Annotated in this window: 99 protein-coding genes and 3 tRNA genes (1 of these 102 only partly in view); 61 read left to right on the top strand and 41 right to left on the bottom strand. The window is 65.7% G+C overall.

What is annotated here, in order from left to right:
• Together FHW83_RS14840 and FHW83_RS14835 are read right to left on the bottom strand one after the other, a co-directional pair.
• Positions 1-1,796 carry the 5' portion of an AsmA family protein gene (locus FHW83_RS14840; RefSeq protein WP_176647137.1) on the bottom strand. 187 nt of this gene lie to the left of the window's left edge, so only the first 1,796 of its 1,983 coding nucleotides appear in the window; the start codon lies at positions 1,794-1,796; the stop codon falls past the left edge of the window.
• A gap of 57 nt (positions 1,797-1,853) precedes the next feature.
• Positions 1,854-6,269, bottom strand: coding sequence for a DEAD/DEAH box helicase (locus FHW83_RS14835; RefSeq protein ID WP_176647136.1), 4,416 nt, complete (start codon positions 6,267-6,269; stop codon positions 1,854-1,856).
• An 84-nt stretch (positions 6,270-6,353) separates the two neighbouring features.
• Here FHW83_RS14835 and FHW83_RS14830 point away from each other — a divergent pair, with 84 nt between their 5' ends.
• Positions 6,354-10,010 (top strand): ATP-binding protein, encoded by a 3,657-nt coding sequence (locus FHW83_RS14830; protein ID WP_218106282.1) that lies wholly within the window; start codon positions 6,354-6,356, stop codon positions 10,008-10,010.
• On the opposite strand, the gene FHW83_RS14825 is transcribed toward FHW83_RS14830, so the two are convergent.
• The gene (locus tag FHW83_RS14825) at positions 10,007-10,966 is read right to left on the bottom strand and encodes a GlxA family transcriptional regulator (protein WP_176647134.1); all 960 of its coding nucleotides are present in this window, start codon (positions 10,964-10,966) and stop codon (positions 10,007-10,009) included. The genes FHW83_RS14830 and FHW83_RS14825 overlap by 4 nt on opposite strands.
• Entirely contained in the window at positions 10,963-11,931 is a 969-nt protein-coding gene (locus FHW83_RS14820; protein ID WP_176647133.1) for a dicarboxylate transporter/tellurite-resistance protein TehA, read from the bottom strand. Before FHW83_RS14820 ends, FHW83_RS14825 begins: the two co-directional genes overlap by 4 nt.
• A gap of 204 nt (positions 11,932-12,135) precedes the next feature.
• Between FHW83_RS14820 and FHW83_RS14815 the strand changes: the two genes are divergently transcribed.
• The 7 genes from FHW83_RS14815 (at position 12,136) to FHW83_RS14785 (ending at position 21,758) form a co-directional block, all read left to right on the top strand.
• Complete coding sequence (locus FHW83_RS14815; protein ID WP_229224193.1) at positions 12,136-14,829, top strand: EAL domain-containing protein; 2,694 nt, start codon at positions 12,136-12,138, stop codon at positions 14,827-14,829.
• Positions 14,830-14,916: 87 nt separating this feature from the next.
• Positions 14,917-16,326 (top strand): sensor histidine kinase, encoded by a 1,410-nt coding sequence (locus FHW83_RS14810; protein ID WP_229224192.1) that lies wholly within the window; start codon positions 14,917-14,919, stop codon positions 16,324-16,326.
• Entirely contained in the window at positions 16,313-16,936 is a 624-nt protein-coding gene (locus FHW83_RS14805; protein WP_176647132.1) for a response regulator transcription factor, read from the top strand. Before FHW83_RS14810 ends, FHW83_RS14805 begins: the two co-directional genes overlap by 14 nt.
• Positions 16,937-17,034: 98 nt before the next feature.
• Positions 17,035-17,436 (top strand): response regulator, encoded by a 402-nt coding sequence (locus FHW83_RS14800; protein ID WP_176647131.1) that lies wholly within the window; start codon positions 17,035-17,037, stop codon positions 17,434-17,436.
• 4 nt (positions 17,437-17,440) lie between these two features.
• A complete protein-coding gene (locus tag FHW83_RS14795) occupies positions 17,441-19,369 on the top strand; it encodes a bifunctional diguanylate cyclase/phosphodiesterase (protein ID WP_176647130.1) in 1,929 nt (642 codons plus the stop codon).
• A gap of 17 nt (positions 19,370-19,386) precedes the next feature.
• Positions 19,387-21,048 (top strand): methyl-accepting chemotaxis protein, encoded by a 1,662-nt coding sequence (locus FHW83_RS14790; RefSeq protein WP_176647129.1) that lies wholly within the window; start codon positions 19,387-19,389, stop codon positions 21,046-21,048.
• A gap of 17 nt (positions 21,049-21,065) precedes the next feature.
• Positions 21,066-21,758, top strand: a complete 693-nt coding sequence (locus FHW83_RS14785; protein ID WP_229224191.1) for a FecR domain-containing protein — start codon at positions 21,066-21,068, stop codon at positions 21,756-21,758.
• Here the strand turns inward: FHW83_RS14785 and fur are convergent.
• Positions 21,755-22,204: a ferric iron uptake transcriptional regulator gene (gene fur / locus FHW83_RS14780; RefSeq protein WP_176647128.1), complete on the bottom strand. Its 450-nt coding sequence runs from the start codon at positions 22,202-22,204 to the stop codon at positions 21,755-21,757. The two genes, FHW83_RS14785 and fur, sit on opposite strands and share 4 nt — an antisense overlap.
• A gap of 313 nt (positions 22,205-22,517) precedes the next feature.
• Here fur and FHW83_RS14775 point away from each other — a divergent pair, with 313 nt between their 5' ends.
• Genes FHW83_RS14775 through FHW83_RS14765 form a run of 3 tightly spaced genes read left to right on the top strand, consistent with a single transcriptional unit; the run spans position 22,518 to position 26,811 of the window.
• Positions 22,518-23,777 carry a hypothetical protein gene (locus tag FHW83_RS14775; RefSeq protein WP_176647127.1) on the top strand — a complete coding sequence of 420 codons (1,260 nt, stop codon included), beginning with the start codon at positions 22,518-22,520 and terminating at the stop codon, positions 23,775-23,777.
• 2 nt (positions 23,778-23,779) lie between these two features.
• Positions 23,780-24,214, top strand: coding sequence for a phosphate ABC transporter substrate-binding protein (locus FHW83_RS14770; protein WP_176647126.1), 435 nt, complete (start codon positions 23,780-23,782; stop codon positions 24,212-24,214).
• On the top strand, positions 24,211-26,811 hold the full coding sequence (locus FHW83_RS14765) for an EAL domain-containing protein (RefSeq protein ID WP_176647125.1): 2,601 nt from the start codon (positions 24,211-24,213) through the stop codon (positions 26,809-26,811). The genes FHW83_RS14770 and FHW83_RS14765 overlap by 4 nt, the downstream gene beginning before the upstream one ends.
• A 13-nt stretch (positions 26,812-26,824) precedes the next feature.
• Here FHW83_RS14765 and FHW83_RS14760 read toward each other — a convergent pair whose 3' ends face one another.
• From FHW83_RS14760 to FHW83_RS14750, 3 genes are read right to left on the bottom strand one after another with little or no spacing between them, the layout of a single operon-like run.
• Positions 26,825-28,924 carry a TonB-dependent siderophore receptor gene (locus tag FHW83_RS14760; protein WP_229224190.1) on the bottom strand — a complete coding sequence of 700 codons (2,100 nt, stop codon included), beginning with the start codon at positions 28,922-28,924 and terminating at the stop codon, positions 26,825-26,827.
• A 36-nt stretch (positions 28,925-28,960) separates the two neighbouring features.
• Positions 28,961-29,581 (bottom strand): metalloregulator ArsR/SmtB family transcription factor, encoded by a 621-nt coding sequence (locus FHW83_RS14755; RefSeq protein ID WP_176647124.1) that lies wholly within the window; start codon positions 29,579-29,581, stop codon positions 28,961-28,963.
• Positions 29,578-30,795: an MFS transporter gene (locus tag FHW83_RS14750; protein ID WP_176647123.1), complete on the bottom strand. Its 1,218-nt coding sequence runs from the start codon at positions 30,793-30,795 to the stop codon at positions 29,578-29,580. The genes FHW83_RS14755 and FHW83_RS14750 overlap by 4 nt, the downstream gene beginning before the upstream one ends.
• A gap of 122 nt (positions 30,796-30,917) precedes the next feature.
• Between FHW83_RS14750 and FHW83_RS14745 the strand changes: the two genes are divergently transcribed.
• Positions 30,918-31,256 carry a hypothetical protein gene (locus tag FHW83_RS14745; protein WP_176647122.1) on the top strand — a complete coding sequence of 113 codons (339 nt, stop codon included), beginning with the start codon at positions 30,918-30,920 and terminating at the stop codon, positions 31,254-31,256.
• Between the two features lie 45 nt (positions 31,257-31,301).
• Positions 31,302-31,835: a hypothetical protein gene (locus FHW83_RS14740; protein ID WP_176647121.1), complete on the top strand. Its 534-nt coding sequence runs from the start codon at positions 31,302-31,304 to the stop codon at positions 31,833-31,835.
• On the opposite strand, the gene FHW83_RS14735 is transcribed toward FHW83_RS14740, so the two are convergent.
• The 3 genes from FHW83_RS14735 to FHW83_RS14725 all read right to left on the bottom strand — a co-directional run bounded on the left by FHW83_RS14735 (position 31,783) and on the right by FHW83_RS14725 (position 35,101).
• Positions 31,783-32,808, bottom strand: coding sequence for a transporter (locus tag FHW83_RS14735; RefSeq protein ID WP_176647120.1), 1,026 nt, complete (start codon positions 32,806-32,808; stop codon positions 31,783-31,785). The genes FHW83_RS14740 and FHW83_RS14735 overlap by 53 nt on opposite strands.
• A 5-nt stretch (positions 32,809-32,813) precedes the next feature.
• Positions 32,814-33,653: an HDOD domain-containing protein gene (locus tag FHW83_RS14730; RefSeq protein ID WP_176647119.1), complete on the bottom strand. Its 840-nt coding sequence runs from the start codon at positions 33,651-33,653 to the stop codon at positions 32,814-32,816.
• A 164-nt stretch (positions 33,654-33,817) separates the two neighbouring features.
• Complete coding sequence (locus FHW83_RS14725; protein ID WP_176647118.1) at positions 33,818-35,101, bottom strand: D-amino acid dehydrogenase; 1,284 nt, start codon at positions 35,099-35,101, stop codon at positions 33,818-33,820.
• Between the two features lie 98 nt (positions 35,102-35,199).
• On the opposite strand from FHW83_RS14725, the gene FHW83_RS14720 reads away from it, so the two are divergent.
• From FHW83_RS14720 to FHW83_RS14710, 3 genes are read left to right on the top strand one after another with little or no spacing between them, the layout of a single operon-like run.
• Positions 35,200-35,697 carry an Lrp/AsnC ligand binding domain-containing protein gene (locus FHW83_RS14720; RefSeq protein ID WP_072788401.1) on the top strand — a complete coding sequence of 166 codons (498 nt, stop codon included), beginning with the start codon at positions 35,200-35,202 and terminating at the stop codon, positions 35,695-35,697.
• Between the two features lie 54 nt (positions 35,698-35,751).
• Positions 35,752-36,012: a hypothetical protein gene (locus FHW83_RS14715; protein WP_176647117.1), complete on the top strand. Its 261-nt coding sequence runs from the start codon at positions 35,752-35,754 to the stop codon at positions 36,010-36,012.
• A gap of 52 nt (positions 36,013-36,064) precedes the next feature.
• Positions 36,065-37,588: a hypothetical protein gene (locus tag FHW83_RS14710; RefSeq protein WP_373997218.1), complete on the top strand. Its 1,524-nt coding sequence runs from the start codon at positions 36,065-36,067 to the stop codon at positions 37,586-37,588.
• Here the strand turns inward: FHW83_RS14710 and FHW83_RS14705 are convergent.
• From FHW83_RS14705 to FHW83_RS14690, 4 genes are read right to left on the bottom strand one after another with little or no spacing between them, the layout of a single operon-like run.
• On the bottom strand, positions 37,585-38,733 hold the full coding sequence (locus FHW83_RS14705) for an efflux RND transporter periplasmic adaptor subunit (protein WP_176647115.1): 1,149 nt from the start codon (positions 38,731-38,733) through the stop codon (positions 37,585-37,587). The two genes, FHW83_RS14710 and FHW83_RS14705, sit on opposite strands and share 4 nt — an antisense overlap.
• A gap of 10 nt (positions 38,734-38,743) precedes the next feature.
• Positions 38,744-40,177: an efflux transporter outer membrane subunit gene (locus FHW83_RS14700; protein ID WP_373997217.1), complete on the bottom strand. Its 1,434-nt coding sequence runs from the start codon at positions 40,175-40,177 to the stop codon at positions 38,744-38,746.
• 11 nt (positions 40,178-40,188) lie between these two features.
• The gene (locus tag FHW83_RS14695) at positions 40,189-41,727 is read right to left on the bottom strand and encodes a DHA2 family efflux MFS transporter permease subunit (protein ID WP_176647113.1); all 1,539 of its coding nucleotides are present in this window, start codon (positions 41,725-41,727) and stop codon (positions 40,189-40,191) included.
• Positions 41,724-42,158, bottom strand: a complete 435-nt coding sequence (locus FHW83_RS14690; RefSeq protein ID WP_176647112.1) for a MarR family winged helix-turn-helix transcriptional regulator — start codon at positions 42,156-42,158, stop codon at positions 41,724-41,726. Before FHW83_RS14690 ends, FHW83_RS14695 begins: the two co-directional genes overlap by 4 nt.
• A gap of 140 nt (positions 42,159-42,298) precedes the next feature.
• On the opposite strand from FHW83_RS14690, the gene FHW83_RS14685 reads away from it, so the two are divergent.
• Positions 42,299-42,778 carry a hypothetical protein gene (locus tag FHW83_RS14685; protein WP_176647111.1) on the top strand — a complete coding sequence of 160 codons (480 nt, stop codon included), beginning with the start codon at positions 42,299-42,301 and terminating at the stop codon, positions 42,776-42,778.
• A 40-nt stretch (positions 42,779-42,818) separates the two neighbouring features.
• Positions 42,819-44,099 (top strand): NAD(P)/FAD-dependent oxidoreductase, encoded by a 1,281-nt coding sequence (locus tag FHW83_RS14680; protein ID WP_176647110.1) that lies wholly within the window; start codon positions 42,819-42,821, stop codon positions 44,097-44,099.
• Here the strand turns inward: FHW83_RS14680 and FHW83_RS14675 are convergent.
• The gene (locus tag FHW83_RS14675; RefSeq protein ID WP_176647109.1) at positions 44,096-44,824 is read right to left on the bottom strand and encodes a sensor histidine kinase; all 729 of its coding nucleotides are present in this window, start codon (positions 44,822-44,824) and stop codon (positions 44,096-44,098) included. The two genes, FHW83_RS14680 and FHW83_RS14675, sit on opposite strands and share 4 nt — an antisense overlap.
• Positions 44,825-44,900: 76 nt before the next feature.
• Positions 44,901-46,520, bottom strand: coding sequence for a response regulator (locus FHW83_RS14670; protein WP_176647108.1), 1,620 nt, complete (start codon positions 46,518-46,520; stop codon positions 44,901-44,903).
• Positions 46,521-46,700: 180 nt separating this feature from the next.
• On the opposite strand from FHW83_RS14670, the gene FHW83_RS14665 reads away from it, so the two are divergent.
• Positions 46,701-47,120, top strand: coding sequence for a hypothetical protein (locus tag FHW83_RS14665; RefSeq protein ID WP_176647107.1), 420 nt, complete (start codon positions 46,701-46,703; stop codon positions 47,118-47,120).
• A gap of 47 nt (positions 47,121-47,167) precedes the next feature.
• Here the strand turns inward: FHW83_RS14665 and FHW83_RS14660 are convergent, their stop codons facing one another.
• The 3 genes from FHW83_RS14660 to FHW83_RS14650 form a co-directional block, all read right to left on the bottom strand.
• Positions 47,168-48,145 carry a diguanylate cyclase domain-containing protein gene (locus tag FHW83_RS14660; RefSeq protein ID WP_176647106.1) on the bottom strand — a complete coding sequence of 326 codons (978 nt, stop codon included), beginning with the start codon at positions 48,143-48,145 and terminating at the stop codon, positions 47,168-47,170.
• Between the two features lie 223 nt (positions 48,146-48,368).
• Positions 48,369-50,564 (bottom strand): ATP-binding protein, encoded by a 2,196-nt coding sequence (locus tag FHW83_RS14655; protein WP_176647105.1) that lies wholly within the window; start codon positions 50,562-50,564, stop codon positions 48,369-48,371.
• Between the two features lie 73 nt (positions 50,565-50,637).
• The gene (locus tag FHW83_RS14650) at positions 50,638-51,456 is read right to left on the bottom strand and encodes a response regulator (RefSeq protein ID WP_176647104.1); all 819 of its coding nucleotides are present in this window, start codon (positions 51,454-51,456) and stop codon (positions 50,638-50,640) included.
• Positions 51,457-51,685: 229 nt separating this feature from the next.
• Between FHW83_RS14650 and FHW83_RS14645 the strand changes: the two genes are divergently transcribed.
• The 7 genes from FHW83_RS14645 (at position 51,686) to FHW83_RS14615 (ending at position 54,688) form a co-directional block, all read left to right on the top strand.
• On the top strand, positions 51,686-51,901 hold the full coding sequence (locus FHW83_RS14645; RefSeq protein ID WP_229224189.1) for a hypothetical protein: 216 nt from the start codon (positions 51,686-51,688) through the stop codon (positions 51,899-51,901).
• A gap of 192 nt (positions 51,902-52,093) precedes the next feature.
• A tRNA-Arg gene (locus tag FHW83_RS14640) sits at positions 52,094-52,170 on the top strand.
• Positions 52,171-52,244: 74 nt separating this feature from the next.
• Positions 52,245-52,321, top strand: a tRNA-Arg gene (locus tag FHW83_RS14635).
• A gap of 57 nt (positions 52,322-52,378) precedes the next feature.
• A tRNA-Arg gene (locus tag FHW83_RS14630) sits at positions 52,379-52,455 on the top strand.
• Between the two features lie 110 nt (positions 52,456-52,565).
• Positions 52,566-52,976 carry a hypothetical protein gene (locus FHW83_RS14625; RefSeq protein ID WP_176647102.1) on the top strand — a complete coding sequence of 137 codons (411 nt, stop codon included), beginning with the start codon at positions 52,566-52,568 and terminating at the stop codon, positions 52,974-52,976.
• Between the two features lie 84 nt (positions 52,977-53,060).
• Positions 53,061-54,206: an alpha-hydroxy acid oxidase gene (locus tag FHW83_RS14620; RefSeq protein WP_176647101.1), complete on the top strand. Its 1,146-nt coding sequence runs from the start codon at positions 53,061-53,063 to the stop codon at positions 54,204-54,206.
• A complete protein-coding gene (locus FHW83_RS14615) occupies positions 54,206-54,688 on the top strand; it encodes a VOC family protein (RefSeq protein WP_218106281.1) in 483 nt (160 codons plus the stop codon). The genes FHW83_RS14620 and FHW83_RS14615 overlap by 1 nt, the downstream gene beginning before the upstream one ends.
• Before the next feature lie 12 nt (positions 54,689-54,700).
• On the opposite strand, the gene groL is transcribed toward FHW83_RS14615, so the two are convergent.
• From groL to FHW83_RS14585, 6 genes are all read right to left on the bottom strand, one after another.
• Positions 54,701-56,305, bottom strand: coding sequence for a chaperonin GroEL (groL, locus tag FHW83_RS14610; RefSeq protein WP_176647100.1), 1,605 nt, complete (start codon positions 56,303-56,305; stop codon positions 54,701-54,703).
• Positions 56,306-56,332: 27 nt separating this feature from the next.
• Positions 56,333-56,650 carry a co-chaperone GroES gene (locus tag FHW83_RS14605; RefSeq protein ID WP_176647377.1) on the bottom strand — a complete coding sequence of 106 codons (318 nt, stop codon included), beginning with the start codon at positions 56,648-56,650 and terminating at the stop codon, positions 56,333-56,335.
• Between the two features lie 142 nt (positions 56,651-56,792).
• Positions 56,793-57,422, bottom strand: coding sequence for a diguanylate cyclase (locus FHW83_RS14600; RefSeq protein WP_176647099.1), 630 nt, complete (start codon positions 57,420-57,422; stop codon positions 56,793-56,795).
• 56 nt (positions 57,423-57,478) lie between these two features.
• On the bottom strand, positions 57,479-58,282 hold the full coding sequence (locus tag FHW83_RS14595) for an alpha/beta fold hydrolase (RefSeq protein ID WP_176647098.1): 804 nt from the start codon (positions 58,280-58,282) through the stop codon (positions 57,479-57,481).
• Entirely contained in the window at positions 58,279-59,247 is a 969-nt protein-coding gene (locus FHW83_RS14590) for a D-2-hydroxyacid dehydrogenase (protein ID WP_176647097.1), read from the bottom strand. Before FHW83_RS14590 ends, FHW83_RS14595 begins: the two co-directional genes overlap by 4 nt.
• Before the next feature lie 11 nt (positions 59,248-59,258).
• Positions 59,259-60,185, bottom strand: coding sequence for a LysR family transcriptional regulator (locus tag FHW83_RS14585; RefSeq protein WP_176647096.1), 927 nt, complete (start codon positions 60,183-60,185; stop codon positions 59,259-59,261).
• Between the two features lie 124 nt (positions 60,186-60,309).
• On the opposite strand from FHW83_RS14585, the gene FHW83_RS14580 reads away from it, so the two are divergent.
• From FHW83_RS14580 to FHW83_RS14560, 5 genes are all read left to right on the top strand, one after another.
• Positions 60,310-60,522: a hypothetical protein gene (locus FHW83_RS14580; RefSeq protein ID WP_176647095.1), complete on the top strand. Its 213-nt coding sequence runs from the start codon at positions 60,310-60,312 to the stop codon at positions 60,520-60,522.
• Positions 60,519-61,373 carry an alpha/beta hydrolase gene (locus tag FHW83_RS14575; RefSeq protein WP_176647094.1) on the top strand — a complete coding sequence of 285 codons (855 nt, stop codon included), beginning with the start codon at positions 60,519-60,521 and terminating at the stop codon, positions 61,371-61,373. The genes FHW83_RS14580 and FHW83_RS14575 overlap by 4 nt, the downstream gene beginning before the upstream one ends.
• A 132-nt stretch (positions 61,374-61,505) precedes the next feature.
• Complete coding sequence (locus FHW83_RS14570) at positions 61,506-62,741, top strand: efflux RND transporter periplasmic adaptor subunit (protein WP_176647093.1); 1,236 nt, start codon at positions 61,506-61,508, stop codon at positions 62,739-62,741.
• A 6-nt stretch (positions 62,742-62,747) separates the two neighbouring features.
• Positions 62,748-65,936, top strand: coding sequence for an efflux RND transporter permease subunit (locus tag FHW83_RS14565; protein WP_176647092.1), 3,189 nt, complete (start codon positions 62,748-62,750; stop codon positions 65,934-65,936).
• 1 nt (position 65,937) lies between these two features.
• Positions 65,938-67,428, top strand: coding sequence for an efflux transporter outer membrane subunit (locus tag FHW83_RS14560; RefSeq protein ID WP_176647091.1), 1,491 nt, complete (start codon positions 65,938-65,940; stop codon positions 67,426-67,428).
• A gap of 127 nt (positions 67,429-67,555) precedes the next feature.
• Here the strand turns inward: FHW83_RS14560 and FHW83_RS14555 are convergent, their stop codons facing one another.
• Positions 67,556-67,903 (bottom strand): hypothetical protein, encoded by a 348-nt coding sequence (locus tag FHW83_RS14555; protein WP_176647090.1) that lies wholly within the window; start codon positions 67,901-67,903, stop codon positions 67,556-67,558.
• A 157-nt stretch (positions 67,904-68,060) separates the two neighbouring features.
• Here FHW83_RS14555 and ligD point away from each other — a divergent pair, with 157 nt between their 5' ends.
• Positions 68,061-70,541, top strand: coding sequence for a DNA ligase D (gene ligD / locus FHW83_RS14550; RefSeq protein WP_176647089.1), 2,481 nt, complete (start codon positions 68,061-68,063; stop codon positions 70,539-70,541).
• Between the two features lie 26 nt (positions 70,542-70,567).
• On the opposite strand, the gene FHW83_RS14545 is transcribed toward ligD, so the two are convergent.
• Positions 70,568-71,566: a Ku protein gene (locus tag FHW83_RS14545; protein ID WP_176647088.1), complete on the bottom strand. Its 999-nt coding sequence runs from the start codon at positions 71,564-71,566 to the stop codon at positions 70,568-70,570.
• A gap of 2 nt (positions 71,567-71,568) precedes the next feature.
• Positions 71,569-72,561 (bottom strand): SDR family oxidoreductase, encoded by a 993-nt coding sequence (locus FHW83_RS14540; protein WP_176647087.1) that lies wholly within the window; start codon positions 72,559-72,561, stop codon positions 71,569-71,571.
• Between FHW83_RS14540 and FHW83_RS14535 the strand changes: the two genes are divergently transcribed.
• The gene (locus FHW83_RS14535; protein ID WP_176647086.1) at positions 72,542-72,811 is read left to right on the top strand and encodes a hypothetical protein; all 270 of its coding nucleotides are present in this window, start codon (positions 72,542-72,544) and stop codon (positions 72,809-72,811) included. The two genes, FHW83_RS14540 and FHW83_RS14535, sit on opposite strands and share 20 nt — an antisense overlap.
• A complete protein-coding gene (locus tag FHW83_RS14530) occupies positions 72,765-74,252 on the top strand; it encodes a GGDEF domain-containing protein (RefSeq protein WP_176647085.1) in 1,488 nt (495 codons plus the stop codon). The genes FHW83_RS14535 and FHW83_RS14530 overlap by 47 nt, the downstream gene beginning before the upstream one ends.
• On the opposite strand, the gene FHW83_RS14525 is transcribed toward FHW83_RS14530, so the two are convergent.
• Complete coding sequence (locus tag FHW83_RS14525) at positions 74,249-75,385, bottom strand: thiolase family protein (protein ID WP_176647084.1); 1,137 nt, start codon at positions 75,383-75,385, stop codon at positions 74,249-74,251. The two genes, FHW83_RS14530 and FHW83_RS14525, sit on opposite strands and share 4 nt — an antisense overlap.
• A gap of 86 nt (positions 75,386-75,471) precedes the next feature.
• On the opposite strand from FHW83_RS14525, the gene FHW83_RS14520 reads away from it, so the two are divergent.
• From FHW83_RS14520 to FHW83_RS14490, 7 genes are all read left to right on the top strand, one after another.
• On the top strand, positions 75,472-76,044 hold the full coding sequence (locus FHW83_RS14520; protein ID WP_176647083.1) for a TetR/AcrR family transcriptional regulator: 573 nt from the start codon (positions 75,472-75,474) through the stop codon (positions 76,042-76,044).
• 85 nt (positions 76,045-76,129) lie between these two features.
• Complete coding sequence (locus FHW83_RS14515; RefSeq protein WP_218106280.1) at positions 76,130-78,562, top strand: glycoside hydrolase N-terminal domain-containing protein; 2,433 nt, start codon at positions 76,130-76,132, stop codon at positions 78,560-78,562.
• A 244-nt stretch (positions 78,563-78,806) separates the two neighbouring features.
• Positions 78,807-80,453, top strand: a complete 1,647-nt coding sequence (locus FHW83_RS14510; RefSeq protein ID WP_176647082.1) for a SulP family inorganic anion transporter — start codon at positions 78,807-78,809, stop codon at positions 80,451-80,453.
• Between the two features lie 87 nt (positions 80,454-80,540).
• Entirely contained in the window at positions 80,541-83,102 is a 2,562-nt protein-coding gene (locus FHW83_RS14505) for an ATP-binding protein (RefSeq protein ID WP_176647081.1), read from the top strand.
• A 50-nt stretch (positions 83,103-83,152) separates the two neighbouring features.
• Positions 83,153-85,336: a GGDEF domain-containing response regulator gene (locus FHW83_RS14500; RefSeq protein ID WP_176647080.1), complete on the top strand. Its 2,184-nt coding sequence runs from the start codon at positions 83,153-83,155 to the stop codon at positions 85,334-85,336.
• A 15-nt stretch (positions 85,337-85,351) separates the two neighbouring features.
• On the top strand, positions 85,352-87,121 hold the full coding sequence (locus tag FHW83_RS14495) for a DUF885 family protein (protein ID WP_176647079.1): 1,770 nt from the start codon (positions 85,352-85,354) through the stop codon (positions 87,119-87,121).
• 72 nt (positions 87,122-87,193) lie between these two features.
• The gene (locus FHW83_RS14490; protein ID WP_176647078.1) at positions 87,194-88,495 is read left to right on the top strand and encodes a DUF945 family protein; all 1,302 of its coding nucleotides are present in this window, start codon (positions 87,194-87,196) and stop codon (positions 88,493-88,495) included.
• Between the two features lie 4 nt (positions 88,496-88,499).
• On the opposite strand, the gene FHW83_RS14485 is transcribed toward FHW83_RS14490, so the two are convergent.
• Positions 88,500-89,141, bottom strand: coding sequence for a sigma-70 family RNA polymerase sigma factor (locus FHW83_RS14485; RefSeq protein ID WP_176647077.1), 642 nt, complete (start codon positions 89,139-89,141; stop codon positions 88,500-88,502).
• Between the two features lie 147 nt (positions 89,142-89,288).
• Here FHW83_RS14485 and clpP point away from each other — a divergent pair, with 147 nt between their 5' ends.
• Positions 89,289-89,882, top strand: coding sequence for an ATP-dependent Clp endopeptidase proteolytic subunit ClpP (gene clpP / locus FHW83_RS14480; RefSeq protein WP_176647076.1), 594 nt, complete (start codon positions 89,289-89,291; stop codon positions 89,880-89,882).
• Between the two features lies 1 nt (position 89,883).
• Here the strand turns inward: clpP and FHW83_RS14475 are convergent, their stop codons facing one another.
• Positions 89,884-90,855 (bottom strand): hypothetical protein, encoded by a 972-nt coding sequence (locus FHW83_RS14475; RefSeq protein ID WP_176647075.1) that lies wholly within the window; start codon positions 90,853-90,855, stop codon positions 89,884-89,886.
• A 172-nt stretch (positions 90,856-91,027) separates the two neighbouring features.
• Between FHW83_RS14475 and FHW83_RS14470 the strand changes: the two genes are divergently transcribed.
• The 8 genes from FHW83_RS14470 (at position 91,028) to FHW83_RS14435 (ending at position 96,722) form a co-directional block, all read left to right on the top strand.
• Positions 91,028-91,891 carry an urease accessory protein UreD gene (locus tag FHW83_RS14470; protein ID WP_176647074.1) on the top strand — a complete coding sequence of 288 codons (864 nt, stop codon included), beginning with the start codon at positions 91,028-91,030 and terminating at the stop codon, positions 91,889-91,891.
• 16 nt (positions 91,892-91,907) lie between these two features.
• The gene (locus FHW83_RS14465; protein ID WP_155462509.1) at positions 91,908-92,210 is read left to right on the top strand and encodes an urease subunit gamma; all 303 of its coding nucleotides are present in this window, start codon (positions 91,908-91,910) and stop codon (positions 92,208-92,210) included.
• A gap of 11 nt (positions 92,211-92,221) precedes the next feature.
• Entirely contained in the window at positions 92,222-92,548 is a 327-nt protein-coding gene (locus FHW83_RS14460; protein WP_176647073.1) for an urease subunit beta, read from the top strand.
• Positions 92,549-92,556: 8 nt separating this feature from the next.
• Positions 92,557-94,257, top strand: coding sequence for an urease subunit alpha (ureC, locus tag FHW83_RS14455; RefSeq protein ID WP_176647072.1), 1,701 nt, complete (start codon positions 92,557-92,559; stop codon positions 94,255-94,257).
• Between the two features lie 2 nt (positions 94,258-94,259).
• Positions 94,260-94,760 (top strand): urease accessory protein UreE, encoded by a 501-nt coding sequence (ureE, locus tag FHW83_RS14450; RefSeq protein ID WP_176647071.1) that lies wholly within the window; start codon positions 94,260-94,262, stop codon positions 94,758-94,760.
• Between the two features lie 97 nt (positions 94,761-94,857).
• A complete protein-coding gene (locus FHW83_RS14445) occupies positions 94,858-95,538 on the top strand; it encodes an urease accessory protein UreF (protein WP_176647375.1) in 681 nt (226 codons plus the stop codon).
• Positions 95,539-95,548: 10 nt separating this feature from the next.
• A complete protein-coding gene (gene ureG, locus FHW83_RS14440) occupies positions 95,549-96,163 on the top strand; it encodes an urease accessory protein UreG (RefSeq protein ID WP_176647070.1) in 615 nt (204 codons plus the stop codon).
• Positions 96,164-96,173: 10 nt separating this feature from the next.
• On the top strand, positions 96,174-96,722 hold the full coding sequence (locus FHW83_RS14435; RefSeq protein ID WP_176647069.1) for a HupE/UreJ family protein: 549 nt from the start codon (positions 96,174-96,176) through the stop codon (positions 96,720-96,722).
• Positions 96,723-96,725: 3 nt separating this feature from the next.
• On the opposite strand, the gene FHW83_RS14430 is transcribed toward FHW83_RS14435, so the two are convergent.
• Entirely contained in the window at positions 96,726-97,343 is a 618-nt protein-coding gene (locus tag FHW83_RS14430) for a 1-acyl-sn-glycerol-3-phosphate acyltransferase (protein ID WP_176647068.1), read from the bottom strand.
• Positions 97,344-97,482: 139 nt separating this feature from the next.
• On the opposite strand from FHW83_RS14430, the gene FHW83_RS14425 reads away from it, so the two are divergent.
• The 7 genes from FHW83_RS14425 (at position 97,483) to FHW83_RS14395 (ending at position 103,466) form a co-directional block, all read left to right on the top strand.
• Complete coding sequence (locus tag FHW83_RS14425; RefSeq protein ID WP_176647067.1) at positions 97,483-98,820, top strand: sigma-54 dependent transcriptional regulator; 1,338 nt, start codon at positions 97,483-97,485, stop codon at positions 98,818-98,820.
• 183 nt (positions 98,821-99,003) lie between these two features.
• Positions 99,004-99,963: a hypothetical protein gene (locus FHW83_RS14420; RefSeq protein ID WP_176647066.1), complete on the top strand. Its 960-nt coding sequence runs from the start codon at positions 99,004-99,006 to the stop codon at positions 99,961-99,963.
• Positions 99,964-100,014: 51 nt separating this feature from the next.
• The gene (locus tag FHW83_RS14415; RefSeq protein ID WP_176647065.1) at positions 100,015-100,311 is read left to right on the top strand and encodes a hypothetical protein; all 297 of its coding nucleotides are present in this window, start codon (positions 100,015-100,017) and stop codon (positions 100,309-100,311) included.
• Positions 100,308-100,970, top strand: a complete 663-nt coding sequence (locus FHW83_RS14410) for a C39 family peptidase (RefSeq protein ID WP_176647064.1) — start codon at positions 100,308-100,310, stop codon at positions 100,968-100,970. The genes FHW83_RS14415 and FHW83_RS14410 overlap by 4 nt, the downstream gene beginning before the upstream one ends.
• Before the next feature lie 14 nt (positions 100,971-100,984).
• On the top strand, positions 100,985-101,395 hold the full coding sequence (locus tag FHW83_RS14405; protein ID WP_176647063.1) for a hypothetical protein: 411 nt from the start codon (positions 100,985-100,987) through the stop codon (positions 101,393-101,395).
• Between the two features lie 8 nt (positions 101,396-101,403).
• Positions 101,404-102,462 carry an acetate kinase gene (locus tag FHW83_RS14400; protein ID WP_308936759.1) on the top strand — a complete coding sequence of 353 codons (1,059 nt, stop codon included), beginning with the start codon at positions 101,404-101,406 and terminating at the stop codon, positions 102,460-102,462.
• A gap of 59 nt (positions 102,463-102,521) precedes the next feature.
• Positions 102,522-103,466, top strand: a complete 945-nt coding sequence (locus FHW83_RS14395; protein ID WP_176647062.1) for an MBL fold metallo-hydrolase — start codon at positions 102,522-102,524, stop codon at positions 103,464-103,466.
• Between the two features lie 39 nt (positions 103,467-103,505).
• Here FHW83_RS14395 and FHW83_RS14390 read toward each other — a convergent pair whose 3' ends face one another.
• Positions 103,506-104,561 carry an alkene reductase gene (locus FHW83_RS14390; protein WP_176647061.1) on the bottom strand — a complete coding sequence of 352 codons (1,056 nt, stop codon included), beginning with the start codon at positions 104,559-104,561 and terminating at the stop codon, positions 103,506-103,508.
• 11 nt (positions 104,562-104,572) lie between these two features.
• Positions 104,573-104,863 (bottom strand): helix-turn-helix transcriptional regulator, encoded by a 291-nt coding sequence (locus FHW83_RS14385; protein WP_176647060.1) that lies wholly within the window; start codon positions 104,861-104,863, stop codon positions 104,573-104,575.
• 128 nt (positions 104,864-104,991) lie between these two features.
• Between FHW83_RS14385 and FHW83_RS14380 the strand changes: the two genes are divergently transcribed.
• Complete coding sequence (locus tag FHW83_RS14380) at positions 104,992-105,996, top strand: hypothetical protein (RefSeq protein ID WP_176647059.1); 1,005 nt, start codon at positions 104,992-104,994, stop codon at positions 105,994-105,996.
• A gap of 1 nt (position 105,997) precedes the next feature.
• On the opposite strand, the gene FHW83_RS14375 is transcribed toward FHW83_RS14380, so the two are convergent.
• The 5 genes from FHW83_RS14375 to FHW83_RS14355 form a co-directional block, all read right to left on the bottom strand.
• Positions 105,998-106,195 carry a hypothetical protein gene (locus FHW83_RS14375; protein ID WP_176647058.1) on the bottom strand — a complete coding sequence of 66 codons (198 nt, stop codon included), beginning with the start codon at positions 106,193-106,195 and terminating at the stop codon, positions 105,998-106,000.
• Between the two features lie 2 nt (positions 106,196-106,197).
• Entirely contained in the window at positions 106,198-106,557 is a 360-nt protein-coding gene (locus FHW83_RS14370) for a DUF1304 domain-containing protein (protein WP_176647057.1), read from the bottom strand.
• Positions 106,558-106,666: 109 nt separating this feature from the next.
• Positions 106,667-107,626, bottom strand: a complete 960-nt coding sequence (locus FHW83_RS14365; RefSeq protein ID WP_176647056.1) for a succinylglutamate desuccinylase/aspartoacylase family protein — start codon at positions 107,624-107,626, stop codon at positions 106,667-106,669.
• Between the two features lie 10 nt (positions 107,627-107,636).
• The gene (locus FHW83_RS14360) at positions 107,637-107,999 is read right to left on the bottom strand and encodes a hypothetical protein (protein WP_176647055.1); all 363 of its coding nucleotides are present in this window, start codon (positions 107,997-107,999) and stop codon (positions 107,637-107,639) included.
• The gene (locus tag FHW83_RS14355; RefSeq protein WP_176647054.1) at positions 107,996-111,268 is read right to left on the bottom strand and encodes a winged helix-turn-helix domain-containing protein; all 3,273 of its coding nucleotides are present in this window, start codon (positions 111,266-111,268) and stop codon (positions 107,996-107,998) included. The genes FHW83_RS14360 and FHW83_RS14355 overlap by 4 nt, the downstream gene beginning before the upstream one ends.
• A 150-nt stretch (positions 111,269-111,418) precedes the next feature.
• Here FHW83_RS14355 and FHW83_RS14350 point away from each other — a divergent pair, with 150 nt between their 5' ends.
• Genes FHW83_RS14350 through FHW83_RS14340 form a run of 3 tightly spaced genes read left to right on the top strand, consistent with a single transcriptional unit; the run spans position 111,419 to position 113,494 of the window.
• Positions 111,419-112,036 carry a glycoside hydrolase domain-containing protein gene (locus FHW83_RS14350; protein ID WP_176647053.1) on the top strand — a complete coding sequence of 206 codons (618 nt, stop codon included), beginning with the start codon at positions 111,419-111,421 and terminating at the stop codon, positions 112,034-112,036.
• A 2-nt stretch (positions 112,037-112,038) separates the two neighbouring features.
• Complete coding sequence (locus FHW83_RS14345; RefSeq protein ID WP_176647052.1) at positions 112,039-112,326, top strand: hypothetical protein; 288 nt, start codon at positions 112,039-112,041, stop codon at positions 112,324-112,326.
• A 13-nt stretch (positions 112,327-112,339) separates the two neighbouring features.
• Positions 112,340-113,494, top strand: coding sequence for an acyltransferase (locus FHW83_RS14340; RefSeq protein WP_176647051.1), 1,155 nt, complete (start codon positions 112,340-112,342; stop codon positions 113,492-113,494).
• Here the strand turns inward: FHW83_RS14340 and FHW83_RS14335 are convergent.
• Positions 113,457-113,918, bottom strand: a complete 462-nt coding sequence (locus FHW83_RS14335; RefSeq protein ID WP_373997216.1) for a hypothetical protein — start codon at positions 113,916-113,918, stop codon at positions 113,457-113,459. The two genes, FHW83_RS14340 and FHW83_RS14335, sit on opposite strands and share 38 nt — an antisense overlap.
• Positions 113,919-114,141 lie beyond the last annotated feature (223 nt).

Here is a 114,141-nt window from a genome sequence, read left to right as displayed (position 1 = left end):
GGCCCCACGTCCGGGTTGGTGAAGGTGCCGCGCGCGTACAGCGGGGTACGCAGCGAAATAATGCGCACGCCTTTGGTTTGCGGGCGCACGTCGAGGTCCAGCGTTTCCTTCGCCATGTCCACGTTGCCCGTGATGTCGATCACGGCCTCCTTGGTGTCGACCACGAAGCGGCGCGTCTGCGCCTTGCCGTGTTCCACCACGAAGTCGCCGGCCAGGCAGTTGAGCTGGATCTGCTTGTCGCCGAACAGTTTGACGAACACCAGGTTGGCGATGTTCAGGCCCGCCGCCTCCAGAATGAATTTGCTGACCGAGCCTTCGCTGACGGTGGCGCCCAACTCGCCGCTGGAGCTGGCCAGCATGGCGGACACGGAGTTGCCCTTGCCGGCCAGCGCCGCGTCGGCGCTGACCTCGCCGACGCTGGCCTGCATCGATTCCAGCTTGGGGAACAGCTGGCGTATCTTCAGGTGGCGTGCGGCCATGCGGATTTGCGCGTCGATCTGTTTTTGGCGCCCATCCAGCTTGACGTTGGAGGTGATGGTGCCGCCGGCCATGCCGAAGTTGAGTGGCGTGAGCGTCAGCACCTTGTCTTTCATGCGGATGTGGGTTTCGATATCCTGCAGCGGGATGTCGTGCGTGCGCACCAGCTTCTTGCCGGTGAATTTGACGTCGGCGTCGAGCGCGCCCCATTTGGCGGTGTTGAACTGGTCGACCGGCAGCGCCTTGTCGGACTTGTCGTTGCCCTTGGTGCCGATGGTCGGTCCCAGGTCCTCCAGCCGCAGCTGGCGCGAGGTGAGCGCGCCGGTCAGCAGTGGGCGCGGCTGGCGCGGGCTGTAGGCCAGGGTGCCTTCCAGGTCGCTGCCGCCCACCGTGCCCGTGAAGTCCTTGTAGGTCCAGTTCCAGGTGGCGCCGGCCTTCTTGCCGATCAGGCGTCCGGTGGTGGTGTAGGGCGGCGTTTCAGGCAGCAGCACGCCGGTCAGCGGATACAGGTCGGCCATGCTGGCGCCGCCCAATGTGAGTTTCAGATCGAGGCCGGCCGGCTTGCGCGGATCGGTCACCATGCCTTCGACGGCGATCTTGTTCTTGCCCAGGTTGGCGTTGGCCTGCACCGGGAAGTTGGCGTGTTCGTCGCGCAGGGCCAGCACCTTGCCGACCTTGCCGCCGCCGGTGACGGGGGCGTCGCGGTAGCTGCCGCTGAGGTCAAAGCGCAGGCCGTATTTTTGGGCGTCCGTGCCCTCGTTGATGCCGCTGGCCCTGGCGCGCAGGTCGAGCCGGATGCCGTCGTCGAGGTAGCGCAGGTCGCCGTCGCCCAGCGTCAGGCGCTGGATGTCGATGTCCCATTCGGACGGACCGTTGTCCTTGAAGGTCCAGGTGTTGCTGCCGTCGGCGCGGCGCTGCGCCGCCACGGTGACCTTGTCGACCGCGAGGTCGGTGATGGCGACTTCCTTGTGCAGCAGCGGCAGCGGGTGGACCGCCGCCACGATGCTGCCGACGCTGACCAGGCGCGGGCCGGTGCTGGTCCACGCCGGGTTGGCGATGCTGACGTCGGCGGCGCTGATGCGCGGACGCGGCACGTAGCGCCGCCAGCCGCTCTCGGTCGCGTCGCCTTGTTCCCAGCGCACGCGCAGGTCGCCGTTGATGGCGAATTCGCGGCCGATGTTGTCCGACACGCGCTGATTAATCCATGGGCGGGCGCGGTTCCAGTCGAAGGTCAGCAGGAAGATGACGATCGCCGTCAACACCAGCAACAGCGTGGCGCACAGGCCAAGCACGATTTTGAGTGGGCGCGATTTTTTCATGGGTATTCATGCTACGCCTCGCGCCCTGATCGTTATGTGCGCTATGCCACAGTGGCGTTAAACCGGGGGCTTGCCCACCAGCCAGGCGTGGAGTAGTTCGCGCTCTTCCTTGGCTGCCTGGTAATGGAATTTGCCGCCAATTTGGGTGGCGACCGGCAGGCCGTCGCGGAACAGTATGTGGTTGCCGGCGAGGGCGGGTACTTTGTCGCCCGGCAGCAGGGTGCCGCACAGGTTGAGCGGGTCGACGGCGGAGATGCGGACGTAGCCGCCGTCGTGCGGCCGGCGGCGCATGTCGCGCAGCAGGGGAATGGCCTCCGGCAGGGCGAATTGTTCGCCGGAGAGGCCGGCGACGAAGCGCCCGCCCCGGATGTCGCCGCGCGCCTCCAGGCGGTGGTAGACGGGCAGCAGTTCGCGCCAGCTCGGCATCCAGCCGGCCTCGCGCTCCAGCAGGCGCCAGAACATCACGCCGTAGCGGCGCAGCAGCGTCATGGCGATGTGTTCTAGCGTGTCAGGATCGGTGCGCGGCTTGCGTACAGCGTCGTTCCCGCGCAGGCGGGAATCCACACTCGGCATGGGTTCCCGCCTGCGCGGGAACGACGCGTCATCGGCGGTTTCGACGGGGCGGACGGTGACGGTCAGGTTGTCGCCGCGCCGCACCAGCGCCCAGCGGCCGGCTTCCTCCATGGTCGGGCCGGCGCCACGGCGGCGGCGCTTGTCGCTGCTGGCGCGCTTGTTGGCCGGGACCAGCATGGCGCGCAGGCCGGCGTAGCTGTCGGCGTTGACCAGCCCCGTGGCCACCAGTTCGCCCAGCGTGTTCTCCAGCTCCACCGGCAGCAGGCGGGCGTCGTGCGACAGCTCGTCGAAGAACATGGCGCCGTCGCGCCGCAGCGCTTCCAGCACGCGCGCGGCGCGCGGCGACACCTCGACTTCGGCGGCCACCGCCGGCAGCGCGTGCCACAGCGCCAGTTGCCGGCGCGGCAGCAGCACCAGCGGCGTGCCGCGTACCGGGCCGCCGGCCGCGCTGGCCGGGGCGCCAACGCGGGTCCAGACGATTTTGCCGGCACGGCACAGCTCATCCAGCCACAAGGCCGAGTAGTCGTGCACGCGCACGGCCAGCAGCTCGCTTTCCCATGCGCCGGCGGCGGCTTCGTAGCCCTCCAGCTGGGCCAGCGCTTCCGGCAGCGCGTCGCTGCCTTGCAGTTGCGTGTCCGGCGCGAGGTGCTGCCATTCGAACAGGAAGCGCATGAAGTCCTGACGTTCGACCGGTTCGATCTCGCGCCGCAGGCTGCGGATGGTGTAGCGATGGATGCGCGCCAGCAGGTGGCGCTCGCACCATTCCTCCGCCGTGGCACCGGGCGTGAAGCTGCCGCGCATCACGTAGCCTTCGCTCTCCAGCTGCGTCAGCGCGATGGTGACCGTGGATGCCGGCAGCGAAAGCGGCGCGGCGATCGCCGCCACCGTCCGCGGACCGAATCCGCTCAGACGCGCACGCAGAATCTCCACCAGGGCCGCATCCCGCGTCCATTCCTCATCGCCAGGCGCCGCAAGGTCGTCCGCCGCCTGGCCGGCGATCGCCGCGCCGGGCCAGGCGGCCAGCGCGCAGGCCAGACGCTCGCGCGCCACCCACAGATCGGCACCGCTGGAGGCATCGCGCAGGCGCATGGCGCGTCCGGTGTCCGCAAGGCCGTCCACCCACGCCTGCCAGCCTTCCTCGCGCGCGATTTCGGCCGGCGTGATGCAGGCCAGCGACATCAAGGCCTCATGCATCTCGTCACCGTTGCGCACCGACGGCCAGGCCTCGGCCTCCACCGCCGCGATCGCGCCGGCGTCCAGCGCGCCCAGATCGTCCGGCGATGCGGGATCGGTCCAGCGCCGGTTGGCGACCGCCCGCGCGCGCCGTTCCTCCAGCGGCGCGTCGTCCAGGAAGGCGTACGGCCGCGCATTCAGAATCTCCATGGCCAGCGGCGATGGCGCCGGCAGGTCGCGCGACAACAAGCGCACTTCGCCAGCCTCCATGCGCCGCAACAGCGCCAGCCAGCCCTCGCTGTCCATCGCCTCGTGCAGGCAATCGTCCAGGGTCTGGTCCACCAGAGGATGGCTGGGCAGCTCGCGCTCGCCGACGATATTTTCAAGGCATGCCGCCTGGTCGGGGAACACCGCCGCCAGCAAATCGTCGCTCTTCATGCGCTGCAGCTGCGGGGCCACCTTGCGGCCGCCGCTAAAGCGCGGCAGGGCCAGCGCGGTGGTGGCGTTCCAGCGCCATCGCACGTTGAACAGCGGAGCGTCCAGCAATGCCTGTACCAGCACATGCTCCGCCGTGCTGGAGCGCAGGTAGCGCCACACTTCATCCAGCGGAAAGCTGTGGCTGTCCGACAGCGACAGCACGATCGCGTCCTCGGTGGCCGCCGCTTGCAGCTCGAAATTGAATGTGCGGCAGAAGCGCTTGCGCAGGGCCAGTCCCCAGGCCCGGTTGATACGGCTGCCGAACGGCGCATGCAGCACCAGTTGCATGCCGCCGGATTCGTCGAAGAAGCGCTCCATCACCAGCGTATCGCGCGTCGGCAGCGCGCCCAGCGCGGCACGCGCGCGCGCCAGATATTCAACGATCTGGCGCGCCGCCGCGTCCCGCAGGCCCAGATGTTCGAGCAGCCAGTCCACGGCGCTTTCGATTCCGGCTTCGCCGTCGGGGGCGGCCGCCAGCAGGCGGTCCATCTCGGCGCGCAGGCGCGCCACGCCGACCGACAGTTCATCGCTGCGCCCCGGGGCCTCGCCCAGCCAGAATGGAATGTTCGGCGCGGCGCCATGCGCATCCTCGACGCGCACCTTGCCCGCTTCCACGCGCTGGATGCGATACGAGGTGTTCCCGAGCTGGAACACGTCGCCTGCCAGGCTCTCCACCGCAAAATCCTCGTGCACGGTGCCGATGTTCTGGCCCTGCGGCTCCAGCAGCACCGTGTAGTCGGCGTTGTCCGGTATGGTCCCGCCGGACATCACCGCCGTCATCTTGCCGCCGCGCCGGCCGCGCAGGGTGCCGCTCACCGTGTCGCGGTGCAGGTAGGAGCCGCGCACGCCCTGGCGGCTGGTGTAGCCGTCGGTCAGCATGTGCAGCACGTCGTCGTAGCGCTGGCGCTCGAGTTCAGCGTACGGCGCCGCGCGCCGCACCAGCTCATACAAACCGTCCTCGCTCCATTCGCGGCAAGCCACTTCCGCCACGATCTGCTGCGCCAGCACGTCCAGCGGCGCGGCAGGAACGCGCAGCTGGTCGAGTTCATTGCGCCGCACGCAGTCCAGCAGCGCCGCGCATTCGATCAGGTCATCGCGCGAAGTGGGGAACAGGCGGCCCTTGGGCAAGCCGCCGACGTGGTGGCCGGAGCGGCCCACCCGCTGCAGGAAGGCGGCGATGCTGCGCGGTGAACCGATCTGGCACACCAGCTCCACGTCGCCGATGTCGATGCCCAGTTCCAGCGAGGCGGTGGCGATCAGCACCCGCAGGGCGCCGCGCTTGAGCCGCTGTTCGGCGTCCAGCCGGTATTCCTTGGCCAGGCTGCCGTGGTGCGCGGCCACGTGTTCGGGCCCGATGCGGTCCGCCAGCTGGCGCGCCATGCGCTCGGCCATGCGGCGGGTGTTGACGAAGATGAGCGTGGTGCGATGCATGGCCGTCAGCTCGGCCAGCCGGTCGTAGACGCGTTCCCACACCTCGTTCGGCATCACCGCCTCCAGCGGCACCGGCGGCAGCTCCAGGTTGAGGTCACGCGCCCGCACGTGGCCCACGTCCACCACGGCGCAGGAACGGCCGGCGCCGGCCAGGTAGCGCGCCACCGCCGAGATGGGCTTTTGCGTGGCCGAGAGGCCGATCCGCACCGGCGGCCGCGCGCACAGGGCGTCGAGCCGCTCGAGGCTCAGCGCCAGATGGCTGCCACGCTTGCTGCCGGCCACCGCGTGAATCTCATCCACGATCACCGTGCGCACGCTGGCCAGCATGGCGCGGCCGCTGTCGGATCCCAGCAGCACGTACAGCGATTCCGGCGTCGAGACCAGGATGTGCGGCGCGCGCCGGCGCATGGCGTTGCGCTCGGCCTGGGTGGTGTCGCCGGTGCGCACGGCACTGCGGATGCCATGCGGCGGTTGCCCCATGGCCTCCAGCTCGCGGCCTATCCCTTCCAGGGGCGCCAGCAGGTTGACGCGGATATCGTTCGACAGCGCCTTCAATGGCGACACGTACAGCACCCGCGTTTCATCCGGCAGCGGCGCGTGGCGGCTCTCGCGCACCAGCGCGTCGATGGCGGCCAGGAAGGCGGTCAGGGTCTTGCCCGAGCCGGTGGGGGCGGCGATCAGCGTGGCCTGGCCCGACTGGATCAGCGGCCAGGCGCGCTGCTGGGCTTCGGTGGCGCCGGCGAAGGCCGCGCCGAACCACGCCGTCACCGCAGGGTGAAAGCGCCAGGTCAGGGTGGTGGCGTGCAGGGCGTCAGTCATGATATTGGCGTGGTAAGCTCGAAAACATTGTAAATCATGAATGGTCCAGACCCCATGTCGATACCGGCACCAGATGACATACCGATGTTCCTCAACGCGCCGGGCGAGTTGGGGGCGCGCATCTGGGCGCACGATTGGGGCAACACGCCGCTGGGTCCCATCGATGGCTGGCCGCATAGCCTGAAGACCGTGATTAACCTGATGCTCAATTCCCCGCAGCCGATGTGGATGGGGTGGGGCGAGCAGGTGACGTTTTTATACAACGACGCCTACATCGATGTGCTCAGCATGGCCAAGCACCCGTGGGCGCTGGGCCGGCCCACGGTCGAGGTATGGGCCGAGATCTGGGACTATTGCGGCCCGCTGGTGGAACGGGTGTTCACGCATGGCGTCTCCACCATGGCCGACGACGTGCAGCTGTTCATGCGCCGCGGCGACTTCCTGGAGGAGACCTTCTACGCCTTCTCCTATAGCCCGGTGCGGGACGAGTCGGGGCAGGTGGCCGGGCTGTTCTGCGCCAATCTGGACGTGACCAGCCGGCACCTGAACGCGCGCCGGCTGCGCACCTTGTCGGAACTGAATGTGCGCACGTTGCAGGAAAAGACGGTGCTGGGCGCCTGCGCCATCGCGCTGGACGCGATCGGCGTCAATCCCGACGACGTGCCGTTCGCTCAACTGTACCTGCGCGACGCCCAGGGCGCCGCGCAATTGCTCAAGTCCACCCATCCGGAGATGGAGAGCGCCGGCGCGCTGTATGGCGTCGACGCGGTGATCGCCGGCGCCGAGCCGCGTCTTGTGACGCTGGAGCGGCAGCCTGCCGGCGTGCCGGCCGGCCCGTCGCAGCAGCCGGTGCGGCAGGCGCTGACGCTGCCGGTGCTGGATTCCGGCGCGCTGGTGCTGGGCGTGAGCCCGGCGCGGAGGCTGGACGCCGAGTACCGCAGTTTTTTGGAGTTGATCGCCACCCAGGCCGGCAACGCGATACGCCACGCGCGCGCGGCGGAAGATGAGCGCCTGCGCGCCGATATGCTGGCGGAGGTGGACCGCGCCAAGACCCAGTTCTTCGGCAACGTCAGTCACGAGTTCCGCACCCCCTTGACGCTGCTGCTGGGGCCTGTGCAGGATGCGCTGGAGGACGATGCCGTGCCGCTGCCGCCGGCGCAGCGCGAACGCCTGCAGATCGTGCAGCGCAATGCGCTGCGCCTGCAAAAGCTGGTCAACACGCTGCTGGAGTTCTCGCGGGTGGAGGCGGGGCGCGCGCAAGCCCGCTTCGTGCCCACCGATCTGGCGGCGTTGACGACCGACCTGGCCAGCAGCTTCCGTTCCGCCATCGAGAGCGCGGGCATGCGGCTGCGGGTCGATTGCCCGGCGCTGCCCGCGCCGGTGTACGTCGATCCGGCGATGTGGGAAAAAATCGTGTTGAATCTGCTGTCCAACGCCTTCAAGTTCACGTTTGAGGGCGAGATACACGTCAGCCTGCGCGCGTTGGGAACACAGGTGCGTTTGTCGGTGGCCGATACCGGCAGCGGCATTCCGCACGACCAGTTGCCGCATTTGTTCGAGCGCTTCCATCGCGTGGAGGGCGCGCGTTCGCGCACGCACGAGGGCTCGGGCATCGGCCTGGCGCTGGTGCGCGACCTGGTGGAGCTGCACGGCGGCGCCATCGGCGTCGAGAGCGTGGTGGGACGGGGCTCGGTGTTCAATGTGGCGCTGCCGCTGGGCAGCGCCCATCTGCCGTCCGACCAACTGGGCGTGACGCCGGCGCGGCCGCTTCAGAGCGTGGCCGCCGCTTACGTGGCCGAGGCGGAAGGGTGGATGCAGCACGCCGCCGATCCTGGCGCGCAGGGGACAATGCATGGGCGCCTGCTGATCGTCGACGATAACGCCGACATGCGCGACTATTTGCGGCGGCTGCTGCAAGCGCAGTGGCAGGTGGAGGTCTGCAACAACGGCATCGAGGCGCTTGCCATGATCGAGCGCAGCCCGCCGGACTTGATCCTGTCGGACGTGATGATGCCGCAGCTGGACGGCTTTGGCCTGCTGGCGGCCTTGCGCGCGCAGGAATCCACGCGCCATATTCCGTTCATGATGCTGTCCGCGCGTGCCGGCGAGGAGGCGCGGTTGGAAGGACTACAGGCCGGCGCGGACGATTATCTCGTCAAGCCATTCTCCGGGCGCGAACTGGCGGCGCGCATCGAGGTGCTGCGCCTGCGCCAGCGCATGCGCACGGTGCAGGACGAGGCCACCCGGCGCATGCGCAGCATCTTCAGCCAGGCGCCGGTGGCGATCTGCATCCTCAGCGGCCCGCGCCACGTGTTCGAGCAGGCCAACGATTATTATCAACGGCTGATCGGACCCCGGCCGTTGCTGGGTCTCTCCGTGCGCGACGCGCTGCCGGAGCTGGCGTCGCAGGGCATTTTCGAGCTGCTGGACGGCGTGCTGGCCAGCGGCCGGCCCTACGTCGGCCGCTCGGTGCAGCTGCGCATGCTGGGCGGCGAGGATCTGCAACTGAGCGATCGATGGTTCGACTTCGTCTACCAGCCCCTGTTCGACGACGACGGCAAGACGCAGGGCGTGGCGGTGGTGGCGTTCGACGTGACCGAGCTGGCCACGGCCAAGCGCGCCGCCGAAGCGGCCAGCCGCGCCAAGGATGAATTCCTCGCCATGCTGGGGCACGAGTTGCGCAATCCGCTGGCGCCTATCGTCACCGCGCTGCAGTTGATGCGGATGCGCGGCGGCGACTTCGCGCTCAAGGAACGCACGGTGATCGAACGCCAGACCCGCCATCTGGTGGCGCTGGTGGATGATCTGCTGGACGTATCGCGCGTGGCGCAGGGCAAGATCCAGCTGCGCCGGCAGGTGGTGGAAATGATCGAGGTGGTCACGCGCGCGATTGAAACGGCCAGCCCGCTGATCGAACAAAAGCGCCACACGCTGGCGGTGGCGGTGCCGCCATCCGGCCTGCCGGTGCTGGCCGACCCCGTGCGGCTGGCGCAGGTGCTGTCCAACCTGCTGACCAACGCCGCCAAGTACACGGAGTCGGGCGGCCAGCTGGCCGTGCGGGCCTACCTGGAAGACGATGAGATGGTGCTGGAAGTGCATGACAACGGCATCGGCATCTCGTCCGCCATGCTGGGCCGCGTGTTCGAGCGCTTCACGCAGGAGCGGCAGGCGCTCAGCCGCTCGCAGGGCGGCCTGGGGCTGGGACTGGCGATCGCGCGCAGCATGACCGAGCTGCATGGCGGCCGCATTTCGGCCCACAGCGAAGGCACCGGCCGCGGCAGCGTCTTCGTGGTGCGGCTGCCGGCGTGGAAGGAAAAGCGCACCGACCCGCGCCGCATCGCGCCGCCCGCGCCATCGGCGCTGCCGCCCGGCCACCTGCGGGTCATGGTGGTGGACGACAACGAGGATGCGGCGCGCGCGTTGGGGGAAGGGCTTGAACTGCTTGGACACACGGTGCGGGTGGCGTTCAGCGCGCCCGACGCGCTGGTGCTGGCATCGCACTTCCGGCCGCAGATCGGCATCCTCGATATCGGCTTGCCAGGCATGGACGGCTACGAACTGGCCCAGCGCCTGCGGCAGCAGGCCGGCGCCGCCCTGCGCCTGTTCGCGGTAACCGGCTACGGGCAGGATGCGGACCGCCAGCAAGCCGCCGAAGCGGGCTTTGAGCGGCACCTGACCAAGCCGGTCGAGCTGGGACAGCTGGAATCGCTGCTGCAGAGCGGCGACGTGGCGAGCCTCTAGGCCGCGCGGAAGCTGTCCCGGTACTGATTGGGCGTGACGCCAAAGCGCTGCGCGAACACCAGCCGCATGCGGGCGGCGCCGCCAAATCCGCAGCGGTAGGCGATGGTCTTGAGCGGCAGCGCGCTGCCTTCCAGCAGGTTGCGCGCCGCGTCGACCCGGGCGCGCTGCACGAATTCGGCCGGCGTCACCCCCATCTCCCTGACGAAACGGCGCGCGAAGCTGCGCGCGCTCATGCCGGCCACGCCGGCAAGATGCTCGACCGTCAGCGCGTGCGACAGGTTGTCCATCACGTAGCGCTGGATGGTGGCGGCCAGCGTGTCCGGGGTGCCGGCATCGGACAGGTAGGGGCTGAATTGCGATTGGCCGCCCTGGCGCTGCGCCAGCACCAGCAGGCGCTTGGCCGCCGCCAGCGCAATCGCCGGGCCGTGATCCTCCGCCACCAGCGCCAGTGCGAGGTCGATACCAGCGGTGACGCCCGCCGAGGTGAGCAGCCCGCCGTCGCGCACGTGGATGCGGTCATGTTCGACCCGCGCCAGCGGGAATTCGGCCGCCAGCCGCGCGGCGTCGCTCCAGTGGGTGGTCGCGCGCTTGCCGTCGAGCAGTCCGGCGCGGCCCAGCAGAAAGGCGCCGGTGCAGATCGAACCGTAGCGCGGCACGCCGCGCGCCACGTCGCGCAACCAGTGCGACAGCGCGGCATGTTCCGCAGCCTGCGCCAGCTGCGGGCCGCCCGCCACCAGCACGATGTCGTAATCGAGGCCTGCTTCGGCGAGCGTGCGGTCGGCTAGCAGTTGCTGGCCGTTGGAGGCGCGTATCGGCGAGGCTTCGGTGCCGATGGTGAGCAGGCGGTAGTGCCGTTCCGGCGGCAGGAAGGCATTCGCCTCCGCGAAGACGTCCATGGGGCCGGACACGTCCAGCGCCTGCACGCCGGGGAACACCACGAGCGCCAATGTCTTCAAGATGCGCGTCCCATGACCGGCGCGGCGGGGAAGTAGGCGCCGCGCGCCAGCAGACGCAGCGAGCCCCATGCCACGTACAGCACCAACACCAGCGTGGCCGCGAACACCGTGCCCGCCATGACTTCCAGCAGCGCGCTGTGATGACGTTCCGCCATCAGCATCAAACCCTGGCCCAGCGTGGCGACGCCGAAGGTGTAGGCCCAATAGCCTGGCGCGAAATCCTGTTGCGCCAACCAGGGCATGGCGAGCGCCAGTCCGGCGAACACGAACAGCGCGTAGCCCGCCAGTGCGTAGCTGACGGCGGGATTGGCGCCGGCGCCGGCCAGCACCTGGTACGCCACCAGCGCCACCACCGGCGGCGCGCTGTAGATACCCATGAAGTTGCGCGTTTTGTCGGACAGGCCGCCCGTCATCAATTGACGCGTGATGCCGGAGTCCAGCACCAGCCACGAGATGCCGCCGGCGCCGAACAGCATCCAGCCGTAATCCGTGTAACCGAAGCTGCCGGCGGCAAGCGCGTTCACCAGCATGCTGGCGGCGTAGGGCAGGTAGAGCGGGGGGACGATCTGCGCCGCTTCGCGCTGACGGCTCCAGTGCGCCGCCAGCCGCCATGCGCCGTAGGCCAGGTTGGCGGCGGAGCCGATCCAGAACAGCGGGCGCGCGCCCTGCACCGCGTAAGGCTGCAGGGCCAGCGCCACCAGGATCAGCGATTCCGGCATCAGCGCCAGGAAGGCCGATTGCACGGGATCGCGCGCTTCCGCGAGGGCGGCCGCGCGGTGCGCCAGCCACTTGCGCGCATACAGCGCCGCGAACAGCAGGAACGACAACACGGCCAGCGCCTGCAGCACTTCGCCGGCCAGCGATGGCAACGCCCACAGGTCGTGCGCGAAGCGCCAGGCGTTGCCGGTTTCGGCCAACCCCAGTGTCAGCGCGAAGAAGGAGGCGGGGAGCAGCTTGGTTTTCATGGCGGTTGTGGTGAGTGATCGATGGAGCGATTGTAGGCGCGCCCGGGGGCGGCATAAACCGTTCCGATGGATCGAATCCTGCCAATGTAGCACCGTTTCCGGCAGAGGCGCAGCCTAAACCTTGGTATGAGTTTGCATACGAAGGTGCAATTTCGCCGATTTCCTCCCGAATCTATAGTGGCGCTATCGTCACCCGGAGGATTTATGTTGGTCCAACATTATAAAAAACTCACGGCGGAATGGCTGATGCTGGGCTTCGTGTTGAGCTTGAGCGGCCTGCTGATTGTTTATTTCGTCTGGAATGAGCGCGGCCTGATCATGTCGTCCAACGTCGAGCGCATGCGCCTGCAGACGCTGATCATCGATGAGAATCTCAGCCACCAGCTGGAAGGCGTGCGCGGTGCGCTGGACAGCGTGCGCGCCACGCTGGGGCCGGGCAGCGCCTGCGGCGCCGAGTGCCGCCGCACCTTGCTGCAATCGCTCAAGCGCGCCATGCCCGGCGTGCGTGCCTTGCTGATACTGGACCGCAAGGGCGATATCGTGATGTCCGACGACGATCTGCGCGACCGCCGCCTCGATGACCGCAACTACACCAGCCACGTCGAGCGCATGCGCGATCCCGACACGCTGTACCTGTCGCAGCCCTACGAAAACACGCCCGGCGTGTTCAACATCAAGCTGTCGATGGCGGTGATGGGCGCTGACGGCGCCAACAACGGCGCGGTCAGCGCCATCCTCAATCCCGAATACTTCGACGCCGTGATGCGCTCGGCCCTGTACGCGCCGGACATGAACAGCGCCATCACCGAGGACAGCGGCCGCCGCATCCTGTTCGTGCCGGCCGATCCCGCCGCCATGCGCGGCACCGGCGCCGCGCCGGATCCGTTCTTCGCGCGCCACCAGCGCAGCGGCCATGCCGAGACGGTGCTGGAGGGCGCCACCGCCAGCGGCGAGCGGCGGCTGGTGGTCCAGCGCACCATGCGGCTGCGTGGACTGGGCCTCGACAAGACGCTGGTGGTGAGCCTGGGCCGCAACCAGGCGCTGATCGATGCCGGGTGGCACAGCATGGCCTGGACCTGCGGCGTGGCGTGGCTGGTGTTCGGCCTGACCTCCTGCGGCGCCCTGGTGCTGGTGCAGCGCCGCCGCCAGGTGCTGGAGGACCTGGCCGCCGCGCGCGCCAACGAGCAGGCCGCCGCCGCCGAAAAGGTCGAACTGGCGCTGAACGGCGCCAATCTCGGACTGTGGGAGTGGCAGATGGTGGACGACGTGCGCACGGTGGATGGCCGCGCCGCCGCCATGCTGGGCTACACCCGCGATGAGCTGAACGCCGGCGATATCGACTGGCGCGGCATGGTCAAGGCCGATGACATTCCGGCGGTGGAGGCGGCGCTGGCGGCCCACCTGGCCGACAGCTCGCGCTCCTTCGAGGCCGAGTACCGCATGCGTCACCGCGCCGGCCACTGGATCTGGGTCCAGAGCCGGGGCAGGGTGGTGGAGCGCGGCGCCGGCGGCCAGCCGCTGCGCATGCTGGGCACGCGCATGGACATCAGCGCCCGCAAGCTGGCCGAAGCGGAGATCGCCCACCTGGCGTTCTACGACGGCCTGACCAAGCTGCCGAACCGGCGCCTGTTGCTGGACCGCCTGCATCACGCCATCGCCAAGGCGGCGCGGGGCGGCAATCACGGCGCGGTGCTGTTCGTCGACCTGGATAACTTCAAGTCGCTCAACGACACCATGGGCCACGACATGGGCGACCGCCTGCTGGAGATGGTGGCGTTCCGGCTGGGCGAAGTCACGCGCGAGACGGATACCGTGGCACGCCTGGGCGGTGACGAATTCGTGATCCTGCTGGAAGACCTGGGCGCGGATCAGCAGCAGGCCATGGACAACGCGGCCGCCGTCGCCGCCAAGGTGCTCGACGCGCTGAGCCGCGACTACATGCTGGAGGGGCATGCGTTGCGCAGCACCCCGAGCATCGGCGTGGTGCTGTTCGGCGCCGGGCACCACACCATCAACGACCTGCTGCGCCAGGCCGACATGGCCATGTACGAGGCCAAGGCTGCCGGCCGCGCCACCTTCCGCTTCTTCGATCCGCACATGCAGGTGGCGCTGGACGCCTCCGCCACGCTGGAGGCGGACCTGCGCTTCGCGCTGGGGCGCGATGAACTGCGCCTGTATTACCAGCCGGTGGTGGGCGATGGCGGCCGCGTCACCGGCGTGGAGGCGCTGCTGCGCTGGCAGCACCCGCAGCGCGGCCTGATCGGCCCGGGCGAGTTCATTCCGCAGGCGGAGAAGTCCGGGCTGATCGTGGAACTGGGCGAATGGGTCCTGGCGGCCGCCTGCCGCCAGCTGGTGGCGTGGGCCGCCCGCACCGACAGCGCGCACCTGAGCATGGCCGTCAACGTCAGCGCGCGGCAGTTCCGCCAGCCGGCGTTTGTCGACCAGGTGCTGGCGGTGCTGGACCGCACCGGCGCCGATCCGCGCCTGCTCAAGCTGGAACTCACCGAGAGCATGCTGCTGGCCGACATGGATGACGTTATCGCAAAAATGACAACCTTGAAAGCCCACGGCGTCGGCTTCGCGCTCGACGATTTCGGCACCGGCTATTCCTCGCTCAGCCATCTGAAGCTGCTGCCGATCGACCAGCTGAAGATAGACCGCTCGTTCGTGCACGACATGCTGCACACGCGCCACGCGTCCAGCATCGTGCGCGCCATCATCACGCTGGCCTACAGCATGGACCTGGAGGTGGTGGCCGAAGGCGTGGAGACGCGCGAGCAGTGGTCCGCGCTGGAAGCCTTTGGCTGCACCGCCTTCCAGGGCTATCTGTTCGGCCGCGCGGCGCCGCCGGAACTCATACTGGAGTATGAGGTGCAAGGGGAGCAAATCCCTCTATAATTGGATACGTTGCCAATATAAGTTAAAAGGATAGGCATGTTACGGGTCCCTCGCACTCCCTGGATGTCTGCGTTGCTGATTAGTCTGATGCTGTTGATCTTCGCGATCGACACGTTTTCACCGCTGGACATGGCCATCGCCGTGATGTACGTGGTGGTGGTTTTGCTATCGGCCAGCATCTGGGCGCGGCGCGGCGTGCTGCTGGCGACCGCCGCCTGCCTTTCCCTCACCATTCTTTCCTACGTGCTGACGCACAGCGAGGTGTTTTCCGCCGCCGCCGCCGGCCGCCTACTGGTCGGGCTGCTGGCGATCGGCGTCACCAGTGTGCTGGTGCTGCGCGGGCAGGCCGCCACCAACGAGCTGCTGGCGCGCGAGGACGCGTTGCGCCGCAGCGAGGCCTTCCTGGCCGGCACCCAGCGCATCAGCAAGACCGGCAGCTTCAGTTTCAAGTCGCCCGGCGGCGAGATGTACTGGTCGGACGAGGCGGCGCGCATCTACGGCTACCCGCTGGACGTCGCGCCCACCATGGAGCGCATCCTGGCGCACACCGCGCCCGAGGACCGGCATGTGGTGCAGGCTGCGATCGACCAATCGCTGCGCTGCGAAGGGCCGGTTGAACTGCGCCACCGGCTGTTGCTGCCGGACGGCCAGCTCAAATACGTGCACGTGCTGTCGCATCCGCGCCAGAACAAGGATGGCGAATGCGAATATCTCGGCGCCCTGACCGACGTCACGGCGGCGGTGCTGGCCGAGCAGGCGCTGCACCGCTCGCAGGTGCAGCTGGCGCACGCCACCCGCGTGACCATGCTGGGCGAACTGGCCGCCTCCATCGCCCACGAAGTGAATCAGCCGCTGGCCGCCATCTCCACCAATGGCGAGGCGTGTTTGCGCTGGCTGAACCGCCCGCGGCCCGAGCTGGACGAGGCCCGCGCCACCGTCACCAGCATACTGGAGGCCAGCGCCCGGGCCACGGGCGTCATCAAGCGCATACGCGCGCTGGCGCGGCGCAGCGATCCGCAATACGCGGAGTTGGACCTGAAGTCGGTGGTGGAGGAGAGCGTGGATCTGGTCCGGCGCGAGCTGAATAACCACCACGTCGCCCTGATGCTGGGATTGGCGCCGGACCTGCCGCCGGTCTACGGCGACCGCGTGCAGCTGCAGCAGGTGTTCATCAACCTGCTGATGAACGCCATCCAGGCCATGGCCGCCTGCCAGCCCTGCCAGGCGGTGCTGACGGTGCAGACGCAGCGCAACGCCGACGGCGCGCTGCAGGTCAGCGTCAGCGACTCCGGTCCCGGCATCCCGCCAGCCGACGTGCCGCGCCTGTTCGAGGCCTTCTACAGCACCAAGGAGGACGGCATGGGCATGGGCCTGCCGATCTGCCGCTCCATCATTGAAAACCACGGTGGCCGCATCTGGGCCCAACATGCCGCGCAGGACTTCCCGGTGGCCGGCGCCACCATCATCTTCACGCTGCCCGTCCATGAACCAGATTGATTATTCCGACTCGCTGATCTATATCGTCGACGACGAGGCGCCGCTGCGCGACGCCATTTCCAGCCTCCTGCGCTCGGTCGGCATGCAGGTGGCCAGCTTCGGCTCGGTGGCGGAATTCCTGGCCCAGCCCCGGCGCGAAATCACCAGCTGCCTGCTGCTCGATGTGCGCATGCCGGGCGTGAGCGGGCTGGATTTCCAGGCCGAGCTCAATCGCGACGGCGTGGCGCTGCCGATCATCTTCATGACCGGGTATGGCGACATTCCAATGTCGGTGCGGGCCATGAAGGCCGGCGCGGTGGACTTCCTGGCCAAGCCGTTCCGCGACCAGGACCTGCTGGACGCCATCCACACCGCCCTTGGCGCCGACCGGGAACGCCGCCAGCGCGACCTGGCTCGCAACGGCATCGTCGCGCGTTACGCCACGCTGACGCCGCGCGAGCGCGAGATCATGGCGCTGGCCGCGCGCGGCCTGATGAACAAGCAGATCGCCGGCGAGGTGGGCACCAGCGAAATCACGGTCAAAATCCACCGCGGCAACGCCATGCGCAAGATGGAAGCCAAGACCTTCGCGGACCTGGTGCGCATGGCCGAAGCCCTGGGTTTAGCCTGACCTATACCCTTGTATAATTTTCTCAACAGGTAGCAAACTGTATTGTTCTCCCATGCGCTGGACGGCCGCGAGCCGCCGTCCGAACATGGGAGTAGCCAGTGTCTTATCCGGATCCACAATTTTCCAGTATCGCCATCGTTGACGACGACGACGCCGTGCGCGTCGGCCTGCGCAGCCTGCTGCGTTCCTACGGTTACGAGGCCAACGCCTACGATTCCGCGCTGGCCTTCCTGGCCTCCGGCGCGCTGGGCGACTACCACTGCATCATCACCGACCTGCAGATGCCCGGCATGAGCGGCATCGAGCTGCTGGAGCGGCTGCGCCGCGACGGCAACCCGCTGCCGGTGATCCTGATGACCGCCTTCCCCGAGGCCGCGCTGCGCAAGCGCGCGTTCCAGGGCGGCGCCTCCTGTTTTTTGAGCAAACCCTTTGAAGCGAACGAACTGCTGCTTTGCCTGAAGCAGGCCAGCGGCAGTCACAACACCACCGCCGAGGAGTAAGTCCATGCGTCACACCACCAGCAGTTCGCGCCGATTGATCTATCTTTTGCTGCTGCTGGTGATCGCCGCCAGCGTCACGCTGTCGATCGTGATGGAACGCACCGCGCACAATATCCGCCGCAACGAGACGCCGCTGCTGAACAGCACCATCCCGCGGATGCGCTACCTGGGCGATTTCGAGAGCGCCTTGCTGCGCTACCAACTGGCGCTGGACAAGCGCTTCACCAATTCGATCACGCCGGACCGTTTCCAGTTCCTGGAGAACATGGGCCGCACCGAACTGGATGCCACGATCGCGCAACTGCGCCCCAGCCTGGGCGATGGCCCGGAGCTGGGCGCACTGCGCGACGGCTACCGGAGCGTGATTGCCCTGACGCCGGCGTTCGAACGCAATGTCGACCGCGATCCGGAGGCCGCGCGCGCGGTGCTGATCAAGATGAACGAGGAGGTCAAGCTGCTGCGCGCCCGCGTCGACGCCATGCAGCAGGAGGTGGAAAGCGCCATCTACGACAACGGCACCATGGCCAACCGCGCCATCGGCTGGATCACGGGGCTGGTGCATGTGTTCGACGTGCTGGCGCTGGTGACGTGCGTGTTCCTGATGTACCACGTGCGGGCCCGCGTGCGGATGGAGGATGAACTGAGCCATCAGGCGCGCCACGATCCGCTCACCGGCCTGGCGCACCGCCGCAGCTTCGAGGCGCGCCTGGCCACGCTGCCGGCCGTGCCGCACGTGGTGGTGCTGGGCACCATCGACCGCTTCTCGCGCATCATCGGCGGCTTCGGGCACGCCTTCGGCGACCGCATCATGGTCGGCCTGGCGGCGCGCATACGCGGCGCGGCGGAGCGCAGCGGGGGCGAGGTGTTCCGCCTGGACGGCGCCAACTTCGCCATCCTGTACCGCATGGCCTGCGAGGACGAGGCGTTCAAGCAGGCGCTGTCCGGCCTGCGCGACGAAATGCGCAACCCTTACGATTGCGAGGGGCATGAAATCTACACCACCCTGAGCCTGGGCGCGGTCACCTTCCCGTTGCATGGCGATACGCCGCACACGCTGCTGCGCAACGCCGACGCCGCGCTGCAGGCGGCACGCAAGGCGGGTGGCGACCGGCTGGTGGTCTATTCACAGCAACTGAACGCCGAAGCCGGCGAGCGGCTGGACATGGAGTCGCTGCTGCGGCACGCGGTCGAACGCAAGGAGCTGGAACTGCACTATCAGCCGCAGCAAGCGCTGCACGACGGCGGCTTGATCGGCTTCGAGGCGCTGCTGCGCTGGCGCCGCCACGGCAAGCTGATTTCGCCGGCCGAGTTCATACCGCTGGCCGAGGAATCGGGTTTGATCGTCGCCATCGGCAACTGGGTGCTGGAAGAGGCCTGCCGCCAGATCAGCGTGTGGCAGGCGGAGACCGGCCAGCGCGTGGTGGTGGCGGTGAACATCTCGCCACGCCAGTTCGCGGCACCGGGCTTCCTGGCACACGTCGAGGACCTGCTGGCCACCACCCACGTCGACCCGTCCTGCCTGGAGCTGGAAATCACCGAGAGCGTGATGATGGAAGACGCCGAAAGCGCGATCGCCCTGCTGCACCGCCTGCGCGCGCTGGGCCTCAAGCTGGCCATCGACGATTTCGGCACCGGCTATTCGAGCCTGGCCTACCTGTCGCGCTTCCCCATCCACAAGCTGAAGATCGACCAGTCCTTCGTGCGCAATATGCACGCGGTGCGCGAGCAGGGCGCGATCGTGCAGGCCACCATCGGCCTCGGTCACAGCCTGGGCCTGACCGTGATCGCCGAGGGCGTGGAGTCCGAGACCCAGCGCGCCATGTTGAGCAACTGGCGCTGCGACGAGATCCAAGGTTACTACTACAGCCGTCCGTTGCCGGCGGCATCCGCCCTGAACTTCCTCGAAGGAAGCCTGCAACTGCAAGCCGCATAAAGATTAAGGAGATTGCCATGAAATGGTTCCGCAACCTGAAGATCGCAAGGAAACTGAACGCGGTGGTCGCCGCCATGCTGGCGTTGATGATGGCGCTGGGCGTGTTCTCCGTGTTCCAGCTGTATGAGCTGGACCGCGTGACCAACGACATCAACCACCGCTGGGCGCCGGGCGTGCGCAACGCGCTGGACATCAAATACGGGCTGACGCGCTTCCGCACCTTCGAGCTGTTCCACGTGGTGTCGACCGAGCCGGACATCCTGCGCAAGTACGAGCAGGACATGGAAAACCAGATGCTGCAAGTGGAGCGGTCGGTGGCGGCCTACGCCGCGCAGCCGCGCGGCGCCGAGGAGATGGAGATCGTCGCCAGGCTGCGCGCCTCGCTGGCCGATTATCGCGGCGCGGTGCGCCGGGTGGTGTCGCTGTCGCGCGGCGGCGACGACGTGGCGGCGCTGGGCGTGGTGCGCGGCGAATCGCGCAAGTACGACTTCGAGGCCATGGCGCTGATCGACAAGCTGGTCGCCATCAACGAAAACGGCAGCGCGCAGGCGGCGCTGTCGGCCGACCAGACCTACCTGCATGCGCGCCACCTGATCTTCGGCTTCATGGCCGGCGCGCTGGTCTTGGGGCTGCTGCTGGCCGGCCGCGTGGCGCGCCTGATTTCGGCGCCGCTGGCACGCGCGGTGGAGGTGGCGCGGCGCGTGGCCGATGGCGACCTGCGGGTCGACGAGGAAGTCGCCGGCAAGGATGAAACGGCCGACCTGCTGCGCGCCATGAACCTGATGAGCGCCAACTTGCGGCGCATGGTGACCCAGGTACGCGGCGGCACCGACACCATCGCCAGCGCCTCGGCGCAAATCTCGGCCGGCACCGGCGACCTGGCGCAGCGCACCGAGGGCCAGGCCGCCACGCTGGAGGAAACCGCCGCCACCGTGGAGGAGCTGAGCGCCACCGTCGCCAACAACGCCGACAAGGCCGGGCAAGCCTACAAGCTGATGGACCAGACGGCGTCGGTGGCGCGCGAGGCCGAAGCCGCGGTATCGGCCGTGACGGCCATCATGGAGCGCATCAGCGCCTCCTCGCGCCGGATCGGCGACATCGTCGGCCTGATGGACGGCATCGCCTTCCAGACCAATTTGCTGGCGCTGAACGCGGCCGTGGAAGCGGCACGCGCCGGCGAGCATGGACGCGGCTTCGCCGTGGTGGCGGGCGAGGTGCGCGCGCTGGCGCAACGCAGCGCGCAGTCGGCCAAGGAGATCAAGGACCTGATCGCGCATTCGCTGTCGGAAGTCGGCGGCGGCGGCCAGGCGGTGAAGGAGGCCAGCGCCACCATCGACGACGTGGTGCGCGGCGTGTTGCGCGGCGCGGCGCTGATGGGCGACATCAGCAACGGCACGCGCGAGCAAAGCCAGGGCCTGCAACTGGTGAACCGCACGCTGGCCGCGATGGACGGCGTGACCCAGCAAAACGCCACGCTGGTGGAGGAGTCGCTGGCCGCCATCGTATCGTTGCAGGAGCAGGCCGAGCGCCTGGCGCGCAGCGTCAGCGTGTTCAAGCTGGCCAGCGGCGCGCGCGAGGCGCTGACGGTGATCGACATGCCGGTGGCGGCGGCGGTCAAATCGAAACCGCGGGCGCCCTCGGCCGCCAGCGGCCTGCGTTACGTCGCTGGCCTGGTTTGATGGGCTGAGGTATGCTGATGTTTTCTTCCTCGGAGCACACCGGCATGCGGCGCATCCTCGTTATCTTCTTGTTGGCGCTGGGCGTCGGCGGCGCGCAGGCCGCGCAGGTGGCCGGCGTGGTGGTCCAGGTGAGCGGGCCGATGACGGCGCGTTCGCCGGCCGGCGCGGTCAAGGTCTTGCAGGCGAAGTCCGAGGTGGAGAGCGGCGACACCCTGGTCACCGCCGCCGGCGCGTACGCGGTGGTGCGCTTCATCGACAACAGTGAACTGGCGCTCAAGCCGGGGACCACTGTCAGGATCGACCAGTTTGCGTTCGACGAGGCACGGCCGGAAGCCGACCGCGCCGCCTACACGCTGGTGAAAGGCGGCCTGCGCTCGATCACCGGCCTGCTGGGCAAGCGCAACAAGGACAGGTTCGCGATGAAAACCGCCAGCGCCACCATCGGCATCCGCGGCACCACCTTCTTCCTCGAATACCTGACCGGCAAGGGCGATCTCGACGCCTCGCCGGGACTGGAGCCGGGCTTGCACGTGCATGTCAGCACCGGCGGCATCTCCATCGTCAATGGCGCCGGCGAATTCCGCTACGACAGCGGGCAGTTCGGCTACATCAAGGACGACAGGACCCGGCCGGTCAAGATGTTCACCAATCCGGGCATGCGGTTCGCGCCGCCGACGTCCTTCGGCGACGCCGACACCCTCACGCCCTAGGTCCGGCGCAGCTTCCTGGCCATCGGCTTGATGCTGGCGGCGCAATCGCCGCAAAAACCGTACAGTGACAGCGAGTGCTTGTGCAGCACGAAGTTGCGCTCGGCCGCCACCGCTTCCTGGCGCCGCTCGATCTCGGCGTCGAGGAATTCCTCCATGCGGCCGCAGTTGGTGCAGATCAGGTGGTCGTGGTGGCCGCCCTCGTTCAACTCAAACACCGAAGCCACCGATTCGAACTGACGGCGGATCAGGATGCCGGCGTCGGCGAACTGCATCAGCACGCGGTACACGGTGGCCAATCCCATGTCGATGTTCTCGTCGTGCAGCAGGCGATAGACATCATCCGCGCTCAGGTGCTTGCTCTTGGTTTCCTGGAACAGTTGCAGGATGCGCAAGCGGGGCAGGGTGGCTTTCAAGCCAAGTTTGCGCAGTTCTTGAGGGATATCCATATGCCTTCACAATGATAATGATTCCTATTCTCACTATATATGAAATTTATTTTCTTGGCAACGCCGGTACGTGGCGATAGCTTCTTGCCATCGAAATTGTGTTAATTGCAAGCAAAACGTGTGATTTTTGGAGAGAATTTTTGGTATATTGCTCTAAAGTATCGACAGTTTCTTTCGGGAAGTATAAAGTTGATGGGTCAAATTAAATACCCGCTGCCGCACCTCGTCCTTGTGCCGCACGCCGGAACCTCTCCCATCCAGCCCAAACAAACGCTGCCTTGCGCGGACCGCGCACGCACGTAAGGAACTGTGTATGAACGCCGATTTTTCGACCATGCGGGCCTCGCTCGCCGCCGTCACCATGCTGGGCTGCTGTGCAGCCCTGGCAGGCGAGCCTGTGGACGACGACGACGGCGCGCGGGTGGTGAGCTTCGGCGGTTTCGGCACGCTGGGCGTGGTGCACAGCAGCGACAGGAATTCCGACTTCACCGCCAACGCGCTGACGCCGGGCGACGCCGGCCACACCCACCGCTGGAGCCCGGCGGTGGACAGCCGCCTGGGCGTGCAGCTGGGCGTGAATCTGGACAGCAAATGGTCGGCGGTGCTGCAGCTGGTGGCCGAGCACACCCTGCGCAACGGCTACGCGCCGGTGGTGGAGTGGGCGAACGTGCAATACCAGGCCACGCCGGACCTGAGCCTGCGCGTGGGCCGCATCGCGCTGCCGCTGTTCCTGAGCGGCGACTACCGCAAGGCCGGTTACGCCTTGCCGTGGGTGCGGCCGCCGGTGGAGCTGTACGGCGCCATCCCGCTCTCCAACAGCGACGGCGTCGACGCCAGCTACCGCTGGCGGGCGGGCGACACCAACCACCTGACGCAATTCTTCCTCGGCCATACCGACCTGCCGCTGGCGGCGGGGACGGGCGCGCAGGCGCGCCGCCTGACCGGCTTGTCCAATACCGCCACCGCCGGCGCGCTGACCATGCGCGCCAGCGCGATGACGGCCGAATTGAGCGTGGACGTGGCGCGTCCGCTGTTTGACGGCATGCGCCAGTTCGGCCCGCAGGGCCAGGCGCTGGTGGAACGCTATGAGCTGGCGGCCAAGCGCGCGCTGGTGGTGTCGCTCGGCTTCAACTACGATCCGGGCCAGTGGTTCGCCATGGGCGAGATCGGCCGCATGAAGACGCATTCCTATCTGGGCGACAAAACCACCGGCTACGTGAGCGGCGGCTACCGCTGCGGCGATGTGACGCCTTACCTGGTGTATTCCTTCTCGCGCGCCAACGTGGAGACCAGCGTGGCCGGGCTTGAGCTGGGCGCCTTGCCGGCGCCGTACGCGGCCGCCGGCACCCGGCTCAACGCCGGCCTCAATCAACTGCTGGCGGCGATCCCGCGCCAGCACAGCGCCAGCGCCGGCGTGCGCTGGGACTTCCGCCCCAACTATGCCTTCAAGCTGCAGGCCGGCCGCTTCACGCCGGAGCGGGGTTCCACCGGCACCTTCGTCAACGTGCAGCCGGGCTTCCGTTCAGGCCGGCCGATCACGGTGGTGAGCGCGGCCCTCGACTTTGTGTTCTGACCATGCAAAAGCTCATTTCCACATTGCGATTGCTGTTGCTGGCCGGCGTGCTGCTTTCGGGCGCGGCGGCGGCGTCCGATTTCGTGGTCATCGTCTCGGCCAGGAATCCGGTCACGGCGTTGCGCGCCGAGCAGGTGGCGGCCATCTTCCTGTCGCAGACCGGCCGCTTCCCCGGCGGCGAGGAGGCGACCGCGCTCGACCTGCCGTTCGGCAGCCCGCTGCGCGACGACTTCTACTACAAGGTGGCGGCGCGCACGCCGGCGCTGATGAAGGCCTATTGGACCAAGATGGTGTTCACCGGCCGCGCCCAGCCGCCGCGCGAGCTGCCCAACAGCGCCGCCGTGCGCAAGATGGTGGCCGACAACCCGGCCATGATCGCCTACATCGATCGATCCGCGCTGGACGCCAGCGTCAAAGCCATACAGGTGACCCCATGACCTCCGCCAAGGAAACCTTGCGCGCGCGCTGGCTGCGGCGCGGCCTCGACACCCACGTCTCGCTGCCGCTGTTCGCCTTGCTGCTGCTGGTGTCGATCTGGCTGGTGACCTTCCACGAGATCGACGCCGAGCGCGAGCACGCGCGGGAGGCGGCCGCCGATTCGCTGCAGGAGATGCTGGGCACCTACGAGGCGCAGGTGGCGCGCAGCATCGACGGCATCGACCAGACCCTGCGCGTGCTGAAGTACGCGGTCGAGCGCAAGGGCGCGCTGGGCGCCTTGCCGGAGCTGGGCCGCGAGGGCTTGCTGCCGCCGGGCGTGGTGTTCGTGGTCAGCATCGTCGACCGCAACGGCATGACGGTGGCCAGCAATCCGCGCACGCTGCCGATCTCGGTGGCGGACCAGCCTTACTTCCAATTCCACGTCGAGCGCGACAGCGGCGCCACCTACGTCAGCCCGGCCACGCGCGACGCCGCCAACAGCGAATGGCACCTGCACTTCACGCGCCGGGTGGATGACGTGCATGGCGATTTCGCCGGCATCGTCATCGTCGAAACCGATCCCGCCTATTTCACCAGCAGCTACGAGCGCAGCCGCCTGGGCGAGCATGGCCGGCTGGGGCTGGTGGGCACGGACGGCGTGGTGCGGGTGCTGCGCAGCGGCGACAGGATCTCCTTCGGCCAGCGGCTCGAGGGCAACGCCGGCAAGTACAGCGGCACGCGCGAGCTGCACGGCATCGGCCTGAGCGTGCTGGTCGGGCTGGACGAGGCCGACCTGATGGCCGGCTTTGAACGCCAGCGGCGCGAGAAGCTGTGGGAGGCCGGCATCCTCAGCGCGGCGCTGGTGTTGGTCGCAGGGCTGCTGTGGCTGTGGTCGTGGCAGGGCGCGCGCACCCGCGCGCGCATGCGGCAGGCGCAGGAAACCTACGCGGCCGCCTCGGCGGCCAGCCTGGACGCCTTCTTCGTCATGCGCGAGATGCGCGACGCGCAGGGCCGCATCTTCGACTTCAGCTTCGTCGACGCCAACGTGCGCGCCGAGAAGATGACCGGCTTCAGCAAGCAGAAACTATGCAGCAAGACACTGTGCGAATTGATGCCGCAGGCGCGCGAGAACGGCATGCTGGAACATCTGATCCACGTGGCCCACGTCGGCGGCGTGCACGAGCAGGAATGGCAGAGCACGGTGCCGCAGCTGCGCGCGCGCTGGCTGCACCAGCAGGTGGTGGCGGTGCACGGCGGCATCGTCGCCATCGTGCGCGATATTTCGGAGCGCAAGCTGGCCGAGGAGCGCATGCTGCACCTGGCGCACCACGACACCCTGACCGGCCTGCCGAACCGCAGCCTGATCAGCGACCGCCTCGACCTCACCATCGCCCAGGCCCAGCGCAATGGCGGCTCGGTGCTGGTGGCCTTCATCGACCTCGACGGCTTCAAGCTGGTGAACGATGGCCTCGGCCACAACGCCGGCGACGAGCTGCTGAAGGTGGTGGCCGAACGCATGTCCGGCTGCCTGCGCGCCAGCGACACCGTGGGCCGCTTCGGCGGCGACGAGTTCGTGCTGCTGCTGGCCGAGCCGGGTTCCGCCGTGGACGCGGCGCCGGTGCTGGAGCGCGTGCGCGAGGCGGTGCTGCAATCGATCAGCCTGTGCGGGCAGGAGGTGCAGGTCAGCTGCAGCATCGGCGTGGCCGTGTATCCGAACGACGGCGACGACGCCGAAACCCTGCTCATGAACGCCGACGCGGCCATGTACCGCGCCAAGGAGAAGGGCAAGAACAACTGCCAGTTCTACACCCGCGAAATGAACGCCAGCATCGAGGAAAAGCTGGTGCTGCTGGAAGGCCTGCGCTGCGCGCTTGACGAGGACCAGTTCCGGCTGGTCTACCAGCCCAAGGTCGACCTGCGCGACGGCCGGGTGTTCGGGGTGGAAGCGCTGGTGCGCTGGGAGCATCCGGAGCACGGCGTGATCGGGCCGGACCGCTTCATCCCGCTGGCCGAGGAAAGCGGCCTGATCGTGGCGCTGGGCGAATGGGTGCTGCGCACCGCGTGCCGCCAGAACCGCGCATGGCAGGACGCCGGCTTGCCACCGCTGTGCGTGTCGGTCAACGTGTCGCCGCGCCAGTTCGAGGAGCACGGCCTGGTGGAGCGCGTGCGGCAGGCGCTGGACGACAGCGGCCTGGCGCCGGAATGGCTGGAGCTGGAGGTGACGGAAGGCGTCATCATGCGCGACCTGCAGCAGGCCGTGGCCAAGATGGCGCAGGTGCGGGCGATGGGCGTGTCGCTGTCGATCGACGACTTCGGCACCGGCTATTCGAGCCTGTCGGCGCTGAAGTCGTTCCCGATCTCCACCCTGAAGATCGACAAGTCCTTCGTGCGCGACCTGGGACGCAGCAGCGGCGACGAGGCGATCGCCAGCTCCATCATCAGCCTGGCGCACCGCCTGCGGCTGCGCGTGATCGCGGAAGGCGTGGAGACCGAGCAGCAGCGCAGCTTCCTGCGCGAGAACGGCTGCGACGAGATGCAGGGCTACCTGTTCAGCCGTCCGCTGGCGCCGGCGCAACTGGCGGCCCTGCTGGGCGCGCCGGCGATGAGGGCCGCCTGAATGGCGGCCGGACTTAGTACGTCCAGCTCAGCGTGGCGCTGCCGTTGCGCGGCGCCGCGTAGTAGCTCTGGGTCCAGTACAGGCTGGTCAGGTGCTTCTTGTCGGTCACGTTGTTCAGGTTGACCGACAGCGACAGGTGCTTGTCGATTTCGTAGCGCGCCATCAGGCCCAGCGTGGCGTACGACGGCTGCACGGTGCGGATGCCGCCGCCCTGATCGATCCAGGTCTCGCTCTGCCAGGCCAGCGTGCCGCCCACCTTCAGCGCCGGCAGGGCAGGCACGCGGTAGGTGGTGTTCACGCGCAGCGTCGAGCGTGGAATGAAGGTGCGCACCGCCTTGCCGTCTTCGCCCTTGAGCGAGGTCAGGCGGGTGAAGCCGGCGCTGGCCTGCCAGTCCTTGTTGAGATCCCCCGACAGATCGAATTCATAACCCTGCGACTCCGCGTTCACGCCGCGGTAGTAAGCCTTGGCGCCGATCATGCCGGCTTGCTCGGCGGTGTTGTCCTGCTGGGTCTTGAACACCGCGCCCGAGGCATTCAGCTTGCCGTTGAACAGCGCGGCCTTCAGGCCGGCCTCGGTGGTCTTGCCCTCGATCGGATCGAGCGGCGTGCCGGTGGCGTCGATCTCGCTTTGCGGATTGAAGATCTCGGTGTGGCTGGCGTAGGCCGACCATTCCTTGTTGATGTCGTACACCACGCCCACATATGGCGTGGTCTTGCTGGCCGACTTGTACTTGCTGGTGCCGTAGGAATTGCCGTTGCTCCTGGCGCGGGTGGAATTCAGGCCGGTCAGCAGCTTCCAGTCGTCGGCCAGGTTGAAGCGCGCGGCCAGGAACAGCGTGTTGCGGCGATCCTCATAGCTGCTGCCGTCGGTGGAGGCGTCAAAGGTCGGCATCGGGTAGCTGCCGTCAAACGCCGTCTGGCCCGGCATTTCGGTGCCGATGCCCTGGCCGTAGTGCGACGCGTCGTTCAGCTTGGAGCGCGACCAGCTGTAGCCGAAGCTCAGGTCGTGCTGGCGGCCGCCCAGGTTGAACTTGCCGTCGACCGCGAGATCGGCCAGGGTCTGCTTCTGATCGGCGCCGTATTGCGACGGATAGGCGTACAGGCCGCCGCCCCCGGTCTTGTTGGGCGTGCCGTACACGTACAGCAGGTTGGAGTCCGACTTGTCGGTGATGTAGCTGAGCGTGCCTTGCACCTTCCAGCCCTGGCCCAGATTGTGGCTCAGTTCCGCGAAGGTGGTGTTGGTGGTGGTGTCCCAGCGCGACCAGTTGGCCGAGGTGTTGGTCGATACCGGGTAATTGGTCGGGCTGCCGTCGGCGTAGTACAGCGGCAGCGCGCCCCACATCACGCCCTTGCTGCGGTTGGTCTCGTAGGTGTGGCCGACGGTCAGCAGGCTATCCGTGCCGAGTTGGGCTTCCACCACCGCGTACGCCACGGTCTTCTTGGGCGAGAAGCGGTCCAGGTAGGAGTCGCTTTCCTGCTGCACCAGCACGGCGCGGCCAGCCACGGTGCCGCTGTCATTCAGCTTGGTGCTGACATCGCCCTCGATGCGGCGCTGGTTCCACGAACCGAGCGTCAGGCTGGCGCTGGCGGTGGTGCCGGCGGTCGGGCGCTTGCGGATGAAGTTGACGGTGGCGGAAGGGTTGCCGGTGGACGCCATCAGGCCGTTGGCGCCGCGCACGATGTCGATGCGCTCGTACAGCGCGGTGTCGATGTCGCCCTGCACATTGCCGAACACTTGCGGCATGCCGACGCCGTCGTACTGGAAGTTGACCACGTCGAAGCCGCGTGCGGTGTAGTAGGTGCGGCTGGTTTCAACCTTTTCCACGGTGACGCCGGTGGTGGCGGCCAGCACCGAGTTGATGTTGTCGAGCTTGAAATCGTCCATCAGCGCGCGCGTGACCACCGAGACCGACTGCGGGGTCTCGCGCAGCGACAATTCCAGCTTGCCGGCGGACTTGGTGTTGCGGGCGGTGTAGACGTTTTCTTCCGCGGTGCCGGTGACCGTCACCGTCTGCATTTGCGTGTCGGATGTGTCGTCGGCGGCGACGGCCAGGCCGGAATAAATCATCGACAACGCCAGCAACATCGGGCGCAGGGGCAGGTGACGGGGCATGCGGAACTCCTTGAATAAGAATGAGAATGATTCTTATTATAGAGTTTTAATGACGTACACGCAACGGCGCGCGCCTCCCAGCAGGTGTTCGACCCGTCCGACCGAGCAATCCGGCCCCAGCACGCGCTGGAACACGTCCAGCTCCGAGCGGCAGAATTTCTGGCATTGCCGGGCGGCGGCGCAGATCGGGCAGTGGTTTTCGATCAGCAGCAGGCTGCCGTCGTCCTGTTGTTCAAGCTCGGCCATGTAGCCTTCGCTGGTGCGGGCTTGCACCAGGGCCTGCACCCGTTCCCGCAGCGTGCGGCTGCCGGCCAGGTGCTGGCGGTAGTCGCGCTCGCTGGCCGCCTCGCGCGAGCTGATCAGCTTTTCCAGGCCGGCGTCGCCAAACAGCGTGCGCACCTGGTCGATCAATTGCAGGGTCAGCTCGGCGTGGCGATCGGGGAAGCGGTCGTGGCCGGCCTGGGTCAGCAGCCAGCGGCGCGACGGGCGGCCTGGCTTGTCGGCCACGTCTTCATAGGTGACCATGCCTTTTTCCTGCCACGATTCCAGCTGCCTGCGCGCGCCCATGGACGTCAGATCGAGCAGGGCGGCCAGTTGCTGGGCGGTTTGCGGGCCGCGCGTCTTGAGCAGGAACAGCGTCTGTTCGGCGGTGTTCATGGCACGGCGCCCTCCACGCGGCGATGCATGCTGTGGTGCCAGCTGTGCATGCGCCAGGCCGACCAGGCGCTGAGGGCGGCGCCCAGCAGCAGGATCAGGCGGGTATCGATCAGCGTCAGCACCGCGCCGGCCAGCGCCATGATGATGTTGGCCAGGCAGAAGGTGGTGGAGATCAGGCCCATCACCGCGCCCTGGCCGTGGGCGCCGCCGAAGCGTTCGGCGCAGTAGTTCGGCACGATGGCGTTGTAGAACGAATGCGGAATGCCGTACAGGATGATGCAGATCAGTCCCAGCGTGGCATTGCTGGCGGCCAGCAGGGCGATGATGGCGGCCACGGTGAAGGCATACAGGCGCGCGCGCAGCAGCGGTTCGCCCTTGAACGGGCGGCCCGCCACGATGGTGGTGGCGGTCATCACAGCGCACATGGCGGCCGTGACCCAGGCGATGCCCTGGGCGCCGTAGCCGGGCACTTCCACCAGCCACAGCGGGTAGAACTCGTAGAACGCGGTGACGCCGCAGGTGTAGGCCAGCGTCACGATGAACAGGCTGCGCAGGTCCGGCTCGCGCAGCAGGTTGAGCGAGTGGCGGTCGCGCGCGACCTGCCACCACGAGGTGGTGGCGCCGGAAGCGGCTTCGCGCGGCAGCGTGGCGGCCACCAGCGCGGCCACCAGCAGCAGGGCGGCGACGGCGACCCAGAACGGTGTGGTGATGCCGAATTGCAGGGTGGCGCCAGCCAGCAGCGGCCCGGCCAGCCAGCCCATGTAGAAGGCGCCGTTCAGCCACGAAAGCGCCTTGCGGCGCAGGTCGCCGTCGAGACGGTCGGCCAGCAGCGCGCGCGCGACCGAACCGCTGCCCTCCAGCAGGCCGGTCACGAAACGGGCGACGATGAACAGCGGATAGTTCTCGATGATCAGCGCGCCAGCGGTCACGGCATGGCCGATGGCGGCGCCGACGGCGGTCACCAGCAGCACCGGACGGCGGCCGTAGCGGTCCGACATCGGCCCCAGCAGCGCCGAGCCGATCAGCAGGCCAAGCGGATTGATGGTCAGGGCCAGGCCGAACAGCAGCTTGGGCGGCAGGCCGAGGAAGGTATTCAGGCCGTTGGTGGCGCCAGCCGCGAACAGCGGCGGCAGGATGGGATACGGCAGCGCCGCCCCGATGGTCGACAGCAAAGCCAGCAGGCAAGCCGAGGCGATAAGCAGATGTGTTTTCATGCCCTCCACTGTAAGCCTGGCTCAACAATAAGTAAACAAAAAAGTTTATAAATTATGTGTTTGACGAAGATCAAACCTGCTCAGCTTGTCTGGGCTGGGATGCGCGGCGCAAGATGGATGGCATGGAAACGCAGACCGCACAAATCGAAGAACAACTGGCGTCGCTGGATCGGCGGCTGACGACGGTCGAACGCAATCTTGCCGCGCTGACCGCGGAAGTGGCGGTGTTGTCCAGGACCGCTGCAACAAAAGAAGATCTTGCCAAGCTCGAAGGTTCACTGCGCAGCGAAATCGCCCGCATTGATGCCACGCTGCTCGCGCTTCAGCAAAACTGTGTAACCAAGGCAGATTTATACAAGCTGGAAACGCGCATAACGAAGTGGATGATTACCACGCTGGTTGGCGTGGCAGCCATGAACTCAACCTTGGTTCTGATTGTGGTGAAACTGGTGCAGCCGTGAAAAGCGAGGCTGTATCATACGGCTTTTCATACAAGCAAACTCAACATGAAAGACTGGTTTGCCGGCGAGCGGGGCGCGTATTTTTTTCTTTGGCTCGGCGTCGGCCTGATGGCGCTGTTTGGCGTTCTCGAGTATCGCTTTCCCAGGCCCGAGCAGCTGGAGACGGCGCGCGGGCGCGTGGTGTGGCAGCAGGAGACGCGCGGGGCGCTGTATTTCATCCTGTCCGACCAGCAGCGGCTGGTGTTGTACGCCAAGGGCGATGCCGATGGCCGCCAGCGCGCCACCATCCGGGATGGCGCCATGTACCCCATCAGCGTGCGGTTTTTCCGCCAGCAGCAAACCGGCATCGGCTTCGCGCCCGGCGATTTTTATACGGTCTACGGCGTGGCCGTCGGCGGCAAGGAGACGGCCACGCTGGCCGAGGTGCGCGCCGCTTACCGGCGCGATAATCTGATCGCGCTGGCGATGGGTGTCGCGGCGGTGCTGGCCGGCGCGTTCCGCCTGCGCGGCTTGCGCGCGTCCCGCCCTAGCGCACGTCGCGCTGGCGGCGGAAGGCCAGCCAGCCGGCGATCACGGTAAAGCTGGCCACGATCACCACCACGATCAGAAAGCCGTGCTTCGATTCCGCCAGCGGTATGCCGCCCACGTTCATGCCCAGCAGGCCGGCGATGATGTTGATGGGCAGCGCCAACACGGTCACCACGGTCAGCACGAACAGGCTGTGGTTGTTGGCCTCGCTGGCCAAAGCGGCGATTTCCTCCTGGATCAGCTTGATGCGCTCCTGCAGCGACGCCATGTCCGCCAGCACCATGGAGAATTCCTCGGTCGATTGACGCAGTTCCTGCGCGTCGATCTCGGCCATCCACGCCGGCGGCTTTTGCAGCAGGCGGAACAGGGCCGATGGCTCCGGCGCCAGCAGGCGCTGCAGGCGCACCAGCACGCGCCGCTGCGCGCCCAGGCTGGCGCGCTTGGTGGTCAGTTTGCCGGCCAGCAGGCTGTCCTCGATGCTGTCCACGGTGGCAATCGCGTCGCGCACGATCTTGATCAGCGCGTCGGCCTGGTCGCGCAGCAGGTGGATCAGCAGTTCGACCGATGAGCGGATCGTCTCGCCATTGCGCACGGCGTTGCGCAGGCTGTCCACCGCGCGCAGCGGCTTGCGGCGCGCGCTGATGACGATTTGCTTGTCCACGCTGAGCCACAAGGTGGAAATGTCCGACGGCTCGAACGAAAAGTCGTGCAGCACGTCGTTGACCACGGCGATCAGGGTGTTGTCGGCCAGTTCGATGCGGGTCGAGCGCGGGCCTTCGTGCAGGCTTTCGTAGAATTCATCCGGCAGCGCGGTGTGCTCGTGCAGCCATTTTTCGCTGGCGGTGTTGGCCAGGTTGTAGTGCAGCCAGATGAATTCCCGCGGATGCTGGTCGCGCTGTTTGAGCCACGCGCAGGCGGCGTCGGTGTCCAGCGGCTGGCCTTTGCCGTCGGCGCCGCGGCCGAACAGATAGCCGCACACCAGGCCGGATTGGTCGGAACCGTAGGACAGCGGCGCGCTCTGCATCGGGCTCAGACCAGCAGCGCGGCGCTCATTTCGGCCGCATCGCGCTTGGCCTCTTCCAGCATGCTGGCCAGTTTTTGCTCGTCGATGAACAGGTCGATGGCCGAGTCGGAATGCGGCGGCAGGTCGCGCTGCGGTTCCTGCAGCGGCGATTTCACCGGCGTCAGGTGGTTGGCCAGCAGCAGGGTGTCGAGCAGGGTGTCGGGCGGGATCGACATGAAGCTGTCGCGCAGGCCCTCGATGGCGTCTGCCACCGGCTCGGGGATGCACAGCTTGCGCATCACTTCGCGGGTGATGATTTCCTCGCTGGCCGAGTGCCAGTTCTCCGGATCCTCGTCGAGCAGGCCGGGGAATTCGTCGGCGCGCGACAGCAGGTAGAAGCCGCCCACCTCGTGCACGATGCCGGCGAACAGCGCGGTGTCCTCGTTGACGCCGGTGACGTGGCGGGCGATCAGCCGGCCCAGCGCGGCCACGGCGATGGTGTGGTCCCACAGTTTCTCGGCCTTGTTGCGCAGCGCGGGGTCGGAGATCTTGCTGCCGAACTGGCGCACCACCATGGCGGCCGCCAGCGCGAACAGGTTCTGGTAGCCGATGCGCATGATGGCGCCGCGCACGTTGGTCACGACCGGCGCGCCGGCGCGGTTGAACATGGCGGAGTTCGAGATGGCCACGGTTTTCGCGGCCAGCAACGGCTCCGCCAGCACCAGGCTGATGGCGGTGTCGATGGGGCAATCGGGATCGTCCAATGCCAGTTGTACGCGCAGCGCCGCGTTCACGCTGGTTGGAAAGACGAGTTCGCCACGGATGGCGAGGGCCGCGATATGGCCGTATGCTTCGAGTTTGTTCATGGTCAAAATTATACGCAGGCTTGGCCCCAATCTCAACGCTCGAACGGTCTTAATGTGGGTTCATGCGCAGATAGCGCACGCCGATGCGACAGATGGCGTGGCGCGGATGACAGGCGTGTGACACGGCGCGCGGCGCCGCGATCGGGCGCCGCGGAAAGGAGCGCTCAGGCGTTGACCAGCTGCGGCGAGCGCGCGCCGCGTTCGGCGCTGTAACGGCTGACCGACAGGTCGTCGGCGCGGATGGCCGGGCGGCGCGCGGACAGGATGTCCGACAGCAGTTGCGCCGAGCCGCACGACATGGTCCAACCCAGCGTGCCGTGGCCGGTGTTGATGTAGAGGTTGCGCAAGCCGGTGCGGCCGACGATCGGCGTGCCGTCCGGGGTCATGGGACGCAGGCCGGTCCAGAAGCTGGCTTCGGCGGTGTTGCCGGCGCCGGGGAACAGGTCGTTGACCACCATCTCCAGCGTTTCGCGGCGGCGCGGGTTCAGGGTCTTGTCGAAGCCGGCGATCTCGGCCATGCCGCCCACGCGGATGCGGTCGTCAAAGCGGGTGACGGCGATTTTGTAGGTCTCATCCAGGATGGTGGAGACCGGCGCGGCGCCGGCGTTCACGATCGGCACGGTGATCGAATAGCCTTTCAGCGGGTACACCGGGATTTTCACCAGGTCCTTGAGCAGCGCGGTCGAGTAGGCGCCCATGGCCACCACGTAGGATTCCGCAGTCACCAGCTCGTCGCCGCATTTGACGCCCTTGATGGTGTCGCCCTCGGTCAGCAGGCCGGTGATGTCCATGCCGTAGCGGAATTTCACGCCCAGCTCCTCGGCCATGGCGGTCAGGCGGGTGGTGAACAGCTGACAGTCGCCGGTTTCATCGTTGGGCAGGCGCAGGCCGCCGACCAGCTTGTTGCGGGCCAGGCCGGGCTCGGCTTGGACCAATTGCTCGCGGCTCAGCAGTTCGTACGGCACGCCGGTTTCCTCCAGCACGCTGATGTCCTTGGCGGCGGCGTCCATCTGCTCCTGGGTGCGGAACAGCTGGGTCGTGCCTTGCTGGCGGCCTTCGTATTCGATGCCGGTGGCGGCGCGCAGGGCCTTGAAGCAGTCGCGGCTGTACTCGGCCAGGCGCACCATGCGTTCCTTGTTGACGGCGTAGCGTTCGGCATTGCAGTTCTGCAGCATCTGCCACATCCATTGCAGCTGGAACAGGGTGCCGTCGGGTTTGATCGACAGCGGCGCGTGGCGCTGCACCATCCATTTCATGGCTTTCAGCGGGATGCCGGGGGCGGCCCATGGCGAGGCGTAGCCGGGCGAGATCTGGCCGGCGTTGGCGAAGCTGGTCTCGAGGGCGGGGCCGGGTTGGCGGTCCAGCACGGTGACGTCGTGGCCGGCCTTGGCCAGATAATAGGCGCTGGTCACGCCGATCACACCGCTACCCAGGATAACTACGCGCATTATTGCCCCCGATTATTTAACTTCATTGGATTTTGCTATGGTATGCTGGTTCTGCTAGTGTTTGTTACTGTATATATTCGATAAAACAGTGGATTTTCATGCGAATTCAAAAAGAATCGGTCCGGGGGCTGGATAAGCTGGACAGAAAGATATTGCAGATCCTGCAGGAGGACGGGCGGATCTCGATGAAGGACCTGGGCGAGCAGGTCGGCTTGTCGACCACGCCGACCATCGAGCGGGTCAAGCGCATGGAGCGGGATGGCGTGATCACCGGTTACCACGCGCGCATCGATCCGCCGTCGCTGGGGGCCAAGCTGCTGGTGTTTGTGGAGATCACGCTGAACCAGAAGTCGGGGCCGGCGTTCGAGCAATTCCGGCGCGAGGTGCTGCGGATTCCGGAGGTGCAGGAGTGCCATCTGGTGTCGGGCGACTTCGACTATCTGATCAAGGCGCGCATTCATGAGATGGCGGAGTACCGCAAGCTGCTGGGCGAGATGCTGCTCAGCCTGCCTGGCGCGGCGCAGTCGAAAAGTTATGTCGTGATGGAAGAAATCAAGGAAACGCTGACTTTATCGACCGAAGTGGTGCAGGGCTGATCCACATCAAAGTGCGCCGCTTGCAATCGTCGGCCGGCGGCGCATACTGTTCCCATGAACTCCGTCGAATCCACCAAATATCGTAAAACGCTCGAGGATGGCGGCGTGGCGCCCGAGCAGGCGCTGGCGCACGCCGATGCGTTGGGCGAAGCTTTGCATAATCTCCAGGACACCTTGGCAACGAAAGAGTGGGTAAGAGCCGAGTTCAAGGAGTTTAAAGCCGATATCCTGATGTGGATGGTCTCGTTGTTTATGGCCCAGACCACGATTACGGTTGGCGCCATCATCGCACTCATCCGCGCCCTGCCTCACTAAGCCGCGCTTCAGTTACAATGCCATAATGGCATCACAACCAACTGGAGCAGGCGTGGATATTGTTGTGCGCTCGCTGGACGAGCATCTGTCTTCCGACCAGAGTTTCAGCTCCGCTTACGCGCGGGCGGTGGGGGCGATCGCCGGTAACGGCGGCAGCCTCACACTGGCCCAGTTCGCCGCCGTCACCGACATCGCCGGCGATGGCCAGTCGTCCGCCGTCTTCACCGCGCTGGTCCTGAACGCCATCGAATCGGGCGTGGAAGTCGACTGGGCGCTGAACGCGCTCAGCCGCAGCTGCACCGGCATCGACCAGCAGGCGCGCGAACATGCGCTGAGCATGACCATCCCGCTGCTGGCGCTGCACGGCGCCGACGCACGCCCATTGGCGCAGCGGCTGGCGAAAGCGCTGTCGGTGCGGCTGTCGCCGGAAGACCTGGAACGCCTGCCGCCGGCCGAGGAGCGCGGCCTGCTCGCCAATCTCGGCGAGCAGGCGCGCCGGCTGGTGCGCGGCCGCTCGCTGGCCGACGCGGTGGCGGATTTCGGCCGCACCGCCGGTCAGCAGGAATTGATCACCCACGCTCGCCATTTCCAGTCCGGCGAAATCGACCAAACCGCGCTGCGCGACGTGGTGCGCGCCACCACCGCCGCCATCACGCAGGATATCGGCAACTATCTGGAGCAGGCGCGCCTGCTGTCGGTGGGCGAGGCCGCCGCCAGCTCGCTGGTCAGCGCCGCCAATGACCTGAAAAACCAGGTGACGCAGCGCCTGATCCTGGTCGATCAGCGCATCGCCTACGAGCGCCGCCTGATGAGCGAGGAAATCGACGACGCCGTGCACGACGCCGGCAACGCCATCGAACTGGCGATGACGGACCGCCTCAACACCGATAAGTGGAAAGACGAGGACGTGTGGGCCAGCATGGGCCGCAATCAGTTCGGGCAGGAGATGGAGCGGCGTCTGGACCGCATCGTGCGCCGCAAGGAGCAGGCCTTGCAGCTGTTGCAGGAAGACTTGCGGCTGTTCCAGTCGGGGATGAAGCTGGGGCAGGCGAGCGTGTTCCAGCGGCAGCATCACGCCGCGCTGGCCAAGCTGATGCCGCGCATGCGCATCGGCACGCGCATCGTCAACAAGCTCGATACGGCGGCCAATGTGACGCTGGTCAGCGGCGCGGCGGTGGCGGCCAGCACCGGCACGGCGGCCTACCTGATCGGCGCGGCCGTGGTGCTGCCAGTGGTGGCGCCGGTGGCGCCGTTCGTCGGCGGCGCGGTGCTGCTGGCCGGCGCGTTCAAGTGGTTCACCGATGGCGGCAAGCGCAAACGCACCGAAATCCGCGACAAGCGCATCGCCTTTGAGGAAGAGCTGCGCAAGCAGCTACTGGCGGCGGAGCAATCGTTCAACGCCCAGCTGGACCAAGTGGCGGAGGGCTTCCGCGACTCGGCCGTGCAGATGCTGACGCCGATTTTGCTGGAAGCCGAAGCCGCCGGGCGCGTGCCCGGCATGCGCCAGCGCATCGCCGACCGCGTGATCACCCAGGCCCAAGCCGCCATCCGCCAGCTGGACGCCGAGTTGCGTTAGAGGTTGCGGGCGATGATGGCGTCGGCGGCGCTGGCGGCTTGTTGCAGCGGCTGCGTCAGCGCCTGCGTGGTGTAGACCGGCGTTTGCGGCATGGCCGCGCCCAGCACCGGGCCGTCGGTCTTGCTCACGTCGACCGACACGGTGGTCGACAGGCCGATGCGCAGCGGGTGTTCCTTCAGCTCCTTCGGATCGAGCGCGATGCGCACCGGCAGGCGCTGCACCACCTTGATCCAGTTGCCGCTGGCGTTTTGCGCCGGCAGCAGCGAGAAGGCGCTGCCGGTGCCGGCCGACAGGCCCACCACGCGGCCATGGAATTGCACTTTGCTGCCATACATGTCCGCCTCCACCTTGGTCGGCTGGCCGACGCGGATGTTCTTCAATTCCGATTCCTTGAAGTTGGCGTCCACCCACAGCTGGTCCAGCGGCACGATCGCCATCAGCGAGGTGCCCGGCGTGGCGCGCGCGCCGATTTGCACGCTGCGCTTGGCCACGTAGCCCGACACCGGCGCCAGGATGGTGTTGCGGCGCGACGCCAGCCATGCCTGCACATAGTCGGCCTTGGCCGCCTGCACCGCCGGATGCTGCGCCACCGATACGCCGCTGACGCCGGCCTTGGCCGCTTCCTCCTGCCTGAGCGCGACCGCGATCGCCGCGCGCGCATCGGCCACGGCCTGGCGCGCGTGTTCGACTTCCTCGCCGGAGATGGTGTGGTCGGCGGCCAGCGGTTTGCGGCGCGCCAGGTCGTCTTCGGCATTCTTCAATTGCAGCTTGCGCAGTGCGACGGTGGCGTCGTACTGGGCCACGTCGGCGTAGCGCTGGCGCTGCTGACGCACGGCGGCGCCCAGCTTCGCGTCGGCCTGCGCCAGCGCGATGTCGGCGTCGGCCGCATCGAGCTGGATCAGCGGCGCGCCCGCTTGCACCATCTGCGTCTCGTCGGCGCGGATCTCGGTCACGTTGCCGGTCACCTGCGACGACAGGTTGACCAGGTTGCCGCCCACGTAGGCGTTGTCGGTCTCCTGCACCTTGGACAGTACGGCCGCGTAGTAGACCGCATACGCCGCGCCGGCGGCGATGAAGGCCAGCGTGATCGCCGCCAGCATGAACTTGCGCTTTTTTTCATTGGGTTGGGTGGTGTCGGTGCTCATGATGTGATCCTTATTTGATGGCGGTCGCCAGCGGTGCTTCTTCGTGATAGCCGCCGCCCAGCGCGTTGGTCAGCGCGACTTCGGCCAGCAGTTGTACCTGTTGCAGATAGAGGTCGGCATCCTGCTGCTTGAGCAGGGCCAGGCGCGCGTTGAGCACGCCGCTGTTGTCGGCCAGGCCGTGCTCGAGCCGCTTCTGTGCCGATGCCAGTTGCGCGCGCGCCATCGCGGTGGCCGCCGCCTGCTGCGTGATCTGTTGTTCGATGCCTTGCAGTTGCGCGCCGCCTTGCGCCACTTCGCGCACGGCTTCGACGATGGTCTGGTTGTATTCGGCGATGCGTTCGTTGCGGTTGGTGCGCGCGCTGTCCAGTTCCGCATCGAGGCGTTTGCTGTCGAACAGCGGCAGCGATACGCTCGGCCCGATATACAAGGTGCGGCTGGCCAGTTGCAGCAGGTCTTCCGCCTTCACGCTATTCAGACCAATCGAGCCGGTCAGGTTCACGTCCGGATAGAACGCGGCCCTGGCAGCATCGATCTTGCTGAGCGAGGCTTCCAGCTTCCAGCGCGCCGCTTGCAGGTCAGGACGGCGCGCCAGCAGTTCCATGCCGAGGTGCGCCGGCAGGGCGTGCGGCGTTGGCGACATGGTGACTGGCTTCAGGTCGGCAAGCGCGGCGCTGCTGGCGCCGGCCAGCGCGCGCAGCGCTTCGCGTTCGTGCTCGATATCGGCTTTGAGCGCGGCCTGCTGCCTGGCGGTCTGCCGCAGTTCCGCCTCGGCTGCGCGCTGGTCGTCGGCGTTGGCCAGGCCTTGGGCGATGAGCTTGGCCTTGTCTTGCACCAGCGCCGTTTGTGTGGCCGCCAGTTGATCGGTATTGGCCAGGCGCGCCCACGCGCCCTGCAGGCGGAAATAGCTTTGCGCGATGGACGCGGCCAGTGCCTGCTCGGCTTCCGCGTAGGCGGCGCGGCCGGCGTTCAATTCGCCCACGGCCGCGGCGACCTGCGCGCGGTTCTTGCCCCACCAATCGAAGTTGTAGCGCAGGTCCAGGCGCAATGTCTCCTCGGTGAAGTAGGCGCCGCCGATCGGCGCCGGGAACAGGCCGGTGCCCGAGTAGCGCTGGCGGTTGACGTTGCCGTTCACGGTGCCGGCGATGCCCAGGTCGGCCACGCTGCGCGACAGCGAGGAACGCGCGCTGCCGATGTGCGCCGCCGCCACCTCCAGCGACGGTCCACTGGCCAGCGCCTGCGCGATGATGGCGTTCAGTTGTTCGTCATGGTAGGCGGTCCACCACTGCGCTTGCGGCCAGCCTTCCCTGGCCAGCTTGATGTTGGCCGACAGGTCGGCGTTGGCGACGTCGCGCCTGGCCAGCGCGTGGCTGTCGGGCGGGATCTGCGCGCAGCCGGCCAGGGCCAGCGTGGCGGCCGCCGCCAGGATTGATAGCGTGGTTTTCACTTGGTTTCTCCTCATTCCATCGCAGCGTGATCGACCGCTGCCGGTGCGGTCTTGGGTGGCGGTTTAATCAGCAACAGCAGCGGAATCACGCACAGCGTCGCGATCATCATCAGCCAGAAGTCGTCCACGTAGGCGATCATCGACGCCTGGCGGGTGATCTCGTTATTCAGCATGGCCGCCGCCTGCGGCGTGGCCAGGTTGTCCAGCAGCGCCGGATTGGTGGCGGTGATGTGTTCCGCCAGCGAGGCATGCACGGTCTGCGTGTTGCGCGCCAGCAGCGTTTGCACCAGCGCGATGCCGATCGAGCTGCCGATGTTGCGTATCAGGCTGTAGATGGCCGTGCCTTCGGCGCGCATCTCGGGCGACAGCGTGGCGAAGGTGGCGGCGCTCAGCGGCACGAACACCAGCCCGAGGCCCAGGCCCTGTATCACGCCGGGCCAGACGATGTCGCTCTGCGACAGCACCAGCGTGTAGCCCGTCATCTGCCACAGCGAGAAGGCGGTGATGAGGAAACCGGTCGCCAGCAGCACGCGCAGGTCGATCTTGCCCACCAGGCGGCCGACCACCATCATCGCCACCATGGTGCCGATGCCGCTCGGCGCCGTCACCAGGCCGGCGATCTTGGCCGGGTAGCCCATCAGGCTTTGCAACATCGAGGGGGTGAGTGCCCGCGTGGCGTACAGCACCAGGCCCACGATGAAGATGAACAACAGACCGCTGACGTAGTTGGCATTGCGCAGCAGTCGGTAATCGAAGAAGGATTTGCCGGCCGGCCGGGTGGCCGTGTGGGCGACAAACCAGGCGAAGCTCAGCGCCAGGATGATGGCTTCGACCCACGTTTCGGTGGAGCCGAACCAGTCGTTCTGTTCGCCGCGGTCGAGCAGCATTTGCAGCGCGCCGATGGCCAGGCTCAGGGTGGCGAAGCCAAACGCGTCGAAGCGCATCTTGCGCGGCGCCTCGGCCTTGCGGATGTAGCGCCAGATGCCGTAGAAGGCCATCGCGCCGACCGGCACGTTGATGAAGAACACCCAGCGCCAGTCGTAGCTGTCGGTCAGCCAGCCGCCCAGGGTGGGGCCCAGGATGGGACCGATCATCACGCCCATGCCCCACACGGCCATGGCCGAGCCGTGCTTCTCGCGCGGATTGATGTCCAGCAGCGTGGCTTGCGACAGCGGCACCAGCGCGGCGCCGAAGATCCCCTGCAGCAGGCGCGCGATCACGATCTCGGTCAGCGAGCCGGACAGGCCGCACAGCACCGAGGCGACCGTGAAGCCGGCCACCGAGGCAAGGAAGATGTTCTTCTGGCCGAAGCGGTCGCACAGCCAGCCGGTCAGCGGCGTGGCGATGGCGGCGGCCACGATGAAGGAGGTCAGCACCCAGGTGATCTGGTCCTGCGAGGCCGACAGGCTGCCCTGCATGTGCGGCAGGGCGACGTTGGCGATGGTGCCGTCGAGCGCCTGGATGACGGTCGCCAGCATGATCGAGATGGTGATCATGCGGCGGTTCAGGCCGTCGTCAGGCGCGGCGGCGACGGTTGCGGCGCCGCTCATGGCAGCGACTCGATGTTGGCCTGGATGGCTTCAAGGAAGGTGGTCACGGTACGCAGCGTGTCGGGATCGACGTTGCCCAGCAGTTCGCGGCGCAGGGCGTCGGCCTCCTTCCATACCGATTCGTACACTTCCTGCCCGGCCGGCGTCAGGCTGAGGAGCTTGACGCGGCGGTCGGTGGCGGATGGCGTGCGCACCATGTAGCCGGCCTTCACCAGCCGGTCGACGGTGGCCACCATGGTCGGGTCTTCCACGCCGGCGCGCGCGGCCAGCCGGGTTTGCGACGGCGGCTCCTTTTCCTTGGCGGTGAGGGCGATCGCCATCCAGCTGGCCTGGCTCAGGTTGAGGTGCTTGAGGCGGCGGTCGATGGCCAGGCGCCAGGCGCGGGCCGAATTGTGCAGGGCGGCCGAGAAGCGTTCTTCTATAGAAGACATATGATTGCGGTGCTAATGGTTAGGTATCTAACGATTAGTTTAGCACAGGTAATATATGTTCGCTAGCGCACGGAAATTTGCGCCGAAGCGACTATCATGTGAAATGAGCACCTTCGCTCGTACAAAAACAGAGACTTATCATGAAAGCCAAGTTACTCGCCGCCAGCCTGCTGGCCTTGTCTGCCTCCGCCTTTGCCACCGATGTGGGTGTTTCCATCAGCGTCGGCCAACCCGGTTTTTATGGCCGCATCGATATCGGCGACTATCCCGCGCCGCAACTGATCTACCGCCAGCCGGTGATCATCGAGCGTCCGGTGCACTACGTCGAGAGCGCGCCGATCTACCTGCGCGTGCCGCCTGGCCACGCCAAGAACTGGGCCAAGCATTGCGGCAAGTACCATGCCTGCGGCCAGCGCGTGTATTTCGTGCAGGATAACTGGTACAACAACACCTACGTGCCGCGCTACCGCGAACGCCATGGCGGCGGCCCGGACCGTTACGATGACCGCCGCGACGACCGCCGCGATTACCGTGATGACCGCCGCGACGACGGCCCGGGCCGAGGCCATGGCAAAGGTCACGGCAACGGCAATGGCCACGGACACGATAAACGCGACTGATCCCACGGCGTAGAGCGCCGCCATCAAGAAAGGGTATGCTTTGCAAAGTAAATTCGTGATTGTTGGCGGCGGGGCAGGCGGGCTGGAGCTCGCCTGCAAACTCGGGCGCAAGCTGGGACCGGAGGCGGTGATGCTGGTCGACAGCCGCCTGTTCCACATCTGGAAGCCCTCGCTGCACGAGGTGGCGGCCGGCACGCTGGACGTGCACCAGGAAGGCCTGTCCTACCAGATGCTGGCGCACGACAACGGCTTCACCTTCGTCTACGGGCCGATGCGGGCGCTCGATCCGGGGCAGCGCCTGCTGACGGTGGGCGCCATCAACAGCGAGGGGCAGGAGATCTTCCCCGAGCGGCGGATCCGCTTCGACAAGCTGGTGATCGCGGTCGGCAGCACCTCCAATTATTTCGGCGTGCCCGGCGCGGCCGAACACACCATCTCCCTGAACGCCACCGAGGACGCCGAGCGCTTCCGCCTGACCCTGCTCAAGCTGCTCACGCTGGCCGAGCTGAACAAGGAAAATGGTGTGGACGTGGTCATCATCGGCGGCGGCGCCACCGGCGTCGAGCTGGCGGCCGAGTTGCGCGAGGCCAGCGGCGTGTACGCGGCCTACGGCTTCCGCCAGCTGCAGGCCGAGCGCGATGTGCGCATCACCCTGCTGGAAGGCGCGCCGCGCATCCTGGCGCCGCTGCCGGAGAAAGTCTCGGACGCGGCGCTGGACTTGCTGCGCCAGCGCGCCGTGACGGTGGTCACCGGCACCCGCGTCACCGCCATCGACGCCACCAGCGTGCGCGCCGGCGAGACGGTGTATCCGGCGCAAATCGTGGTGTGGGCGGCCGGCATCAAGGCGCCCGATTTCCTCCAGACGCTGGGCCTGCCGACCGTGAAGTCCGGCCAGCTGGACGTGGACGGCACGCTGGCCGTCAAGGGCTTCGATCACATCTACGCGCTGGGCGATTGCGCCGCCTGCGCCGGCGACGATGGCAAGCTGGTGCCGCCACGCGCCCAGGCCGCGCACCAGCAGGCCGATTACCTGCTGCGGACTTTCCTGCGCCAGCAAAGGAACCAGCCGCCGCTGGGCAAGCCCTACATCTATCGCGACTATGGCTCGCTGGTGTCGTTCGGCCAGACCACCTCGGTCGGCAGCCTGATGGGTTCGCTGAAGGGCTTAAGCTGGTTCGTGGATGGCTTTGTGGCGCGCATGATGTACGTGAGCCTGCACCTGATGCATCACCAGGCCGTGCTGGGCACGGTGCGCACCGCCGTGCTGGCGGTGGCGCGCTTCCTGATCAAGCGCACCACGCCGCTGGTCAAGCTGCATTAAACCACGGCGGCGCGCGGCTTCGGCAGCACCATGGTGAGCGTGACGCCGCCCTCGGCGCCGGCCGCCAGCGTCAGCGTGCCGCCCAGGTAGGCGGCCCGCTCGCGCGCCATGCGCAGGCCGAACTTGCCGGCCGGCTGGTCCCGCGCCGCCGGCACCGGGCCGCTCAGGCCGACGCCGTTGTCCTTCACCGTCAGCATGACCTCGTCCTCGTTGTCGTCGACGATGACGTCCACCTCGGTGGCCTGCGCGTGCGCGACGATGTTGCGCAGCGCCTCCTCCAGCGTGTGCAGCAGCACGATGCCGTGGCTGCGCGGGCAATCGAGCTCCTCCTCCGGCAGGCTGCAGCGGGCGGTGATGCCGCGCTGCTCGCCAAACTGCGCGACCAGCTCGTCCAGCGCCACCCGCACGCCGAGGAATTCCAGCTTGTCGTTCCACAGCTTGAGCTGCATCTGGCGATTGGTTTCGACGATCTGGCCCAGCAGCTTTTTCATGTGCGCGGCGCGGTCCTGCAGCGCCGGGTCGGGCGGCAGCTTCTGCATCAGCAGGCCCAGGTGCATGGTGAGCGCCGTCAGCGACGAGCCGAGGCTGTCGTGCAGCTGGCGCGACAGGGAGCGCCGTTCGTTGTCCCAGCAGGTGTGGACATGCCCCAAAAGCTCGCTCAGGTCCGCGCTGCGCAGGGCGTCTTGCTGGGAATTGTGGTGTTCTTGCGGTGCCGGTACGGACATGGTTTGTTCTCTATTAAGTCGGACAGACTACGGTTTGCTCCGATCATACCGGAGCTTTGCCAGAGGGGGCGCACGACTATTGCCTGACCGGGACTTGCGCGCAGGTATCGATCACTTCCATCAGTTGATCGATATCGACCGGCTTGACCAGGTGGCGGTCGAAGCCGGCGTCCATCACGCGCTGCAGGTCCTCGGCCAGGCCGTAGCCGGTCAGGGCGATCAGCTTGATCTCGCGCGTGGCCGGGTCGGCGCGCAGGCGGCGCGCCACCTCGTAGCCGTCGATGCCGGGCAGGCCGATGTCCACCAGCGCCAGGTCGGGCTGATAGCTGGCCGCCGCGTCCAGGCCCAGCAGGCCGTCGGCCGCCGACTGCACGTCGTAGCCGTAACCGCCCAGCATCATCGCCATCATCTCGCGGCCGTCGTCGTTGTCCTCGATCAGCAGCACGCGCGGCTTGCCGTGCTCGCTGCGCGGGGCGGCGGCCGGCGCCGCCTGCGGCTGGTGCACGACGCGCGGCAGGCGCAGCGTGAAGGTGCTGCCGCGGTGGGCGCCCTGGCTGTCGGCCTCGATGCTGCCGCCGTGCAGCTCGGCCAGCCGGCGCACCAGCGACAAGCCGATGCCCAGCCCGCCCTGCGAGCGGTCCAGCGTGCTGCTGCCCTGCACGAACACGTCGAACACGTGCGGCAGCAGGTCGGCCGGAATGCCGACGCCGCTGTCGCGCACGCTCAGCAGCACCTCGTCGTGCTCGACCCAGGTGCGGATCTCGATGCGGCCGCCGGGCGGGGTGTACTTGAGGGCGTTGTCGATCAGGTTGCTGGCGATTTGCTCGAGCCGGGTGCTGTCGCCGTCCACCCAGCCCGGGTCGAGGTCCTGCTCCAGCTCGTAGTCGGTGCTGCGCCCGGTGGCGCGGTAGGTCTCCAGCGTTTGCGCCACCAGCGCCGCCAGGTCGAGCGGGGCGCGGTTCAGCAGGATCTTGCCGGACATGGCGCGCGACAGGTCGAGCAGATCGTCGACGATACGGCCCAGGTGCTGGCTCTGGCGCTGGATGATTTTCTTGGCGCGCTGCACGCCGTCGGCCGACACCCCGGGCAGGCCGATCAGCGAGGCCGCGCTGCTGATGGCGCTCAGCGGATTGCGCAGCTCGTGGCCCAGCATGGCCAGGAACTCGTCCTTGGCGTGGTTCTGCCGTTCCACCGTCTGCCGCTCGGCGATCTCGCGCGTCAGGCGCTGGTTGGTGGCGGTCAGCTCGGTGGTGCGCTGGCTGAGCTGGCGCGCCTGTTTTTTCAATTCCTCGTTCTTCATGGCCAGCGCCACGAACACCGAAATCTTGGCGTACAGGATTTGCGGGATCACCGGCGTGAACAGGAAGTCCACCGCGCCATGCTGGTAGGCCTTCAGACGGTCCAGCTCGTCGGCCAGGAAGGCGGTGATGAAGATGATGGGGATGTCGGCCGAGCGCGCGCGCGCGTGGATGGCGGCGGCCGTCTCGAAACCGTCCATGCCGGGCATGTTCACGTCCAGCAGGATCACGGCGAAGTCGTGCATCAGCACCTGACGCAGGGCGTCCTGACCGGAGCGGGCCGCCAATACTTCGTAGCCTTCCTGCTCGGCCCATTGGGCGAGCAGGCTGGTCAGCGCGAACAGGCTGTTGGCGTCGTCGTTAACGACCAGGATCTTTGGTTTTTCTATTTTAGGCACGGGTATCTCTGCCGCGAAAGCATCAATCGATCATAACAAGCGCCTATATGAATGTCAAAAGCGCCATGTGGGCGGGCGCAACAGGGGAGCGGGCGCGCGGGGCTGCGTTCGCTCCCGCACAGACCCGCGGCGGGTCGGCTGGCACAGTGGGGCAGGACGTTCAACTGAAAGGAACCCATCATGAATATCGATACTGTCGTGGACAAGGAATACGTGGGCCAGAGCTTCCGCGCGCTGGCCGACGCCCCCATCAGCGCGCTGCGCGGCGTCAGCGCCAAGGATGCCAAGGCGCTGGCGCAGGCCTTCAATGTGCACACGGTGCGCGAGCTGGCCGACTTGCGGTTCGTGAAATGGGCAGCCGCCATCACCACGCTGGCCGAGCACGAGCAGGAAACGCCGCAGGAGCAGGCCAAGGAAACCTTGCTCGACAGTGGCGTCGAGATGACCTTCCCGGCCAGCGACCCGGTCTCGGTGGACGCCGGCATCACGCGCATCGAGGTGCCGCCCGAAACCGTGGACGCGCACGACGACCACCAGCACGCCGGCAAGGTGGAGCAGAGCACGCAAAAGGGCTTGAAGGAGGAGGCGGCCACCCATTAAGCGGTGGGCCGATGGGCGGGACGGGCGTTGCCTGGCCCGTCCATGGCTCATGCGAGCGTGGCCGACATGGTGTGGTGCTGGGCCGGGCGGGTGCGCATCATCTGCGCGGTGCAGCAGCGGTTCTTGCCGGAGCGCTTGGCCTCGTACAGCGCGCCGTCGGCGGCGGCGATCAGCTCGGCCACCTCGGTCGCGTCGTCCGGGAAGATGCCGACGCCGATGCTGGTCGACAGCTGCAGCGTCAGGCCGTTGACCTGGTAGGGCTGGGACACCGCCTCGATCAGCTTGTTGCAGGGTTCCTGGGTGTCGGACACGGTGGCGATATTGCCCATGACGATGACGAACTCGTCGCCGCCCACCCGCGCCACCGTGTCCTCCTTGCGCGAGCAGCCCACCAGGCGCTGCGCCACCTGCTTGAGGATCTCGTCGCCGTAGGCGTGGCCGTGGGTGTCGTTGATGATCTTGAAGCCGTCCAGGTCGAGATACATCACGGCCGCCTTGTTTTGCTGGCGGGCCGCGTGCTGCAGCACGGTGGAGATGCGGTCTTCCAGCAGGCGCCGGTTCGGCAGGCTGGTGAGGGGGTCGTGCAGCGCCAGCTCCTGCTGCTGGCGGCTGTACTGGGCCAGCTCGCGGTACAGCAGGCGCACCTCCAGCATGTTGTGGATGCGCTTGTGCACCTCGAGCAGGTCGAACGGCTTGCTGATGAAGTCGCGCGCGCCGGCCTCCAGCGCGGCGATCTTGAAGCTGGGCTGGGCGGTCAGGGCCAGCACCGGCAGGTAGCCGCCTTGCTCGATCTCCTTCAGGCCCTTCATGACCTGGAAACCGTTCAGGCCCGGCATCTGCAGGTCCAGCAGGATCAGGTCGTAGTTGTGCTGGCGGTGCATGGGACACACCTGCTCCGGCAGCATGGTGGAGGAGACATTGGTATAGCCGGCCTCGCGCAGGATTTCCAACATCAGGTCGACGTTGTCTGCGCTGTCATCCACCACCAGGATCTTGGCGTTCAGGATTTCGTCTCGGCTCGGCATAGTGTTGGTCTCGTCAGTCTCGGATACTCAGTATTAATTCGATAATAGCCTATGCATGGGTGCTGCGGCGCACACAAGGGCATTAATTTCCACATGGAAACTATTGTACGCCTTTTTTTTAATTATTGTAGTGTATCAAGAGTTTTTCAAATTGCCTGTAGGACAGCGCCGCGTCTGAAAGTAGGAGAAGGTAGTTGCCTTGTGGTAATTTCGCACATCCTCCTCACGCGTGCCGGTGGGCGGCGCTGGTGGCCGCCACCTTGGCGATCAGCTCGCCGGGCTCGACCGGCTTGGCGACATGGGCCAGGAAACCGCTGGTCAGGGCCTTGATCCGGTCCTCCGAGCGCGCGAACGCGGTCAGCGCGATGGCGGGCAGGTCGCCGCCGCGCGACGGTCCCATGGCGCGGATGCGGTCCAGCAGGCCGTAGCCGTCGACCTCCGGCATGCCGAGGTCGCTGACCATCAGGTCGGGGCGCGCGTGTTGCAACAAGTTCAACGCCTCGGTGGCGGTGGCGGCGGTCAGCACCTCGGCGTTGCAATCGCTGAGGATGCGTTTGATGAGCTCGCGCGCATCGTCCTCGTCGTCCACCACCAGCACTTGCAGGCCGCTCAGATCATGCGCCGCACCATGGCGCGGCGCGGGGGCGGGCTCGGCGCTGGCGGCGGCCGGCGCGCCGTCGTAGGCCGGCAGGCGCAGGGTGAAGCTGGCGCCGCGCCCCTCGCCCTCGCTGGCCACGCTGACGGTGCCGCCGTGCTGCTCCACCAGGTGCTTGACGATGGCCAGGCCCAGCCCCAGTCCGCCGTGCTGGCGGGTGGTGGTGGCGTCGGCCTGGCGGAAGCGCTCGAACACATGGTTGAGGAAGCCGGGCGTGATGCCGATGCCGCTGTCGCGCACGGTGATGCTGACGTGGTCGCCGTCGCGCTGCAGGCCGACCTTGACGGTGCCGCCGCGCGGCGTGAACTTGATGGCGTTGCTGAGCAGGTTCCACAGCACCTGCTGCAGCCGGTTGGCGTCGCCGCGCACCATGCCGGGCGCGCGCGCGAAGTCGCGCTCGATCTGGATCTGCTTGGCGTCCGCCGCCGGCCGCACCGATTCCAGCGCGGCCGCCACCAGCGCCGCCGGCGCCAGCGGCTGCATTTCCAGCCGCACCTTGCCGGAGGCGATGCTGCTCATGTCCAGCAGGTCCTCGATCAGCTGCGCCTGGGCGCGGGCGTTGCGCTCGATGGTCTGCAGGCCGCGCTGCAGGTCGGCCTGGTCGCGGCTGCCGTGACGCAGCACCTGGGCCCAGCCGAGGATGGCGGTGAGCGGGGTGCGCAGCTCGTGCGACAGCGTGGCCAGGAATTCGTCCTTGAGCTGGCTGGTGCGCTCGGCCTCGGCGCGCGCCTGGCGCTCGCTGTCGAGCAATACCTTGCGCTCCTCGGCGGCCTGCTGCGCCGCCTCGTACAGGCGCGCGTTGTCGATCGCCACCGCCGCCTGGGCCGCGATGCCGCCGATGATGCGCTCGGTGCGTTCGGTGAAGATGCCCGGTTGCGGGTGGCCGAACAGCAGGCAGCCGATCACCGGGCCGCCGCGCAGCGCCACCGGCACGCCGAGGTAGCTGCGCACCCGCGGGTGGCCTTCGGGCACGCCGTGGTAAGGGAAATTCTGGCCGTAGCGCGGGTCCTTGAGCAGGTCGTCGCTGCGGATGGTGCCCTCGCCGCGCATGCTGTGGCCGAACAGGGCGGTGGCGCGCGGCTGGCCCAGCTTGGCGAAGCCGTCCGGCGCGTCGCGCGACAGCGTGTGCAGCAGCAGCGCCTCGCCGGCGCTGTTGGTGGTGTGGTAGAAGAAGGCGCCAAAGCGCGCGCCGCTGATGCTGGTGGCGGCGTCGGTCACTTCCTGCAGCAGCGTGCGCAGATCGCGCTGCGAGGCTAGCATGGTGCCGGTATGGTTGAGCAGTTCCAGCACGGCGGTCTCGTCGCGCAGCGCCTCCTGCACCCGCTTGACCTGGTCGACGTCGGTGCTGGTGCCGAACCAGCGCAGGATGCTGCCGTCGCTGGCGTGCACCGGGTTGGCGCGCGTGAGGAACCAGCGGAACTCGCCGCTGGCGCTGCGGATCGGGATTTCCAGTTCAAACGGGGTGCCGGTGCGGCGCGAGTGTTCCCAGTGGGACTCCATGGCGCCGATGCAGTCGGGCGCGTAGACGCGCTGCCAGCCGTCGCCGGCCATTTGTTCCGGCGTGGTGCCGGTGTAGTCGTACCAGCGCTGGTTGTACCACACCATCGGGCCGTCCTGTTCGGCGATCCAGGCGAGTTGGGGCATGGAATTGGCGAGGGCGCGCAGTTCAAGCTGGCTCTGGCGTAAAGCTTCCCTCGCGCGCAACAGCTCTTCGTGCGCGTCGGGCGCGGGCGGCGAAGTGGCGATAGGGTCGTTCGGAATCATAGGCTTATTCTAGCGCCAACTCCGACGGCGGCTCCGCACGGTTGAAGTGCGGAATGTCCTGCACAAACAACGCTCAGCGCGCGCGCAACTGTGCGGCGACGCGCTCCAGCACCGCTTGCAGCTGCTCAATATCGTACGGTTTTTGCAGCGACTGGGCGGGGAACTCCAGATGACGGGTCAGCTCGTCGCCGTAACCGGAGGCAAACAGCAGGGCCAATTGCGGCGCCCGCTGGAGCGCGTGCCGCGCCAGGTCGACGCCCGACATGCCGGGCAGGCTGACGTCGGTGAACAGCACGTCGAATTCCTGTATGCTCAGCAGCGGCAAGGCTTCCTCGCCGCTGGCCACGGCCTGCACCTCATGGCCCAGCGCGCGCAGGGTCTCGCACACCAGGTAGCGGGCGTCGGCGTTGTCCTCCACCACCAGCAGGCGCAGCGGCGCGTTCTGCTCCGCCTGCGGCAGCATGGCGGCCGGCGCCAGCGTGCACAAAATCCCGTGCACGCCGTGCTCGGTGCGGACTGGCGTGTAGTACAAATCCAGCGCCTGCGGCTCGACCCGGTTGTTGCGCCACAGCGGCAGGCGGCAGCCGTGGTAGGCCACGCTGCGGCCGGCGCGCGCCTCGGCCAGGGCGTTGCTGTTCCAGCTCCACGCGCCCGGCTGCATCGACGGCACCTTGCCGCCGGGCGCGCGCAGGCCGGGCAGGGCGACCAGGTCCGCGTAGGCCTGGTTGTAGACCATGATTTGCTCGGGGCCCCACATCAGCAGCATGGCCTGCGGGGAGTTGAGCATGATATCGGTGGTCAGCCGCAGGCTGGGATGCCAGCCTGCGGGATCGCCCAGGTCGGTTTGTGACCAATCGGGGGTAGGGGGTGTGGCGGCGGCGGGCGAATTCATGCGGTGCGTGTATTCTCTGTCATCTGTCTTATGAAAAGGCAAAGCTGAGTGCATCCTACACGGTAAAAAAAAAGCCCGCTACAGGAGCGGGCTAAATCTATTTCCTTGGAGGAGAATAGAGGAGACAGGTGAATGATGCTGCAATGCGCAATCGAATGCAAATTTATATTTGTAATGTGCGTAATCACTGGCATGAATGAAGTAAGGGAGGGGAGCGATGGCGACCGTGATGAAGCATCGAAAAGTGAAGATCGTGGTACTGGAGCAGGGCGAGGAAATCGGGACCCATTGCCGCGCTGGCGACATCGCCATCCTGTCCGACGCCGCGGGCTGGTGGATCAAGTTCGTGGGCGCGGACGGGCAGGTGGATTGCTACGGCATTCCGTATGCGTCGTACAACGAGGCGTTGTGGTCGGCCAAGGCGGCCGCCGAGTTTGGCACCTGATACGGAGTGCTGGACAAGCCCGGGGAGTATCCCTATAATGCTGCTTCTTTCGAACGGCACGCTGTTTGAAAGAATGCAGCAAAGCAGTTTTGCAAAGCGGTTGATTCGGTGGTTAATCTGCGGAACCAACTAAAAGATAGAAAATATCCAACTTTGCAAAATAAAATTAATGCTATATAATGCTTGCACAGTGCGGCTGTAGCTCAGCTGGATAGAGTACTTGGCTACGAACCAAGGGGTCGTGGGTTCGATTCCTGCCAGCCGCACCAATCGTTTCACCGGAAGAGTTGGAAGATTCTTCTGTTTTCTACAAGAAAGTGCTGTTATAATCTTCTTGTTTTGCGCGGCTGTAGCTCAGCTGGATAGAGTACTTGGCTACGAACCAAGGGGTCGTGGGTTCGATTCCTGCCAGCCGCACCAGATTTAAAGTTGAACAGACTGTCGGGTCTGTTTGATAGCAGTAGAAGTAAAAGTTAAGCGGCTGTAGCTCAGCTGGATAGAGTACTTGGCTACGAACCAAGGGGTCGTGGGTTCGATTCCTGCCAGCCGCACCAAACATGTAGAAGGGCCTGATGAGCAATCATCGGGCCCTTTTGCTTTGCGCTTCCTCAAACGCCGGCTCAGGCACGCACGTTAGACTACCTCTCTTGACTTGGAGGCTATCATGGCAAATGATAAAAACATTGGGCTACGTGTCTCGTTGCAGGAGCATCAAATGGAAACGGTGCTGGAGATCGTCGAAGAGATCCGCGGTAATTACGTCACCAGGGCGGACCTGGACAAGGCGTTGGCCCAGCAGCGCGCCGACTTCAACGCCGCGCTTGCCACGCAACGTGACGATTTCAACGCCGCACTTGCCACACAACGTGCCGACTTCAAGGAAGAGCTGCGGGGTCTGCGGGCGGACATGAAAGAGTACATAGGCCAGCTGCTGACCCATTATGCGACCAAGGAAGACCTGGCGAACACCATAACGTATTCGCGCAATTGGGTGATTAGTGTCGGCATCTCCCTCGCAGCGTTGCAGTTCACCATGCAACTTGTTTTCTTCCAGTGGTACACACACCTGCGCTAGCCGCATTGCAGCACGCCTTCCTATTGGCATTTTCTTAAAAATGCCCGATGATCTAGCGATCATCGTCAGAGGGGGAGCGTGTGCATGACCATCATCACCAACATTGAAGACCTGCGCCTGCTGGCCAAGAAACGCGTGCCGCGCATGTTTTACGATTACGCTGATGCCGGCTCCTGGACCGAATCCACCTACCGCGCCAACAACGAGGATTTCGCCAAAATCAAATTCCGCCAGCGCGTGGCCGTCAACCTGGAAAACCGCTCGCTGGCCAGCACCATGATTGGCCAGCCGGTCGCCATGCCGGTCGCGCTCGCGCCCACCGGCCTGACCGGCATGCAGCACGCCGACGGCGAAATCCTGGCCGCCAAAGCCGCCGAAAAATTCGGCGTGCCGTTCACGCTGTCCACCATGAGCATCTGCTCGATCGAGGACATCGCCGCCCACACCAGCAAGCCGTTCTGGTTCCAGCTATACGTGATGAAGGACCGCGATTTCATCAACCGCCTGATCGACCGCGCCAAGGCCGCGCGCTGCTCGGCGCTGGTGCTGACCCTGGACTTGCAGGTGCTGGGCCAGCGCCACAAGGACCTGCGCAACGGCCTGTCGGCGCCGCCCAAGCTGACCATCCCGAACATCCTCAACCTGGCCACCAAGCCGCGCTGGTGCCTGGGCATGCTGGGCACCAAACGCCGCAGTTTCGGCAACATCGTCGGCCATGCGACTTCGGTGTCGGACATGTCCTCGCTGTCGTCCTGGACCTCGCAGCAGTTCGACCTCAGCCTGTCGTGGAAGGACGTGGAGTGGATCAAGCAGCGCTGGGGCGGCAAGCTGATCATCAAGGGCATCATGGATGCGGAAGATGCGCGCCTGTGCGTGGAAAGCGGCGCCGATGCGCTGATCGTCTCCAACCACGGCGGCCGCCAGCTCGATGGCGCCCAGTCCTCGATCGGCGCGCTGCCGGCGATTGTGGACGAGGTCGGCAAGCAGATCGAAGTGCACATGGACGGCGGCATCCGCTCCGGCCAGGACGTGATCAAGGCGCTGGCGCTGGGCGCGCAAGGCGTCTACATCGGCCGTCCCTTCCTGTACGGTCTGGGCGCGATGGGCGAGCGGGGCGTCAGCAAATGCCTGGACATTATCCGCAATGAACTGGATTTGACGATGGCCTTCTGCGGCCTGCGCGACGTGCGCCAGGTCGATAAAAATATTTTACTGCCGGGGAGTTTTTAATGCTGGATCAAGCCGTAGGCCACACCTACATTTTTGCCGAAACGCTGGCGCCGAGCCAGCGCATGCACATGGTGCTGCTGGGTGTGAACGACGTGGCGCGTGCGGCGCGCTTTTACGAGGCGCTGGGATGGCAGCGTTCGCCCACCAGCAGCGACGGTTTCGTCAAATTCAGTATGGGCGGCTACGCCATCTGCCTGATCAACCGCGGCGACCTGGCCAAGGATGCGCTGGAGCCGACCGCTGAAAACAAAGGTTTCTCCGGCGTGGCGCTGATTCACGTGGCGCGCAAACCGGAGGATGTGCCGCGCATCCTGGCCAAGGCGGAAGAGGCGGGCGGCAAGGTCGTCAAACCCGCCACCCGCACTCACTGGGGCATCGCCGGCTACTTCAAGGATCCCGATGGCCATCTGTTCGAGGTCGACTACGAAGACGTCTGGGTCCTCGACCAGGATAACCATCTGGTGGTGGATCGCATCAACTAGCCGGACGAGCGCTTAGGCCAGTTCCTTCTGCTTTTCCTCGGCCGTGGTTTCCGACACGGTGGCCTCGGTGGTCAGGATCAGCGAGGCGATCGACGCGGCGTTTTGCAGCGCCGTGCGGGTGACCTTGGTCGGGTCGATCACACCGCTCTCCACCAGGTCGCCATACTGGCCGGTGGCGGCGTTGTAGCCGAAGTTGCCTTCGCCTTCGATCACCTTGGCCACCACCACCGACGGCTCATCGCCGGCGTTGGCGGTGATCACGCGCAGCGGTTCCTCCAGCGCGCGCAGCACGATCTGGATGCCGGCCTGCTGGTCGGCGTTAGCGCCCTGCAGCTGGGCGATGGCCTTGCGCGCGCGCAGCAGCGCTACACCGCCGCCCGGCACAATGCCTTCCTCCACCGCAGCGCGGGTCGCGTGCAGCGCGTCGTCCACGCGGTCGCGCTTCTCTTTCATCTCGACCTCGGTGGCGGCGCCGATCTTGATGACGGCCACGCCGCCGGCCAGCTTGGCCACGCGCTCCTGCAGTTTTTCCTTGTCGTAGTCGCTGGTGGCTTGCTCGATCTGCGACTGGATCGCCGCCACGCGGGCGTCGATGCGTTTCTGCTCGCCGGCGCCGTCGATGATGGTGGTCGATTCCTTCAGCACCTCGATGCGTTTGGCGCTGCCCAGCTGTTCCAGCGTGGCTTTCTCCAGCGTCAGGCCGGTTTCCTCGGAAATCACGGTGGCGCCGGTCAGCACGGCGATGTCCTCCAGCATGGCCTTGCGGCGGTCGCCAAAGCCCGGCGCTTTCACGGCCGCCACTTTCAGGATGCCGCGCACCGAGTTCACCACCAGCGTGGCCAGCGCTTCGCCTTCCACTTCTTCCGCCACGATGAACAGCGGCTTGCCGGCCTTGGCCGAGAGTTCCAGCACCGGCAGCAGCTCGCGGATGTTGCCGATCTTTTTGTCATACAGCAGCACCAGCGGATCTTCCAGCCGCGCCAGCTGCTTGTCCGGATCGTTGATGAAGTAGGGGCTCAGGTAGCCACGGTCGAACTGCATGCCTTCCACCACTTCCAGCTCGTTCTCCAGCGATTTGCCGTCTTCCACGGTGATCACGCCTTCCTTGCCGACGCGCTCCATGGCCTGGGCGATGATGTCGCCAATCGCGCTGTCGGAGTTGGCCGAGATCGAGCCGACCTGGGCGATTTCCTTGTTGGTGCTGATCGGACGCGAGATTTTCTGCAGTTCCGCAACCGCGGCGCTGACGGCCTGGTCGATGCCGCGCTTGAGATCCATTGGATTCATGCCGGCGGCCACGTACTTCATGCCTTCCTGCACGATGGACTGGGCCAGCACGGTGGCGGTGGTGGTGCCGTCGCCGGCCACGTCGGCGGTTTTCGATGCGACCTGTTTCACCACTTGCGCGCCCATGTTTTCCAGCCGGTCCTTGAGTTCGATTTCCTTGGCCACCGAGACGCCATCCTTGGTGATGGTGGGCGCGCCGAAGCTGCGGTCGATCACCACGTTGCGGCCTTTAGGACCCAGCGTTACCTTCACGGCATTGGCCAGCACGTTGACGCCCTTCACGATGCGGGCGCGTGCGTCGTCATGGAATTGGACTTCTTTTGCAGTCATTTTTTTTCTCCGTATAGTCAGACAGGGTTAGGCGGCGGCTTTCACAGCAGCCGAAGATTGCTCGATCACGCCGAGGATGTCTTCCTCGCGCATCACCAGCACCTCTTCACCATCCAGCTTGACGGTTTGACCGGCGTACTTGCCGAACAATACGGAATCGCCGACCTTGACCGCCACCGCGCGCAGCGTGCCGTCCGGCAGCGAGCGGCCGTGACCCACCGCCAGCACCTCGCCTTGCTCAGGCTTTTCGGCGGCGGAATCAGGGATCACGATGCCGGACGCGGTTTGGCGTTGTTGCTCAATTCGCTTAACAATAACCCGGTCGTAAAGGGGACGAATTTTCATCATTTCTATCTCCAATGGTTACAGATCATTCCAAAGTGAACCGGCCCAGACTCGGCTGGACCTGACTTCAGCGAGGCGAAAATATGTTGCCGGTTTTTTGTTTTCAAGACCCCGGCCCACCGCCTGTTTGTAACAAAATGTATCAGGGTGGAAGCAGCTGATCGATGCGTCCCAGTTGGTAGACGGTTCTGACGGCCGGGCCGGCCGGCACCGGGCGCACCGGGCAATCCGACTGGCGGCCGCCATCGGCGTCGAGGCTGTCATCGGCGGGGCCGACGCCGGCCCACAGCCCGCCCTTGGTCGGCTGGAACAGCCAGCGCGCATAGCCCTTGCGCGCGGCCAGTTGCATCAGCTCGTTGCGGGTGGATGCATCGGCGCCAAGCACGGTCTCCTCGGGATAGTCGGCGGCGTTGTCGCCAAAGGCCAGGCGGCAGTCGAAGGCTTCGCTGGCCGAGGCGGAGACGTGGTTGCAGGCGCGCCGCTGCAAGCGCTCGACGTTCCAGGCGCCGAGGCGCCAGGCGGCGTCCAGCACTTCCTGTTCGGCGGAGGCGGTGCTGGGCCAGGGGCCGTCGAATTGCAGGGCGGAGCTTGGGACGGCGCGCGGCGGCAATTCCACGCCGTCGAGATGCAAGGTGGTGGCGCGGCGGAAGCCATGCCAGTGGAGGAATAGCAGCGTCGGCGTGTCGGGCAGGTTGACGCGCGTTGCCGAGACAGCATACAGGGGCAGGCCGACCGTCCCCATGTGGGCGGATACGATATCAAAAATATGCATTGGAAAATTCCCCATTCATACACGATGATGGGGAAATTCTAGCCCAGCCTGCGGAATTATTGGGAGCCCGCGTGTGCGCCTATCGCTTGCAGCACGGCCGCGCTGATGGCCGCCGGCTCCGCCTGCGCCAGCTCGGTGACCTTGATGTCGCCCCAGGGCTTGCGGGCTTTGCGCAGCTGGTCGGCGCTGACCTCCATGCTGTCCAGTTCGGACGCACGGGCGCGCCAGTAGGTCGGCTTGCTGGCTTGCGCCGCCTGCGCCGCCGCCAGCGCCGGGCCGATGTCGCCGTTGATGCTGGTGGCGGCGTAGCCGCAGTCCGGCCCCGGCTTGCCTTGCTCCGCCGCGTTCAGGCAGGCCAGCACCGCATCCAGTTTTGCCGCGCGGTCGGCGGGTAGGGCGTCTTCGTGCATCGGCTGGACCAGCACCAGCGCGGCGACGTTGGCGCCGCGCGAGCGCAGCGCGAAGTGCTGCGCCACCATGGCGCCATAGCCGGCGCCCACCAGCACGAACGGCCCCTCCATGCGGGCGTTTTTGATGAGGAAGTTCAAGTCCTTGCTGGCGTTGGCCACCGTCGCTGCGCGGATGATCGGATCGCTCGATCCCAGGCCCGCGCGGTCATATACGCAGGCGCGTGTATGCTTCGCCACTTCCGGCAGCACCGCCGACCAGTCCCAGCCGGCGCGGCCGGCATCGGCCTCGAAGATCACGGTCGGGGACCCTTTGCCGGCGCAGTAGGTGTTCAGCTTGCGGCCGCCGACGTCCACCTTCATCTGCGGTCCGGCCAGCGCGTCTTGACCGGCCGGCGGCGCCGCGTGGACGCCGGCCGACAGCAGGGCGGCGATCAGTATGGCGCGCTTCATGCCGTCACCACATTGCGCGGCGTGCCGGCAACCCAGGCTTCGATGTTGTCGATCAGTTGATCCACCAGCGTTTGCATGGCTTGCGTGCTGGCCCACGCCGAGTGCGGCGTGAGGATGAAGTTGGGCAGCCGCAGGTTGAGCAGCACGTTGTCCGCCGGCGGCGGCTCGGTCACCAGCACGTCAAAGCCGGCGCCGGCGATCACGCCCGTGCGCAGGGCGTCGGCCAGCGCCACCTCGTCCACCAGGCCGCCGCGCGCGGTGTTGATCAGCAGGGCGTTGCGCTTCATGCGTATCAGTTCCTTGGCGCTGATCATGTTGCGGGTCTTGTCGGTCAGCGGCAGGTGCAGGCTGATGACGTCCGAGGTCTCCAGCACTTCATCGAAGCCGGCTTCGCGCACGCCGTCGGCCGCAGCGTCGGGCAGCGGCGAGCGATTGTGCACGATGACTTCCATGCCGAAGGCGCGCGCGATCCGCGCCGTGGCCTTGCCCAGCGCGCCGTAGCCAAACAGGCCGAGGCGGCTCCCCGTCAGGTCGCTGATCGGATGGCCGAACAGGCAGAAGCGCTCGGACTTCTGCCACAGGCCGGCCTCGATGTCGGCGCGATACGCCACCAGCTGCCGGCGCAGCGCCAGGATCAGCGCGAAGGTGTGCTCGGGCAGCGTATGCACCGCGTAGTTGCGGATGTTGGAGACCACGATGCCGCGCTGTGCGGCCGCCGCCAGGTCGATGATGTTGGTGCCGGTGGCCGCCACCGCGATCATCTTCAGGTCCGGCAGCTGCGCCAGGTCGTCGGCCGACAGCGGCACCTTGTTGGTGATGGCGATGGTGGCGCGCGCGTCGCGCAGGCGCGTCACGGCCTCGCCGGCGCGCGTGGCCGGGTACTCGGTCCACTCGTGCGCGAACGACGGCTTGCGCACGGTGGCGATCACGCTGTCGCGGTCCAGGAAAACAATACGTTGCGTCATGGGGCAATCCCTCATAAGGCGGCGCGCGCGGGCAGGCGCATGCCGGGGTGATTGGAAAACAGTTCGGCGATCCACTCGACAAACACGCGCACCTTGGCCGACAGGTGGCGGTTCTGCGGATACACCACATGTACCGGCACCGGGTCGCTGACCCAGCCGTCGAGGATGGTTTCAAGGCGGCCGTCCTTGATCATGGACTCCATCCAGAAATTCGGTATCTGCACGATGCCCAACCCGGCCAGTCCCGCCGCCGTGTAGGAATTGGTGTCGTTGAGCGCGATCAGGCCGGGCATGGCCACTTGCACGCGTTCGCCGTCGCGCGTGAAATCCCAGTCGTAGATTTTACCGGTGCGCGAGGAAAAGTAGTTGACGCATCGGTGCCGCAGCAGTTCATTCGGATGGCTGGGGCGGCCGAAGCGGTCCAGGTAGGCCGGCGTGGCGCAGGTGATGAAGTGCATGATGCCGACGCGGCGCGCGATCAGGCTGGAGTCGCCCAGCTGGCCGCCGCGCACCGCGCAGTCCACGCCTTCCTCGATCAGGTCCACCGTCCGGTCGCTGGCGCCCAGCTCGAGCTGGATATCGGGATAGCGTTCGAAAAAGTCGGGCAGGGCGGGCACGATCACCTCGCTCGCCAGGCCGGTCGGCGCGTCCACCCGCAGCCGCCCGGAGGGGCTGAGACGGGTGCGCGACAGCGATTCCTCGGCCTCGCGCACGTCGGCCAGGATACGCAGGCAGCGCTCATAATAGGCCGCGCCGTCGGCCGTGACGCTGACGTGGCGCGTGGTCCGGTGCAATAACTTGACCGACAGCGACGTCTCCAATGACTGGATCAGGGTGGATACCGTGGCCTTGGGCAACTGCATGTTTTCCGCCGCGCGCGTGAAGCCGCCGGCGTCCACCACCTGTACAAATACTTCCATCGCTTGAAGTTTATTCATCTTTCGCCTTCATTGTTCGGGATCCTGAACAATCAATTCAACTTTGCCGTATTTATCGGATTGTAGATCAAGTTTAAGATTGCTGTACTGCACAAAGCAAAAGATGAAGAAAGGAGGACGTATCATGAAATATCGGGATGCAATTTTCGCAACGATCACATTGGCGCTGACGTCGGCGGCATTGGCTGGCGTGGTGTATACCGACGCTTATTCCCACACCGCGCAGGTTGAAGTGCACGGCGTGCGTGCCCTGACCCTGGTGGCCAGCGGCGACGCGGCGGTCTGCGATGCCGCCACCATGTTGTCCTCCAACGAATCGGGCACGGTGCAACAATGAACGATCCAGTAGAGAAGCTGCCGACCTTGTCGGACCGACTGAAAATCCGCAGCCTTGAGGTCAAGGGCGCGGAGGGTCCGCTGGCGGCGCGTCTCTACACCAGCGGCGATACCGGCGTGAAGCGCGACCTGCTGCTGGTGTACTACCACGCCGGCGGTTTTGTCGGCGGCGACCTGGAGGACGCGGATATCTTCCTGCGCCATTTGGCAGACGACAGCCCGCAAGTGGCCGTGTTAGCCTCTGCCTATACGCTGGCGACCGAAAAACCCTTCCCGGCGGCGGTGGAGGATGCGCACGCGGTGCTGGTGTGGGCCAAGAAGAACAAGGCCAAGTTGGGCTGGACCGGCAAGCAGTTGCTGGTGGCGGGGATTGAAGCGGGCGCCAACCTGGCAGCCGTCTGCGCGCTGATGTCACGCGATCGCGGCGGCCCCGCGTTGACCGGCCAGATACTGATCATGCCGATGCTGGACCCGGGCCTGACCACCTGCTCGATGCGCGAAATGCAGGCGGCGCCGGAGCTGCTGGACGTGGCCGACGCTTGCGCGAAGGCCTACCGCGGCTACCTGCCGAATGCCGCCGACCGCACGCACCCGTATGCGTCGCCGCTGCAGTCGAGCCGTTTGAAAAACCTGCCGCAGGCATTGATCCTGTCGACCGAAGATGACCCGCTGCGCGATGAAGCGGAATTATATGGCGCCAAGCTGATTTCGTGCGGCGTCAAGACCACTGTCCGGCGTATGCAGCCGGCGCCCCTTAACGATGTCGGGGCACGTAACGAATGCGCCTGTCGATGTCAGGCGTTGGGCGAAATCGCCAGCTTCATCGCTGGTCTGGATCGTCCTAACCCTTAGCAGTAAGCAGTAGTCCGATCACGTCCCCACTGGCTTGCCGGCGGGGCGCTAGTACCGTGTTTTCTCGATTTTCGTTGAGACCGCCCGGTGCCGCCTTTTCTATTAATTATTTTCATACAAAAAGGATTTAACATGAAAAACATTAAATCAATGACCGCTATAGCCCGGCCGCTGGCCGCCGCTATGGCGCTGGCGGGCCTGGCCGCAATTTCCCTCTCCGGCTGCGGCGACGCGAACAGCAAGGCCGCCGAAGCACCAGCCGGCGCGGGCGGTCCTCCGATTTCGGCGGCAGCCGTGGTCGAGAAAAGCATCATTGAAACGCAGGAGTTCTCCGGCCGTCTGGAAGCCATTGAACAAGTGCAGATCCGTCCGCGCGTGAGCGGCTTCATCACCGCCATCAACTTCAAGCCTGGCTCGCAGGTGAAGAAGGGCGACGTGCTGTTCGTGATCGATCCGCGTCCGTACCAGGCCGAGGCCAACCGCGCCGAAGCCGCCGCCAACTCCGCTCGCGCCAAGGCCGACCTGGCGAAAGTGGAACTGGTGCGTTCGGAGAAGCTGCTGGCCGACAAAGCCATCGCCCAGCGCGAATACGACGCTTCCGCTTCGAGCTTCAAGCAACTAGAAGCCGATGCCCGCGCCGCGCAGGCGCAGTACGAGGCGGCCAAGCTGAATCTGAGCTACACGCAGGTGACCTCGCCAATCAACGGCCGCGTGTCGAAAGCCGAGATCACGCTGGGTAACCTGGTGGATGCTTCCGCCGTGCTGACTTCCGTGGTGTCGCTGGATCAGATCTACGCCTCGTTCGACGGCGACGAAGACACCTACCTGCGCGTCGGCGCCGCCGCCCACCAGGGCAAGCCGGCCACCGTGAAGATCGGTCTGGCCAACGAAACCGGCTTCCCGCATGAAGGCAAACTGGAATTCGTCGACAACCAGCTGGACGTCCGCAGCGGCTCGGTGCGCATGCGCGCCACCCTGGCCAACACCGACGGCGCGCTGGTTCCCGGCCTGTTCGCCCGCGTGCAGTTGGCGGGCAGCACCGGCGCCAAGCAAGCGATCCTGATCAACGAACGCGCCGTCAACACGGACCAGAACCGCAAGTTCGTGTTCGTGGTCGACAAGGACAACAAGGCGGAATACCGTCCGGTCACGCTGGGCCAGCAAATCGACGGCCTGCGCGTGGTGCGTGAAGGTCTGAAGCCGGGCGAGAAGATCGTCGTCAACGGCCTGCAACGCGTGAAGCCAGGTTCGCCGCTGACCCCGACCGTGGTGCCGATGGATTCCGATCCGTTGGCAGCCAACGTGGCCAAGAAAGAAGAGAAAGTCGCCGCCGTCGATACCAAAAAGACCGGCACCTCCAAGGAATAATTAAAAATGAATATCTCTCGATTTTTCGTCGACAAGCCGATCTTCGCGGCGGTGCTGTCGATCGTTATCTTCGTCGCCGGCTTGATATCCATCTTCAAGCTGCCGATCTCGGAGTACCCGGACGTGGTGCCGCCGTCGGTGGTGGTGCGCGCGCAGTATCCGGGCGCGAATCCGAAGATCATCGCGGAAACCGTGGCCGCGCCGCTTGAGGAACAGATCAACGGCGTCGAGAACATGCTGTACATGTCCTCGCAAAACACCTCGGACGGCGCGCTGGCGCTGACCGTCACCTTCAAGATCGGCACCAACGTCGAGCAGGCCGAAACGCAAGTGCAGAACCGCGTCCAGCGCGCGCTGCCACGCCTGCCGGAAGAAGTGCGCCAGATCGGCGTGACGACCGTCAAATCGTCGCCCAACCTGACCATGGTGGTCCACCTGAATTCGCCGAACGGCCGTTACGACGACCTGTATCTGCGCAATTACGCGGTGCTGAACATCAAGGACCAACTGGCACGCCTGCCTGGCATGGGCGAGGTGCAGCTGTTTGGTTCGGGCGACTACGCCATGCGCGTCTGGCTCGACCCGCAGAAAGTGGCGCAGCGCGGCCTGACCGCAGGTGACGTGGTGAACGCCATCCGCGAACAGAACGTGCAGGTGGCTGCCGGTGTGATCGGCCAGGGCCCGAGCAAGAACGCGGACTTCCAGCTGACCGTCAACACCCAAGGCCGTCTGCAGTCGGAAGAAGAATTCGGCAACATCATCCTGAAGACCAACAACGACGGCGCGGTCACGCTGCTGAAGGACGTGGCTCGCCTGGAGATGGGCTCGAACTCCTACGCCCTGCGTTCGCTGCTGAACAACAAATCGGCGGTGGCGATTCCTATTTTCGAAGCACCGAACGCCAACGCGCTGCAACTGTCGGCTGACGTGCGATCGACCATGGCTCGCCTGTCGAAAGATTTCCCGGAAGGCGTCGAATACAGCATTGTGTACGACCCGACCCAATTCGTGCGTGAATCGATCCGTTCCGTGATCCACACCCTGGTTGAGGCTATCATCCTGGTGGCACTGGTGGTGATCGTATTCCTGCAAACCTGGCGCGCATCGGTGATCCCGCTGCTGGCCGTTCCTGTCTCGGTGGTGGGTACCTTCGCCGTGATGCTGGCCTTTGGCTTCTCGATCAACACGCTGTCGCTGTTCGGCCTTGTGCTGGCCATCGGTATCGTGGTCGACGATGCGATCGTGGTGGTGGAGAACGTCGAGCGTAATATTCACGACGGCCTGAATCCGCGTGAGGCGACCATCCAGGCGATGAAAGAGGTGAGCGGTCCGATTATCGCGATTGCGCTGGTGCTGTGCGCCGTGTTCGTGCCGATCGCCTTCGTCTCCGGTCTGTCGGGCCAGTTCTACAAGCAGTTCGCCCTGACCATCGCGATTTCGACCGTGATTTCGGCATTCAGCTCGCTGACCTTGGCGCCTGCGCTGGCCGCAGCCCTGCTGAAACCGGCCAACGCACCGAAAGATGCGCTGACCCGCGTCATGGACAAGATCTTCGGCGGCTTCTTCGGCTGGTTCAACCGCTTCTTCAACCGCGCCTCGCACAGCTATGAAACCGGCGTGACCGGCGTGTTGAAACGCAAAGGCTCGTCGCTGATCGTGTACGCCGTGCTGGCGGTTGCAGCTGGCTTCATGTTCAAGGTGGTGCCGCCGGGCTTCGTGCCGGCCCAGGACAAACAGTACCTGATCGGCTTCGCCCAGCTGCCTGACGCGGCTTCGCTGGACCGTACCGACGCCGTGATCCGCAAGATGTCGGACATCGCCAAGGAAATCCCGGGCGTGGAGAACTCGATCTCGTTCCCTGGCCTGTCGATCAACGGCTTCACCAACGCGCCTAACGCCGGTATCGTGTTCACTGGTTTGAAACCATTCGACCAGCGCACCAAGCCTGGCGAATCGGCCGAAGCGATCGCCGCTGAAATCAACAAGCGCATGGGCGCGATCGAAGGCGCGTTCGTGATGGTGCTGCCGCCACCGCCAGTCAATGGCCTGGGCACCACCGGCGGCTTCAAGCTGATGGTCGAAGACCGCGACAACCTCGGTTACGACGCGCTGTACAAAGCCGTGCAAGCGGTGCAGATGAAAGCATGGCAAAACCCGAAACTGGCCGGCGTGTTCTCCAGCTACCAGATCAACGTGCCGCAGCTGTTCGCTGACATCGACCGCGCCAAGGCCAAGCAATTGGGCGTGCCGCTGAATACGATCTACCAGACCTTGCAGATCAATCTGGGCTCGCTGTATGTGAACGACTTTAATCAGTTCGGCCGTACCTATCAGGTACGTGTGCAGGCTGACCAGCAGTTCCGTTCGCACGCGGAAGACATCGCCCAGCTGAAAGTCCGTAACGACAAGGGCGAGATGATTCCGCTGTCGTCGCTGATGCGCGTGAAAGACAGCTATGGCCCGGATCGCGTACAGCGTTACAACGCCTACGTGGCTGCCGAGATCAATGGCGCACCGGCTCCTGGCGTGTCGTCGGGCGAAGCGCAGGCCGAGATGACCAAGATCGTCAACGAAGTTCTGCCGAAAGGTATCGGCTACGAATGGACTGAGCTGGTGTATCAGGACATCCTGTCGGGTAACACCATGATCTACGTGTTCCCGCTGTGCGTGCTGCTGGTGTTCCTGGTGCTGGCCGCCCAGTACGAAAGCTGGACCTTGCCGCTGGCGGTGATCCTGATCGTGCCGATGTCGATCCTGTGCGCGCTGATTGGCGTGAAACTGACCCACGGCGACAACAACGTCTTCACCCAGATTGCGCTGTTCGTGCTGGTTGGCCTGGCGTCGAAGAACGCGATTCTGATCGTGGAATTCGCACGGGAGCTGGAACACCATGGCCGCTCGATCGTGGAAGCCGCGCTGGAAGCATGCCGTCTGCGTCTGCGCCCGATTCTGATGACGTCGATCGCATTCATCATGGGCGTGCTGCCGCTGGTGTTCTCGCACGGCGCCGGTTCGGAAATGCGTCATGCGATGGGTGTGGCGGTGTTTGCCGGCATGCTGGGCGTGACCTTCTTCGGCCTGTTCCTGACGCCGGTGTTCTACGTCCTGCTGCGTACCCTGGCTGTGCGTCTGGAGAAGAATAAACCAGCCGTGGCGGCGGATGCCGCTCCGGCCAAACTGGAAGGGACCCACTAACATGAACAAGCTGCATATGATCGCAAAAGGCGTCGCGCCCATCCTGGCTGCCTTGCTGATGACCGCGTGCGCCGCACCGGAATTCAAGCAGCCTGCGATGGATGTGCCGACCGCCTTCAAGGAGTCGCAGGCGCCGGCGGAGGTGAAGACCGCCGCTGACGGCAGCACCTGGAAACAGGCGCAGCCCGCCGAGGCGCAGCCGCGCGGCGAATGGTGGCTGGCTTTCAACGATCCGGCCCTGAATGAGCTGATCAACGAAGCCACCCGCGCCAACGCCAACCTGGCCGTTGCCGCAGCCCGCGTCAAGCAGGCGCGCGCCATCGCCGGCATCGCGGAAGCGGACCGCATTCCGCAAGTGGGCGTGAACGCCGGCGCGCAGCGCCTGCGCCAGTCGCCGACCGAGGCCGGCCTGCCGGCCGGTACGCCGGTCGATCCGGCCAAGGTGTTCAACGCCAGCCTGACGGCCAGCTACGAGGTTGATCTGTTCGGCCGCGTATCGTCGAATGTGGCGGCAGCGCGTGGCGACGCCGCTTCGGTGGAAGCCAACTACCGCTCGGTGCTGCTGGCGGTGCAGGCTGATGTGGCGCAGACTTACTTCCGTCTGCGTTCCACCGACGCCGAACTGGAAACGCTGAACCGCACGGTGCAGACGCGTGAAGAAAACGTCAAGGTCAACCAGCGTCGTTTCGACCTGGGCGACATTGGCGAGTTCGATCTGTCGCGCGCCAAGACCGAACTGGCGACGGCGCGGGCCGAAGCCATTGGCCTGCAGCGTCAACGCGTGACCACCGAGCATGCGCTGGCGGTCTTGCTGGGCAAGCCAGCGGCCAGCTACACGGCCGGTAACAGCCCGCTGCTGGATGGCACGCTGCTGCCGGTTATTCCTGCCGGTCTGCCTTCGACCCTGCTGGAGCGTCGTCCGGACATCGCCGCCGCACAGCGCGCGATGGAAGCGGCCAATGCCCGCATCGGCGTGGCGCGTTCGGCCATGTTCCCGTCGCTGGTGCTGAACGCGAATGCTGGCGGCGTGTCGGGCAACACGGTGGCGGATGTGTTCAAGTGGAGCAGCCGTTCGTGGTTGCTGGGTGCCGCGTTGTCGATGCCGTTGATCGATGGTGGCCGTAATCGCGCCAACATCACGCGCAGCGAAGCGGCGCTGGAGGAATCGGTTGGCACGTATCGTCAGAGCGTGCTGACGGCGTTCGCCGAGGTGGAAGACAATCTGGCGGGCCTGCGTATTCTGGCTGGCCAGACGGCGCAGATTGAAGATGCCGTGGTGTCGGCACGTCGTTCGGCGGACCTGGCGCAGAAGCTCTACACGGCCGGCCGTTCCAGCTATCTGGATCTGCTGGACGCGCAGCGCAACTTGGCGGCGGTGGAACGCAGCGCGGTGCAGTTGCGCGGCAATCGCGCGGTCACCACGGTGGCGTTGATCCGCGCGCTGGGCGGCGGCTGGGGCGATGCGCCGCCAACCACGCTGGCGCAGAAGTAACGCAGAAAAGCGGACCGCAGGTCCGCTTTTTTTTTCGTCACTCCGGCGAAGGCCGGAGTCCATGGAACGCATGCGGTATGTCAGCTCATGCGTTCTATGGGTTCCGGCCTGCGCCGGAACGACATATTTACTTGGTTACGACTGGGGCAGGGGTGGTTTCTGCTTTTTCCGCCTTGGCGTGGGCTTTGGCTTTGGTTTTGGTGGCTTTGGCGTGAGCGTCGGCCTTGTCGGCTTTTTCTTCGGCCTTGGCGACGGCCACGTCTTTCTTGGCGTCGGCTTCTACCTTGGCGGTCTTGGCTTCGGCTTTGATCTCAGCCTTGGTTTCCTTGGCTTCCGCTTTGGCGGCGGCCTTGGTTTCCTTGGCTTCGGCCTTGGCGGCGGCTGGAGCGGCTGCCGGGGTGGCGGGGGCTGGGGTCTGTGCGAATGCGGCGGTAGCGAACAGGCCGGCGATCAGGGTAGCGATTACTTTAGTCATGATTCAATCCTTTAGTTTTCAGGTTTCGGGCCCGGGACAATTCCCGCGTCTCTGAGCAAAAAACGTGGCCCGGATTGGTGTCGTTGACGGCCTTTACAATCGCTTACATGTTGGGTATCGCACGGTGCGGGTGCCGGATCGGGCATAGGCTGGGCGCATGAAAGGCTCACTCAAAACCTACAAGGCCAAGCGCAACTTCGCCATCACGCCCGAACCGGCGGAGGGGGGCGAGGAGGGCGTTGGCACCCTCACGTTCGTCATCCAGAAGCATTGGGCGACGCGCCTGCATTACGACTTCCGCCTGGAACTTGACGGCGTCATGATGAGTTGGGCCGTGCCCAAAGGTCCCAGCTACGACACGCACGACAAGCGCATGGCGGTGCATGTCGAAGACCATCCCATCTCCTATAACGATTTCGAAGGCACGATTCCGCCCAGGCAGTACGGCGCGGGCAAGGTGATCATCTGGGACAAGGGAACGTGGAAGCCGCTGGATGATCCGCACAAGGCGCTCAAGGCGGGAAACCTGAAGTTTGAAATGTTCGGCCACAAGATGCACGGCCGCTGGGTGCTGGTGCGCATGAAGGGCAAGGGCGAGAAGCAGGAACCATGGCTGCTCATCAAGGAGCACGATGAGTACGTACGCTCGGCTGAGGAATTCAGCGTGGTGGATGAAATGCCGGACAGCGTCAAGTCGCTGCCTATGCCTGCCGCGCCCACGGCCGCCGCCCCGCCTTCCGCCGCGGACATCCTGCGTGCAGCGCCCAAGTCGGCCATGCCGGAGACCTTGTCGCCGCAACTGGCCACGCTGGTGGACGCCCCGCCGGCATCGGCCGAGGACTGGCTGTTCGAGGTCAAGTTCGACGGCTACCGGCTGCTGGCGCGCGTGGACGGCAAGGACGTCCGCCTCATCACCCGCAACGGTAACGACTGGACCCACAAGCTGCAACCGCTGCGCGCCGAACTCGCGCGCCTCAAGCTGCCCTCGGGCTGGTACGACGGTGAGATCGTGGTCCACGACGACGACGGCCGCCCCGACTTCGGCCTGCTGCAAAACGCCTTCGACGAAGACCACCCCGGCGACATCGTCTACTTTTTGTTCGACATCCCGTTCCACAACGGCCGCGATCTGCGCGACCTGCCGCTGGAAGAGCGCCGCGCCATCCTGCAAGACATCATGGCCGAACGCGAAACCGGGAACGTCCGCTTCAGCGCCGCGTTGAGCGCGCCGCCGCAGGACATGATCGCAGCCGCCTGCCAGATGGGCCTCGAAGGCATCATCGGCAAGCGCAAGGACTCGCGCTATACCGCGCGCCGCACCGGCACCTGGATCAAGCTCAAATGCGGCCAGCGCCAGGAGTTCGTGATTGGCGGCTACACCGACCCGCAAGGCTCGCGCAGCGGCTTCGGCTCGCTCCTGCTGGGAACCTACGACGAAAACGGCAAACTCCAGTACGCCGGCAACGTTGGCAGCGGCTTCAACGCCACCTCGCTGCGGGACCTGAAAGCGAGGATGGACAAGCTCCATGCCGAAAAAAGTCCCTTCGCTCCGAGCCGCGACATCGACAAGAAAGCCCACTGGCTCAAGCCGACGCTGGTGGCCGAAATCAGCTTCAGCGAATGGACGCATTCAGGCTCCATTCGCCACGCCGTGTTCCAGGGGCTGCGCAAGGACAAGCGCGCCGCCGGCATCACGCGTGAAAATCCCGTTCACATCAAAGAGGAGCAACCCGCCATGCAATCCGCGCTCGCCTCCATGAAGATTACCAATCCGGACCGTGTCATCGACAGGCAAAGCGGCGCCACCAAGATCGCGCTGATACGCTACTACGCGCTGGTGGCCGACCTGATGATCCCCCACCTGAAAGGCCGCCCGGTATCGCTGGTGCGCGCACCGGATGGCGTGGGCGGTGAACTGTTCTTCCAGAAGCACGCCGAAATCTCGCGCATGCCCGGCGTGAAGCAGTTCAAGCAGTCGCTCGATCCCGATCACCCGCCGATGCTGGAAGTGCCGTCCGAGGAAGCCTTGCTGTCGGCCGCGCAGATGAACGTGGTCGAGCTGCACACACAAAACGCCAACGGCAGCAGCTATGAAAAGCCCAACCGCATGATCTTCGACCTTGACCCCGGCAAGAACGTCAGCTGGGACCAGGTCAAGGAGGCGGCCCACCTGATGCGCGCCTTCCTCACCGAGCTTGATCTGCCGGCTTTCCTGAAGACCAGCGGCGGCAAGGGCTTGCACGTGGTGGTGCCGGTCAAGCCGGGCTATGGCTGGGATGACGTCAAGTCCTTCTCGCAGGCGATTGTCGCCCACATGGCGCAGACCATACCGGATCGCTTCGTGGTGAAGAGCGGCCCGCGCAACCGCGTCGGCAAGATCTTCATCGATTACCTGCGCAACGGACGCGGCGCCACCACGGTGTGCGCATGGTCGGCGCGCACCCGGCCCGGCCTCGGCATCTCCGTGCCGATCACGTGGGACGAACTGGATGGCCTCCAGAGCGCCGATCAATGGAACGTCACCAACGTCCACGATCGGCTGGACGTCGGCAACGCCCCTTGGGACGATTACGCCAAAGCCGCCAAGGGCCTGGCGCCGGCGATGAAGCTGATGAAGTTCAAGCCCGGGCAGGGCTGAGCGCCGACCGAGACCCGGCGCAGCGCTTACGCGGCCTTGCGGCTCGCGGCGGGCTTGCGCTTGGCGGCGGCCGTAGTGTGGCTTGCCGTCTTCGCGGTCGATTTGGCGCCGCTCTTGGCGCGCGTGGTCGAGGTGGTGCGGCGTGGCTTCGGCTTGGCCTCCACTTCCTCGTCATCCTCTTCTTCCTCGGCGCGCGGTTTGGCCTTGGCCGCCGCGCCCTTGGCGCCACGCTTGCCCAGGCTATTCTGCAGCAGCGCCACCAGATCCACCACGTTGGACGCCTTGGGCGCGGCGGTGTCCTTCTCGGGCGCGGTGATGGTCTTGGTCTGGCCGGCCTTGATTTTCTTCTTGATCATGGCCATCACGTCTTCCTTGTAGGTGTCGTGATACTGCTCCGGTTTCCACTCCTCGCTCATGCCGTCCACCAGCGACAGCGCCATTTGCAGCTCCTTGTCGCTGATGCCGGCCGCTTTCAAGGTGGCGGGCGGCAGCTTCAACTCCTCGGCGTCGCGGATCTCGGTCGCATAGCGCAGGGTATTCAGCACGATCTTGTCCTCGACGCACACCAGCGCGCACAGGTGCTGCTTGGTGCGCATCACCACCGTGGCGATGCCTATCTTGCCGGCCTTGCGCAGCGTCTCGCGCAGCAGCGCGTACACCTTGGCGCCGCCACGCGCCGGCGCCAGGTAGTAGGGCGTTTCGTAGTAGGTGAGCGGCACGTCGGCCGCCTCCACGAAGGCCACGATATCGATGGTCTGCGTGGCTTCCACGTTGGCGCGCTTCAGGTCCTCGTCTGACAGCACCACGTACTCGTTGTCCTCGTACTCGTAGCCCTTGACGATATCGTCCCAGGTGACCTCCTTGCCGGTCTTCTTGTTATAGCGCTTGTAGCCGACCGGCGAAAAATCGCGCCGGTCCAGCATGGTCAGATCGAGGTCGTGCTCCTGCACGGCCGTGTACATCTCGACCGGAATGTAGACCAGGCCAAAGCTGATCGCCCCTTTCCACAAAGCGCGTGCGGCCATGGCTAGCCTCCCACCGAACCGGTAATCGGCAGCACGATGCCGCTGATGTAGCTGGAGCAGGACGGCGCGGCCAGGAACACGTAGGCCGGCGACAGCTCCTGCGGCTGGGCGGGGCGCTTCATGTCGGTGTCGGCGCCGAACCTGGCGATCTTCTCGGGCGAGGCGTCGGCCGGATTCAGCGGTGTCCAAACCGGCCCTGGCGCCACCGCGTTCACGCGGATGCCCTGTTCCAGCAGGTTGGAGGCCAGCGACTTGGTGAACGCGTGGATCGCGCCCTTGGTGGTGGAATAGTCCAGCAGGTGGCTGGAGCCTTCCAGGCCGGTGACCGAGCCGGTGTTGATGATCGAGGCGCCGCGCTTCAGATAGGGCAGCACCGCCTTGGCCATGTGGAAGTAGCCGTAGACGTTGGTCTTCATGGTGAGGTCGAAGCGGTCCTCGGTCAGGTCGGTCAGTTTTTCCGCATGCTCCTGAAACGCCGCGTTGTTGACCAGTATGTCCAGCCGGCCAAAGCGCTCGTGTGCCTGCTGCGCCGCGTCGCGGCAGAACGAAGGATCCCGCACATCGCCGCGGAGCAGCAGGCAGGTCTGACCTTCGGCCTCCACATAACGCTTGGTGTCTTCCGCATCCTGATCTTCCTCCAGGTAGACGATGGCGACGTCCGCGCCTTCGCGCGCATACAGCACCGCGACCGCGCGGCCGATGCCGGAATCGCCGCCGGTGATCAGCGCCGCCATGCCGGCCAGCTTGCCGCTGCCGACGTAGTCCGTCGCCAGGAATTCGGGTTTTTGCTGCATGTCGGCTTCCAGCCCCGGTTTTTCAAGATGCTGGGACGGCATCGGCGTGCCGGGATAGGTGTGGTCGGTGGTCTGGACCGGTTCCTTGCTCTTGCTCTCGCCGCCCCCCTGACGCTGCCGGTCGGCCTGGTCCTGGCGCTGCTGGATGTCGCGCTGCAAGCTCGCCGAGCCCGGATCAGCCTTGTTTTCCGAATTTGCCATGGTGTCCTCCCTTGATGTCGAAGAAACAGTATTGGCGCGGGCTGGCGGGCTGACCGTGCGCTTACTCACACACGCATGCCATGTACGGCAAATAAAACTGATCTTTAGTGCAAAAAATATTGCTAATTATGAACTTTATGGCACACTATCAGGAGAGACGATTTTCAACCCAAAAAAACAGAACCAAGGCAGGGAGTATCATCATGGCGGACGTTTTCACCCGGTCGAGCAGCACGGGCGTATTTTTTAACCCTGGTGGCGAGCGCCGCGCGGCATTCCAATCCTGCTGCGGCGAGATGTTCAGCCAGCTGGTGATGTGCGAGAGCGTGGACGCCACCGGCGTGGCGCTGGTCAAGCGCGAAGCCGACCTGCTGATCCTCGACCTGAACGGGTTCGACCACCTGAACGAGCTGACCGGCGTGGGGGCGCTGATCCGCAGCCGGGCCGGCGCCGCCATCCTGCTGCTGTGCGCCTACGAGCACACCGCCTGGCTGCCGGAGCTGATGGCCTATGGCACCTTCGATTACCGCATCTGCCCGCTGCTCAACGACGAGCTGCAACAGGCCGTCAAGCAGGCGCTGGCCGTGCCGGCCGATCCGGCCGCCGCCATGCAGCAGGAATTGCTGGACAAGGAAAAGGAATTGCGCGACCTGCTGGGCGTGCAGCGCAGCCTGCAGCGCGCCCTGGGCGGCATCGACGCCATCGCCACCATGGCCTCGCAGATCTGCCTGGCCCTGTGCAATTTCCCCGGCGTGCGCCACACCTCGCTACTGCACATGAAGGGGCGCGGCGACCTGCAACTGGTGGCGCAGGAGGCGCGCAACCACCTCGACCTGGGGCGCCTGCTGCAGCGGCGCGACCGTCTGCTGCAATCGCCGCTGCGCGACGTGTTCCCGCCGCTGATGGCGGTCTCGCGCGGCGAGATGGTGCTGCTGGATGCGCCGGAGAAGGCCGGCGATCCGGAACTGGCGATGCAACTGCACGACCGCAACGTGCGCATGGTGCTGGCGCTGCCGCTGCGCGCTGAGCCGGGCGGCCCCGAGATGGGCGCCATCTGCCTGATGTTCGACCGGCACATCACGTTCTCGCGCGAGCAGTTCGCCTGCTTCGCCAGCCTGGCGCAGTTTGTCAGCTTCGGCCTGGGCATGAGCGAATTGAAGCACCAGAACGACACCCTGTCCGGCCAGCTGTCGCAGATGAGCACCGTGGACACGATCACCGGCGCCGCCAACCGCCGCGCCGGCGAGGATGCGCTGGACAATGAAATCCGCCGCGCGCGCCGTTACGGCCTGCCGCTGTCGGTGCTGACCTTCGACGTCGGCAGCTTCCGCTCCGCCAACGATTTATACGGCGCCACCGTGGGCGAGCACGCGCTGCGCAAGATCGCGGAAACGGTGATGGGCCGCCTGCGCACCTCGGACACGCTGGCGCGCATGCGCGGCGAGGAATTCCTGATCGTCGCCACCCACACCACCTCGGCCGACGCCATGCGCCTGGCGGAGAAACTGCGCACCGCCATCACCGAGGCCGACCTGCCGGGCGCCGGCTTCGGCGCCACCGTCAGCGTCAGCCTGGGCGTGACCCAGGTGAACGCGGACGAGGGCGGCGCCACGGTGCTCGACCGTCTCGACACCGCGCTGCACCGCGCCAAGCGCGCGGGCCGCAACTGCATCGAGCTGGCGACGGTTTAAATCCGTTCCAGGATGGTGGCGATACCCTGGCCGCCGCCGATGCACTGGGCGGCTAGCGCGTAGCGGCCGCCGGTGCGCTTCAGCAGCGCCGCCGCCTTGCCGGTGATGCGCGCGCCGGTGGCGCCCAGCGGATGGCCGATGGCCATGCCGCCGCCGTCGATATTCAACACCTCCGGCCGGATGCCCAATTCGCGCACGCTGGCCAGCGCCTGCGAGGCGAAGGCCTCGTTAATCTCCGCCACGTCGATATCCTCCGCCTTCAGGCCGGCCAGCCTGAGGGCTTTTTGCGTGGCCGGTATCGGGCCGATGCCCATCAGCGCCGGGTCGCAGCCGACGGCCGCCATCGAGACGATGCGCGCGCTCGGTTGCAGGCCGTGCTTGCGGGCGAATGCCTCGTTGGTCACCAGCACCGCCGAGGCGCCGTCGGTCAGCGGCGACGAGGTGCCGGCCGTGACCACGCCATGTTCCGGATCGAACACCGGCTTTAGCGACGCCAGCGCTTCCAGCGTGGTGCCGGGGCGGATGCAGCCGTCCTCCGCGACCACCTCGCCGCTGGCGGTGGTGATGGGGACGATTTCGTCCTTCAGCAGACCGGCCGCGCGCGCGGCGGCGGCCTTCTGGTGCGATCGCAGCGCCAGCGCCTCCTGGTCGGCGCGCGATACCTCGTACTTGCGGGCGACGTTTTCGGCGGTGTCGCCCATGCTGATGTAGGTGTCGGTTTCCGCCAGCAGCCGCGGGTGCGGCGAGAAATTGAAGCCGCCTTGCGGCACCATGGTCATCGACTCGACGCCGACGCACAGATAGGCCTCGCCCAGGCCGGCCTCGATATTGGCGGCGGCGATGTGCACGGCCGACATCGACGAACCGCAGAAGCGGTTGATGGTCAGGGCGCTGACCTCGTGCGGGAAGCCGGCCAGCAGCGAAACGATGCGCGCCAGGTTGTTGCCCTGCGCCGCCTCCGGATAGGCGCAGCCGAGGATGACGTCGTCCAGCAGGCGCGGATCGATGCCGGTGCGTTCGATCAGGCCCTTGACCACCTGCGCGCCAAGGTCGTCGGGGCGGACCTCGGCCAGCTTGCCCTTGCGGGCGAAATGAAAGGGCGAACGTGCATAGGCGCTGATGACTGCTTTCATGATGGGTCCTTTTAATGATGATCGTAATGTTTGATATATTACGCCCGTAATGTATAATGTCAATAGGATTCAAGCAGGAGGCGAATATGAAAGTCAGCAGAGAACAAGTGGCGCTCAACCGCGAGCGCATCATCGAAACCGCCGCGCGGCTGTTCCGCGAAAAAGGCTACGACGGCATCGGCGTGGCCGATTTGATGAAGAGCGCGGGGCTGACCCACGGCGGCTTCTACGGCCACTTCGCCTCCAAGGAGGACTTGCTGGCCGAGGCGGCCGCGCACGCGCTGAAGAAATCGATCGATCGCTGGGAAGGCTATGTGGCCGAGGGGCGCGACAAGGCGCTGGAGAAGATCGGCGAGGGCTACCTGACCACGCAGCATCGCGACCATCCGGGCAAGGGCTGCTCGGTGACCGCGCTGGGCGCGGACGTGGCGCGGCTGGGACCGAAGGCGCGCCATGCCATGACCGAGGGTGCGCGCGGCCAGCTGGCGGTGCTGGAGCAGCTGATGCCGGGTGAGGACGCGGCGCAGCAGCGCAAGCAGGCGCTGGCCAAGTATGCGTCCATGATCGGCGCGATAGTGTTGTCGCGCGCGGTGGATGACGAGGCGCTGTCGCTCGAGATCCTGAACGCGGTCAAGGATGGGTTGTCCGGGGATCTGTAAAAAATAGTCGTGGCGTTGGTGGATTTCGTAATTGAGGCCGCGGTTTTTCGCGCTCAGAATAGGAAAAAAAACTCCTATACGAGACATGATGACGACACGCCGCAATTTCATGGTTTCCGCCGGGCTGGCGATGGCTTTCCCGGGTTTGGCGCGCGCCGCCGTTCAGGCGACGGCGCGTGGCGGGCAAGAGAGCCTGTCCCTGTGGTACGAGCAGGCTGCGGGGCCATGGGTGGAGGCGCTGCCGGTCGGGAATGGCCGGCTGGGCGCCATGAGCTATGGCCGCATCGCGCAGGAGCGCATCCAGCTCAATGAGGACACGCTGTTCGCCGGCGGTCCGTATGATCCGAACAATCCGCGCTCGGCGGCGGCGCTGCCGCAAGTGCGCGCCTTGATCGACGAGGGCAAGTTCCACGAGGCGGCCGACCTGATCTCGTCCGCCATGATGGGCGTGCCGAAGACGCAGATGCCTTACGGCGCGGCGGGAGATCTGCTGCTCGACTTCCACGGTGTGGCCGCCGGCACCGCATACCGGCGCTGGCTCGACCTCGATACCGCCATCAGCGCCACGCGCTTCAGCGACGGCGCCATCCAGTACAAGCGCGAAGTCTTTGCCAGCGCGCCCGATCAAGTCATCGTGGTGCGCCTGACCGCCAATGGCGGCGTGATGAATTTCGATTTGGGCTACCGTCATCCGATGGAAGTCAACTACGGCGTCACCGACTACAGCGGGGCAAAGCAGGCCGCCGCTGTCGCGCCCATGCCGTGGGACTACCGCGAGTCCGTGCGCGCGGCCGAACGTCCATCCAGCTTGTCGGTGCGCGCCGATGGCGCCGACGCGCTGCTGATTGAAGGCCGCAACGTGGCCGCCGCCGGCATCCCATCCTCCCTGCGCTACGCGGTGCGCGTGCAGGCGCTGGGCGATGGCTCCATCACGCCTCGCGAGGACCGCATCGAAGTGCGCGGCGCCACCACCATCACGCTGCTGGTGGCCGCCGCCACCAGTTACGTCAACTACGCGGACGTCAGCGGCGATCCGGTAACGACGGTGCGCGCGCAGACCGCCGCCGCTGCCGCCAAACCCTACGCGCGCCTGCGCAGCGGCCATGTGCATGCGCACCAGACGCTGTTCCGCCGCCTGTCGCTGCGGATCGGTTCCGGCGCCGCCGATCCGCGTCCGACCAACCAGCGCATCGCGGTGGCCGAGCGGCAGCCGGACGCCGGACTGGCCGCGCTGTACGTGCAGTACGGGCGCTACCTGCTGCTGTCGTCGTCGCGCCCCGGCAGCCAGCCGGCCAATCTTCAGGGGCTGTGGAACGAGGGCACCAATCCGCCATGGGGCGGCAAGTACACCATCAACATCAACACCCAGATGAACTACTGGCCGGCGCAATCGGCCAACCTGCGCGAATGCGTGGAGCCGCTGCTGCGCATGGTGGAGGACTTGAGCGTGACCGGCGCTGTCGCCGCGCGCAAGGGCTACGGCGCGCGCGGCTGGGTGGCGCATCACAACACGGACTTGTGGCGCGCGGCGGCGCCGATTGACGGCCCGCTGTGGGGCATGTGGCCGTGCGGCGGCGCGTGGCTGTGCCAGGCCCTGTGGGATCACTACGAGTACAACCTCGACGAGGCCTGGCTGCGCCGCATCTATCCGCTGCTGAAAGGCGCGTCGCTGTTCTTCATCGACACGCTGGTGGAGGACCCGCGGGGCAGGGGGCTGGTGACGTCTCCTTCGATCTCGCCGGAGAACGAGCATCACAAGGGCGTGGCCACCTGCGCCGGCCCGGCCATGGACCGGCAGATCATCCGCGACCTGTTCGGCTGGACGCTGCAGGCGCACGCGCTGCTGAAAGAGGGCGACGCCGACTTTGCCGCCGAGCTGGCGGCGAAACGCGCGCGCCTGCCGGCCGACCGCGTCGGCGCGCAGGGCCAGTTGCAGGAATGGCTGGAGGACTGGGACGCGGGCGCGCCGGAGCAGCAGCATCGCCACGTCTCGCACCTGTACGGCGTCTACCCGAGCGAACAAATCAACGTGCGCGACACGCCCGACCTGATCGCCGCCGCCAAGACCACGCTCAACACGCGCGGCGACAAATCGACCGGCTGGGCCACCGCGTGGCGGTTGGCCTTGTGGACGCGCATGGGCGAGGGGGAGCGCGCGTATTCGATCCTGCAAGGCCTGCTGGGTCCGGAGCGCACCTACCCGAACATGTTCGACGCCCACCCGCCGTTCCAGATCGACGGCAACTTCGGGGGCACGGCGGCGATCCTCGAAATGCTGGTGCAGTCCTGGGGCGGTGAAATCCGCCTGCTTGCCGCGCTGCCGCGGGCCTGGCCGGAAGGCTCGGTACGCGGCGTGCGCGCACGGGGCGGCGTGGAGCTGGATCTCGACTGGTCGGAGGGGCGCCTGCGGCAGCTGCAAGTGCGCGGCAAGCCGCTGCAGAAACTCAAAGTGCGTTACGGCGAGCGGGTGACGGAGATCAAGCTAGACGCGCAAGGCCGTGCCCAGATGAAAGGCTAGCATTCCAGCGTACAGCGGCGAAATTCGGGGTCAGCTCTGACATTCGGACACGCGAGCATATTTTTTGATCTGAATCAGTACGTAAAATACCTCGAAATCCTGCATTGAGGAAGATCAAACAAAGTAGTTCGGTGTCCGAATGTCAGAGCTGACCCCGAATTTCTGGGGTATGCGTTTTTTGCATTAGCTAATTCGGAATTCGCATTTGGTGTAAACTGTCGGCATTTCGGAACTTGGAACGACGATGCTGCACTGGTTGAAGAACTATCGGCGCGACCAGCTTCCCGGCGATGTCAGCGCCGGGCTGGTGGTGGCGATGATGATGATCCCGCAGGGCATGGCGTATGCGATGGTGGCGGGATTGTCGCCGGTGGTCGGCATCTATGCCAGCATCCTGCCGCCCATCGTCTATGCGCTGTTCGGCAGCAGCATGACGCAGTCGGTCGGCCCGATGGCGATCGTCTCGCTGATGACGGCCGCCGTGATCGGCCCCATGGCGCCCGCCGGTTCCGCGCTGGCCGGCGTGCTGGCGGCGCAGCTGGCGCTGGTGTCGGGCGCGGTGCTGCTGCTGTGCGGCCTGCTGCGCATGGGCTTTCTCGCCAACTTCTTCTCGCGCCCCGTGATGAGCGGCTTCACCGTCGGTTCGGCCATCGTCATCGCTTTCGATCAGGTGCACACGCTGCTCGGCGCGGAACTGCCGCACTGGCATGCGCCCAGCGCCGCGCTGGGACTGGGCGCGCTGGCCTTGCTGGTGCTGGCGCGCTTTTACGGCGCCGCGCTGCTGAAGCGCTGCGGCCTGCCGCCGGCGGCCGCCGATATCGGCGCCAAGCTGGCGCCGATGCTGGTGGTGCTGGGCGGGATCTGGCTAATGTCCAGCACCGGCCTGGCCGGGATGGGCGTGCGCACCACCGGCGCGATTCCGGCCGGCCTGCCGCATTTGAACCTGGCCTCGTCCAGCGCGCACTGGCGCCCCTTGCTGCAACCGGGCCTGCTGATCGGCTTTATCGTGTTCCTGATGTCGATGTCCGGCGCGCAGGCGCTGGCGCTCAAGCGCAATGAGAAATTGGTCAGCAATCATGAGCTGATCGGCCTGGGCGCGGCCAATGTGGCCAGCGCGCTGTCGGGCGGCTTTCCGGTGACCGGCAGCCTGTCGCGCTCGGCTGTTAACTTCGCGGCCGGCGCCAACACGCCGTTGGCCAGCCTGATCACCGCCGTGCTGCTGGCTTGCGCGCTGCTGGCGCCGACCGGCTGGCTGGCGCTGTTGCCGTTGCCGGTGCTGGCCGCCACTATCATCGTCGCCGTGCTGGGCATGCTGGAACTGGGCATCTTGCGCACCGCCTGGGAGTACGATCGCGGCGACGCGCTGGCCTGGGGCGCCACCTGCCTCGGGGTGCTGGTGCTGGGAGTGGAGGCGGGCGTGATCATTGGCGTGGCGCTGTCGATGGGCACCCTGATCTGGCGCGCCAGCCGGCCGCACATCGCGGTGCTGGGCCGCATCGCCAACAGTGAGCATTTCCGCAATATTGAGCGCTATCCGGCCGAAACCCAGCCGGCGCTGCTGGTGCTGCGCATCGACGCCAATCTGTTCTTCGGCAATGTGGAGGCGGTCAACGAGCGCATCGAGTGCGAACTGGCCACCCACCAGAGCGCGCGTCACCTGGTGCTGGTGATGACGGCGGTCAGCTCGATCGACACCACGGCGCTGATGGCGTTGTCGGAATTGAACCAGAGCCTCAAACGCCGCGGCATCGGCATGCACCTGGCCGAGGTCAAGGGGCCGGTCATGGACCGGCTGCGCCACAGCACGCTGCTGCAGGACCTGAACGGCAAGCTGTACCTCAGCACCGCCAACGCCTGGGACCAGTTACATTCCGCTAAGGATGTTGCTTGAGCGCAAATATACATGGACTTCATGCCAGTTTGAACCTATGATCCAAGTCGTAACCCACGCAGATTAACCCCAGAGAATGGTTTGCCGATGTTGGTCCGACTCGCCCGCCGCCTAGGTAAGGTCTCTATCGCCGTTTTCGTCAGCGTGACGCTGACCGCCGTGGTGACGCTGGTGCTGACGACGTTTGCGCTGTATTTCTACCAGGTGGAGCGCGCCCAGCGCTGGGAACAGCTGCACAAGACCTTGGCCAACAGCGCCGATGAACTGGCCGCCGCCGTGGCGCTGCCGGCCTGGAATTTTGACGAAACCCAGATCGTCACCATCATGAAGAGCGGTTTGAGCAACCGCGACCTGTACGCCAGCGCGGTGGCGCCGGCGGCCAGCACCCGGCCCTTCATCCTGACCCGTAACGAGCAGGCGCAGTTGGTGCCGACCGAGCGCCTCCCCTCCGATCCCGAGTTGTTGTCCGAGCAGCGGCCCATCGTGGCCGGCGGCCAGAATATCGGCACCATCACGGTGTACGCGTCGCCGGCGCTGCTGATCGAGCAGCTGCGCCAGCGCCTGTACGCCATCGCCGGCCTGATTTTCGTGCTGGACGTGACGCTGGTGCTCAGTCTCTATCTGCTGCTGTGGCAGCTGATCCTCAAGCCGCTGACCAATATCGAGCGCTACGCGGCCAGCGTCAAGGCGGGCCAGAATCCGGGCGCCTCGCCGCCGCGCGACTGGTACACCGGCGAACTGAAAACGCTCAACGCCTCGATCCGCGAGATGGTGCGCCTGATGGAGAGCCGCTACGTCGCCATGCACGCCAGCGAGGAGCGCCTGCAGATCGCCTCGAGCGCGGCCGCCATCGGCATCTGGGACTGGAATATCGTCACCGACGAGATGGTGTGGGATGAGCAGATGTACCGCCTGCACGGCCTGGAAGGCCGCACGCTGCAAAAGCCGTTCGACACCTGGCGCAAGATGATGCACCCGGACGACGCGATTCCGACCGAGATGCTGCTGCGGCAGGCGCTGGACGGCAGCGCCGAATTCGATGTCGAGTTCCGCCTGATCTGGCCGGACGGCTCGCTGCACTACCTGAAGGCCGACGCCATGGTGTTCCGCGACGCCGAGGGCCAGCCGATGCGCATGGTGGGCGTCAACTACGACGTCACCGCCAGCCGCACGGCGGAGGCGGAGCTGCGCCGCCACCGCATCCACCTAGAGGAGTTGGTGGCCGAGCGCACCAACGCGTTGTCGGTGGCGGTGCGCCAGGCGCAGGCGGCCAACCGCGCCAAGAGCACCTTCCTCGCCAACATGAGCCACGAGCTGCGCACGCCGCTCAATTCCGTGATCGGCTTCTCGCGCCTGATGGCGGACTCCAAGAACATGCTGCCGGAGGAGAAGCGCAACCTCGCCATCATCCACCGCTCCGGCCAGCATCTGCTCACGCTGATCAACGACATCCTGGAATTGTCCAAGATCGAGGCCGGGCGCGCGGTGCTGCAAACGGAGGTGGTCAACCTCAACGACATGCTGCAGGAAGTGATGGACATGGTCAGCATGCGCGCCGGCCAGACTGGCGTGGAACTGGTGCTGGACAGCGTCGGCCTGCCGGCCAGCGCGCGCGTGGATGGCACCAAGCTGCGCCAGGTGCTGCTCAACCTGATGTCGAACGCGGTCAAGTTCACCGGCCAGGGCCGGGTCACGCTGCGGGTGCGCGGCAGCGCGCGCAACGGCGACTGCGAACTGGCGTTCGCGGTGATCGACAACGGTCCCGGCATCGCGCGGGAGGACCAGGCGCGCATCTTCGAACCCTTCATCCAGGCCGAAGGGCCGGGCGCGAAGGAGGGAACGGGCCTGGGCTTGACGATCTCGCGCGAGTTCGTCCAGCTGATGGGCGGCACGCTGGCGCTGCAGTCGACGCCGGGCGCCGGCGCCACCTTCCATTTCACGGTGACGGTGCAGGTGACCGACGAGGCGCCGTCCGCCGGCGAGGAGGAGGTCAGCGCGCTGGAGCCGCAGCAGCGCCGCCGCATCCTGGTGGCCGACGACAACGCCGACGGTTGCACGCTGCTGGAAAGCCTGCTGAAGCCACTGGGCTTCGAGGTGGCGGTGGTGGGCGACGGCGCGCAGGCGCTGGCCATGGTGGACGTCTGGCAGCCGCACCTGGTGTTCATGGACTGGCGCATGCCGGCGCTGGATGGCCTGAGCGCCACGCGCCGCATCCGCGCCAACCAGGACGGCCCGCAGCCGCGCATCGTGATGCTGACCGCGTCCGCCTTCGCCGAGGAACGCGAGGAAGCCCTTGGCGCCGGCGCCGATGAGTTCATGCGCAAGCCGGTCGAACAGGAGCGGTTGTACGCGGTGCTGGAGCAGCAATTGGGGCTGCACTTCGTGCGCCGTCACCTCGGCATGCGGCAGCTGGCGCCGGCGCCGCTGGTGCGCGCGGACCTGCGGCGCCTCGATCCGGCCCTGCGCGAGGAGTTGAAGACGGCCTTGCAGGAGTTGAACCTGTCGCGCGTGAACGCGCTGCTGGCGCCTTTGCCGGCCGAACTGGCCGAGGTGGTGGCGCGCATCGAGCACATGATCCAGCTGCACCAGTACCCGCAGCTATGCGCCTTGCTGGACGAGGCGGGTAATGAATTGGAGTCCCCAGCCTGACGGGTATATCATAGTGTAGTTGAGCGGTTGACTAGGCGAGAGAGTTTTACATGCACCGGGATTTGTCGGAACAACACACCAAGGGCGAAGTGCTGATCGTGGAGGACACGCCGGCCTCGCTCAAGCTGCTGAGCGACCTGCTGACGGAGGCCGGCTACTACGTGCGCCAGGCGCCCAACGGCGAGCTGGCCCTGTGGACCGCGCAATCGCGTCCGCCGGAGCTGATCCTGCTCGACATCCGCATGCCCGGCATCGACGGCTTTGAAGTATGCCGCCGCCTGAAGGCCACGCCGGAGCTGGCGCAGGTGCCGGTGATCTTCCTGTCGGCCCAGCACGACACCGACGACAAGGTGCGCGGCTTCGAGCTGGGCGCGGTGGACTTCATCGCCAAGCCTTTCCAGGCCGAGGAAATCCTGGCCCGCACCGACGCCCACGTCAAGCTGGGGCGGGCGCAGAAGGCGCTGGCCAGCGAGCGCGCGCTGCTGGAGGAGCGCGTGGCCGAACGCACGGCGGAACTGGCCAGGGAAGTCGAGCAGCGCCGCGCCAACGAGGAGTTCCTGCGCCTCGCCAGCCAGGTGTTCGAGGCCACCCAGGACGCCATCGTCGTGACCGACCGCGACGCCCGCATCGTCGCCACCAACCCCGCGTTCACGCAAATCTCCGGCTACACCGCCGAGGAGGTGAAGGGCCAGAACGCCGGCCTGCTGTACGCCGGCGAGCATGACAGCTCGTCGTTCGGCGCCATGGTGCAGTCGGTGGTCACCACCGGCCACTGGTCGGGCGAGATCCTGGCGCGCCGCAAGAACGGCGACACCTATCCCGGCCTGCTGAGCGCTTCCGTGGTGCGCGACGAGCAAGGCCACGTGGTCAATCACGTGGCCGTGTTCATGGACATCACCGAGCGCAAGGCCGAGCAGCACCTGATCGACTTCCTGTCCAACCACGACGCCCTGACCGGCCTGCCGAACCGCATGCTGGCGCGCCAGCGCTTCGTGCAGACGCTGGCCGCCGCGCGCCGCGAGGGCCGCTGCGTGGCCGTGATGTGCCTGGACCTGGACCGCTTCAAGAGCATCAACGATTCGTATGGCCATGACATGGGCGACAAGGCGCTGCAGGTGGTGTCCAAATATCTGAGCGAGACCGTGCGCGAGGGCGACACCGTCACCCGCCAGGGCGGCGACGAGTTCCAGATCATCGTCGATGACGACACCCAGCTCACCGCCACCATCGCGCTGGCGCAAAAGATATTGGCCGGCTTGCGCAAGGAACTGGTGATCGACGGCCAGCAGCTCACCGTCACCTCCAGCATCGGCATCGCCGTCAGCCTGACCGATGGCGAGAGCTTCGATGAGCTGGTGCGCAACGCCGACACGGCGCTGTTCCGCGCCAAGGAGATCGGCCGCGATAACTACGCCTTCTTCACCGAGCGCATGGACGCGGAGATCCGCGACAAGCTGGCGATCCAGAGCCAACTGCGCGGCGCGATCGCGCGCGACGAGTTCGAAGTCCATTACCAGCCGCAGGTCTGCCTGAAGACCGGCGCCATGGTCGGCGCCGAAGCGCTGCTGCGCTGGGACAACGCGGTGCTGGGCAAGGTGCCGCCGAACCGTTTCATCCCGCTGGCCGAGGAATATGGGCTGGTCAACTCCATCGGCGAGTGGGTGCTGGAAAGCGTCTGCGCGCAGATGAAGCTGTGGCACGATGAGGGCCTGGGCCAGATCAAGGTCGCGGTCAATCTGGCGGCGGGGCAGTTCGCCAACGATGCCACCGTGCCGTACGTGGAAAGCACGCTGCGCAAGTTCGGCGTGGCGCCGGAATATCTGGGCCTCGAAATCACCGAGGGCACGGTGATGGGCGATCCGAACAAGGCGGTGGCGGCGCTGCGCCGCCTGAAGGACATCGGCGTCAGCATCTCGCTGGACGACTTTGGCACCGGCTATTCGAGCCTGAGCTACCTGAAGCGCTTCCCGATCGACGTGCTGAAGATCGACAAATCCTTCGTCGACGACGTCACCACCAACAGCGCCGATGCGGCTATCGCGCTGTCGGTGATCTCGCTGGCGCACAACCTGAATATGCGCGTGATCGCCGAGGGCGTGGAGACGCGCGAACAGGTGCGGTTCCTGACCGAGCGCGGGTGTGACGAGATGCAGGGGTATTATTTCAGCCGTCCGGTCAACGCCGAAAGCTTCACCGCGCTGCTGCGCGAGCGCCGTAATTTATTGAACATGTAATCGATCTGGAGATCTATGGATAAGAAGTTCAGCACCGCCATCGCCGGTGCAGTCATGCTGGTTTGCCTCAACGCCGGCGCCGCCGCGCCGGCCGTCAAGCCCGGCCCCGCCGACGCCCAGTTCAAGGCGGTCTACACGCAGGAATGGAAATGGCGCCTGAGCCAGAGGCAGGAGGACGGCGAGGATGACAACGACAGCGGCGTCTCGCCCTCGTTGCCACGCATCGACGCCGCCACCCAGAACAAGCGCCTGGCCTACTGGCAGGGCGTGATGAAAAAACTGGACGGCATCAAGGAAGCCAGCCTGTCGGCGCCGGAGCGCATCAACTACCAGGTGTACAAGGCGCAGATCGCCGCCCTCATCGCCGCCCAGCAGTTCCGCGAATACGAAAAGCCGCTGAACGCCGACACGGCCTTCTGGTCCAACATGGCCGGCACCGCGCGTCGTCCGATGAGCAAGGAAAAGGAGTTCCGCGACTACCTGAAGCAACTGGCCGACGTGCCGCGCTACTTTAACGAGGAAATCGTCAACATGCGCGCCGGCATGGCGCGCGGCTTCACGCCGCCGAAAGTCACGCTGGTGGGCCGGGACGGCTCCATCACCTCGGTGACCGAGGCCAAGACGCCTGAGGACACGGTGTTCTACCTGCCGTTCAAGAGCATGCCCGCCTCGATGCCGGCCGCGCAGCTGCAGGAGCTGCGCGCGCAGGCGGTGAAAGTGATCCGCGACACGGTGATCCCGGCGCACCGATCGCTGCTGAAATTCATGCGTGAGGAATACGTGCCGGCCGCGCGCGAGGAGCTGGCGGCCGAGAGCCTGCCGGACGGTAAGGCCTACTACCAGTCGAAGATCGTCGAATTCACCACCACCTCGCTGACGGCGGACCAGATCCACAACATCGGCCTGGAGGAAATGGCCAAGATCCGCGCCGAGATGCAGGACGTGATCAAGCAGGTCAAATTCGATGGCGACCTGCCGGCCTTCCTGCAATTCCTGCGCACCGACCCGCGGTTCTACGCCAAGACGCCGGAAGAGCTGCTGATGCGCTCCGCCTGGGTGGCCAAGAAGTTCGACGGCAAGGTGTCGCAATACTTCGGCTACCTGCCGCGCCGCCGTTTCGCGGTGATCCCGGTGCCGGACGACCAGGCGCCGTTTTACACCTCGGGCCGTGGCGGTCCGGGCGTCTACCTGGTCAACACCTACAACCTGCCGTCGCGTGCGCTGTACAGCATGCCGGCGTTGACGCTGCACGAATCGGCGCCGGGCCACGCCTTTCAGATGCCGATCGCGATGGAACAGAAGGGCCGTCCGCCGTTCCGCAATGCCTATATCTCGGCCTACGGCGAGGGCTGGGCGCTGTACAGCGAACGCCTGGGCGTGGAGATGGGCATGTATGAAACGCCGTACGAGATCTTCGGCATGCTGAGCTACCAGGCCTGGCGCGCCTCGCGCCTGGTGGTGGACACCGGGCTGCATAGCAAGGGCTGGACGCGCAAACAGGCGCAGGATTACCTGCGCGAGAACACCGCGTTGTCCAATCACGAGATCGAGACGGAGGTGGACCGCTACATTTCGTGGCCGGGCCAGGCGCTGTCCTACTATCTGGGCGAGATGAGCATCATCAACGCGCGCAAGAAGGCGGAGAAGGCGCTGGGCCAGAAGTTCGACATCCGCGCCTTCCACGACACCGTGCTGCAACTGGGCTCGGTGCCGCTGCCGGTGCTGGAGGCGCGCATCGACCAGTTCATCGCCGAAGGCGGCAAGAGCCCATATCCGGACCTGTAGTGACAAAGTGCGTATTTCGGGGTACTGTCGAGTAGCTACAATAACGCAACTCTGACTTTCCCCGGTTTCGCCTTGAAAAATACTCTCCTCGCACTCACCACGGCCGGCGCTTTGCTGGCCGCTCCCGCCTACGCCGACGAGGCCAGGCAGCTTCCTGAACTGCTCACCAAGGAAAACATCGCCACGCTGTCGCAGGCGATGAAGGAACTGCGCGCGGCGCAGGGCAATGAGCGCAACATGGTCAAGCTGCTGGATACGCAGGCCAAATTCGAGTTTTCGCCGGAACTGCGCCCCAAGCTGAAGGAAATCTTCGGCACCGAACGTCCGTTCCCGATGCAGCGCGTGCCCGGCGCCAAGGGGCAGGTCAACTACGTCGCCAAGCTGGCGCCATATCTGTGGGTGCAGGGTAACGGCACGGACTTCAGCTGGACCGAGCTGACGGCAAACATCTCGACCGACAAGGCCGGCCGCGCCATGAACGCCACGATGGCCTGGCCTTCGCTGGTGATCGCGCGCCAGGAAGGTTCTGCCAGCGTGCAGAACATGAGCATGACCTCCCGCCAGCTGCGCGGTGCCGATGGCGTTTCGTACGGCACGGCGACCTTCGGCATCGGCGCCATCATCGTGCGCGACGCGGCGGTGGGCGGCAAGGACGCCAAGGAGTTGGTGCGCTTTGAAGACATGCAGGCGCGTTCGGAGTCCGTGCGTCGCGGCAGCATGGCGGAAATCGGTTACCGCTCGTCCACCAAGGCGATCGTGTTTGGTGGCGAGCGCGTCGAGCGCGCCAATATGGCCTTCCGCCTGACCAATATCCCGGCCAAGGCGCTGGCGGAACTGGACCAGTCGCTGCGCGCGCAGGAGGGCAGCCAGCTGGCGCCTGAGGCACAGCATGCGCTGATGATGCGCAGGATGAAGGACTTCGGCAAGCGCCTGATCCAGGCCGGCGCCGTGCTCAATCTGGAAGACATCAGCGCCGCCTATCGCGGCAATGTGGCGGCGATCAAGGGCCGCGTCACGTTCCAGAAAGTGGTGGAAGCGGATCTGGACGACATGTCCGCGCTGATGAAAAAAATGGTGGCGCACTTTGAGGTGCGCGTGCCGGTGGCGCTGATCCGGGACATCGGCCGCGCCATCATCGGCAAGTCGGTGCCGCCGGATACGCCGGACGCCGCCAAGCAGGTCGAAGCCGGCGCCGATGCCATGGTGAGCGGGGTGGTCGGCAAGGCGGTGACTGGCGGTTTCGCCGTGGTCGAGAAAGATGAGCTGCGTTCGAACATCGATTTCAAGAACGGCCAGTTGACCATCAACGGCAAAGTCATCGATCTGCCGAAAGTGAACGTCAATCTCGGCGCCAAGCAGGCGCCGAAGGAGTAAGCGGCTAGGCGGCCGCCCGGTAGCAGGCGTCGTTGGCGCTGGCGCGCACCGACAGGGGCTGCCCGTCGCCAAGCAGCGTCACCATCGCCGGCACGTCCATGCCATTGATGGCGGCCTGGAAGCGGCGCACCAGGTCGCGGTTGAGTTTTTCGCCGCAGTCCGGGTCTGTTTCCGCTGCGGCCTGCCGCAGCCGGCGCCGCGCGCGTGCCAGATATTGGCGTGCATTCGCCGGCCTGGTGCCGAGCGCCGTGGCGATATCGGCGTGTTCGCATTCAAACACCTCGTGCAGCACCAGGGCCAGCCGCTCGGCCGGCGACAGGTGTGACAGCATGCGCGCCAACGCCTCGCCCAGCTCCGCGCGGCGCAGCAATTCATCTTCCGGCAGCGCGGGCGCGACTTCCGGCGTCAACTCGGCGGCGACGTGCGCCGCCGCATCCCGCGCGCGTTTGCGCAGGCGGTCTATCGATTGGTGTTGCACCACGGTGGTCAGCCATGCGGCCGGTGTGGCCAGCGTGGCCAGGTCAACGCTCCGCCATTTGAGAAAACAGTCCTGCACGATATCCTCGGCCTCGGCGTCGCTGCCGACGATGCGGCTGCTGATCGCCGTCAGGCGAGGGCGCAGTTGTTCGAACAGGACGGCATCCATGGCGAATCTCCGGTAATGGCTGGCCACTCTTGACGCTTGGCGGGGCGCGGATGTGACACGCCGGCGGAATATTTTTGCGGCGGTCACACGGCGCAGGCCCCGGGCGTCAAGCGGGCAGTGATTCCACTTTACCGCAAAAGGACCGCCATGAACGCACTGATCCCCACCGTCATCGAACAAACAGGCCGCGGCGAACGCGCCTTCGACATTTACTCACGCCTGCTGAAGGAGCGCGTTATTTTCCTGGTGGGGGAGGTGACCGAACAATCGGCCAACCTGCTGGTGGCGCAGTTGCTGTTCCTGGAGTCGGAGAATCCCGAGAAGGATATTTCGCTGTACATCAATTCGCCTGGCGGCTCGGTGTACGCGGGCATGGCGGTGTACGACACCATGCAGTTCATCAAACCGGACGTATCGACCCTGTGCACCGGCTTTGCCGCCAGCATGGGCTCCTTCCTGCTGGCGGCGGGCGCCATCGGCAAGCGCTACGCCTTGCCGAACGCCCGCATCATGATCCATCAGCCGCACGGCGGCTCGCAGGGCGTGGCGGCCGATATTGAAATCCAGGCGCGCGAGGTGCTGTACCAGCGTCAGCGCCTGAACACCATCCTGGCCGAGCGTACCGGCAAGACGCTGGCGCAAATCGAAAAGGACTCGGACCGCGACAACTACATGTCCGCCCAGGAAGGTGCGGCGTATGGTTTGATCGACAGCGTGCTGACGGCGCGCGCGCCGGACTGATTCAGTTCTTGAACTGGACCGTGAACGGGAAGCGCATCGCGCAAGGCTTGCCGTCGCACCGCGCCGGCGTGAACTTCTGGTTGAACAGGAGGATCTTGACGACATCCGTCAACTGCGCGCTTGGCGAAGCGTAGGTGGTGATGGCGGTGGCTTTGCCGGCGGCGTCGACGTCGACGATGGCGCGGAATTCGCCTTGCGCCAGGGCGTTGCTCTGCGCCTTTGACAGCCAGCGCATTATCTCCGCTGTGCCTTTCTCAGGATAGGGCGGTATATCGTCCGCGTGCAGGAAAGGGTATTGCCGGCGGAAGTGCTGTTGCTGCTGAGGCGTCATCTCGGCATAGCCTTTGTCAAACGGCACGGCGGTCCCATATGCCAGGTCCTCGGGGAAACGCTGGAGGCTGTTCAAGGTGTTCCCCTTCACCCTGAACCTTTGTACTTCGCCCTCATCCTGCGGCGGCGGCACGAAGTCGCGCGCGTGGATGGTGCGCATGCCGCCGGCATAGGTGATTTTTCCGTCGCCTTCGCCTGGCTGGCCGTCCCGCCAGGGGCCGTCATAACTGCCGCCCAGAGGGAAATTGGCCACGCCGCGTCCTTCACGCAGGCCGGCGCGCCACTCGCCGTCGTAACGCGTGCCGTCTTTCTCGATGGCGCTGCCTTTGCCCTCGCGCAGGCCGTTCTTGTACTGGCCCTCGTATTGTGCGCCGTCCGCGGTTTTTTCGTAGCCCTCGGCCATCATGCCTTGCGCCATGCGGCCCTCAAAGCTGGCGACCTGCCGCTGCTTGACGAAGCGCAGCAAGACGCCATCGCCCTCGGCGTAGCCGTTGGCACACGGGCCTTTCCATTCGACGGTTTCGCCAGCCAGTTCCACCTTGGCGGGCAGAATGACGCGGCAATTTTCGGCGCCGACTGTGGCGGCTTGTGCGCCGCCGAAAGCCAGCAGCGCGAACAGGGTGGAGAGATGTAATGTTGACATGCACTCATTATACAAAGCTTTCCATGCATCAATACTATCGGATTCTAACGACCGTGCGCACCGAACTGGTGCGTTGCGCTGCTTAATGGTGCGCCGGGTGCCGGGGGAGGCGGATTTGTGCTGGCACAAGGATTGCATAGGACAGAACATTATTTAACACGTACCTGATTCCATGCCCGACTGCACCGCTCCGCGTGACCTCGCCGCCAGCACTGGCCACAGTGCCTGGCAGGCCAGTCTCACCCTCGGGTTTGCGGACGACGCCGGCACCACGCGGCTGTTTAACAAAATCCACCACGGCCCGCTGCGCGTGCAGAAGGCGCTGTACCCGGAGGACGCCAAGGTGTGCCAGGCCATCATCGTCCACCCGCCCGGCGGCGTGGTGGGGGGCGATCAACTGGAGATCGACATCGGGGTGGGCGACAACGCGCACGCCTTCATCACCACCCCCGGAGCGGCCAAGTGGTATCAGGCCAACGGCAAGGTCTCGCACCAGGCCGTGCATCTGCATGTGAACGAGAACGCCGCCCTCGAATGGCTGCCGCAAGAAACCATCTTCTTTGATACCGCTAACGTGGTGCTCGACCAGCACGTGGAGCTGGCCGCCGGCGCCACCTTCCTCGGTTGCGAGATCCTGTGCATGGGCCGGCGCGGCTCGGGCGAGGTATTCAACACCGGCTCCATCCGCCAGCGCAGCAGCATCCGCCGCGAGGGACGACTGATCTGGTGGGAGCAGGGCGACATGATCGGCGGCCGGCTCGATAGCCCGCTGGCGCTCAACGGCCACACCGTGTGCGCCACGCTGATCGCGGCCGGCAAGCCGCTGCCCGCCGCTGTTCTGAACGAGATCCGCGCCGACATCGCCGCCGACGGCGAACACGTTTTCGGCATCACCCACACCAAGGGCGTGCTGGTGGCGCGCCATCTCGGCGACGACAGCGAAACCGCGCGCCGCCTGATGCTCACCGTATGGCGCCGCCTGCGCCCGCATCTGCTGGGACGCGCGGCCGTCACGCCGCGCATCTGGCAAACCTGACGAGAGAGAACACGATATGGACCTGACGCCACGCGAAAAAGACAAGCTGTTGATTTTTACCGCAGGCCTGGTGGCGGAACGCCGCCTTGCCCGCGGCTTGAAGTTGAACTACCCGGAAGCGGTGGCGCTGATCACCTGCGCCATCATGGAAGGTGCGCGCGACGGCAAAACTGTCGCAGAACTGATGTCCGACGGCACGCGCATACTCACGCGCGCCGACGTCATGGAGGGTATCCCCGAAATGATCCCCGACATCCAGGTCGAAGCGACGTTCCCTGATGGGAGCAAGCTTGTGACTGTCCACAACCCCATCCCCTAAAGGAGTTCACCATGATCCCAGGCGAATACAAGCTTGAAGAGGGCGAGATCGGCCTTAACGAAGGCCGCGAAACCGTCACCGTGGTCGTCACCAACCAGGGCGACCGCCCGGTGCAGATCGGCTCGCACTTCCATTTTTTTGAAGTCAACTCAGTGCTCAAGCTGGAACGCTGGAAGGCCTACGGCATGCGCCTGAACATCGCGGCCGGCACCGCCGTGCGCTTCGAGCCGGGCCAGCAGCGCACCGTGGAACTGGTGAAGCTGGACGGCGACCAGGAAGTCTATGGCTTCAACGGCAAAGTGATGGGCAAGCTGGCTTCCACACCACCCAAAGCGTAAAGGCTCTCATGGCTACAATCTCGCGCCGCGCCTATGCGGAGATGTTCGGCCCCACCACCGGGGACCGCATCCGCCTGGCGGATACGGAACTGTTTATCGAAATCGAGAAGGACTACGCCATCTATGGCGAGGAAGTGAAGTTCGGCGGCGGCAAGGTGATCCGCGACGGCATGGGCCAGTCGCAGCGCGTGGCCGCCGATGTGATGGACACGGTGATCACCAACGCGGTGATTGTCGACCATTGGGGCATCGTCAAGGCGGACATCGGCCTGAAAAGCGGCATGATCGCCGCCATCGGCAAGGCCGGTAATCCGGACATCCAGTCGCATGTGACGATGGCGATCGGCGGCGCCACCGAGATCATCGCGGGCGAGGGCATGATCGTCACCGCCGGCGGCGTCGACACGCACATCCACTTTATCTGCCCGCAGCAGATCGAGGAAGCGCTGATGAGCGGCGTGACCACCATGATCGGCGGCGGCACCGGTCCTTCGGCCGGCACCTCGGCCACCACCTGCACGCCGGGGCCATGGCATTTGCATTCGATGCTGCAGGCGGCCGACGCGTTTCCGATGAACCTTGGCTTCCTCGGCAAGGGCAACGTCAGTTTGCCTGCGCCGCTGGAGGAGCAGGTGCGCGCAGGCGCTATCGGCCTGAAGCTGCATGAGGACTGGGGCAGCACCCCGGCCGCGATTGACAATTGCCTGAGCGTGGCGGACAAGATGGACATCCAGGTCGCCATCCACAGCGACACGCTGAACGAAGGCGGCTACCTGGCCGACACGCTGGCCGCGTTCAAGGACCGCACCATCCACACCTTCCACACCGAGGGCGCGGGCGGCGGCCATGCGCCCGACATCATCGCGGCGGTGGGTGAGTCGAACGTGCTGCCTTCATCGACCAATCCCACGCGGCCGTACACCGTCAACACGCTGGACGAGCACCTGGACATGCTGATGGTCTGCCACCACCTGGACGCCGCCATCACCGAAGACGTGGCGTTCGCCGAATCGCGCATCCGGCGCGAGACCATCGCCGCCGAGGACATCCTGCACGACATCGGCGCGATTTCGATGATGTCGTCCGACTCGCAGGCCATGGGCCGCGTGGGGGAGGTCATCATGCGCACCTGGCAGACCGCGCACAAGATGAAGGTGCAGCGCGGGCCGCTGGCGCCGGATTCGTCGCGCGCGGACAACTTCCGCGTCAAGCGCTACGTCGCCAAGTACACCATCAACCCGGCCATCACGCACGGCATCGCGCATGCGGTGGGTTCGGTCGAAGTGGGCAAGATCGCCGACCTGGTGCTGTGGAAGCCGGCCTTCTTTGGCGTGAAGCCATCCACCATCCTCAAGGGCGGCATGATCGCCGCCGCGCAGATGGGCGATCCGAACGCCTCGATTCCAACGCCGCAGCCGGTGCATTACCGGCCGATGTTCGGCGCCTATGGCGGCGGTTTGAAGAAGTCGTTCACGTTCGTGTCGCAGGCCGCTTACGACGCCGGCATCGGCGACGCGCTCAAGTTGAACAAGACGCTGATCGTGGCCAAGGGCATGCGCGCGCTGCGCAAGTCGGACATGATCCACAACGCGCTGGCGCCGAAGATGGACGTCAATCCCGAAACCTATGAAGTGCGCGCCGATGGCGAGTTGCTAGTGTGCGAGCCGGCCTCCATCCTGCCGATGGCGCAGCGCTATTTCCTGTTCTGATTATGCTGACCTTACATACCAAGATTCCTCATGCCGAGGTGATTGCGGCGCAACTGGTGTTGCCGTACGAGCTGCGCGAGAAATGCCGCCTGCGCGCGACGCTGGACAACGGCGAGGACGTGGCGGTGTTCACCGTGCGCGGCACGGTGCTGCGCGATGGCGATCTGCTGACCGGCGAGGACAAGCGCGTGGTGCGCGTGGTGGCCGCGCCGGAGCCGACCTATAAGGTGACGTGCGCCGATGCGCACACGCTGCTGCGTTGTGCCTTCCACCTCGGGAACCGTCACACGCAGGCGCAGGTCGGTGACGGCTTTCTGCGCATTCGCGCCGATGCGGTGTTGAAGGAGATGCTGGCGGGGCTGGGCGCGACGGTGGTGGAGGAATCGGCGGCGTTCGAGCCGGAGTCGGGCGCGTATGGCGGCGGGCATTCGCATCATCATGACGGTCCGCTGGCGCCGATCCCGCTGCGCCAAAAGATCCACCGTCCGGGCGATCTGAAATGACCACCGTCGCGTCGTCCCGGCGAAAGCCGGGATCCATGCTGAGCATCCCGGCACGCGCCCTATGGATTCCGGCTTGCGCCGGAATGACGGGGTGGTGATGCAGGCGGCGGCGCTCCTGCATCTGCTGCAATTCGCCAGCCCGGCTTTGCCGATTGGCGCTTACAGCTATTCCCAAGGGCTGGAGGCGGCGCTGGAAAGCGGCACAGTACACAACGCCGACACCGCGCGCGCATGGATCGTCCGCCATCTGCACGAAGTGGTGGCGCAATGGGAAGCCCCCATCGCCTGGCGTCTGATGCAGGCCTGGACGGCGCGCGACTGGAACGCCGTCAGCGACTGGAGCGAAAAATTCATCGCCTCGCGCGACAGCGCCGAATTCCGCGCCGAGACCATCCAGATGGGCTACTCGCTCACCAAGCTGGTAGCCGAATTGGGTATCGTGGATGAAGAGATGCTGGCGCAGCTCCAGCGCGAGCCGGAAGTCGCACTGCCGACGGCCTTCGCCTGCGCCGTCGCCGCGCTGCGCATCCCGCACGCCGAGGCCCTGCTGGCCATGTTATTCGCCTGGGCAGAGAACCAGGTGCTGGTGTGCGTGAAGTCCGTGCCTCTGGGCCAGGTGGCCGGCCAGCGCATGCTGCTGTCGCTGCGCGAAGAGATCGAGGCCGCCGCCCGTTACGCGCAAACCGTCGGCGACGACGACATGTGCAACTGGGCGCCCGGCCTGTCGCTGCTATCGATGCGGCATGAAGTGCAATACAGCCGTTTATACAGATCCTGAAAGAACCAATATGAATACTTCCAATCCTCTCCGCGTCGGCATCGGCGGCCCTGTGGGCTCTGGCAAGACCGCGCTGTGCGAAATGCTGTGCAAGGGCATGCGCGACCACTACGACATGGCCGTCATCACCAACGACATCTACACCAAGGAAGACATGGAGATCCTGCTGCGCGCGGACGCGCTGCCGGCCGAGCGCCTAATGGGCGTGGAGACCGGCGGCTGCCCGCACACGGCGATCCGTGAAGATGCCTCGATCAACCTCGAAGCCATCGCCCGCATGCAGGCCGACTTCCCCAACCTGGACCTGATCCTGGTGGAGTCGGGCGGCGACAACCTGGCCGCCACCTTCAGTCCCGAACTGTCCGACCTCACCATCTACGTGATCGACGTGGCGGGCGGCGAGAAGATCCCGCGCAAGGGCGGTCCCGGCATCACCCGTTCCGATCTGCTGATCATCAACAAGACCGACCTGGCGCCGCACGTCGGCGCGGACCTCGACATCATGGCGCGCGACGCCAAGCAGCAGCGCGGCAGCCGTCCCTTCATTTTCACCAATCTGCGCAGCGGCGAGGGCGTGACCAAGGTCATCGACTTCATTCGCGAACAAGGCCTGCTGGGCCACTAAGGAGAGACCTATGAAAAAAACCATCACCACTATCACGCTGGCCGCCGCCAGCACGGCCGCCATGGCGCACACCGGCGCAGGCGCGCACACGCACGGCTTCCTGGCCGGCTTCGCGCATCCGTTCACCGGCCTCGATCATCTGCTGGCCATGCTGGCGGTGGGCGCATGGAGCGTGCGCCAGCCGAACGCGAAATGGCTGCCGGCCACCTTCATCGGCATGCTGTTGATCGGCATGGCGACCGGCGCGGCAGGCCTCACCGTGCCGGGGCTGGAAACCGGCATCGCCCTGACGGTGGCCTTGATGGGCGTGCTGCTGGCGGTGGCGGCGCGCTTGCCTGCGGCGGCCAGCGCGGTGATGATCAGCGTGTTCGCCATCTTGCATGGCAACGCGCACGGCCACGAACTGCCGCAGGCGATGAGCGCCGTGGGCCTGCTGTCCGCCAGCCTGTTGCTGGTGTATGGTGGGAATCTGCTGGGCCGCGTCAGCCCGGCGCTGGCCGTCAAGGCCTCGGGTGCGGCCATCGCCGCCACCGGCGTGATGCTGGCGGCGACGGCGTAAGACTTATTTGCGCTCTTCGTTGCGGCGCTCCTGCAGCACGACGGGCGCTTCGTTCTTCGGATACAGGCCGTGGTGGCCGGCGTAGACGGCGGCGATGGCCGCCATGTCGGCTTGCTGGTCGCCGGTCAGGTGCAGGTGATCGACCACGCCCAGCGTCTTGTTCGGATAATCGATGTACACCAGGCACAGAGGCACCTTGGCCTCCAGCGCCAGGTGATAGAAGCCGCTCTTCCAGTGCGGGCGGTAGCTGCGCGTGGCCTCCGGCGTGATGGCCAGCCAGTACCAGTCGGCCGCGTTCATGCGTTCGGCCTGCGCGCGTATCATGCCTTGCGGCGCGCTGCGGTCCACCGGCTCGCCGCCCAATGAGCGGAACCAGCCGCCCAGCGGCGTCTTGAACAACGAATCCTTGGCCAGCCAGCGGAACGGCAGGTTGAGCGCCCACTTGCCGAACAGGCCGACCATGAAGTCCCAGTTCGAGGTGTGCGGATACACCACCACGATGCCGCGCGGGCCGGGCAGGGGGCGGTACAGCATGCGCCAGCCGAACAGGTTCAGCGTGCGCAGCGCCGCGCGCTGGCTCCAGCCCGGCAGCGCGGCCGGCTTCAATTCGTCATCGTTCATCTCACCACATCCCGTTTTTAATTTATATGAACTATTGACAGGTTGTTACTCACCTGTTCAAAAAAGCAGCGCGCATTCTATATTGGGCTCGACGGTGGCACAAGCTTGAACTTTTCACATCATTGCCCGTCCAACCAGCATGACGACGAAATCGATACTCTGCGTGGGCGTCGGCGTGCCGGGTTTGCCGGAGGGTTGGGAAGTCATTCAGGCGGACACGCCAACGCAAGCGCGCCGTCATGCGCAGGCGCGGCCTTGCGCCGTCGGCCTGTTGCTGGTGCGGGAGGCCGACCAGTGTGAAGCGCTGCATGCCTTCCTGCAGGATCACTGGACCATGCGCTGGATAGCGGTGCTGCCGCCGGCGTTGCTGGAGCAGCCGGCCTGGCGCCAGCTGCTGCGCGATCACTGCGACGATTACCATACCTGGCCGGTGGACAGCCAGCGGCTGCGCCATGCCCTGGGTCACGCGCTCGGCATGGCGGCGCTGCGCGAAGACGTGCTCGCGCCTCCCGCGAGCGACGCCACGCTGACCGGCCACAGCGCCGCCATCACGCGGCTGCGGCGGCAAATCGGCAAGGTGGCGGCGGCCAGCGCGCCGGTGCTGATCTGGGGCGAGAGCGGCAGCGGCAAGGAACTGGCGGCGCAAGCGGTGCACGCGCACTCGCCGCGCCGCAAGGGGCCGTTCGTGCCGATCAACTGCGGCGCGATTCCGGCCGCGCTGATTCAATCGGAACTGTTCGGCCATGAGCGCGGCGCCTTCACCGGCGCCGCGCGCGACAAGCGCGGCCTGATCGAAAGCGCCCAGGGCGGCTCGGTGTTCCTCGACGAAATCGGCGACCTGCCGATGGAGCTGCAAGCCAACCTGCTGCGCTTTTTGCAGGAGAAGACCATCTACCGCGTTGGCGGCACGCGCAGCATCGCGGTCGACGCGCGCGTGATCGCCGCCTCGCACGTCAATCTGGAGGAGGCGGTGCGGCGCGGCGCCTTTCGCGAGGACCTCTATTACCGGCTGAACGTGCTGGCGCTGGAGGTGCCCTCGCTGCGCGAGCGGCGCGAGGATCTGCTGCCGCTGGCCGAACATTTCTTCCGCACTTACTCCAGCGAGCGCGCGCCGCGCGTGAAGGGTTTCAGCAGCCGCGCCGCGCAAGCCATCCGCGACCACGACTGGCCGGGCAACGTGCGCGAGCTGATTAACCGCGTGCGCCGCGCCATGGTCATGGCGGAAGGCCGATTGATATTGCCGCGGGACCTGGGCCTGGCTCCGGCCGCGCCGGGCGCCGGGCCGCTGCTGCTCGATGACGTCCGCATCCGGGCCGAGCGCGACGCCATCGACGCCAGCCTGCTGCGTGCCGGCAGCAATATCACGCTGGCGGCGCGCGACCTCGGCGTATCGCGCATGACGCTCTACCGCCTGCTGGCCAAGCATGGGATCACGGCGCCGTCACGCATCGGTTACACCGACGGACAGAGTGAATGAGGCGCGATGCTGTCACGCCGGTGTGACGGATCGCCGCGACCAAGCCTGCGCCGAACCCCGTGCCGGCAGAGATAGGCCTTGCGGATCAAGGACTTGTTGGCGATGGCACCAAGCTTGCGAAAGCGGTGGGGCCGGGCGCCATTGCCCGGTCCCATTCCTCAAAACTGCAAGGTAGGAGCAACTATGAAAAAAACTCTGATTGGCGCCATGATCGCGCTGGCCTTTGGTGCGCAGGCTTACGCGCAAACGGCGACCACGCAATCGGGCGCAGGCCCGGCCGCCAATGACAATTCCAGCACCACGCTCGATAACAGCACACGCAACCAGAACAACAATAACAACAGCAGCGGCGCCGCAAGCGCCAGTGCGCTGGCCGGCGTGGCCGCCAATAACGGCGCCACCGCCACTTCGGCGTTCAGCAACTCGTTCAACACCTCCAGCGCCAACGCCACCAGCACGCTCAATGGCACGGTGGGCGGCAACCTGGTTTCCGGCATCGGCAACTACGCTGAGAACAGCGGCAACAGCCGCGGCGGCGCGGCGAGCGGCGGCGCCGGCGGCACGGCCACTGGCGGCAGCGCCGCCGGCCTCGGCGCCACCGGCGGCGACCAGTATGCCGGGTCCGGCGCGGCCGGCGGCAGCGGCGCCGCTGGCACCAACGGCAGCGCGTGGAACGGTTCGCCATACGTGGGCGGCAGCAGCGGTGGCGACGGCGGCGCCGGTGGCGCGGGCGGCGGCGCGTCCGCCGGCGATACCGGTGCCGCATCCGCCAATGGCGGCGCGGGCGCGGCGGCCGGCGCGGCCGGCGGCGGGACCGCCAGCAATGGCGCGCCCACCAACGGCAGCGCGACCGGCGGCGCCGGCGCGGCTGGCGGCGCGGGTGGCGCTGGCGGTGCGGGCGGCGCCGGCGGCTCGGGCGGCACGAATACCGGCGGCGCCGCGACCGGCGGTGCCGGCGGCGCGGCCACGGGCGGCGCCAGCGGCGCGGTGACGGTGGGTGCCGGGACCTTCAATATGTCCAACAGCATGAGCAGCGTTGGCCAGTCGGCCGCCGGCATCATGGTGGCGTCGCAGAACAGCGGCATGGCGTCGTTGGTGCAGCAAAGCGTCAACGTGCAGTCCAACCTGTCGCTGGGCCGTTAATCACCGGGGCGGGGCGCCCGGCGTCCCGCCTTCATCAAAGGGAGGGCAAGCATGTATATCGCATCCATATTGGCCGCCGGCCTGGCGCTTGCCGCGCCGGACTTCGACAGCGCGCCGGTGGCGGACGAACAGCTGGCCGCGCTGCACGCTGGCGCGGACACCGTCAGCAACGACATGCGCGTCAGCGGCACGGTGGCCGGCAACGCCGCGGCCAATGTCAGCAGCGGGGCCAACACCATCAGCAGCGGGGCGTTCAGCAACGCGTCCGGCCTGCCGGTGGCGATACAGAATTCCGGCTCCAATGTGCTGATACAAAACGCCACCATCATCAACATTCAGATGCAATGAAGATCATCGCGCTGCTGACGCTGGCGTGTAGCGCCCACGCCGCCGACCTGCCGTCCGTGCAAGGCGGCGGCTACGCGCTGCACGTCGCCAGCCTGAAAGAGGCGCGCTTCCGCTCGACCGTGCGCCAGCATTTCGACTTCAGCTGCGGCTCGGCGGCGGTGGCCACGCTGCTTACTTATCACTACAACATGCCGGTGTCGGAGCAGCAGGTGTTCGACGCCATGTTTGCGCTGGGCGACCAGCAGAAAATCCGGCGGGAAGGCTTCTCGATGCTGGACATGAAACGCTATCTCGCGCAACAGGGCTACACCGCCGACGGCTTCACCCAGCCGCTGGACAAGCTGGCGCAGGCGCGGCTGCCGGCCATCGTGCGCATCGCGGAAAACGGCTACTGGCATTTCGTCGTCATCAAGGGGATCGACGCCGAACGCGTGTTGCTGGGCGACCCGGCCGGCGGCACCCGCGCCATGCGGCGCGCCGCGTTCGAGGCGGCCTGGCCGGATCGCCTGTTGTTTGTCATCCACCATTGGCCCGGCCAGCCTGGGTTCAACCTGGCGGCCGACTGGAGCGTGGCGCCGCGCGCGCCGCTGGGCGAGGCCATCAACCGCGCCGGCCTGGCCGACATCACGCTGTCCAAGAACGGCGGCGGCAACTTCTGAAAGGACATATGGCCATGCGCAAGATCCTCTGTGGCATGTGGCTGGCCTGCGCGACGCTGGCGCAGGCCCAGCCCGCCGACGATTGGCAGGCCGTCGGCGACGACCAGCTGGCGCGCACGCGCGGCGGCTTCGACCTGGGCAACGGCATGCTGGTGTCGCTAGGTGTCGAACGTTTGGTTTCGATCAATGGCACTGTTGTAGCCAGTACCCGTTTTTCCATCCCTGATATGACACAGTTGAGCGCTGCGCAAACGCAGGCGGCCGCCGATGCCATGGCCGCCGTGCTGGTGCAAAACAGTCTCAACGACCAGGCCATCCGAACCCAGACCACGATAGGGGCCACGGTGGCGAACCTGGCGTTGCTGAAGGCGGTCAACTTTGAAAGCAGCCTGCGCGAGGCACTCACCGGCGCGGTCGGCAAATAGGGAGGAATATGCAAGCAAACGCACAATGGCTGGCGGCGGCGCTGCTGGCCAGCGGGGTGGCTGTGGCCGCGCCGGAGCAGGTCGGCAACGCGCCGCCGCAAGACGGCAGGCCGCCCGCCGTGGCGCCCTTGTTCGAACAGCCGGGCGTGCTCACGCCGCGAGGCAAGCTCGTGTTGGAACCTTCGCTGCAGTTCGGCTACTCGTCCAGCAACCGGGTGGTGCTGGTGGGATACACCATCATCCCGGCGCTGCTGATCGGGCTGGTGGACGTGCGCGAGGTCAAGCGCAACACCAGCACCGCCGCCATCACCGCGCGCTACGGCCTGAGCAACCGCGCCGAGCTGGAATTGAAAGTGCCTTACGTGTACCGCTCGGACTCCACCGTCAGCCGCGAGCTGTTCACCGGCACCGGCGTCGACCGCGTGTTCGACACCAGCGGGCGCGGCGTCGGCGACGCCGAGCTGGCCATGCGCTACCAGTTGAACGACGGCGGCGCGGACCGGCCGTACTACGTGGCCGGCCTGCGCTTCAAGTCGCGCACCGGCACCGATCCGTTCAGCGTGGTGACCGATTGCAGCAAGCGCTGCGTCGGCCCCAACGCCAGCGGCACCGGGCTGCCGCTGGAGCTGCCGACCGGCTCCGGCTTCTATGCCTTGCAGCCCAGCCTGACGTGGTTGTTCGCCAGCGATCCGGCGATTCTGTTCGGCGGCGTCAGCTACCTGTACAACTTCAAGCGCAACCACGTCAGCCGGCTGGTGCTGGGCGGCGAGTCCGAGCCGCTGGGGCGGATCGCCCCGGGCGGCGTGTTCGGCTTCAACTTCGGGGTCGGGCTGGCGCTCAACGACCGGGCGCTGATTAGTTTCGGCTACGACCACAGCTCGATCGCGCGCACGCGCCAGAACGGCGCGCCGGTGGCCGGCTCGGTGCGCACCCAGCTGGGCACCTTGCTGACCGGATTTTCCTACCGCATCGACGACCGGCGCACCATCAACATCGCGGTTGGCGCCGGGCTGACGCGCGACACCCCCGATGTGCAGTTATCGTTCCGTTTGCCTGTGACGTTCTGACGGAATTCTTGTATTTGAGGTATTGTAGTGCTCCTGACAATTTCTAAAATAGGGGAGCCATGAGCACACGTACCTTGACCGTCATTGCCGCGCTGCTGATCAGCGCCACCGCGCAGGCGGGCGCGCCCATGGCCCGGTTCCAGGCGCCGGGCTTTTATCGCACCACGCTGGGCGATTTTGAAATCACGGTGCTCAACGACGGCACGCTGGACCTGCCGGTGGAGAAACTGCTCAAGCAGCCGCCGGCCAAGACCCTGGCCGCGCTGGACAAGTCTTTCCTGAAAAGTCCGGTGCAAACCTCGGTCAACGGCTTCCTGATCAACACCGGCAGCAAGCTGGTGCTGATCGACACCGGCGCGGCCAGCCTGTTCGGCCCGACGCTGGGGCAACTGCTGGGGAATCTGAAGGCGGCCGGCTACAAGCCGGAGCAGGTGGATGAGATCTACATCAGCCACATGCACGGCGACCACGTGGGCGGGCTGGCGTCGAACGAGCAGCGCGTGTTTCCGAACGCGGTGGTGCGGGCCGGGAAGCTGGACGCCGATTACTATCTGAATTCGACCAACCTGGACAAGGCGTCGGCCGAGGCCAAGGACAACTTCCAGGGGCCGATGGTGTCGATCAACCCGTATGTGAAGGCCGGCAAGTTCCAGCCCATCATCGCCAACACCGAGCTGGTGCCGGGGATCAAATCCTACTTCAATGGCGGGCACACGCCGGGCCATATCACCTATGTGGTGGAGAGCAAGGGGCAGAAGCTGGTGCTGCTGGGCGACCTGCTGCACGTGCAGGTGGTGCAGTTTGAGGATCCGGGCGTGGGCATCCAGTTCGACATGGATAGCAAGATCGCGATCGCCGAGCGCAAGGAGGCGTTCGCGGCGGCGGCCAAGGAGGGCTACCTGATCGGCGCGCCGCACCTGTCGTTCCCGGCGCTGGGCCATGTGCGGTCCAACGGCAAGGGCGGCTACGTGTTCGTTCCGATCAATTACACGCAACCGCGCTAGCACGCCCGGCATGGGTTCCCGCGCAGGCGGGAATCTAATTTACGCCAACGCTGGATAGTCGGTGTAGCCTTCTTCGGTGGCGCCGTAGAACGTTTCCGCCTTCCATGGATTGAGCGGGGCGTCGGCTTTCAGGCGCTCCACCAGGTCCGGGTTGGAGATGTAGTCCTTGCCGAAGGCGACCGCATCCGCCTTGCCGCTTTCCAGCAGTCCCTGCGCCACTACCTTGTTCAGCTTTTCATTGGCGATGAACACGCCGCCGAATTCCTGCTTGATCAGCGGCGCCAGGCTGTCCTCGCCGACCGCTTCGCGCGCGGCGATGAAGGCGATCTTGCGCTTGCCCAGCTCGCGCGCCACGTAGCCGAAGGTCTCGGCCGGGTTGGAATCACCCATGTCGTGCGCGTCGCGGCGTGGCGCCAGGTGCATGCCGACGCGCTGCGGGCCCCACACTTCGATCACGGCGTCGGTCACTTCCAGCATCAGGCGGGCGCGGTTCTCGACCGGGCCGCCGTACCGGTCGCTGCGCTGGTTGGTCTTGTCTTGCAGGAACTGGTCCAGCAGATAGCCGTTGGCGCCGTGGATCTGCACGCCGTCGAAGCCGGCCTTCTTGGCGTTTTCGGCGGCCTTCTTGTAGGCGGCCACGATACCGGCCAGCTCGGTGGTGTCCAGCGCGCGCGGCACCGGGTAAGGACGTTCCGGACGCAGCAGGCTGACGTGGCCCGCCGCCGGGATGGCGCTGGCCGACACCGGCGCCTCGCCGTTCAGGAAGCTCGGGTCCGAGATGCGGCCCACGTGCCACAGCTGGGCGAAGATCACGCCGCCCTTGGCGTGCACGGCGGCGGTGACCTGTTTCCAGCCTTCCACCTGCTCGTCGGACCACAGGCCCGGCGTGTTGGCGTAGCCCACGCCTTGCGGGGTGACGGCGGTGGCCTCGCTCAGGATCAGGCCGGCACTGGCGCGCTGGGCGTAGTACTGGGCCATCAGCGCGTTCGGCACGCGGCCTTCGCCAATCGCGCGGGCACGCGTCAGCGGCGCCATGACGACGCGGTTTTTCAGAGTGAGGTCACCGATGGTGACGGGATCGAACAGAGTTGGCATGATGAGCTTCCCTATAGTTGCATTTGGTCGATGAAGGCCTGGATGAGTGCCTCATCGCGTTTGAAATAATTCCACTGGCCGACGCGGTGCGACGTCACCAGCCCGGCCTTGACCAGCACGGCCAGGTGGGCCGAGGTGGTCGATTGCGACAGGCCGGCGCGGCGGTCGATCATGCCGGCGCATACGCCCAGGTTCAGCGGATGCTGCTGTTCCGAGAAATACACGTCCGGCTCCTTCAGCCACGCCAGGATCTGGCGCCGCATCGGGTTGGCGAGGGCTTTGTGAATGGCGTCGATGTCCATGGCTGGTATATGTATCGTGTTTTTCCGATTTCAATATCGGCATATTACGATATAAAAGAAAAACGTGCTGACGGCCGAAAAATCCTTTATGTTTATGGAACATTGCTGGAAATCTAACGAGGGACCGTATGTCGAGTCATTACCTGGATGTGGCGGTGGGCCTGTCCTATACCTTCCTGGCCGTGAGCCTGCTGTGCAGCGCCACGCGGGAGGCGATCGCCTCGCTGTTCCAGACGCGCGCCAAGGTGCTGCTGGACGGCGTGTTGACCATGCTGCACGAATCGGCCGTCAAGCCGCGCGTGCGCGGCATCGTGCCGTCGCTGCTGCGGCTGTTCCGGCGCGAGGGCGGCTTCCGGCTCGACAAACTGGGCGACCAGTCTCTGACGGCCGAGGTGATGCGGCATCCGCTGATCAGCGGGATGGCGCAGCGCGGCCGACTGCCTTCGTACATCCCCTCGGCGATATTCGCACGCGCGTTCGTGGCCACCCTGACCACGCGCTACGGCAAGGGACAGACGGCGGCCGCGCTGCTCAACGCCATCGGCAACGAGGGTCTGACGCGCACGCTGCTGGCCATCATGGGCGAGGGGCCGGACGACGTGGCGGCGCTGGAGAACGCCGTGCGCATCTGGTACGACACGGTGATGGAACGCATCAGCGGCTGGTACAAGCGGCGCTCGCAGTTCGTGCTGTTCCTGATCGGACTGTTTTATGCGTGCGCGATGAACATCGACGCGCTGCAGTTGTCGCAGCGGCTGTGGACCGATTCGACGCTGACGGCGCAAGTGGTGCAAAAGGCGGAGGCGGTCAAGCCGGCCACGCCGCCGGCCGGCGCGCCGCCACTGGAGCAGGCCAAACAGGCCGGGGCGCAGGCGCAAGCCCTGCAGGCCTTGCCGATCGGCTGGCCATCGGCGCGCTTTGACGGCGTCGGCAGCGTGGGCAAGTTCGCGCTGGCCTTGAGCTTCGCGCTGATCGGTTGGATCGCCACCGCGTTTGCGGCCTCGCTGGGATCGCCATTCTGGTTCGACGGCATCGGCTGGCTGCTGGCCTTGCGCGGCACCGGCGCCAAGCCGGCGGCGGAAACCACGGCGCCGCCAGCGGTGGTGGTGGCGCTGCCGAGCTTGCGCAAATAACTTACTTGGCGCGCTCCGCGCACTTGGCGGCGTGGATCGCGCGCTCCGTGATACTGTCGATGCTTTTGATCGCCGCCGGCGTGCAGGTGGCGCTATCCACCGCGTGCGGCTGCGGTTTGCTGTGCATCTCCTTGTAGCCGGTGAAGATGAGGCCCGCCGCCGCGCAGGCCATCAGCAGCCAATTGAGCCGGGTCTGCATCGTCAGGCGGCGAAGTGCAGGGCCAGGCCGATGACGGCGGGCAGCGTCTGAATCAACAGAATGGAGCGCTTGACGGTGACGCCGCCCCACACGCCGGCCACCGCCACGCAAGCGAGGCCGAACACGGTGAACGCCGAGCCGATGGCCGCGTCGGGATGCACGAAACCGACCACCAGCGCGGCCACCAGGAAGCCGTTGTAGCAGCCCTGATTCGACATCGCCGGCTGGACGATTTCCGCTTTCTCCTTACTGAGGCCGAACACGCGGCGGCCGCGGGAATTGAACAATACGGTTTCCAGCAAAACGATGTACACGTGTATCAGCGCCACCAGTGCGGTGACGATTTGCGCTGCTAAAAGCATGGTTCTCCCCGTTTTTATAATGTTGAGCAAGCATTATGACCCGAGCGAGGCCGTCACGGCTAGAGGGGCCGCACCAATTTCGTCCCTCCGTGCCGATGCTGCCTGCGCTTCAAAACGCCGGGTTGGGGCGCGTCATGTAATACCACTCGCTGTTGGCGCCGGCGGCGCTGTCGGGGAACAGGATGCGGCCGTCGAATTCGGCCAGCACCGGCGTGCCATCGGCGCGGCGGCCGATTTCCTCGCCTTGTCTGACCGGATCGAAGCTGGACCAGTCGCGGCTGAAGGTGTCGTCCGCATGCTGCTTGTCGTACACGGCCACCATGCTCAGGGCTTCCATGTGTTCCGGCGCGATCGGCTCGGGCGCGGGCGCGTCGATCAGGCCGAGGAAGGCGAGGGTGTTGAGGATGGCGCGGTAAGCGACCTCCGGCGCTTGCGGATCGTCGTGCTGGCCGCATTCGAGCGTCAACGCATAGCCGCCGGTGGAGCGCATGTATTCGGTGGTGCCCATGCCGTAGCGCAGAACGGTTTGCAGTTCAATGCTGTTGTTCATGCGACGCTGTACCCCGTCGCCATAGGTGCGCAGCCAGCCGTCGACGAAGCGGCGCACGCCGAGGCGGCGGGCGAGGGCGCGTTCCTGTTGTTCATGCTTGAACGGTTCCAGCGGACCATCGTTGTTACGCGGCCCGACCATCACGAACGGTTCGCTGGCGGCGTTGAAGGAATGCAGGTCGAGCAGCACGTCATGTTGCGCCAGAAGAGGACACAGCCAGTTGGCCACGCGGTCCTCGAAGTCCTGCGGGTTAGAATTCGGGAACAGATTGCGGTTCAGGTTACGCTCGCCGGCGCGCTCGCCCTTGGCATACGCCAGTGGGTTGGTCACCGGCACGAACGTCACGGCGCCGCGCCGCACCAGCAGCGCGCCGCTGTCCAGTTCCTGCATCACGCGCAGGATAGCTTGGGTGCCGCAGGTCTCATTCCCGTGTACGGCGCCGGTGACGACTAGCCGTACACCTGACTGCAGACCAGCGAAATTTATCGATTTAAATTGGCACAAGCCTGCGTCGCTCATTTTGGACAGTTTATTGTCGTGGATCGTTCTGGATCTGCGGGTCGTGCGAGAACGGACCATGTGGGCCGCTGAACTGCAGTTTTACACTGAACGGCATCTTTTCCGTATTGGCATCGCTCAGCGTCAGCAGCTTGCCGCTTTTGCTGATGGTGTAAGCGCTAAGCTGGTCATTATCTTCCGGAGTGATGATGGCGCCCGTAAAAATAATGTCCAAATCGTGCGTGTCATAAATCTGGTAATTGATGACGGTATCGGCCTCGGTGATGTAAGGAATTTCAGGTGCGGTGTGCACTTTATAAACCGTTGGGTCATCGGTTGGACGAACTTTCACCATAATATTGATGAATTGGGTAGAAGCGTTAATTTTACTCATGAGTGTACTTTCTTTGGCGGGTGGGTGGAAAGGTAGTGCAAATAAGTCGGATCACGATAACGCATGTCCTCAAGCTTTTGACGGGCTGACGACGCTGGTGCGGGCTGATTCAGGCAAGCGTGTGCCTTGACCCATGGATCCAGCAGGCGAAAGTCCGTGCTGTCGCCGATGGTGGCCGCCAGTGTCGAGCGTACCTCGGCACAGGGGGCTTGTGCTGGCGGTTGCCTGATGTGTTCGTTCAGCGCTGCGTTGAGTAACAGTGCTTCCGCCAGAGCTGAGAGGATCAGTTGATCGGATGGTGCGGTAGTGTGTAACACCTTTAATTTTTCGACGGCAGGCAAGAGATTGTCGGCCGCATCCTGGAATGCACCTTCTCGTATTTGAATGGCGGCCTTGCGGTGTTGTACCGAAGCGATCATCATTTGCAGATTTAGCCGTTTAGGTTCCAGCGCGCTTAATGCCGTGAAGTTCTTCTGCAGTTTATCCAGTTGCTTGAGCACAGCGGCACCGTTCTGATTATCGATCTGGGTTTCGATGACTCTCAGTTCAACTGCGTAAAGATTTCGTTGCCAGATCCGGTTGCTCGGATCTTTTTCCACAGCGGCATAAAGCAACTTGTGTGCTTCGAGCGTGGCTGCGTGGCTGGCGCTCATGTCGCCTTGCGCTTGCTTGAGTTCAGAGCGGTGCGACCAGGCTGATGCGAGTTGCTTTACCCATTGCCCTTCGTCCGGATAGGTCGCATGCAGCGTTTGTAAGAGTTCCAATTCTCTGGTGTGTAGTGCCTCGGCCTCTGCCAATTGTCCCAGCTGCATGTAGGCGCTAGCCAACCAGGATAAGCTGTCCGCCAGGTCGGACGTCAATTGTTTATCCTTGGGCTTTTGGTTATAGGCCCGTGTTTTCAGTGCCACTGATAACCTGAACTCTTCAGCCGCTCGCTTCACGTTACCACGCTGCAGCGCAAGGGTGCCCAAGCTGTTGTGCGCGTAGGATTGCTCAATCCACGCATTCGTATCCGTTGGTGCGGCTTGGGCTTGACGGTCAGCGTAGTCCCGATATTCCTCCATATATTGTTGGGCTTTATCCCATTCTTTTTGATCGAAATGGATTTGTCCCAGCCAGAAAGCGTTCTCTCCCGCGCTTTTTAACAGGGAGATGTCGGCCGGTGCGGCTGCTAGTTGTTTGCGCAAAATTTCCCGCCCGGCTAGCAGTGCAGTATTAGCGCCAATCGGATCTGCTCGCGCAATCTTGACTTCTGAAATCAACTGGAGTGATTTTGCACGCTGTGCCAGTGCGGTATTGCTGTTGTTAGCTCTTGCTGGGTCGGATAAGTAGGTCAGCGCGCGGTTGCTGACGCTGTCGAGGAGATCCAGCTTGCCCAAAGGGCGCAGCTTGTCGACGAATTCGCCGAGCATGTAAGCCATCAAGCCCTCGGCTTCGGTGCGGTGCGTTTCGGCCTGGGTCTGGGCCGAGCGGGCGGTCAGGCCGAGGGCTGCGGTCAGGATGGCCAGGCTGGTGACAACGGCCATCACGCCGATCCGCATGCGCTCGCTGCGGCGCTCGCTTTGCAGGGATGCCTGGATGAAGCTGTGTTCCAGCGGCGTCAGGCTCAGTCCACTGGTGGCCAGCAGCTGGCGCGCCTGGTTGGTCTGGGTTCCCGAGGGCAGCAGCATGTCGCGCTTGGCGCCGCTGTCCTGCCAGCGCCGCGCCTGGGCGCTGATGCGGCTGCGTACCTGCAGTGCTTGCCGGTGTTCCTCGATCCACTCCACCACGCGCGGCCAGCGTCGCAGCAGCGCCTCGTGCGCCAGACCGAAGGCCGGCGCGCCGCCCTGTAGATCGCTGACGAACAGGTGGGCGTCGACCAATGCCTGCACCAGCTTGTTCTCGGCCTCGTTGCGCAGGGCCGACCAGGGCACCCGGCGCGAGCTAACCGTCGCTTCATCCTCGGCCACCAGCACCAGTTGCGACAGCACCTGGGGCAGGGCGGCGATCTGCGCCGCGCCCAGCGCGGAAATCACTTGCTCCGCACGGGCGCCGATCGCGCCTTCCAAGCCGCCCATGGCGTGGAAGGCTTCGTGGCTGAGCTCGCCCTCGGCGCTGCGCTGGCGGTACAGTTCCTGCAGGCAGTATTGCAGCAGCGGCAGGCTGTCGGCGCCGGACAGGGCGGCGCGGCACAGCAATTCGTCCAGGCCCTCGCCGTGTTGGTCGACGGTGTAGCGCAACTGCGCCACCTGCGCCGGGTGGCGCACGATCTGGGCGATGTCGGCGCTGCCGGGCGGCGTCAGGTCGTAGTGGCCGCCGCTCAGCTTGAGGTTCATCAACGCCGGGTAGGACGCCAGCTGCGGGTAAAAATCGTTGCGGCAGGCCAGCACCAATTGCATGCAGCCCGAGCGCGCCAGCTGGTCCAGCACGTTGATGAAGACGGCGCGCTCGGTGTCGCTCACGTGTGGCAGGCGGAACACGGCCTCGAAGCGGTCGATGAAGACCAGCAGGCGGATGGTCGGCAGCTGGCGCTGCAGTTGCTCGATCAGCAGCGGCAGATCGTGCGCCAGGCGCTGGGCCAGCGCCGCCGCGCTGGTGTTCTCGAACAGCAGCTGGCCGTCGATTTCCGCGTCGAGCAGCACGCTGGCCAGGGTTTCCAGCAGGCCGGACTGGCCCATGTCGGCGCAATCGAGCTGGACGTGGGCGCTGATGGCGACGCCGGACTCGGCCGGCGCGGCGCCCCCCTTCAGCGCCGGGATCAGGCCGGCCTGCACCAGCGAGGTCTTGCCGGCGCCGGACGGCCCCAGCACCAGCACCATGGCGCAGGCGGCCTGGGCTTGCGCCACCACCACCTGCACCAGCTGGTCGACGCTGAGCTTGCGGCCGAAGAAGATGGCGGCGTGTTGTTCCTCAAAGGCTTCGAGGCCCCGGAACGGCGAGGCGTGCAGCCAGCTGCCCTGGCTGACCTCGTCGTCGTAGCTGAGTTCTGCCAGCAGACGGTAGCCGCGTTTGCGGATGGTCTCGATGTAGCGCGGCTCGGTGGCCGAATCGTCCAGCGCACGGCGCAGCTGGGTGATGATTTTGTGGATGGCGTTGTCGCTCGGGGCGACGTCGCCCCAGCAGGCATCCAGCAGGGTTTCGGCCGAAACCACCACGTGCGGGTGGCGGCAAAGATACAGCAGCACGTCCATCGCCCGCGGTTCGAGCTGACGGTTGAGCACCCCGCAACTGAGCGTATTGGTGGCTGGATCGACCCGCCATTGGCCAAAACGGAAACTCTTGTGCTTCATCCTACCTCGACTATTCCTTTTGTAAATCAACAGCTTAAAGGCCGGAAGGTTTTCCGAAGGCCGGCCGGGCGGCGCTTGGGTACAGTCTCGACAGAGAAAATACTAACATTATCCTGAGGGAAATAGTTGAACATTTACCACGGAGCATCAATGACTGTTTTAACCGGCGTGAAAGCCCCGTTTGAACTGACGCAGTACGCCATCGCCATCAAGCAACAGGGGATCGATTTCGTGATCCGTCATTACAGCCACCAGGCTGGCAAGAGCTTGTCGCTGGCCGAGGCGCGCGCGCTGACCGACGCCGGCCTGCAAATCGGCGTGCTGTGGGAGGCGCCCGAGGCGCACCTCGGCTATTACACCCGGGCGCAAGGTTGCGCGGACGGCGCCGCAGCCTACCTGATGGCGCAAGCGGTGATCGCCCAGCCGTCCGGCTCGGCGATTTACTTCGCGCTGCCGGACGTGGCCGAGGCGGACGGCGCGGCCAGCCGCTATGTCGAGGGCGTCAATCAGGCCTTCCGCGCGGCGGCGGCGGGGGAGCGGCAATACAAGGTGGGCGTGTACGGCTCCGGCGCCTGCTGCCAGGCGCTGCTGGCCGACGGCCTGGCCAGCGTCAGCTGGCTGGCGGCGGGCGGCGAGCGCGACTACACCGGCTACAGCCTGCGGCAGCAGGCCGGCGCGCTGCTGCCCGTCGATGACGGCCAGCGCATCAGCGTCAGCATGGTGAGCCACAGCCCGGAACGTCCGGCCGGCCTGTTCCGGGTGCTGTGACGATGAATATCTGTTTCACCGAGACCCCATCGCGCAAGACCGTCAAGCCATCGCGCACGGTGTTCCTGAATAATACCGGGCGGGACGTGACACTGAAGTTCGTCACCGCGCCGGACCACGTGCTGGCGTCCTACGCCATCAGCACCAGCATCAGCGCCGCCATCGATCACATCCGGCTCGGCGAGACGGACTTTTACTCCTGCCACAGCCAGAACGTGGTGATTCCGGGCGGCTGCACGGCGGTGCTGTCGCTCTCCAACCGGGTGCTGACAATGACGATATCGACCTGATAAGATACGGCCGATGAATTCCACCATCATCGGCCGTAACCCAGGCCTCGACACCCTGCGCGCGCTGGCCATCGTGCTGGTCTTCACCAATCACTACATGATCTTCGTCAGCGGCGCGCCGACCTTCGGCTGGGTGAGCCGGATCGGCTGGGCTGGCGTGGACCTATTCTTCGCGCTCAGCGGCTACCTGATCGGCAACCAGATCCTGGCCGGCATCCGCACCCAGCAGGGCGGGACGGCGCGCTTCTCGCTGGCGCGGTTTTATGCGCGCCGCCTGCTGCGCACCCTGCCGAACTTTTACGTGGTGCTGGCGCTATACGCCTTGTGGCCGGCCATGCGCGGCAACAGCGTGCTGCCGCCGCTGTGGGAGTTCCTGACCTTCACCCAGAATATCAATCTCACGCCGGGCACGGCGTTTTCGCACGCGTGGTCGCTATGCGTGGAGGAGCAGTTCTATTTCCTGCTGCCGGCGCTGGCCTTGGGGATCGCCATGTTGCGCAAGTCGCTGGCCTGGGCGTGGGCGGCCGTGGTGGCCGCGCTGCTGGCCGGGATGACGATCCGCGGCGTGACATGGAGCGGAATGTCGGCCGAGGAACTGAGCGGCGGGCAGTATTACACGCGGATCTACTATGCCTCATGGTGCCGTTTCGATGAGCTGGTGTGCGGGGTGGCGCTGGCGCTGCTGAAGAATTATCACGCGGGCGCGTGGGCGCGCCTGACCTCGCTGGGCAACTGGACCCTGGCCGCCGGCGCGGCCCTGTTGGCGCTGACATGGAACCTGCTGCTGGAAGATCACTACGGTTACACGATGACGGTGTATGGCTACCCGTTGCTGGGCTTGAGCTATTGCCTGCTCCTGGTGGCGGCGCTGAGCCCCGGCTCGCTGCTGCAGCGCTGGCGTGTGCCGGGCGCGGCCAGCGTGGCGCTGTGGTCGTACGCCATCTACCTGACCCATAAACAGCTGTGCGTGCTGCTGCGGGCGCCATTGCAGCAGCAGGGATGGGGGGCGGAAAGCTGGCAGACGCTGGTTATCATGAGCGTGGCCAGCCTGTTGGCCGGTTGGCTACTGTACCGGCTGGTCGAAACGCCGTTCATGAAACTGCGCGACCGCTACGTGCCGTCCAACTACCTCAATGCATCTCGATCACATCAAACGGTGACTGCGTAGAACCGAGGAAGGCCATGACGGCGCGGCCGCGATCGCCAAGGTCGTGGCCGCGAGTGGAGTCGACCACGGTGCGCAGGCCGGGGATGATCTCGCTGATGTGCGGGCTTTCGTAGGCCTGCACCAGCAGCACGGCCAGCTCGGTGGCGCGGCCGCGATTGTTGCGCATGCGTTCCTCCAGCACCGCCAGCAGCGCGCGCTGCATGCGCGGGGTGGGATTCTCGATGTAGCCGAACACCAAGGGCGTGTTGCTGATCGCCTCGCACAAACGGCGTTCGATATCGTCCGGTTTGACGTCGGAAGCGATATCGAAATACGCGCCATTCCAGCGCGTGCGTTCGTACGGGTGGCCGGGCGGGAAGGAGTCGGCCGTCTCAAAGCCCAGCAAGTGGCTCAGGCGGCGCAGCCATTTCAGTAGAGTTTCCATTCCCGCCATTCTAACAGCCGTAAAAAAACGGCGTCAGGCCTTGGGCCGCCAAGTTAAGAGCCGTCATTCCCGCGAAGGCGCACTGCTGTCCGGAATAAATTTGCTTGAATAAGCCTGAAGGTGTTGCAGGTATTGGTTAACGGGCGTATACCCGTAGTCGCCAAACTCAAAAACCAAACCCGCAACATGTTCAGGATATCGACTTTTCATCAAATAATGAAGG

The organism is Duganella sp. SG902, assembly GCF_013376005.1.
GTDB lineage: Bacteria > Pseudomonadota > Gammaproteobacteria > Burkholderiales > Burkholderiaceae_D > Rugamonas.
The sequence above is the reverse complement of the archived record's forward strand: the minus strand, read 5'-3'. Positions and strand labels throughout refer to the sequence as shown.

Excerpts from the sequence above, each read along its gene's own strand:
- FHW83_RS14835 (WP_176647136.1), bottom strand. The coding sequence starts at position 6,269 with ATGACTGACGCCCTGCACGCCACCACCCTGACCTGGCGCTTTCACCCT.
- FHW83_RS14830 (WP_218106282.1), top strand. The coding sequence starts at position 6,354 with ATGTTCCTCAACGCGCCGGGCGAGTTGGGGGCGCGCATCTGGGCGCAC.
- FHW83_RS14820 (WP_176647133.1), bottom strand. The coding sequence starts at position 11,931 with ATGAAAACCAAGCTGCTCCCCGCCTCCTTCTTCGCGCTGACACTGGGG.
- FHW83_RS14815 (WP_229224193.1), top strand. The coding sequence starts at position 12,136 with ATGTTGGTCCAACATTATAAAAAACTCACGGCGGAATGGCTGATGCTG.
- FHW83_RS14810 (WP_229224192.1), top strand. The coding sequence starts at position 14,917 with ATGCTGTTGATCTTCGCGATCGACACGTTTTCACCGCTGGACATGGCC.
- FHW83_RS14805 (WP_176647132.1), top strand. The coding sequence starts at position 16,313 with ATGAACCAGATTGATTATTCCGACTCGCTGATCTATATCGTCGACGAC.
- FHW83_RS14795 (WP_176647130.1), top strand. The coding sequence starts at position 17,441 with ATGCGTCACACCACCAGCAGTTCGCGCCGATTGATCTATCTTTTGCTG.
- FHW83_RS14790 (WP_176647129.1), top strand. The coding sequence starts at position 19,387 with ATGAAATGGTTCCGCAACCTGAAGATCGCAAGGAAACTGAACGCGGTG.
- FHW83_RS14785 (WP_229224191.1), top strand. The coding sequence starts at position 21,066 with ATGTTTTCTTCCTCGGAGCACACCGGCATGCGGCGCATCCTCGTTATC.
- fur (WP_176647128.1), bottom strand. The coding sequence starts at position 22,204 with ATGGATATCCCTCAAGAACTGCGCAAACTTGGCTTGAAAGCCACCCTG.
- FHW83_RS14775 (WP_176647127.1), top strand. The coding sequence starts at position 22,518 with ATGAACGCCGATTTTTCGACCATGCGGGCCTCGCTCGCCGCCGTCACC.
- FHW83_RS14770 (WP_176647126.1), top strand. The coding sequence starts at position 23,780 with ATGCAAAAGCTCATTTCCACATTGCGATTGCTGTTGCTGGCCGGCGTG.
- FHW83_RS14765 (WP_176647125.1), top strand. The coding sequence starts at position 24,211 with ATGACCTCCGCCAAGGAAACCTTGCGCGCGCGCTGGCTGCGGCGCGGC.
- FHW83_RS14760 (WP_229224190.1), bottom strand. The coding sequence starts at position 28,924 with ATGCCCCGTCACCTGCCCCTGCGCCCGATGTTGCTGGCGTTGTCGATG.
- FHW83_RS14755 (WP_176647124.1), bottom strand. The coding sequence starts at position 29,581 with ATGAACACCGCCGAACAGACGCTGTTCCTGCTCAAGACGCGCGGCCCG.
- FHW83_RS14750 (WP_176647123.1), bottom strand. The coding sequence starts at position 30,795 with ATGAAAACACATCTGCTTATCGCCTCGGCTTGCCTGCTGGCTTTGCTG.
- FHW83_RS14745 (WP_176647122.1), top strand. The coding sequence starts at position 30,918 with ATGGAAACGCAGACCGCACAAATCGAAGAACAACTGGCGTCGCTGGAT.
- FHW83_RS14740 (WP_176647121.1), top strand. The coding sequence starts at position 31,302 with ATGAAAGACTGGTTTGCCGGCGAGCGGGGCGCGTATTTTTTTCTTTGG.
- FHW83_RS14735 (WP_176647120.1), bottom strand. The coding sequence starts at position 32,808 with ATGCAGAGCGCGCCGCTGTCCTACGGTTCCGACCAATCCGGCCTGGTG.
- FHW83_RS14730 (WP_176647119.1), bottom strand. The coding sequence starts at position 33,653 with ATGAACAAACTCGAAGCATACGGCCATATCGCGGCCCTCGCCATCCGT.
- FHW83_RS14725 (WP_176647118.1), bottom strand. The coding sequence starts at position 35,101 with ATGCGCGTAGTTATCCTGGGTAGCGGTGTGATCGGCGTGACCAGCGCC.
- FHW83_RS14720 (WP_072788401.1), top strand. The coding sequence starts at position 35,200 with ATGCGAATTCAAAAAGAATCGGTCCGGGGGCTGGATAAGCTGGACAGA.
- FHW83_RS14715 (WP_176647117.1), top strand. The coding sequence starts at position 35,752 with ATGAACTCCGTCGAATCCACCAAATATCGTAAAACGCTCGAGGATGGC.
- FHW83_RS14705 (WP_176647115.1), bottom strand. The coding sequence starts at position 38,733 with ATGAGCACCGACACCACCCAACCCAATGAAAAAAAGCGCAAGTTCATG.
- FHW83_RS14695 (WP_176647113.1), bottom strand. The coding sequence starts at position 41,727 with ATGAGCGGCGCCGCAACCGTCGCCGCCGCGCCTGACGACGGCCTGAAC.
- FHW83_RS14690 (WP_176647112.1), bottom strand. The coding sequence starts at position 42,158 with ATGTCTTCTATAGAAGAACGCTTCTCGGCCGCCCTGCACAATTCGGCC.
- FHW83_RS14685 (WP_176647111.1), top strand. The coding sequence starts at position 42,299 with ATGAAAGCCAAGTTACTCGCCGCCAGCCTGCTGGCCTTGTCTGCCTCC.
- FHW83_RS14675 (WP_176647109.1), bottom strand. The coding sequence starts at position 44,824 with ATGTCCGTACCGGCACCGCAAGAACACCACAATTCCCAGCAAGACGCC.
- FHW83_RS14665 (WP_176647107.1), top strand. The coding sequence starts at position 46,701 with ATGAATATCGATACTGTCGTGGACAAGGAATACGTGGGCCAGAGCTTC.
- FHW83_RS14660 (WP_176647106.1), bottom strand. The coding sequence starts at position 48,145 with ATGCCGAGCCGAGACGAAATCCTGAACGCCAAGATCCTGGTGGTGGAT.
- FHW83_RS14655 (WP_176647105.1), bottom strand. The coding sequence starts at position 50,564 with ATGATTCCGAACGACCCTATCGCCACTTCGCCGCCCGCGCCCGACGCG.
- FHW83_RS14650 (WP_176647104.1), bottom strand. The coding sequence starts at position 51,456 with ATGAATTCGCCCGCCGCCGCCACACCCCCTACCCCCGATTGGTCACAA.
- FHW83_RS14645 (WP_229224189.1), top strand. The coding sequence starts at position 51,686 with ATGAAGCATCGAAAAGTGAAGATCGTGGTACTGGAGCAGGGCGAGGAA.
- FHW83_RS14625 (WP_176647102.1), top strand. The coding sequence starts at position 52,566 with ATGGCAAATGATAAAAACATTGGGCTACGTGTCTCGTTGCAGGAGCAT.
- FHW83_RS14620 (WP_176647101.1), top strand. The coding sequence starts at position 53,061 with ATGACCATCATCACCAACATTGAAGACCTGCGCCTGCTGGCCAAGAAA.
- FHW83_RS14615 (WP_218106281.1), top strand. The coding sequence starts at position 54,206 with ATGCTGGATCAAGCCGTAGGCCACACCTACATTTTTGCCGAAACGCTG.
- groL (WP_176647100.1), bottom strand. The coding sequence starts at position 56,305 with ATGACTGCAAAAGAAGTCCAATTCCATGACGACGCACGCGCCCGCATC.
- FHW83_RS14605 (WP_176647377.1), bottom strand. The coding sequence starts at position 56,650 with ATGAAAATTCGTCCCCTTTACGACCGGGTTATTGTTAAGCGAATTGAG.
- FHW83_RS14600 (WP_176647099.1), bottom strand. The coding sequence starts at position 57,422 with ATGCATATTTTTGATATCGTATCCGCCCACATGGGGACGGTCGGCCTG.
- FHW83_RS14595 (WP_176647098.1), bottom strand. The coding sequence starts at position 58,282 with ATGAAGCGCGCCATACTGATCGCCGCCCTGCTGTCGGCCGGCGTCCAC.
- FHW83_RS14590 (WP_176647097.1), bottom strand. The coding sequence starts at position 59,247 with ATGACGCAACGTATTGTTTTCCTGGACCGCGACAGCGTGATCGCCACC.
- FHW83_RS14585 (WP_176647096.1), bottom strand. The coding sequence starts at position 60,185 with ATGAATAAACTTCAAGCGATGGAAGTATTTGTACAGGTGGTGGACGCC.
- FHW83_RS14580 (WP_176647095.1), top strand. The coding sequence starts at position 60,310 with ATGAAATATCGGGATGCAATTTTCGCAACGATCACATTGGCGCTGACG.
- FHW83_RS14575 (WP_176647094.1), top strand. The coding sequence starts at position 60,519 with ATGAACGATCCAGTAGAGAAGCTGCCGACCTTGTCGGACCGACTGAAA.
- FHW83_RS14570 (WP_176647093.1), top strand. The coding sequence starts at position 61,506 with ATGAAAAACATTAAATCAATGACCGCTATAGCCCGGCCGCTGGCCGCC.
- FHW83_RS14565 (WP_176647092.1), top strand. The coding sequence starts at position 62,748 with ATGAATATCTCTCGATTTTTCGTCGACAAGCCGATCTTCGCGGCGGTG.
- FHW83_RS14560 (WP_176647091.1), top strand. The coding sequence starts at position 65,938 with ATGAACAAGCTGCATATGATCGCAAAAGGCGTCGCGCCCATCCTGGCT.
- FHW83_RS14555 (WP_176647090.1), bottom strand. The coding sequence starts at position 67,903 with ATGACTAAAGTAATCGCTACCCTGATCGCCGGCCTGTTCGCTACCGCC.
- ligD (WP_176647089.1), top strand. The coding sequence starts at position 68,061 with ATGAAAGGCTCACTCAAAACCTACAAGGCCAAGCGCAACTTCGCCATC.
- FHW83_RS14545 (WP_176647088.1), bottom strand. The coding sequence starts at position 71,566 with ATGGCCGCACGCGCTTTGTGGAAAGGGGCGATCAGCTTTGGCCTGGTC.
- FHW83_RS14540 (WP_176647087.1), bottom strand. The coding sequence starts at position 72,561 with ATGGCAAATTCGGAAAACAAGGCTGATCCGGGCTCGGCGAGCTTGCAG.
- FHW83_RS14530 (WP_176647085.1), top strand. The coding sequence starts at position 72,765 with ATGGCGGACGTTTTCACCCGGTCGAGCAGCACGGGCGTATTTTTTAAC.
- FHW83_RS14525 (WP_176647084.1), bottom strand. The coding sequence starts at position 75,385 with ATGAAAGCAGTCATCAGCGCCTATGCACGTTCGCCCTTTCATTTCGCC.
- FHW83_RS14520 (WP_176647083.1), top strand. The coding sequence starts at position 75,472 with ATGAAAGTCAGCAGAGAACAAGTGGCGCTCAACCGCGAGCGCATCATC.
- FHW83_RS14515 (WP_218106280.1), top strand. The coding sequence starts at position 76,130 with ATGATGACGACACGCCGCAATTTCATGGTTTCCGCCGGGCTGGCGATG.
- FHW83_RS14510 (WP_176647082.1), top strand. The coding sequence starts at position 78,807 with ATGCTGCACTGGTTGAAGAACTATCGGCGCGACCAGCTTCCCGGCGAT.
- FHW83_RS14505 (WP_176647081.1), top strand. The coding sequence starts at position 80,541 with ATGTTGGTCCGACTCGCCCGCCGCCTAGGTAAGGTCTCTATCGCCGTT.
- FHW83_RS14500 (WP_176647080.1), top strand. The coding sequence starts at position 83,153 with ATGCACCGGGATTTGTCGGAACAACACACCAAGGGCGAAGTGCTGATC.
- FHW83_RS14495 (WP_176647079.1), top strand. The coding sequence starts at position 85,352 with ATGGATAAGAAGTTCAGCACCGCCATCGCCGGTGCAGTCATGCTGGTT.
- FHW83_RS14485 (WP_176647077.1), bottom strand. The coding sequence starts at position 89,141 with ATGGATGCCGTCCTGTTCGAACAACTGCGCCCTCGCCTGACGGCGATC.
- clpP (WP_176647076.1), top strand. The coding sequence starts at position 89,289 with ATGAACGCACTGATCCCCACCGTCATCGAACAAACAGGCCGCGGCGAA.
- FHW83_RS14475 (WP_176647075.1), bottom strand. The coding sequence starts at position 90,855 with ATGTCAACATTACATCTCTCCACCCTGTTCGCGCTGCTGGCTTTCGGC.
- FHW83_RS14470 (WP_176647074.1), top strand. The coding sequence starts at position 91,028 with ATGCCCGACTGCACCGCTCCGCGTGACCTCGCCGCCAGCACTGGCCAC.
- FHW83_RS14465 (WP_155462509.1), top strand. The coding sequence starts at position 91,908 with ATGGACCTGACGCCACGCGAAAAAGACAAGCTGTTGATTTTTACCGCA.
- FHW83_RS14460 (WP_176647073.1), top strand. The coding sequence starts at position 92,222 with ATGATCCCAGGCGAATACAAGCTTGAAGAGGGCGAGATCGGCCTTAAC.
- ureC (WP_176647072.1), top strand. The coding sequence starts at position 92,557 with ATGGCTACAATCTCGCGCCGCGCCTATGCGGAGATGTTCGGCCCCACC.
- ureE (WP_176647071.1), top strand. The coding sequence starts at position 94,260 with ATGCTGACCTTACATACCAAGATTCCTCATGCCGAGGTGATTGCGGCG.
- FHW83_RS14445 (WP_176647375.1), top strand. The coding sequence starts at position 94,858 with ATGCAGGCGGCGGCGCTCCTGCATCTGCTGCAATTCGCCAGCCCGGCT.
- ureG (WP_176647070.1), top strand. The coding sequence starts at position 95,549 with ATGAATACTTCCAATCCTCTCCGCGTCGGCATCGGCGGCCCTGTGGGC.
- FHW83_RS14435 (WP_176647069.1), top strand. The coding sequence starts at position 96,174 with ATGAAAAAAACCATCACCACTATCACGCTGGCCGCCGCCAGCACGGCC.
- FHW83_RS14430 (WP_176647068.1), bottom strand. The coding sequence starts at position 97,343 with ATGAACGATGACGAATTGAAGCCGGCCGCGCTGCCGGGCTGGAGCCAG.
- FHW83_RS14425 (WP_176647067.1), top strand. The coding sequence starts at position 97,483 with ATGACGACGAAATCGATACTCTGCGTGGGCGTCGGCGTGCCGGGTTTG.
- FHW83_RS14420 (WP_176647066.1), top strand. The coding sequence starts at position 99,004 with ATGAAAAAAACTCTGATTGGCGCCATGATCGCGCTGGCCTTTGGTGCG.
- FHW83_RS14415 (WP_176647065.1), top strand. The coding sequence starts at position 100,015 with ATGTATATCGCATCCATATTGGCCGCCGGCCTGGCGCTTGCCGCGCCG.
- FHW83_RS14410 (WP_176647064.1), top strand. The coding sequence starts at position 100,308 with ATGAAGATCATCGCGCTGCTGACGCTGGCGTGTAGCGCCCACGCCGCC.
- FHW83_RS14405 (WP_176647063.1), top strand. The coding sequence starts at position 100,985 with ATGCGCAAGATCCTCTGTGGCATGTGGCTGGCCTGCGCGACGCTGGCG.
- FHW83_RS14400 (WP_308936759.1), top strand. The coding sequence starts at position 101,404 with ATGCAAGCAAACGCACAATGGCTGGCGGCGGCGCTGCTGGCCAGCGGG.
- FHW83_RS14395 (WP_176647062.1), top strand. The coding sequence starts at position 102,522 with ATGAGCACACGTACCTTGACCGTCATTGCCGCGCTGCTGATCAGCGCC.
- FHW83_RS14390 (WP_176647061.1), bottom strand. The coding sequence starts at position 104,561 with ATGCCAACTCTGTTCGATCCCGTCACCATCGGTGACCTCACTCTGAAA.
- FHW83_RS14385 (WP_176647060.1), bottom strand. The coding sequence starts at position 104,863 with ATGGACATCGACGCCATTCACAAAGCCCTCGCCAACCCGATGCGGCGC.
- FHW83_RS14380 (WP_176647059.1), top strand. The coding sequence starts at position 104,992 with ATGTCGAGTCATTACCTGGATGTGGCGGTGGGCCTGTCCTATACCTTC.
- FHW83_RS14375 (WP_176647058.1), bottom strand. The coding sequence starts at position 106,195 with ATGCAGACCCGGCTCAATTGGCTGCTGATGGCCTGCGCGGCGGCGGGC.
- FHW83_RS14370 (WP_176647057.1), bottom strand. The coding sequence starts at position 106,557 with ATGCTTTTAGCAGCGCAAATCGTCACCGCACTGGTGGCGCTGATACAC.
- FHW83_RS14365 (WP_176647056.1), bottom strand. The coding sequence starts at position 107,626 with ATGAGCGACGCAGGCTTGTGCCAATTTAAATCGATAAATTTCGCTGGT.
- FHW83_RS14360 (WP_176647055.1), bottom strand. The coding sequence starts at position 107,999 with ATGAGTAAAATTAACGCTTCTACCCAATTCATCAATATTATGGTGAAA.
- FHW83_RS14355 (WP_176647054.1), bottom strand. The coding sequence starts at position 111,268 with ATGAAGCACAAGAGTTTCCGTTTTGGCCAATGGCGGGTCGATCCAGCC.
- FHW83_RS14350 (WP_176647053.1), top strand. The coding sequence starts at position 111,419 with ATGACTGTTTTAACCGGCGTGAAAGCCCCGTTTGAACTGACGCAGTAC.
- FHW83_RS14345 (WP_176647052.1), top strand. The coding sequence starts at position 112,039 with ATGAATATCTGTTTCACCGAGACCCCATCGCGCAAGACCGTCAAGCCA.
- FHW83_RS14340 (WP_176647051.1), top strand. The coding sequence starts at position 112,340 with ATGAATTCCACCATCATCGGCCGTAACCCAGGCCTCGACACCCTGCGC.
- FHW83_RS14335 (WP_373997216.1), bottom strand. The coding sequence starts at position 113,918 with ATGGAAACTCTACTGAAATGGCTGCGCCGCCTGAGCCACTTGCTGGGC.